Here is a 115,343-nt window from a genome sequence, read left to right as displayed (position 1 = left end):
AGTGATAACCATCATCCTTGAACAAAGACAAACTTGCTCCTAACTGCCAATCTCCTAATGTGTGTGATGTGTTTATTAATAATTTTTGAGCACCAAAGTCTCCCAATCCCACAGAGATTTTATTTTGGGGCTTAGTTAAAATATTAATAACACCACTAAATGCATTCGAACCATATATTGAAGAACCAGGACCTCTAATGATTTCAACCCTTTCAACATCAGCTAGGTCCATAAATTGAATAAAGAAATTAATGCCACCCGTATAATCATCATTCACTCTATGGCCATTGAGTAAAATAAGTAGTGTATTGGCGTATGTTTGTGCGTGACCACGCATGACGATATGTGATTGGTTTCCTTCGACCGGATTAACCATACTATAAAAACCGGGCACTTGACTGATAAGTTCAGTCCAAGAAGTAATACCCATTTTATCAATATCATTACGGGTAAAAATAGTAACCGAAGAAGGACTGTTTTTGATTGTTTCATCATTTTTTGATGCGATTGAAACCTTCAAATTAAGTAAATCAGTTAATGACAAGTCAAATAAATCTATCGACTCTTCGCCAAAACATAAAAATGGAATAAATAAAAGGGTAAATAAGAAATATTTGATTAGATTCATACAAACTTTAGATTATTCCACAAATGTCTGAATTATAGTTTAAATATTAAGAATAGGTAATTATTTAAATGTAGTTACATAGTTAATTCAGCCACCTAATTAACTGAACCTGTGGCATATTTTTTGTAACTGTCCACTTTATATAAGGTCGGCTTGTCGGATCTCCTGTCTTTAGCATGTAAACTCTAATGACGGCTTTGGTGGCTTTGAAGTTGTTGATTATTAAGATGACGGTAGCTCAACGTCTAATGAACACTCTAAACAGCTTAAATATCTATTGATGCTACGTGCGCTAACGTATCTTTGTTAACATTGAGCTAGTGATTATTAGAGACTTTTTCAGCTAGCCAATTACAGACATTATTTTTTTGTTGAATCATGGTCATATTCATGACAATTCTAACAAAATTTACTGCTTATTTGTGGAGCTGGTTTGAACTACATTGCTGTCTTTGAATATTCGTATCGGAAGGGGAACCATATACCATATTACTGATATTACTGATATTACTGATATTATATTGTCTAATTTAGTATGTTGTATATATTCACTTCGCTCATAAAAGTCGGCACGTTCATAGTCAAAATCACTTAGCCTTTACAAACTGACATATTGCTTGGGAAGTGATTTTTTTAGTAGTGAATCGCAAGGTGAAGGAGGGAATAAATATCCCTCCGGTTTTACTTCATGACCAGTTATAATTTTGGTTTTATTACATTAGTATTTTACTCTGTGAATATGCTTATTTGGATTCAATCTCTTTAATCACAGTAACAGCGTGTTTATTGTCAGGTTCTAACTCTAATGACTTTTTATAGCTTTTTAATGCTTGTGCTTTTTGATCGTTGACGAGATAAGCTTCACCTAGACTGTCATAAGCATTGCCTGATTCAGGATGTTCAATGGTATTAAGTTTCATAATTTCAATCGCTTCAACAACTTTATTTATTTCTAGTAGTTGATAACCCATATTGTTTAGGTGATGTTCTGCAAATTCATATTCATTAGATTTAGATTTAGATTCTTTTAAATCATGATAAAGCCGAATAGCTGAGTCGATACCTTTTTCTTTTATAGTTTTGTATAAAACACTAACAATCGATTTTTTGGGCTCGTCAAAAGCTTCACCATACAGAATTCTAATGATGGCATCAGTCATCTCATTAAGGGCAGCTCCGCCAGTATTATTAAGTTGTACAATCATATGTTGATCCTGAGGTAATCGAGTGATCAGTGTTTGAAATCCATTGATACCACCACTATGGGCTATTGATTTAATTTTATGGTTTGGTTCAGTTAATTCAATATCTTTTACTCCCCAACCGTACGAATAGTTTTTTAAATATGGAGTGAACATTATTACTTTGTTTTTATTATTCAGAAGTTTTTCGGTATAAAGAGCTTGATCCCATAAATATAAATCTTCAACAGTCGAGTAAACTGAACCTGCGGCGTAAGGTAATGACATGTCTAAATAATTAGCATTTGTGTATCCGTCTAATGAATTAGTATATCCACTTGCTCTATTCTTAATTAGTGGTTTTGCGTTATCGAAACCAGAATTTTTCATACCTAACGGAGTAAATATTTTTTCTTGTAAAACATCCTGATAAGTTTTTCCAGTGACTTTTTCAATAATATTACCCAGTAAGAAATAACCTGAATTGTTGTATCTAAAAGTAGAGCCTGGTTCAAATTCTAACTCCCCGCTACAATATTTTTTAGTAAAATCATCAACACTGTATGGGTCTCGACTAATATCACTGAAGAAGTCTGGTAAACTGGTGTAACTGGGAATGCCTGAAGTGTGTGTTAATAAATGATGAACTGTAACTTTATCACCCGTATCTTTTCGGTAATCGGGAATATATGCTGTTATTTTTGCGTCTAGCTTTATCTTATTGTCTTGCACAAGTTGCATAATCAACATGGAAGTGAATTGTTTGGTTAATGAAGCTATTCTGAACTTAGTATCAGGTGAATTAGGAATATTCCATTCCATGTTGGCCAAGCCATAGCTCTTTTTAAAGATAATTTTTCCACTCTGTGACACTAACACCGAGCCAGTAAATTTTCCGTAATCATTATATTTTTGTACTAAATTTTCGATTTGAGATTTTTTTTCGTTTGCAAATGCATTATTTGCAGAGACTAAAAGTGTTAGTGTTAAAAATAAAAACACCCGAAAAGTGAGTTTTGATTGTGGCTTTATCATGTTCATCCTTATTGATTAGATATAGACATTATCCTAGTTACTTTATATAAAAAATGAAAGTTGATTTAAGGAGAACAATTAAAAAATACATCTAACATTTTGATGTGTGTTAATTTATTGTGTTGAATTTCTTCTGTTTTTATTGGGTGCGTTAACTTTTGAAATAAGAAGATATTAAAAACCAAGAGCCAATTTAATCACTCACACCTCCAGCTAACTTACTCAATAGAAAAGAATTGTTGAAAAGTTAGCTTTGTAAGTCCAACTTGTAATAACTGCGCTCAAGGCAACTACGGAAGTTAAAATTTATTACTAGTCACTTCTATACTAAACAGAGTGAACGTTACAAATTGAACATAGAACGACTGCTATGCTGGCTTAGTGGTCTTTCAGGGTAAAGGTAAACCTGCGCCTTCTAAGCACAGCAAACAGATGGAAAAATATATTGATGGTAATGTCAACAATCGTATCTTTGTTAACATTAAACTAGTGATCATTAGAGACTTCTTCAACTAGCCAAAAGCTGATGTTGGCTTTTGAGTTACTATCTGTCGTTCATAGCCTATAGCTGCAATTATCGAGACTAAGAGCTAAGTGAATTTGCGTCCAAAGCTGAATACTTCCTAGGACTAAATTACTTACGCATACCCAAAAGGAAAATTACTTTTAGAGATTTGATGCGCTTTTTATTTTATTCAGCTCCTTATTTACTTTACTAATATTTATCGTTCCCTTTCTAAATGCTATATACACAGGGAGTGCATAATTCTTAATAACATCAACATCCACTTTAAAATTAGGATGTTGATTTTGTAATAAATATTCACCTACAATTTGGCTGGTAATAACTACATCTACTCTTTTTGCCACTAACATTTGAAATAAAATGTCATTTGATGGTAATTTATGTATTGCTGCATTTTCCAGCTTATGCACGCTGGGGATATCTAAATGTAAATTTATACCTCGATGCACGCCAACTGTTTTATTAGATAAATCTAAATTAATATTATGATCGCCTTTAGCAGCGAATAAGGCAATTTTTGTCACATGTGTTGGTATGCTTGTGTAGTCTAAATACTTTTCTCTATCTGGAAACTTTCCTAGTGAGAAAAAACAGTCATAATTATTTCGTGAGATTTCGACCTTTAATCTAGCCCAAGGTAAATTGACTATTTCGATGTCGATTTCGAGCCTCTTGAATAGTGTCTGAATGAGATCTATATCGGAGCCAGTAAATACCTTTTTGGATTTATCAAAAGTAGTATAAGGTGGGTAATGGGTTGTAGCACAAATATATTTTTGAGTGCTATTAGCATCAGTAGCGGCTATTAAAAGACATAGTAAAATCAAATTTGATATAGAATTTTTTAGTGACATAAGCTAATAAAGACACATAAATAAATTATAGTCATATTATATAATTAAAATTTGGATTGAAAGTGAAGTTTCAAAGCTTATTAATCTAACGTAATTGTTACTATCACTTAATGAACGGCAACCCTTCTTTTTTTAAAATATAGTTGACCTACTCATGTCAATGTCTTCTTTATCGGATCACTTGTCACTCGATAAGCTAAGGCTAAGGTCTTCTTTCGTATCTTTGTGAACATTTAGGCAGTTACTTCTTCAACTAGCCAATAGCTGACATTAAGCTTTTGCACATTAAGGAGCATTTTTAGGCTAATATTAGCCTAGATTTACTATTAACTTGTGGGGCTGGTTGAACTCACAGCTCATTGCTGCCGTTGATATTTAGGCAGTGAACGTTAATAATTTACCGGAATAATAACTAGAACAACTCTTTGATCTATTACACTTTGTACCTTGATTTCACGCCATGGTCATTTAGATTGCATAAGAAGTTACTTATTAATGCCAATGTCAACATTTATTCTGAACGTTGGGTAATCTAGTCTGGACTGGACTAATACTTGTTAACAATAAAAGTGTGTTTTTTACAGCATGTTAACGAAGTTGGCTATCTTTACTTCCGCGTCGGTTATAAAGGTTATGACGGGTTTGGCTTTCTTCAAATATACTTTGGCACTTAATACATAAGTTTATACCAGCGATTGCACGACGTCGTGCTTCAGGGATTTTAACGTCACATTCTTCACAATATAATAAGCTGTCGCCCATGGGTAATTGATTACGAACCTGTGCTACCGCGTCTTCCACGCTAGAATCGATTTGTTCTTGAACTGCTCCATCCTTAGACCATCCGCCCGCCATAAATTTCTCCTTTATTAATAAAATGTGTTATATAAAAACTTTTGATAAATCCCCCTAAATATGGAGCCAAATCTATGATGATAAAAATAGGTTTATACTGCTTCTGAATGCAAAAAAACACCGACTAATCGGTGTTTTATATTTTGATTAAGAGGTCGCGTTAATTTACGCTTCTTTAAAGCAGTAGACGGCTAGCTTGTTGCCATCAGGGTCGCGAGTATACGCCGCGTATGCATTTGGTGCCCAATCTCGTGTACCAGGAGCGCCTTCATCAGGGCTACCAGCAGCTATTGCAGCGGCATGGAAAGCGTCAATCGCTGCGCGGTTCGGTGCTTCAAAGCTAACAGTAACGCCGTTACCAACACTAGCTGGTTGGCCATTTGCTGGTTTTAAAACAAAGAAAGATGGTGCGTCTACGCCCCAAATAGTGCCATTTTCATCTAAATCAGCGATGCGCTTAAGGCCAATTGTATTTAAAACGTTATCGTAGAAAGTGCGTGATTGAGTTAAGTCGTTAGTACCAATAGTTACATGAGTAAATATGCTCATTTATATCTCCATAGAGTAAAGTTAATTATTTGCTTATCGATGTGTAGCTAAATTGCTACGACTCGTTTCGATGGAGGTATAATATACCTTTCTAAATAAATGATAATACCTAGTTATGTAAATAACCTTTACCTGATGGTAACAATGACACTTGATTAGAAAACAAATAAAGAAGGGGGAGTTTGTATGCAGTGGCGGATATGCACTACATACATTGATGCGCTATATAAAATCTGGGTATACAGTTGAGAAAAGAATGAGATTAAAGTAACTGCTCAGCTAAATAGTCAACGAGTAATCTAATTTTAGGTGATAAATGGCGATTTTGAGGATAAACCGCCCATATACCTTCATCAGGCGCACGATAACTGTCTAACAAGGTAACCAGTTCGCCACGTTGAATATGATGTTGAACATAGTAATCAGGTAACTGCACTATCCCTAAACCTTTGAGTGCTGCATCGGTTAAGCTATAACCATTGTTGTATCGTAACCTCCCCGTTACTCGGATACTTTTTTCTCTGCCTGACTCTCTAAAATGCCAGTGATCATTTGTTCCCAATAAACAACTGTGCTTATTAAGCTCTGATATAGAGTGTGGTATCCCCTGTTTTTCTAGATAGCTTGGCGAGGCACAAACATAGTTTGTTCGCTTACCTAATTTTTTTGCCATCATTGTCGAATCACTTAATTTACCCAGACGAATAGCTAAGTCATACCCTTCATCAACGATGTCAATTTGACGATTGCTTAAATAAGCAGACACTTCTACATCGTTATATTGCTTCATGAAATTATTCACAAGGGGCAATACCTGTTTCTCACCATAGGTGACGGGAGCAGTTAGTTTAATTTTCCCTTGAGGTTTAGATTGCAAGTTTGTAATAGCACGTTCTGCTGCATCTAATCCATCGAGTACGCTACGACAGTGTTGATAAAAAACACGTCCCTCTTCGGTTAAGGATACTTTGCGTGTTGTGCGATAAAATAATTTGATATTAAGGCGCTTTTCTAGCGCACTTATCTGGCGACTCACTTGCGCTGTTGATATCGCCATTTTTTTTGAAGCGAGCGTAAAGCTCTCATTTTCCGCAACATAAACAAATTCGCTGATACCATCCCATTGCATGATTGTTACCCCTGTGTACAAGTGATTTACTAAAACAGCATATTATCATTTTTTATAAGATAGTTATAATAGCTTCCATCAACAAAGCGCAACCTATTAAAAAAATAAAGTTTTGAGCTAGGTTATGTCTATATTTATAAGGGTGAATACATGAGCTGGTTATTTCTTTTATTAGGCGTTATCGCTGAAACATTATCTCACGTTGCGTTAAAAGAAACAGAAGGATTTACCCGCCCGATACCAAGTGCTTTGGTGTTAATAGGGCACCTTGCGGCTTTTATGTTTTTGTCGCAAGCAATGAAAGGCATGCCGGTTGGTATTGTTCATGCTTTATGGGCTGGATTAGCGATTGTAAGTGTAACGTTATTATCAACTATCGTTTATCGCCAACACTTAGATTTAACGACCTGGGCAGGTATGGCACTTGTTGCCACAGGGGTTGTATTAATTAATTTATCTCAAGGGCATGCACACTAAGTGACATGCTAGAGTAAAAACATTCAATAATAGGCTTAATGCTAATTATTACAAAAACTGAAAGTGAGTAACTCAAAGGTTATTTACATGATTATTATTTAAACCAATATTTAAACAAAAGTGAGAATTCAAATGACTGACAAATTTATCAAATCAAAAGCAGCGATCGCTTGGGGCCCAAACCAACCGTTATCTATTGAAGAAGTTGATGTAATGCTACCGCGCAAAGGTGAAGTATTAGTTAAAGTTATTGCTTCTGGCGTATGTCACACCGATGCATTTACTTTATCTGGAGATGATCCTGAAGGTATTTTCCCAGTGATCTTAGGTCACGAAGGTGGTGGTATTGTTGAACAAATAGGTGAAGGCGTAACGAGTGTAAAAGTTGGCGACCATGTTATTCCTTTATACACACCAGAGTGTGGCGAATGTAAATTTTGTTTATCAGGTAAAACTAACCTTTGTCAGAAAATTCGTGAAACACAAGGTAAAGGTTTGATGCCTGATGGCACAACGCGTTTTTATAAAGATGGTCAGCCAATCTTTCATTACATGGGTTGTTCAACCTTCTCTGAATACACAGTGTTACCAGAAATTTCGTTAGCGAAAGTTAATAAAGCTGCGCCATTAGAAGAAGTATGTTTACTAGGTTGTGGTGTTACAACCGGTATGGGCGCGGTAATGAATACAGCCAAAGTTGAAGAAGGTGCTACGGTAGCTGTCTTTGGTCTTGGCGGTATTGGTTTATCGGCTGTTATTGGCGCTACTATGGCGAAAGCGAGCCGTATTATTGCTATCGATATCAACGAAAGTAAGTTTGAGTTAGCGAAAAAATTAGGCGCTACCGATTTCATTAATCCAAAAGATTACGACAAACCTATTCAAGACGTGATTGTTGAACTAACCGATGGCGGCGTTGACTACTCGTTTGAGTGTATTGGTAACGTAGACTTAATGCGTTCAGCGTTAGAATGTTGTCATAAAGGTTGGGGCGAATCAGTGGTTATTGGTGTTGCCGGTGCAGGTAAAGAAATCTCTACCCGTCCGTTCCAACTAGTGACTGGTCGTGTATGGAGAGGCTCTGCGTTTGGTGGTGTTAAAGGCCGTACTGAGTTACCTGATTACGTTGAACGTTATTTAGCCGGTGAATTCAAATTAAGCGACTTTATTACCCATACCATGGGTCTTGAAGATATTAATGAAGCGTTTGAGCTAATGCATAAAGGCGAAAGTATCCGTACTGTAATTCATTTTGATAAGTAATAGTTAGTTTTGCTGCCCCACCACTTTGTAACGGGGCAGCATTTTGAGGTTCAAACATGACAATTGAAAATTTAAGTGCAAGCAAAAATTTTGGTGGCTGGCACAAGCAATATAGCCACCAATCTAAAACGTTAAATTGCCCAATGCGATTTGCTATTTACTTGCCGCCACAAGTCTCCAATGGAGAAAAAGTGCCAGTGCTATATTGGCTTTCGGGTCTTACTTGCACCGATGAAAACTTTATGCAAAAGGCAGGAGCACTGCGCATGGCTGCCGAATTAGGTATTGCCATTGTTGCGCCTGATACTAGTCCGCGTGGTGAATACGTAGCTAATGATGATGGTTATGATTTAGGTCAAGGCGCTGGCTTTTATGTAAACGCAACCCAAGCTCCTTGGAATCGCCATTACCACATGTACGATTACGTGGTGAATGAGTTACCTCAGATAATTGAAGCGACGTTTCCTGTATCTGATAAACGCGCCATTAGCGGTCATTCAATGGGCGGACATGGCGCATTGACTATTGCGATGCTAAACCCGGAACGTTATCGCTCAATGTCAGCCTTTAGCCCCATTTGCAATCCAGTGAATGCCCCTTGGGGGAAAAAGGCTTTTACCGCTTACCTGGGTAAAGACAAAGCAACTTGGCACAATCATGATGCCAGTAACTTAATGCGTCGAGCGACCACGCTTATCCCGGCCAAAGTTGATCAAGGTGGAGCTGATGACTTTCTGAAAGAGCAGTTAAAGCCTGAAACACTAGAAGCGGCAGCAAACGTCAATAATTATCCATTAGAGCTGTCAATTCATGAAGGTTATGATCACAGCTACTATTTTATTTCGAGCTTCATTGAAGAACACTTGCGCTTCCATGCAAAGCACTTAAATAAGTAGTTATCAGACTGTCTTAGATAAAACTGCCGTGTCATGGATGACATCGCAGGAGTTTTTATCCGTTATATTTTTCATCAGTCATATTGAGCTACATCAATCCTCCCTATTTTAAGGAAAACTGTCTTGTCCGATTTATACCAGACTCGTCTTCAACGACTATCAGCCTCAGAAAACTTACCCCTGTTAATTCGTATCCAGCGTGGTATTGAAAAGGAAGGTTTAAGGGTTACGTCGCAGGCAACAGTGGCTCAAACCGGACACCCACAGGCACTCGGCTCACCGTTGACTCATGGCAGCATCACCACAGATTATTCTGAAGCCTTGCTGGAATTCATTACGCCAGTGTCTCAACAAGTTAATGACAGCATCGATTACCTGACTGATTTGCATAAATTTACCTTGAGCCAGCTTGAGGGGGAATACATTTGGCCTGCGAGTATGCCATGCCAACTGGCAGGGGATGAAAGCATTCCTATTGCTGAGTATGGCAGCTCTAATATTGCTCAGATGAAAAATGTATATCGGCAGGGCTTGGGGCATCGTTATGGGCGCACCATGCAATCTATTGCTGGTATACACTATAATTTTTCTATGCCGGATGACTTTTGGCCTTACTATCAGCATCTTTGGGGCGATAAAGGTGATATTCAGACATTTAAATCACAACGTTATTTTGGTCTTATCCGTAACTTTCGCCGCCACTCTTGGTTATTAATTTATTTATTTGGCGCTTCTCCAGCACTAGACAGTAGCTTTATCGGCGATAATAAATCCGACAAATTAAGCAAGCTAGGTAAACATACCCTAGGATTACCTTTTGCCACCTCCTTGAGAATGAGTGACCTTGGATATCAAAGTAAGGCGCAGAGCGAACTAAATATCAGCTATAGCAATCTAGAAAGTTATATTGAAGGTATGGAACAGGCAATGAACCGCCATTATCCAGAATATGAAAATATAGGTGTTAAAGTTGACGACGCGTATCGCCAACTCAATGCAAACATTCTGCAAATCGAAAATGAATATTACAGTGAAGTACGCCCCAAACGTATAACTCTGCCGGGAGAAAAACCCGTGGCAGCACTGAGCAAAAGAGGCGTTGAATATATTGAAGTTCGTATTCTTGATACCAACCCCTTGTTACCTGTTGGTATTGATGAACAGCAGATCCGTTTTCTTGATACTTTTTTACTGTATTGCCTGTTATCAGATAGCCCTGAATTATCTACAGTGGAGCAGGAAGACATTAAATTTAATCAACAACAAGTTATTCTACAAGGGCGTAAACCATCATTGTCGTTGAAGAAAAACGGCGAGCTTACTGGTTTTGATATCAGCGCTAATAGGCTATTGGTTGAGATGACAGCTATTGCAAAATTACTCGATAATGCACATGGGAATGAGTCATACAGTAAAGCGCTCACTGTCCAAGTTAATAAGGTGGAAAATAGCGAATTAACACCGTCAGCTATCCTCATGCAAGCTATCGAAAAAGGTAATGAGTTTACTGATTCAATGTTATCTCAAGCTAAAGAACATCATGCTCACTTCACCAATAGTGGCTTATCGGCTAAAAAGGTTGCTCATTTACAACTTGCCGCGAAAAAATCATTAAGGCTGCAAAAGCAGCTGGAAGCGAGTGATGAAAGTTCATTTGATGTCTTTCTACAGAGTCACAATGCGTCATAAGATTATTTATAGAGGGCTGACTTGTATCGGCAAACTATACTCAACCTAACTAATTCGGAAACATCGACTTCGAGGCAATAATGATTGTTAGAAATAAACCCAATGCATTCCAGCTGTTTTTTATTATACGCGGCTCTGTTGTACCACTTATTTTTCCACAAATAGCTTTTATGACTATTCTAGGAGCAATGGTAGCGGCGACTCAATATTATTATCCAGCAGTATTTCCAAATTTTACCTTGGCTCCGTTAGCGCTCTTGGGCATAGCATTGTCATTGTTCCTTGGTTTTAGAAACAATGCCTGTTATGACCGTTGGTGGGAAGCACGCAAGCAATGGGGACAACTCATCGTTGATTCTCGTAGCTTATCCCGTCAGGTGACTTCATATATCGATGGGGAAGCTAAAGGCGGAGTAGAAGTACAAAAACGCATGATACATTTAACTATCGCTTTTAATCATGCCTTACGACATCAACTTCGACAATCAGATCCTTGGCATGATATAGAAAAATATCTTGAACCAGAGGATATTGAACCGCTACGTCAGTCGAAAAATTTACCTGATGCTTTGCTACGTTTGATGGGGAAAAAACTAGGAACCTGCGGCCATAAAAAATTACTCTCAGACTTTTTAATGCAAAGTCTCGATGATCATATTACCTCAATGGCCTCAGTTCAGGCAGCATGTGAGCGTATTCAGAACACACCACTGCCGTTTGCTTATATGCTGCTAGTTCAGCGTACCGCTTATCTTTATTGTTTAATATTACCTTTTGGTATTGTTGCTTCACAGGGGTTAGTTACGCCGTTATTTTGCGCAATAGTGGCTTATACGTTTTTTGGTTTAGATGCCTTAAGTGAAGAGTTAGAAGATCCATTTGGCCTTTCTGCTAACGATTTAGCGTTAAGCGCAATGTCTCGTACTATTGAAATTAACCTATTAGAAACTTTGGGTGAAACCGATTTACCCACTCCTATTCAACCCGTAAAACACCGACTTGAATGATCTATATGAAAAAGCTATTGAAGGATTTAAAAAATGAAAGAAACATTTAATGTATTTAGATTTATTAGTTGGATAGCGATTATCTGTTCGCTATTGGGATCTGTTTTATTGTTTATCGTTGGGGCAATGAAGACTTATTCGGCCTATACGACGGTGTTGTTTGGGCAAGTGGCCAATGAAAGCTTGACCCACCTTGATACATCGGAAGTAGCAACGACTTATTTAATTAAATCGTTAGACACATTCCTCATTGCGCTTGTCTTGTTTATCTTCGCTCATGGTGTATTTACCTTATTTATTTGTGATAAGAAAGTTACAAATAAAACCTCTGTTCTCAGGTGGATAAGCACACCAAATATTGGTCGTTTAAAGAACATTCTGGGTGAGGTTATTGTTATCATCTTGTTTGTTAAGTTTCTTGAAATCATTTTGATTAACTTAAATAGCCTCACATGGGAGATATTAATACTCCCTGTTTCTATTCTCTTACTTGCTTTGAGTTTAAAGTTTTTAGGATTAGGTCGTGAAGAGAGAAAAATTGAAAATAACAGTGATTAAGTAATACTCAGTGAATCTTATCGATAAAATAGTACCCTATGAGAATGTATAAGGTGACTTGTACGTTCTCATAGCAGTTTGTTAATTGTGATCTTGTGATAGTTATACCTCTTTGAAATATAAATTCACCATCGGATCTATAATCCCCTCATCCCCCCAGCAAATTAAATTTTCCATTTCATTTAAATATAACTTTGTCCTTATCTTTTTAACCTGCACTAAAACTCAATTACCCATGCGCTTGGTTGTTACAGTTTAGTAATTATGTTTTGCAAATAATGCTATTTATCCCCTTTGGGTAATTGTGTATTATGCTACCAACAAATAAACTTCTGAGTAAAAACAACATATATATGCTAGTGACTACCCAGCAGTATCACCTTTTATGGTAATCGACATTAAAAATATTGAGGTATAAAACATGATGGAAGCTACTTTACTTAGCATGGGAGTAATAGGAAAAGATGATCTTATGACAATAGAGACAACACAGAAACTCCTCAAAAGAATGTTAGTTTGGTCAGCTTCACTTATGAATAAGAAATGCAGAACAAGTAGCAGTCAATTTGATTAAAAATGAAGGAACAAGAAAGGCCGTTGTCTCAGTTATTGTAATAGCTAATAGTTTGGCCACTCTTTTGTGTTTTTCTACGACGGAATAGAGGTAAAACGTCATAGAATCAATATTATATTTCATCTGAATCTTCAAAATATCAGTGACCCCTAAGGTTGCTTAGTTATCTGTCAAGATAAGATAGTTCTACGCTTTTAACACTACAAATAGCTCAAAAATCTATCGATGCTAATGTCAGCTCTACGCCCTGAGACCTTTAACAAGCTTTTTCTTTAAAAAGTAATGGCGAATTTCTGTCGCTCAACGCTTTTAAATACTTGGCTTCATTGTATGGCTCTTTAGTTTTCCAGCATCGAAATACGATCCGTATCCACTTAAATGCTAATGAACGCACAGCTGCCTGGTGGGTATTACCTTTTTCCCTTTGTTGCTGATAATAAATTTCCGCCCAATAAGATTGCCTTATGCTTTTAGTAGCCCATTCTATAAATGATTGGCGAGTAAATTTAGAACACTGATATCGCCAATGAATCCAGCTCTTTTGACCACTACGCACTGTTACGGGTGCTATCCCTGCATACATTTGAATTTCCGATGCGCTATTGAATCGACTACGGTTTTCCCCAATAGCCACTAGTAACCTAGGAGCTAAACACGGGCCAGTACCCGGTAATGAGTTGTAAAGCTCTGCATCGGGCAAGGCATTAAACAACTCACTAATTTCTCTATCAAAGACCTTAATAACCTTCACAGCAACAAGTAGTTGGTGTGACTCGATAACTGCGTTATCGAGAGTGAGCGGCTCTGCTTCACTAATAGATTGAATTCGCTTAACGCTATATGCCGCAGTACGTCCAGGGTATGAGCAAAAAAACTTTTTCAACGTATCCGGTCTGGCTCTTTTAAGTTTTTGTAGGTTGGGCCAACGTGTAATGAAATCACAAAATATCCCCGATCCTCGGTGTGAAAACCAATCGAGTAAGTGAGGGTAATATTCTTTAAGAGTAATGATTAGTCGGTTGCTAAACCGCCTTTTATCATCGACTAACTTACGACGCTTTTCGACTAGATACGTCAATTTCCTAACCGATTCACTTTCCATTTTTAATGCTTTAATTTTATTCGGATATCTCAGCATTAAATCTAAAGCAAGCTCTGCGTCCGTTGGGTCGTCTTTTGCACCGCTGGGTGAAAAAGCTTTACGGTATTGAGCTAACATTGAAGTGTTAACTGGGTGAATAGTGACAAAATCAAACTTTTGAAGTGCGTAAACTATAGGCCCTTTGGATAGTTCAATAGCAACAGCTATTTGTCCTTTGTATTGCTTATGAAGACTGCTTATCCATTCGTTGATCGACTTAGGTGAGTGCTTAATTACTTCAAACTTTCGTGTACTTGAATTAGCCACTTGAACGCAGACATCGTGTTTATCATTTGCCCAATCAATACCAATATAAACTGAAAACTTAGTCATAATTACCTCCAATTGTCATTGTCAGCATGTATGCCAAAGCTTTTCGAAAGCGATATAGATAGCGTTTATGCGCAAGCCCTGAGTATTCGTTTTTAAGCTAAGGCGTACCTATGACATCGAAAGTAAAGCGGTAACCATCGAAATGATATCGTATCAATATTCGTATGAAATAGGCACATGGTCTGAACACCCTAATTATAGGTTTATTCAGACTGAAAGGACTATATCGTATCTAAGAAGACCTTAAGTTTTTCAACTCGTTATGTAAAGCGCACAAAGTGATCCTAAATATTCCGGTTGAATCTCAAGTATTATGATTGAAAAGTCGTTTTTCAAAAAAGCCACCTTAACTGCATCCCTTTAAAAAACCACCAACCGTAAATGAGACTAATATCAATCGTTATGCGCAGTAACACTTGATAATAAACTTACCGTTAACCTACAGTGCGCTTTATCTGTGCCTGCAGATAAAGCATAAACTAAAATCTACAGCATGGTTTGATTGGCTTCTTTGAAGTTTAGCTTGGCATAAGTCAATAACAAAATACCACCCGCAACGATAATAGCCGTTAAATATAAGGCATAGTTATAAGTAGTAAATTGTTCAATAAGTGCCACACAATACAAGGGGGCAATAATTTGGCCAAGGCCGTAAGCTGATGTGATTGCGCCCATGATAAAAACTGGGTTTTTATTGGACAGTTGGCCAGCAAAATTCATAAACAAAGCAACTAAACCTATAAATGTTGCGCCAAAAAACAAACCACTAATAAGGTTCATAATAATATTATTCGAAAAAGTAGGAATTAAAATACCAACAATCTGCAACAACATAGCGGCCATCATAATATTAATACTGCCAAAGCGATGTGCTAAACGCATCCATATAATGCAAGAAGGGATGCCAGCAACACCAACGGCTAACCATACATAGCCGCCATATCCTGCTAATCCGTCTAATGAATTGACGATATCAGGCAGAAATGTTGCTTGTACCACCATACCGATACCTTCGGTAAAGTAAGCCAAAATTAAGACAATAACCATAGGTGAAAAAAGCGTTTTATCAAACTTGTGTTTCACCACTTCACTGCTTGGTTGCCTATCAAACCTTAAGATATAAGCCGAATAGCAAGATAAAAAAGCGCCAAGGATAGCGAGTACTAGCCATGCATCTTTCCAATCGCCACCAAAATAAAATACCGCTCTCATAACTAAATCAGTAATGACAATTGAAAAACCTAAACCGCTAAAGTGGATACCCATCGCCTTAGTCTTATTGGTGTCTTTTAGCTTTAACATAACAACAGCAGAGCCAACAACGAGCGCCATTGCCGCACCAAATCCCGCCAATAATCGCGCAATAATCCATAGAGTATTATTTTCGGTAATGCCTAAAACAAAAGAAGAAAGCACACAAAGGCACAAACCAAATCTAAAATACCTAACCTTGGCATGTATATCTTTAATAAAAATAGAAAAAACAGAGCCCATCAAATAGCCAAGATAATTGATTGAGGCAAGTACACCAGCGAAGGCGATGCTGATTGACTCCTCTAGCATAGTCGGTAACAGCGACGTAAAAACAAAACGAGCGACACCTACCCCAACCACAAGGGCTAAGATACCTGCTAATAAAATTGAGTAGTTACTGTCTCGGTGAAATTGTGGCATATTTGTCCAAAAAACATTTCTTCGCTATATCTTACACTGTATAACTAAAGGGGTAGATAGGTAAATCACCAATAATGATAAATGCTATACAAGATAGTCATATAAATAATAATGACCAGAGACTTTATCTTTATAGATTATTTGGCACAAAAAAAATGAGTGCCAAGGCAATGATAATATTTAGTGCAATGAACAATTTTTCACGTAGGTAAATATTATCTCAATGTGCAACGTAATAGCCCCTTTTTATATAGCTTTACAGCGCTCCCGCCCCTTTATAACCCCCTTTAACTTTTAGATTATCAGTAAACTATATGTTGCTATTGGACTCAATTTAAATATGTTATCGTCTAGCTAATTTAATCGCTCAGGTTTATTATTTTTAATGTCATTTGAATTGATTTTTCTGTTCTTTGCCGGTTTTTTTGGTGGTGTGCTTAACTCAGTTGCTGGTGGCGGGAGCTTTATTACCTTCCCCGCACTTATTTTTGTTGGCCTTCCTCCCATTATCGCAAATGCGACCAACACTTTTGCCTCATGTGCCGGCTATATGAGCGGTACTTATGCTTTTCGAAAAGAGATTGCTGCTAATAAAGCTCAACTGCCACTTATTATAACAATCAGCGTGATCGGCGGTATTATCGGTGCATGGTTATTACTAAAAACACCTGAAGTGTTGTTTCGTGAGGCTATCCCTTGGTTACTGTTATTTGCGAGTGTATTGTTTGTTTTTGGCGGCAAGATTAATGCTGGACTTAAAAAATTGGCAGTCAATCACCAACATGCCTCATCAATAGGTAGTTTATTACTGGTCATTGTTCTGTTAGGTATCGCTATTTATGGTGGTTTTTTTAATGCCGGTTTAGGCATAATTACCCTTAGCTATCTGGCATTAGCTGGTCACACTAATATCAATACAATGAATGGCTTAAAGCTATTGATATCCTCAGCAGTATCAATAATTGCTATCACAGTGTTTATTTACAATGATGTGATTGCCTGGTATCAAGGAACTATTGTGCTATGTGGCACATTAGCTGGAGGTTATATTGCTGCAAATGTTTCACGCAAATTGCCACAAGCTAAGGTCAGGTATTTTGTTATTTTCGCGAGTATTATAACCACTCTGTATTTCTTTTATGATAGTTATGCGAGCTAACGTTTAGATAAGCTTTCGCCCCGCAACAGCCGGTGATATCAATGAGATGGTAAGTTAAGTGGCAGCGTTTATTGGTTAAAAATGTAACCAAAGCGCATTCGAATAAGAACCTTGTAAAACTAATAGCAGTTTATGTAAGGCCGATTAAATCCACTTAAATACCATTTGAACGTTTATTTATAAAGGGTTGTTAGGCCGTTTCTTAACTTTCTTTAGCTATTTCACGTAATGCTTGTTCAAAAACATCCGCTGGCTGACCACCACTAATCAAATGCTTATCATTGACTATCACGGCAGGCACTGAGCTTATGCCCATTGATTGATAATGGCGTTGCAAAGTACGCACCTCTTCTTCGTATTCATCAGACGCTAATATTTGTTGAGCCTTTTCTTTATCTAAACCAACACTTTGCGCTACATCGAGTAGCTTTTGATGATCACTGGGATCGCCACTCTCTTTAAAATACAGATCAAACAAGGCGAGTTTAAGTTCAGTCTGCTTATTATATTCTTTTGCCCAATGAAGCAGCCGATGTGCGTCAAATGTATTATATATTCGACCACCACCACGGTTACCAAATTCATAACCAAGCGCTAAACCTCGTTGCTTGATCATCAGTCTATTTTGCTCACTTTGTTCAACACTAATGCCGTATTTTTCGGTAATGTGTTCGGTAATATCCTGACCTTCTTTTGGCATATCAGGATTGAGCTCAAACGGTTGCCAGGTGATATCAACTGAAATATCATCCGCAAGTTTGGTTAATGCTTGATTTAAAGACTGGTAACCAATAATACACCAAGGGCAGGAAACGTCGGAGACAATGTCTAATTTAAGGTGTTTACTCATATTTTTTCACTTGAAATTTGTTGGTAAAATAACTTAAATTATTTGCAGCGTTTAAGCCGAGTAAAAAATAAGCTAAGTAAAGAAAACTAACCATGACAGTAAATGGTTAGCGATAGATTAACATAAAGTAGTTTTATACATTGCAATAACAACCTTTCGCTTCTTTAACAACAAGATTAGCGGCATAACCTTTTAAGTAGTTATTTAACATAGTCTGGGCATAGCCTGACGTTTGCGAGCAAGCTAAACCTTGCCCATAAGGACCAAAATAGACAACCTCTCCTGATTCATCTATTAGTGCTACAGAGGGCGTGGAGGGAATAACATTGTGCTCATTAATGACAACATTCTTTATTAAAAAATCATTAGCACCCGCCAGTTTATTGAGATCTTTAATATGTTTTTCACTGTACTGTTGGCATTTACAACTCGGTGTAGAGAAATGGAGTAGTGTTTTTTGACCCGTCATATTGGCCGGCTTGGCATAAGGTAACAAATAACCAGATAGCTCCTGATTTCCTACACCCGCTAACTTATTACTCTCATCAAACTCGACAAGCCTATCTTTTATCAGGTAACCAAATGCAGATAGCGTAAAAGCTATCCACACGGTAAGTACTCCCCACTGAAGTTTCGACATTAGTTTATTTAAAACGAGCAATATTAAGTGCCATTGCATTCGAGGTAACACTAACACTATCGGCCTCTGAAGCTAATGCTTGGACTCTTTCTCTGTCGACTAAAGCTGTATCTCTTAACGTTTCGGCACTTTTTGCTATATCTGCAGTGGTTACTGATTGTTGCTCAACCGCTGCGGCGACATTAATCGATATAGCACTGGCATGCTCCACGAGTGCTGACGCTTGAGCTATTTGTTTTTGAGCTTTATCAGCACTTTCAATGACCGATTGAACAATCCCAATACTATGGGTCATTGAATCTGTTGTTAACTTAGAGTAACTTTTTAACAGGGAAAGCGTTTGACCTATTTTGTCAGTACTTTCTTTAGTGCGAGTTGCTAACGCACGGACTTCATCGGCAACAACAGCAAACCCTCGACCTTGCTCTCCTGCTCTCGCTGCTTCTATTGCCGCGTTTAACGCTAATAAATTTGTTTGCTCAGCAATACCACTTATTTCAGATAATACCTTCGAAATAGCTTCTGTAGAGTTAGCGAGATCGTTCACTTGTTCGCTGGTCTTTTCAAGTGCAGATGTTAAGTTTTTGTTTTGATTATTAATGCTAATAATTTCTTCATTGGATGCCTTCGTAAAGTCAGTAGCTTCTTTCATCTGATCACTTAACTGAGTCGTTTCTTGCGCGATAGATGCTACTGTTACTGCCATTTCTTCTGCCGATGTCGCAATCACTTCAGTTTCTTGTTGACGCTGTGCTGTCGAGCTTTCAAGTTCTTCTTTGGTTCTATTTAAATTTTGTGAGTTAGCATTTAATTCGACAACTTGCTCTTTTACCCCTTGAATAACCTTTGATAATAAGTCTAATAATTCATTAAAAGACAATAAGGTTGTATTATTATTTGCTCTTGCCTTGATGCTCAAGTCAATCGCATTGACATCAACCGTTAATGAAGTCGCCACTAACGATAATTCTTTACCTGCTTCACTTTCTACTTTCATGGAATGTGCTATGTAGCCAGCAATAATAGACTCAGTAATAGCATAAACAGCATGTATTATAACGGTTGAGAAGAGCAATCTATCTTCGTCAAAGATATAAACACCCGTATCATTTACCTGCAAGTAGTAAAAAGAAAAATGGTGTACGGCAACAACAAGAATAGCCGTAATGAATACCCGCCAATCTTGAAAAATAATTAAAAACGCTAAAAGGATAAAAATTTCGAAATGAACTTCAATTAAGCCCTGTGCTTGATGAATATGCAAGGCTGCAAATATCATGACTGCGAGCGCTGAAACATGACCTGAAATAGCACCATCTCCGGCTGTTTTGTAGAAGTATATCGGCACAAGTAATGCAGGTAGGCCAATAATAAGTGCTGATAGGTATGAATCATAGATGAAAGCCAAGAGCAAACTTTCAGCAAATAAAATACATAAAAGGTATGTAAATAGTGTGTTATTTTTATTCATTTTTATCCCGTTATACAGACATAATTAACATCAATTTCACTATGGTTAAAGTTCGACATATTAGGGTTCAATTGCTACCATCGCAAATAAAACCTAGCCCTGTAAATCTCTGAAATCCCTGTAAATCGCGCTTTAAATCAAGATACCATAACTTTAGTTCAATAAAATTGACAAATCAATATCATAAGTATTTAAGTCAGTTAATTTAATAGCTATTGGCTTAGTTAGATAATACCTAAGCGGTTAAATATTTATAAAAATATGTTTTATTTAGCTTGGCTATACAGGCGATATAAAAAATAACCCAGGTTCAAGATAAAAAACTCAATCATAATGGTGTATCATCTGCCTACTTCTGCTTATAACATTAAACCAATACTAGTGAATTCATGAATTATATTCCTTTAGATGACCTTAAAAATGCTTGGATTTTTAGACATAAAAGCCTGCCGATCAATGATAAAGATAAAACAAAAATAAAACCTATGGTTCAAGCACGAGCACAAGTTGTTTGGGATACCTTTATTAGTCGACAAGTCGACCATCCTGATTTTTTCAAAAAGGGTGATTGGCCATTTGAAGAAACAACTTGGCAGAAAACATTGGCATGGGAAAGTATTTGGGATAGTGAACAAGCAGAATTGCCTGCAGAAGTTGTTGCTCATTTAGCGTGGGACAATAATACCGTGGTTTATTTTTGTAGTGCAAAAAACAATGTTATTGAAACAACTTGGGCTGTTTTCCAGCGTTGTTGGAAGAACTTTCTTTTTATGGATGATGGACCACTTCTTATCGGCAAAAAGCGTAAAGAAGCGGTGCAATTTTTATCTAATGGTCAATGTAAGCTTGGTTTAAAAAAGTAAAGACAGATACAGCCAATTAAATTTAGGCTTAGCGCTTAACATGTTCAAGTTCGTTAATATCGTCTTCACCTGACAATAGCACAGCAAACCAACGACCTTCTTCTGCGTTCTCTAAGCCTATTTTAATGATCATGGTTAATGGCACCGAAAGTAACATCCCTACTGAGCCGAGTAACCATCCCCAAAAGATTAATGACAGAAAAATCACTAAGGTTGACAACCCTAAGCCTTTTCCTAAATAACGAGGTTCAACAATATTTCCCATCACCATATTAATAGTGATATAGCCTAAACCGATAAGACCGGCCTCAGGCAAACTCAATTGTAATACGGCCAGTGACATCGCCGGAACCGCTGCGATAATAGAGCCAATATTAGGAATATAATTAAGCAGAAAAGCAAGCACACCCCAAAGCAAGTAAAAGTCTAAACCAAACGCCCAGAGCATTATTGACACTATAATACCGGTAGCAATACTCACTAAGGTTTTAATCGCTAAATAGTTATTTACCGAGGTAAGAAAACGGTCTATTTGCTTTAAGCGCATTTCGGGATCCGCTAAAGCAAAATGTAACTTTTTAGGTAAAGACGAGGCTTCAAAAAGCATAAATATAACCGTGATGATAATAAGAAATAAATTGGCCATCACACTGCCTAATCCGCTAAGCATATCGGCTGCTAAGCCCATGGCTGCAGCGGGGTCAAAATATTCCATTAATAACGCTGACGATATAATAATATTTTTATCGGCTAACTGCTCAGTTATCCAAATAAACTGTACTCTTAATTGCTCGCGATATTCAGGTAATTTAAGGGATAGTTCGGTGAGTGATTTTCCAACTAACCCCGCAAGAGATAAAGCAACAATAACGAACAAGGCTATGACTAAAAGTACCGCTATTACTTTTGGTATTTTATAACGGCTAGCGCGGGCAATAAGCGGGTTACAAATAATAGCGATGAAAACAGAAAGTAAAAAAGGTACTAAAATATTAGCAGCCGTTTTTATCCCTGCAAAAACAATAAACAGTGCTGCGGTTACTACTAGCATTTTTACTGCACCGCCTGATTTTTCCATTAATCCCATAGTGTTAACTTTATCATTTAAAAAACCTTACTATACCCGAAACTTAAATCTAGTGTTAATAAACTTAAGTTTCGATTGTTAACAAGCAAGCGCGGTTTACATTGTTCGACGGATCAAGGTCAAACTTGACATATTCAATAATCGCCAACAACTTAGCATGCCCATGATACCAACAAATCCAGCGCCAGCAGCGATACCCACTAACCAGTAATTGAAATGAAAGCTCGCCGACATTTCAAAGACTTGCGTTTGCAAGAAAAACACCGCTATTTCCATCGCAATACTCGCCATTAACCCCGCAACAGCGCCAAGTGCAACAAACTCAAACAATACGCTATTTCGCAGTAGTGAACCTTTCGCGCCTAAGGTACGCAATATCGCTAACTCTCGCTCACGCTCTTCCATACTTGCTTGCACTTGTGCAACCAACACTAAACTACCCGCTAAAATAACTAACACTAAAATAAGTTCAATCGCGATTGAAACTTGCTCTATCATGCTGGTCAGTTGTTTCATAATTGCACCAAAATCCATAATTGAGATGGTAGGATATTGGCTTAAAAAGCGATAAACTTCATTTTTTTGTTGATCTGATATCATCCACGCCGAAATAGAAGTGGACTCTATATCGATAACGGCAGCTTCATTGAAAATCATAATAAAATTTAACTGTCGACTCTTCCAGTTAACGTCGCGAATACTAGTAACCGGCACAGTGAATTCGTCAGTACCAATAGTAAAAGTGAGCTCATCGCCAAGTTTAACATCTAAACGTTCAGCCATACCTTTTTCCATAGAGACTTGTGGTAAAGTATCCTCTATTTGCCACCATTGCCCTTCGATAACTTCATTGGTCAAAGGTAATTGCTCTTGCCATGTTAAGCTTAATTCACGGCCAGCACCTTTTCGCTCTTTTGGCTTTTCTTTATCCTCTACCTTGGGTTTGTCTGTGTCGGTCGTTGCTGAATCTTTATTCTCATCCTCGTCAATTTTGACTGTTTTTTCACCATTAATCGCTGATAAACGTCCTCGAAAAATAGGATAAAACCCCTGATTATCGAGATTGAGCTGCTCGGTAAAAGCTTGCAGTGGTGCAACTTCTTCATTGGCAATATTAAGTAAATAATGATTAGGCGTGTTTTCCGGGAACTGTGCTTGCCACTCATCAATAATTGAACTTTTCATTACCGTTATTAGTAGTAATAACTGAATAGCGATAGTAAAACTGACTAATTGCACACTATTTTCATTGGCGCGGCGCTTTAAGTTTGCTAAAGCCAGATGCCAAGCTTTACCGGCTTTAGCACCAGCACTTCGCCCTGCCCCCATGATTAATCGCCCTAAAAGCAATAAAACACCAGAAACTAATATACCACCTAACAACAATGACAAACTCATAACGAGATCGTGACTAAATAACATCAGTAGCGCAAAGAGTGCCAGTAGTGGGATCACTTGATGCCAACCAAACCTTGGTAATTCATTTTTGCTAAAACCGCGAATAACATCGAGTGGTTTCGTTGAAATTAATTCAGTAATAGGATGAATGGCAAAGGCAACCGCACAAAGCACTCCCGTTATCACAGCAGTGATAAATGGTTTAAACGTTAGTTGGCTTTCATCTAATGACAAGTAGCTTTCTATAGCACTCACACCGGCGAGCATCAGCATATAACCAACAACAAGCCCTACTATGATACTTATTAAGCTAAGTAAGCCCCAGTGCAGCATATACAATTTTTTTACATGAGACGTTGAAGCGCCTAACGCTTTAAATACTGCAACCATAGGTTGATGACGTTGCCCATACCGTCGACTGGCAACCGCAACAGCAACAGCAGCAAGCACAATACCTAACATACTGGCTAACGATAAAAACTTCTCTGAGCTGTCTAAGACCTTTGATAGACGGTTTTTTGCTGATTTAGCATCGTACCAATTTTGAGTTTCATTGAGTTGTGGCTTTATCCAGGTTTCAAATGTTTCAATATCGTCACGCTCCCCCGCAAACATATATTGATAATAAACGCGACTGCCGGGCTTTATCAACTGGGTTTTCTCAATATCTTTAATATTAAGAAATATAGTGGGTCCGGCAACAAACATACGGTATGAACGGTCAGGAATTTCTACAATAACACCGGCAACAGTCAGCGGGAGAACCCCGACCTCTATTGTGCCACCGATTTTAACATCAAGACGGCTAAGAATACTTTCTTCTACATAAGCCGTTCCTTGTTGTGGCGCGCCAACCGAGCTGGGTATTTCTTGATCTAGCGACGTTTTAACAAGAAGCTCGCCGCGCAAAGGATATTTTTCTGAAACAACATCAAGTTCAGATAACAGCATGTTATCACCTGAAAAAACCATAGAATCGAGTAATATTTTCGAGGCGACATTGAGCGATAAACTATCACTTTTATCAAGGTATTCGGTCGGTATTACTCGGTTAGAGCCCAGCACCCGATCGGCTGCTATGGTGTTAGCGCTGTTGGTGATGATAGCTTGCTTAATTTGCTCTGAAAAACCCGTTAATGAAAATACTGTGCCGACTGCGAGAACAATCGCTAAAAATATAATGGTTAAGTCACCGCGGCGAAACTCATGATGTAACAGTCGTAATGATTGTTTAACCCAAGTCTTTGATGGTTTTACCCTTAATTCAGTCATCGTTAACCTACTTTCATATGAGCAGGAAGTTCATCTTGATTGGCGTTGTTGAGATTAACCTCTTGTAAAACGCCGCTGTCCATTTCAACTTGACGTTGACAGCGCTGGGCTAATTTTGGATCGTGAGTAACCAATATTAAGGTGGTGCCATGTTTTTCATTTAATTGAAAAAGTAAATCGGCGATATGAACGCCTGTTTTGGTATCTAAATTGCCCGTAGGTTCATCGGCGAATAATACGTCGGGCTTGGTAATAAAAGCGCGAGCAATAGCGACCCGTTGTTGTTCACCACCCGATAATTGTGACGGATAGTGTTCAGCACGTTCACCAAGGCCTACAGCATCAAGTAACGCCAGTCCTTGTTGTTTTGCATCAGGTAAATTTGCTAATTCAGCCGGCAACATAACATTTTCAAGTGCAGTTAAACTGCTAATTAATAAAAATTGCTGGAAGATAAATCCAACGTGATCTGCTCGTACTTGACTACGTTGCTCTTCATTAAACTGGTGCAATGGGTGGTTTTTAAGATAAACTTCACCTGACGTAGGTAAATCTAAGCCCGCTAAAATAGCTAACAAGGTTGTTTTTCCTGAGCCTGATGAACCTACTATTGCTAATGTTTCACCTGTATTGACCGTTAGGTGAACAGGTTGAAGTAGATCAAGAGTTTTCTCTTCTAACTGCACAGACTTAGTTAACGCACTTACTTTTAATATGGCTTCGGAATTTGACTTCATGAATAAACATCCCATTTATATTTTGTTTTTAAGCTTAATAGCTTTAATTTCTATATCTTTTTCGACATTGGCTAACCCTTCAGCCAAGCATTCTATTTTACTACTAGGTGATAGTGTTAGTGCAAGCTATGGAATGAAAGAAAACCAAGGCTGGGTTCACCTGCTAAATACACAATTAACTACGCAAAAAAGTCCTTATAAGATCACTAATGCTAGCATTAGTGGTGAGACTACAACAGGCGGTTTATCAAGGTTACCTGGGATATTAGCCAAAGAAAAAGTTGACCATTTAGTGATAGAACTTGGTGGCAATGATGGTCTTAGAGGCTACTCACCAAAGAAAATTAAAAATAATTTGTTACAAATGATAAAGCTCGCTCAAGATAAAAACATTCCAGTGTCACTCTATCAAATCAAAATCACCCCAAATTATGGGCCTCGTTATAATAAAATGTTTGAACAAGTATTTATTGATGTTGCCGCTGAAACTAACATTAACTTGTTACCTTTTTTTGTTGAGCCATTAGTCACCGACGCCAGTTTAATGCAAAAAGATGGCATTCATCCCAATGTTAAAGCTCAGCCAATTATTGCTGAATTTGTTGCTAGTCAGTTTACAGAAATCATGGAAGAATAATATGGATTTTATTTGGATTCTATTTGCCTTTGGTTGTGGGATGGCAGCAAAGTCATTTTCATTACCACCATCAATTGGTTATCTCTTTGCAGGGTTTTTACTAAATTTTCTCGGTTTTCAAGCCGACGACAGTATCAATACATTAGCAAACCTAGGCATCACCTTAATGTTATTTACTATTGGTTTAAAACTCAATGTTAAAGACTTATTAAAAAAAGAAGTCTGGTTAGGTAGTTTGTCTCATAGTGTCACTTGGGTGTTAATCGGTGCTTTGCTGCTAAAATTACTTGCCCTTGCTGCTATTAGTTACTTTGCTGACTTGTCTTTTTACACCTTAGGGTTAATTATTTTTGCCTTGAGCTTTAGTAGTACGGTTTGTGTCGTTAAGCTGATGGAAGATCACGGCGAAATGCGCACGCGCCACGGTAAATTAGCCGTGGGAATTTTAGTGATACAAGATATTGTCGCGGTAATATTTTTAGTGGTGGCGACCGGTAAGTCTCCAACATTATGGGCTTTACTGTTGTTGAGTGCCTTTTTTATAAAGCCGTTAATCAATAAACTTATTGACCAAGTAGGTCACGGTGAACTTATTCCGCTAACCGGATTTTTCTTAGCCTTTGGTGCCTATGAACTTTTCGAGTTAGTGAGCATTAAAGGTGATTTGGGCGCCCTGCTCGTCGGGATGTATTTGGCTTCGCACAGTAAAGCCAGTGAAATTAATAAATCATTGATGGGCTTTAAAGATCTCTTTTTAATTGGTTTTTTCTTATCTATTGGCTTTACTGCATTACCCACAGTAGAAATGCTTGCGATGGCAGGCCTACTAACTTTACTTATCCCTGTAAAATTTTTCTTATTCTTTTTCTTATTCACACAATTTAAATTACGTGGCAGAACCTCTTATTTAACGGCACTAGCATTAAGCAATTTTAGTGAGTTTGGTTTGATCATCGCTTCGCTATCAACAAAAAATGGCTGGTTAACAAATGATTGGTTGGTCATTTTGTCCTTGGCCGTTTCCTTATCGTTTATTATTACTAATATCACTTATAACTTTGCTCATCGGATTTTCACCCGACATAAATTGTTTATTTGTAAATACGAAAGAAAAAGTAAACTCAGTGAAGATAACTTTATACAACCTTGTGATGCACCGATTGTTGTAATTGGTATGGGTCGCGTTGGTATGGGCGCTTATAAAGCTTTAGACAGCCAGGCTACGGGTCAAGTATGGGGATTAGATGCCGACCAAGGTAAGATCGCTTGGTTGAATGATAATGACGTGCAAGCATTTTGTGGTGACGCGGAAAATATTGATTTTTGGGAAAATATAGAAATAGAGAAACTAGAGTTAATCTTGCTCGCCCTGCCAAAAATTCAAGATATTAAAAATATAACCTTACAATTAAGACATGCAAATTATCAAGGTCAAATAGCGGCTATTGCTCGGTTTGATGATGAGCGCCAAGAAATTGAAACCTTTGGCGTAGATAAAGTGTTTAACTTCTATACTGAGGCTGGCGTTGGTTTTGCTGAGGAAAGCTTAGCGATGATCAAACCGAATAAACAGTAATATAACGACTTGAACCAGTAGTCTGGCCACTAAAGATTGATTGCTAATAAGTAACAGATCATCCTGTTACTTTGCTTTTACTATCGCCTTTAGGCTGCTCAGTAAACTCATAAGACTGTCAGATGGTGAACCCAGCGACTAAAGATCACTGGGTTTGATCGACGATGTTCGATAAAATAGTGGTACCACGACGTAAAAGCTAAAGCATCTTAGCAGACAAACTCGAAAAAGGTGATCCTAAGTCACTTTGTATGATACAAGCTTAGCAATGTAACACAGGATTGCTTAAATGCTTAAAATAGACTTAAGGTAATATTCTTATTGAAACATCAAATTTCAGGCATAAAAAAACCGACAATAAGTCGGTTTTTTTATATCACTTATAGCACTGACTCTTTAGTAACTCGTTACATAAAAAATAAGTGGCATCCCTAAGGGGATTCGAACCCCTGTTACCGCCGTGAAAGGGCGGTGTCCTAGGCCTCTAGACGATAGGGACACTAAAACTATTGAGTAAGTAAACATTGAATAAACAAGGTTTAGCTACTTAGAAAAGCATCAAACAAGATTTTCATCTCGCTTTTATGATTGAAACGTTCTTCAATCAAAGGAAACAACAAGACCTAGTTTGTTATACCCTTTTTACCTATTTATTAACTTCCAATAAAGGAAATAAAAAATAAGTGGCATCCCTAAGGGGATTCGAACCCCTGTTACCGCCGTGAAAGGGCGGTGTCCTAGGCCTCTAGACGATAGGGACACTAAAACTATTGAGTAAGTGAACATTGAATAAACAAGGTTCAACTACTTAGAAAAGCATCAAACAAGATTTTCATCTCGCTTTTATGATTGAAACGTTCTTCAATCAAAGGAAACAACAAGACCTAGTTTGTTATACCCTTTTTACCTATTTATTAACTTCCGATAAAGGAAACAAAAAATAAGTGGCATCCCTAAGGGGATTCGAACCCCTGTTACCGCCGTGAAAGGGCGGTGTCCTAGGCCTCTAGACGATAGGGACACTAAAACTATTGAGTAACTGAATATTGAATAAACAATTTTCAATTACTTAGAAAAGCATCGGACAAGATTTACATCTTGTTTTTATCATTGAAAACATTCTTCAATCAAAGGAAATAACAAGACCTAGTTTGTTATACCCTGTTTACTTATTTAATTACGGCCAATATGGCGATAAAAAAATAAGTGGCATCCCTAAGGGGATTCGAACCCCTGTTACCGCCGTGAAAGGGCGGTGTCCTAGGCCTCTAGACGATAGGGACACAAATACTATCGTGAAAAGTAAACTTTTCTATTTTAAGTGATAAAAAACACTTAAAACCAATATTATTTAAATAAAGATTAACTTAATTAAATAACTTAAAACTTGGTGGAGCTATGCGGGATCGAACCGCAGACCTCTTCGCTGCCAGCGAAGCGCTCTCCCAGCTGAGCTATAGCCCCGCTACAAATTAATAACATGGCCTAATATGCTATAAATTCATTGCCTAACAAATGATTAATCACTCGTTGAAAGCGAGGCGCATTCTAAGCACCCGTCCTAAAACTGTCAACTATTATTTTAGATAAAAAGGTGTTTTTTGCAAAGTTTTTAGTTAAGTGTTTACTTAAACATCAACTTGACTATTTTTTGTTTAATCAGTGATTTATCAATATCAACTTTTCGAAAGCGCTTTTATTTATCTGCAATTAAGCGATGTCACTAATGTTAAACGATTATTTATCTACAAGGTGCTATTTTTTCCCTAATTTCAAAAAATACATCTAGGCAAGCTCAATGAAATAAGGGTTTATAGTTTCTTTATGACAAAATTGGGGTTAAAGTTGTACTAAGATATAATAATAAGAATTTTTCATGCAGCTAGAAAAGCTAAATGTTGTCGCTATTGGTGGCGGACACGGTTTAGGTCGTGTGTTATCTACTCTCTCTTTTTTAAAAAAGCAGTTAACGGGTATAGTAACCACAACCGATAATGGAGGCTCTACTGGCCGTTTACGCAGGCGCAGTAGTTCTATTGCTTGGGGTGATTTACGTAATTGCTTAACATTGCTTGTTGATGAGGACTCTGTTGGCAGCCAGTTATTTGACTTTAGATTTGATGGGCAAGATGAACTCGGTGGTCACAATCTAGGTAATCTTATTTTATATGCCTTGGGGAAATTGCAATCTCGGCCACTTGATTCGATAAAGCTTGTAAGACGTTTATTAGGGGTTAGAACGCCTTTATATCCGATGTCAGAGACACCAACCGATCTAATGGCCTTCTACCCTAAGGGACGTTGTAAAATAGGTGAACTCTCGGTTGATAAAATGCCGATAATGCCAGAAAAATTATTATTGGCCCCGTTGGTTAAAACCTTGCCTTTGTGCATTGAGTCAATAAGGTCTGCTGATTTGATTATTTTAGGCCCTGGGAGCTTTCTTACCAGCGTTATTCCACCCTTGTTAGTGCGAGATATTACTAAAGCGATTCAGGCAAGCTCAGCTCATTGTGTGTTTATTGAGAACTTAGCTCCAGAAGACAGTCCTGCCGCAGCACTATCATTAGATGAGAAACTTAATTGGATCAAAGAAAATATTGGCTGCTTACCTATTGATAGTGTTATTTGTCAAAATGAAACGGTTACATCTACTATTTTGCCCGTTATTCATTGCGATCTTTCTAATGGTTCAGACAGTCATAACCATGATAAAGAGAAACTGTTACAGGCATTAAAACTTTGCATAAGTGGTATTGATAAACAAAATAGTATTTCTGCCTAGTTTCTAGACTGCTGATAAAAAGCCGTAAAATGATCGTTCATTTTACGGCTTTTTAGTTTTTAGTTTTTAGTTTTTAGAAGCTTCGTCTTGACTAATACGGCTAGCAACAGCACCTGTTTGATTTTTATATTTTGCATCTTCACGTTTATTATAAGGACGTGCAGCGCTTGAAGACATAGTTTCAAAGTTTAGTGCCGCTATCTTCATTTTAGGGCGAAGTGCCAAGGGAAGCTTACCACTATTATAAAACTCTAAAACAATCTGCCCAGACCAACCAGGATCGATGCGATGTGCGGTAACATGGACCATTAAGCCCAAGCGCGCTAATGATGAACGACCATCCAACCAACCAACGATATTATCAGGTAGAGTGACCGACTCATAGGTAACCGCTAGCGCTAATTCACCTGGATGTAAAAAGAAAGCCTCGCCATCAGCGATAACAATTTCATCACTCATCACTGAGTCCATCGCTTTTTGCATTTCAGCTTTGGGACCACTTAAGTCGATATAAGGTGCGGTATGATCTTGAAAAACGCGAAATTCGTTACCTAAACGAATATCAACACTTACCCCTGAAATCATACTGCTATCGGGTGCAGGGGTAATAATAATTTCACCTCTTTCAAGCGATGTTTCTATGTCTTTGTCGGACAATCTCATGTTAGTTCTTCTTACGTTATTACTTTAAGGTTAGGGAATTAGCTATAAAGGCTAATCTTCAATCAATAGTTTTGCGGTATTTGGACTGCGTGAATCCAACTGCAGATATAACTGTGCAGCGATAGTTCGCGCTATCTTACGGTATTGCTCACTGATGTTACTAGTGTTATCTGTTAATAATGGCGAAACCCCTTGGTCTGCATCACGACGAATACTGACATCAAGCGGCAGTTGTCCTAAAAGTTGCGTATCATATTTATTGGCAACCCGTTGACCTCCACCTTCACCAAACAAGTGTGATTGATGACCACAATTTTCGCATTGGTGATAACTCATATTTTCAATAATACCGAGCACAGGTACTTTTACTTGTTCAAACATCGCAATACCCTTTATCGCATCAGCCAGTGCTATATCTTGTGGTGTGGTAATAACCACAGAAGCTGCCACGGGTACTTGTTGTGATAACGTTAATTGAATATCACCGGTGCCTGGGGGCATATCAACAATTAAATAATCTATACCTTGCCAATCAGTTTCGTTAAGTAATTGACTAAAAGCTCTGCTTGCCATTGGACCTCGCCAAACAGTTGCATCATCTTCATCGACTAAAAAACCCAGCGACATTGCGCTTAAACCATTAGCATTTATTGGCGTGAGTAACTTACCATCATCAGAGCTAGGCTTTGCTCCTTTTAAACCCAGTAATGTAGGAACTGATGGGCCATAAATGTCAGCGTCTAAAATGCCAACCGAGGCTCCTTCTGCGATTAACGCATAGGCAAGATTAACCGCTGTCGTCGACTTCCCTACTCCACCTTTTCCAGAGGCAATAGCAATAATATTCTTTATACCTAAGAGTTCATGGCGGCGAACCGGCTTAACATTGTACTTAACATCAAAACGAACGGTCTGCTTAACTTCTTTAGTAAGCATTTCAGTTAATAATTGTATTTCACTATTGCAAGGGAAAGGTAAAGACAATTTAATGACAATATCATTACCTTTTTCTAAGGTAATTTCAGGGTCAATATCAGGATATAAAATTCCTTGAGGAAAATTTTCACTTCGATAACGATTTAAGCTATCAACAAGCGTTTGTTTAGCGTCACTGGGGAGTGTTTTTGACGAAAATATCTTTGAGAACATTTTAAAAGGCACTTTATCGCGTTTAGGCAATAATTATTAATGAAAAGTAATTACAAATTCTGTACCATTCCCCTCATAATTACCACCAATAAATGTAAACTTTATATGTCGTTATCAGAGTCATCATCAACTGCTAAAAATAAACGTAAAATTCTTGTAACTTGTGCGCTGCCTTATGCCAATGGCTCTATTCATTTAGGTCATTTACTCGAACATATTCAGACCGATATTTGGGTGCGTTTTCAACGTATGCGCGGCCATGAAACTTATTTTGTTTGTGCTGATGATGCCCATGGCACGCCTATTATGCTTAAAGCGCATGAGTTAGGGGTAACACCTGAAGAAATGATCAATGGTGTCCGTGAAGAGCATATGAGCGACTTTGCAGACTTTCATATTAGTTTCGATAACTATCATTCAACGCATAGTCCAGAGAATGAAGCGTTTGCTCACGAAATTTATAATCGTTTGCATGCTAAAGGTCATATTAAAACTAGAGTCATCTCTCAACTATACGATCCAGAAAAAGGGATGTTCTTACCTGACCGCTTTGTAAAGGGCACTTGTCCTAAGTGTCAGGCAGCCGATCAAAACGGCGATAGCTGTGACGAGTGTGGCGCGACGTATTCGCCCACTGAAGTGCTAAACCCGCGTTCAGTTGTTTCTGGCGCAACACCAGTATTAAAAGATTCAGAGCACTACTTCTTTGACTTGCCTGCTTTTAGTGAGATGTTGCAAGATTGGACACGAAGTGGCGCATTGCAAGATGAAATGGCTAATAAGTTAGCTGAATGGTTTGAGTCTGGTTTACAACAATGGGATATTAGCCGCGACGCTCCTTATTTTGGCTTTGAAATACCCAATGCTCCGGGCAAATACTTTTATGTCTGGCTAGACGCTCCTATTGGTTACATGGGCAGTTTCAAAAACTTATGTGATAAAACCGGTATCGATTTTGATGCATTTTGGGCGCTTGACTCGGAAGCTGAGCTCTACCATTTTATTGGTAAAGACATTATATATTTTCATAGTTTATTCTGGCCAGCTATGCTCGAAGGTGCAGGTTTTAGAAAACCAACGGCAGTGCATGCTCATGGTTTTGTTACTGTTAATGGCGCAAAAATGTCTAAGTCTAAAGGTACCTTTATTAAAGGTCGTACTTATTTAGATCATTTAAACCCTGAATATTTACGTTATTACTATGCCGCTAAATTAACCCATAAAATTGATGATTTAGACTTAAATCTTGAAGATTTTGCGCAACGAGTCAATTCAGACTTAGTGGGTAAAGTGGTTAATATTGCCTCACGTTGTGCCAGTTTTATCACTAAACGCTTTGACGGTATGTTGTCAGAAAACATCGACAACCCAGCTCTCGCTGAAGAGGTCATGGCGGCAGGTGACTCTATTGCCGCTCACTATGAAGCGCGTGATTTTGCCCGTGGTATGCGTGAAATAATGGCATTGGCCGACAAAGTTAACGAATATATAGCCGTAAAAGAACCATGGCAGTTAGTGAAAGATGAAACTAAGCAGCAAGAAGTGCAAGACATCTGTTCGCTAGGTATCAATATGTTTCGTACCTTAATGATTTATTTAAAGCCGGTATTACCCGTATTAGCCGATAGCACAGCAACGTTTTTAAATGATGAATTAACCTGGGAAGGACATAAGAAATTATTGACGAGCCACAAGATCAATAAATTTAAAGCCTTACTACAGCGTGTCGACATGGATAAAGTTAACGCAATGACAGATGCATCGAAAGACAATTTACTTGTTAAAGATGACGCTGAAAAACCGGTAAAAAAAGCGAAAAAAGAAAAAATCGTCGATAATAGTGCGGCTCTTAATGACCCATTAGGGTGTGATCCTATTAGCGAAGAAATTCAATTTGACGATTTTGCTAAAATTGATTTGCGTATAGTAAAAATCATTAATGCCGAGCATGTAGAAAAAGCTGATAAACTGTTACGTTTGACCCTTGCTCTTGATTCAAAAGAAGAAGGTGGTGAAACACGCCAAGTGTTTGCCGGTATTAAGTCAGCGTATCAACCAGAAGATTTAATTGGTAAACATACCGTGATGGTTGCTAATTTGGCGCCAAGAAAAATGCGTTTTGGTATGTCTGAAGGCATGGTGCTTGCGGCAGGCCCTGGTGGTAAAGATTTATGGATATTAAATCCTGACGACGGCGCACAACCGGGTATGCGGGTGAAATAACAACCCTCAGTCAGCTGTTAATACCAAAGAAATAAAAGCAGTGAACGTTCACTGCTTTTTTGTATTATAATTTTCAAATAGTTCGTTACAATCATTATGGCAAAATACTTATGAGTACAATATTTTAATGTTGTTTGTTAAACCACCGTTATTAGTACAAATTATCTTAGCGATGTTTCTTGGGTTGTTGATGGGGTATTACTTTTCAACCGAATATTCAGTGATTGATAACACCGCCAATGCTTTTGTTACTGCCCTGCAAATGACCGTACTGCCTTATATTGTGCTGTCACTGGTTGTTGGTATAGGTGGGCTTACCCCGAGTAAAGCCAAAAAGGTCTCTAAACAAAGTTTATTGATTATCTTAATGATGATAGCGGTCGTACTATTTTTTATTTTTAGCACCCCTTTGTCCTTTCCTCAATGGCAACATGCCGAGTTTTATTCTAATAACACCATACAATCTGTGCCAGAATTTAGCTTGGTTGACTTATTTATCTCGGCAAACCCTTTTAATGCCTTAGCAAATACTTTAATCCCTGCGGTAGTCTTTTTTAGTATCTGCATGGGGCTTGGTTTAATGAAGATTAAATCTAAAAGACAAACCTTGTTAATGCTTTCAAACTTACAACAAGCAACCGCAAACATTAATGGTTTTATTATGAAATTTGCCCCCTTGGGTATATTTTGTATCGGTTGGCGTGCCGCTGTTACTCTTGATGCAAGCCAACTCGATGGTTTAGTTGTTTACATGCTTAGTGCAATAGTTTTGGTAACTCTGCTTTGTTTTGTGGTATTCCCCGCCATTGTTGCAACGGTCACCCCTTTTGGTTATCGAGAAATAGTTAGTGTGTCTCGCGAGCCAATGATCACTGCTTTCGCTACGGGCAGCTTCTTTTCAGTATTGCCCGTGATTGTTGAAAACACTAAAAAATTACTTAAGCAAAAATATCCTCAAGATAGCGATCTTGAAAAAATATCAGAGATTATTGTGCCAATATCTTTTAGTTTACCCGTAGGTGGTAAGCTACTTGCTTTACTTTTTGTGCTCTTTGCCGCTTGGTTCTCTGGTGCCCATATTTCTTTTACTGATCATATCAATCTAGTCGTTGCTGGCTTGCCACAGTTATTTGGTAGCACAACATTAGCGATGCAAAATTTACTAGAATTGTTTAATGTTTCCGGTGCTATGTTCGACTTTTATTTAGTGGCAGAGAACCTTATTGGCGCTCGGTTAAGTGCTATTTTTTCAGTGGTATTTTCTAGCTGTTTACCGCTATTAATTGCCACGGCAATGTTAAAGCGCTTTACTATAAAATGGCGTGTACTGCTGCGTAACTTAGCGATAATTCCGCTTGTTTCTGTATTGGCATTTATCTCCTTACGTTTCAGTTTTGACACTATAAGTCACCAGTATCAAGGCTATACCAAATTTATAGAGCGAGACTTTTTGTTCACTGGTGTTGAAAGCAACTACCTCGAAAACAGCCCTGCGAATGTTGTTACCAAACCTACATTTTCTCCTGTGCTAAAACGAATTCAACAACGTGGTTTTATTAGGGTTGGCTATTTCAGAGATGACTTACCTTACGCCTTTCATAACAATAACGGTAAGTTGGTCGGTTTTGATATTGAAATAATGAATCAACTCGCCATTGACCTCAACGTAAATGTTGAATTTGTAAAAATATTTCATCATCAAGCAGAAGCACTCTTACAATCAGGCTATTTGGATATCACGACAGGTATTCCAGTTATCCCAGATAATATGACTAAATTCACCCTTACGGTGCCTTATTCTCAGCAATCACTAGCCTTTATTGTAAAAGATGAAAGACGTGTAGAGTTTAAGCAATGGTCTAAAATTATTGAAAATAAAGCGCTGATTATCGGTATACCTGAAACTTTCTTTTACCAAACAGCTGTTGAACGCAACTTTATTCATAATAAGGCCTGGAAAATATCAACACCCAGATTATTCTTTAAAGAAAAGCACCAACATTTTGATGGTATGCTATTTGGTGCTGCAGCAGCTTCTGCCTGGACATTATTATATCCTGAGTACACAGTTATTGTGCCTAAACCTGTCTTAGCACCTATATCTATGGCATTCCCGATTAATCATAACGATCAAGCTTTTGAACTGTTTATGCGTAATTGGATAAATATGAAACAACAAAGTAACGTTATTGATAAATTATTTAATTATTGGATCAGTAATAAAGCCCCTGTTAAAGCAAATATAAGTAAGTAACCTAGTGATAAAAATGAAGACAATAAGTAAAACCAACAATAAATTAATACTAATGCTGACTTTAATCGGATTATCAGCATGCTCATCTCAATATACTGTTTCAACAAATTTGGACAAAGAAAATTTTCAAACATACTTTAGCCATGCACAGGTAAAAGTTTTTCAAGATGAAAGTGAATTTCCTGGCCGCTACAAACTTATTGGCTTAGTTGAGGGTGAAGATTGCCAGGCAAAAAGTCATCATGCCTTACCAGATAAAATAGCGGCAAGAACTGAAGCACGTAGACAAGCAGCTCAACAACAAGCGAATGCGATAATTTTTAGTGGTTGTGCGTTGATTGATGACGACCAAGCAAATAAGCAATGTATTGCAACGCTTGTCTGCTATGGTATGTCTTATCAAGTTGAACCGCTTAAAAAGATTAACTAATGACTGTATCACCTGAAAACCAGGTAACCTTCAACTATATTGGTCGCGTTAATTCTCCCTACAAAGAAAAATTCGCTATTCCTCGTCAACCGGGTCTAGTGAGTGCAGCACAAGGCTCAATTTTATTACTTGATGATGCCAATAACCAAGAGTTGCTTCGTGGCATTGAGCAATTTAGTCACCTGTGGGTATTGTTTATATTTCATGGGACGCAGCGCCAAGGTTGGAAACCGCTCGTGAGACCACCTCGCTTGGGAGGAAATAAAAAACTGGGGGTATTAGCCACTCGTTCTACATTCAGACCTAATCCGATTGGTATGTCGGTAGTAAAGTTAGAGGGTATTACGCAAAACAACAAACAAACTGTTATTAATATTTCTGGACTAGACCTGCTTGATCAAACGCCCGTTGTTGATATTAAACCTTATATTCCCTACTCTGATAGTATTGATGGTGCACAAGCCGGCTTTGCACAACAACCCTTGCACGCAGTAACCACCAAGTTTTCTCAGCAAGCACAAGATGATATGCAAAAGTATCAACGAGAGTATCCAGAGCTAGCACTTTTTATTGAACAAGTCTTAGCGCAGGACCCTAGGCCCGCTTATAAAAAGCGACAAGGCGATGATAAAATCTATGGCATGAAACTCTACAATTTAAATATATGCTGGCAAGCAAATTTAAATAATGAGATGTATGTGCTTTCAATAAATAAAGTTGATGATTAACTTTAAAACACACTCAGTATCTCAATATAAAAAAGGTCAGCAGAGCTGACCTTTAACATTCAAAATAAATGACCACTTTAACTAAAAAAATTTAGTGGTGATGACCGCCAGCGCCATGTGCGTGACCATGTTCAATTTCTTCATCTGTAGCAGCACGTACATCAATGACGTCTAAGTCAAAGGTTAATACCATACCAGCAAGGGGTGGGTTAATATCAACAGTGACCATAAACTTACCCGCTTTAACAATAGTCACTTGACGTTGACCTTGCTCGGTTTCAACAGAAGCTGTCATGCCAGCTTGCCATTTAGTGGTCCCTTGACCGTCTTGTAGATGTTTTGCTGGAACACGTTGGATCATATCTTCTTTACGCTCACCGTAAGTATCTTCTGGTTGTAGCGTGACTGAAAATTTGTTGCCTACTTCTTTACCCACTAAGGCATTTTCAACACCGACTAACATATTTTTATAGCCATGAAGATAGGCTAAAGGATCACCCGCGTATGATGATTCAATTTCATTGCCAGCTTCATCTTTTAAGGTGTAGTGAAATTGAACAACGGTTTTATCTGCAATTTTCATTTTAAATCCAATTTAATTAATACAATAATAATTTTCTGCGAGTGTAGCAAAAACAGACGCTAGCCACTATGCCCAAAGTAATAAAATAACCACACTAACAATAATTAATAACATACCTAGGTATTCAATTCGACTAATACGTTCCTTAAAAATTCGGTAAGTTAATAATAAAGTAATAAAAAACTCTACTTGTCCTAGTGCCTTCACATGAGCTGCATTTTGAAAGCTAGCGGCAGTAAACCAACCAATTGAACCAATAACGCTGGTTATGCCAACAAATAAACACATACGCCAATGTTTAGCCATTAAGGTAAGTTGCTTTCTATCTTTTAAACTAAGATAAATAATTGATATGACGGACTGTACACCAACCATAAACAACAAAGTAACAGCGGCACTAACCATTAAATCTGTGTTTAGGGCCAAGCTTGATTCTCTAATTAATAAGGTCGTAATGGCTAAGGCTAAGCCTGAAGATAAGCCAAAACCAGCGCCAGGGTTTTTAAATATATCAGTAACCGTAAATTTTACTTTTGAGACAATTAACACGCCTATCACACCAATAAAAACAGATAACCACGCTAGCAATGATAAAGAAACTGAAAAGAACAAGGCTCCCACGACAGCAACTTGAATAGCTTCAGTTTTAGCTAAACTTGTCGCTACCGCAAAATTACGATATTTAAAGGCCGCAACCAAACAAAAAGTCCCAATAATCTGCATCAGACAAGCGATAAGCGCGTACATAAGAAAATGACTGTTAAGCACAGGTAAAGTCACTGCTCGCTGTTCGGTAATAAAGAGCAAATATATAAAAGCAAAAGGCAGCGCATAGATATAGCGCACACCTGTCGTCGCCATGGCACTTAAATGTCCCGATAGCTTCTTTTGTCCAGCGGTGCGAATAGCCTGCATAACAGCGGCAAGTAAAGTGAAATAAACCCAGAGGTCTAAAGAAAAGAAAGAAAAGTCCAAAATCAATCCTAATGATGAAAACGACCAGCAAAATAATGTTAGGCAAAGGCAATAAAAAGCCTTTTATGCTTTATGTTACTAATTAATATTGATAATGTTTAAATTTGAAATTCAAAGTAACCTTAAAACTATGACAGAACAGCTACCGATCGCTATTATGCCGGGTAACGATTTAATAGAACAGTTTACTCAGATAAAGTCAGTGTGTAATAAGCTTGAAGCACAATTTAATTTTCAAACATTGACCGCAAATTGGTATGGTGATGAAAAAAATATTTTATTAATCAATCTCTATCTAGAAACTCAGCAATTTGTTGATGAAGAGATAACTAAAGATCATCAGGGAGAGATTAGCTATTTTGCTGATGATGTTTTCAGTGTTTACCAAAAAGAACATCAGCAGGTAAAATGTTTTATTGCGATAACGCCAGCTGAGTTAACTCTGTTAGCGCAAGAGAAAAAATTATTACCTCGCTATATTCAAGTAAAACTGCACAAGGTACTGAATTTAATTGCCAATAAGTTAACGCTACCCCATATATAAACAAGTGTAAGAAATAGCGTTAAACCATTGAACTCGTCAGTTAAAGGCTATTCACTATGTCTTTAACCAATTCAGGACCTTGGTATATAAAGCCAGTATAAACTTGTACTAATTTAGCACCCGCCGCTATTTTCTCTTGTGCATCACGGCCACTCGAAATACCGCCAACACCGATTATAGGTAATTTATTATCTAGGGCTATTGCCAATAAACGAATAACCTCGGTACTTTTGTCTTTTACTGGCTCACCACTGAGACCACCCTGCTCTTCTCCATGCTCTAAGCCAACCACACCTTCACGTGAAAGTGTGGTGTTAGTGGCAATAACGCCATCAATATTATTGCTGATCAAACATTGGGCAATCGATTCAATCTCTTCTTTGCTTAAATCTGGTGCTATTTTTACGGCTAACGGTACATATTTACTATGCAGTTCGGTCAGTACTTTTTGTTCCGCTTTAAGCGCGGCTAATAGCTCATTTAATGCATCACCATATTGTAATGAACGTAAACCTGGCGTATTAGGTGATGAGATATTTATGGTGATGTAGGTTGCGTAGTTATAAACTTTACGCATACAAATAAGATAATCGTCTTTAGCTTGATCATCTGGGGTATCTTTATTTTTACCAATATTAATACCCAGCACGCCTTTAAAATTTGCTTTACGTACTTGATCAATTAAATAATCAACGCCTTTGTTATTAAAGCCCATGCGGTTTATAACTGCATTTGCTGTCGGTAAACGGAAAATACGCGGTTTTGGGTTACCCGGTTGTGGCTTAGGTGTCACAGTTCCTATCTCAACAAAGCCAAATCCCATGGCATCAAACGCGTTAATGCATTCGCCATTTTTGTCTAATCCAGCCGCTAACCCAACCGGATTAGGAAAGGTAATACCCATGGCTTCGACTGGTTTATCAGTAATGTTTTGTTTATAAAGTAAATTTAATGGTGTTGAACCCGAGGCTTTAAAGCCTTTTATTGTCAGCTCATGAATAGCTTCAGGATCAAACTTGAATAATACTTTACGAATTGCGGAATAAAACATATTGCCTCTGGACGGATAAGTTAACGCGAAAAAACTTTAATCAAAATCGACAACGACCTAAAAAAAATCCCCACTTAGTAGTGAGGATTTTATCAGTTAAATCAATCTCGTTAAAGCTTGATTAATGGCTTTGACTTATTTTGCTGGATCGCAATTTAAACTCAGTAACATTAACTCTCTTAGTGCAACAGAGAACTTTGCAAACTCATGCGTGCGACCAATTCTAAAGTCAGCTAAGATTTGGTTCCAACGTTCAAGTGGTTGAGCATTCGTCTCAATCCAGTTATTAAGTAAGGCTTCGACTTCAGGTTGTTCAACACCACAATCGCAGCGTAAAACGACTTGTGCTAATGAACGTTGCTGCCAATCAAGTTCCTCTCTAAATGAAGCTCTAGCAAGCGCTTGCCAGTGATTAGATACCGGTTGGCTAGTGATCTGATCTAAGAACCAATGTAAGTCTAAACGAACACCTAGCTTGAAGTATAAGTCAGCAACTAATTCAATTGGACGATTATCCGCTATTGAAATATCAGCAATATCCATTACCGGGAATAATGAACTTAACTGTGAAATACGTTTTGCGATTTTCACTGGAACGCCTGTTCCAACAAGATCTGTTTCAACACGTTGTAGTTGTTCAACTTCTGCGGTTACCAATAACTTATCTAAATTGTTGGCTAAATTTTCAAACGTTGGACGATACATAGCGATTGTTTCAGCAATACCTAACGCTTTATTACGATGGCGTAAGAACCAACGTGTTGCTCGTCGTACCGTACGACGCATTTGAAATAACATTTCAGTTTGAATAGAAGTCGAAATTTTATTATCTAATTCGGTAATTTCGTTCCAAATGGTTGATAACTCAAAAACTTCACTGGCCATAACATAACAATTGGCGATTTCAGCAACCGTTGCACCTGTTTCTTCATGCATGCGATTAACAAAATTGAAACCCATATCGTTACCAATATCATTGGCTAATTTTGTCGCTATAATTTCAGCACGCAGTGGATGCAGTTGCATTTGTTCTTGATACTTAACCTGTAATTGTGGAGGGAAAGCTTCAAGTAATAAACGATCGTGATAAGGGTTGTCCGTGATACCTGGACAAACCAAATCTTCTTTTAAGACCATTTTACCATAGGCAAGTAGCACTGAAAGTTCTGGGCGAGTTAAGCCTTGACCTTTAGATAAACGCTCAGAAATTTCATCATCCGTTGGAATAAATTCTAAAGCACGATCTAATTTACCCGCTTTTTCTAAGCCATGGATAAAACGCTCTTGCTCTTTTAATTGTTTAACGCCACGCATTGCCGTAATAGACAATGAATGGGTTTGGCGATAACAATCTTCTATAACAATTTTACCGACATCATCAGTCATATCATAAAGTAACTGATTACGTTGTTTAACGGTTAAGTCACCATTTTGTACTAAACTGTTTAATAATATTTTAATGTTGACTTCATTATCAGAACAATCAACACCGCCGGCATTATCAACAGCATCAGTATTAATTCGTCCACCACGTAAACCAAACTCAACACGACCCAGTTGGGTGAAACCTAAGTTACCACCCTCGCCAACAACTTTGGCTTGTAATTCTTTGCCATTGATACGCAATGAGTCGTTCGCTCTGTCGCCAACGTCAAGATGGCTTTCTTTTGAACTTTTAACATACGTGCCAATACCGCCATTCCACAATAAATCCACCTTCATTTTCAAAATGGCTTGCATTAAATCAATCGGTGACATGGTTTGTTTTTGCGTACCGAGCATTCTCTTAATTTGTGGTGTTAACTTGATAGATTTCACATGACGGCTGAAAATCGCACCACCTTCAGAAATTAATTCTTTGTTGTAATCTTCCCAAGTACAGCCCGGCATATTAAATAAACGTTCACGCTCTACATAAGAGCTTGCTGCGTCGGGATTAGGGTCAATAAAAATATGCATATGGTTAAATGCAGCTTGTAAACGGATGTGCTTTGACAACAACATACCATTACCAAATACATCACCCGCCATATCACCAATAGCAATACAGGTGAAATCAGTTGTTTGACAATCAATATCCATTTCGCGGAAATGACGTTTAACAGATTCCCAAGCGCCTTTAGCCGTAATTCCCATCGCTTTATGGTCATAGCCAACACTACCACCAGAAGCGAACGCATCGCCCATCCAGAAGTTATATTCGTCGGAAATCGCATTAGCAGTATCTGAGAAGGTTGCCGTGCCTTTATCGGCAGCAACAACCAAATAAGCGTCATCGTCATCAAGACGAACAACATTCAGTGGTGGCACAATTACGCCATCAATAATGTTGTCGGTAAGATCTAACAAACCACGAATGAAGGTACGGTAACATTCTTTACCTGCTTCAAATATTTCTTGTCTAGTACCGCCTACTGGGAGTTGTTTACAAACAAACCCCCCTTTAGCGCCAACAGGAACAATAACCGTATTTTTAACTTGTTGAGCTTTAACTAAGCCTAAAACCTCAGTGCGGAAATCTTCTTGTCTATCTGACCAACGTAAACCACCACGGGCGACTTTGCCACCGCGTAAATGAACACCTTCAAGTTGTGGTGAATAAACAAATATTTCAAATTCAGGAAGCGGTAGTGGTACGTCACTTATCTGGCGAGGTAAAATCTTAAATGAAATGTAAGATTTTTGACCTGTTATCGGATGAGGTTGAAAATAGTTAGTACGAATGGTGGCACTGATCATTTCAACAAAACGGCGGATAATACGGTCATCATCTAAGTTAGCGACATTATCGAGAGATTTTTCAATATCAGCACTGACTTTATTCAACGCTTTTTCTGAAATTTTCGTCGTTGGATCAAAGCGGAAAATAAAGAATTTAATCAATAACTCAGCAATATTAGGGTAACGAGCAAAAGTATCTTCGATATAACTTTGGCTAAAGGTACCACCGATTTGACGCTCATATCGTGCATAAGCACGGATAATAGAAACTTCGCGACCACCAAGCTCGGCACCTAAAATTAAACGGTTAAAACCATCATCTTCTAAATCACCCGCCCAAACTTTTGCAAAGGCGTCTTGGAACAAGTTTTGTACTATTTCAAGGGTGAACTTACCTTGTCCGGTCAGTAACATCGAAAAGTCTAAGATCCAACAATGTTCACCCGTTAATGTTTTAACTAAATAAGGGCTTTCACCAATAACACGTAAACCGAAGTTTTCAAGGATAGGTAAAATATCTGACAAGTGGATGGGGTCGCCCGTATGGAACAATTTTAATTTTACGTGACGGCTGTTAGCACTTTCTTCTTGTGGTTGATAAAACAACATTTCCAGTGGGTTTTCTGCTGATAACGACTCAAGTTTTTCAATATCAACGATTGCCGTACCCGGTAACACTTCATCTTTGTAAGATTGTGGAAAACTACAGTATTTACGACTTAATGTTTTACCTTTAGCTTCACCTTTGTGAGAGTTCAGAGATGCTGCGAGTTTATCATCCCAGCTTCTTGCTGCTTCATTTAAGTTCTTTTCAATTTGTTTCACGTTGATATCTGCTTTAGTTGATTTAACACGAACAATATAGTGGGTACGCGCTTGTGCTGATTCAGAAAAGTAAGTGGTAAACTCGACTTCTTGACCGCTACCAAATGCTTCTTTGAGTAACTTTTGAGTATTAACACGTAATTCAGTGTTATAACGTTCTCTGGGTACATAGACCATACAAGAGTAGAAACGATCAAAGGCATCACGGCGAACAAAAAGTCCAGAGTAATCACGCTCTTGCATTTGGAAAATGCCTAAAACATTTTTTAATAATTCATCTGTGCTACTTTGTAATATTTCGTCACGTGGGTAGGTTTCTAAAATATTAATCATCGCTTTATAAGCGTGAGTACCACGAGCAAAACCAGAGCTTTCACAAACGGTGGTAACTCTAGACTTTATTAACGGTAAATCTAAGGCACTATTGGTATAATAAGCAGAGCCAAATAAACCAACAAAGCGTTCCTCACCAATAACATTACCTTTAGCATCGAAACGTTTTACGCCAATATAATCTAGGTGGGCAGGACGATGTACGCGTGACCGAGAATTGGTTTTGGTCAAAATTAACGGGTTAACCCCTAAAGCAAGCTCTCGAGCAGAACTAGATAATGTTGAAATTAAGCGTTCTACTGTGCCATCAGAGCGCTTCATTAATCCTAAACTTGATTCAACATTGGCCGAGAGTGCCATATCACCTGTTAATGTTTTAACATTGTATGAACGATAGCCTAATAAAGTGAAATTATCGTTTAACATCCACTTTAAGAACTCTAATGCGTCATCATGATCATTGATTGAACAAGGTAATTTTGCTTCGGCTGTTTCGGTGATCACTTCACCAAGACGTGCACGCATTGCTTGCCAATCGTCAACCGTTATCGCAATGTCATTAACCACTGAATGAAGCTCTTTGGTTATTTTATCAAGGACTTTTTGATCGGTTTGACGGTCAACTTCAATAAAGAAAACAGCGACAGCCGTTGCCGATTTTAACGATTTATTAGCGGCTGCTGATAAACGTGTAATTTGATTTTTGTCATCACGAATAATATTAATAGGACTATTTAACATTAAATGCGGTGATAAGCCTAAACGGTTAAGGGCAATTCGCAATGAATCAACAAGAAATGGCATATCGGCGATAATGACTTCGATAATAGTATGACTTGATTTCCAGCCATGCTTAGAAACTTGAGGATTAAAAACTTTAATCACCGGTGCATTATTTTGGTGACCATTTAACGAATTCCACAGACTTAACGTCGCACCGTACATATCACTATCGTTACGATGCTCTAAATCAAGCGTAGAAATATTGCTATAAAGGAGCTCTGCAAACTGCTCAACGAGCGGAGCTGTCTTAGCGGGAACTTTTTGCTGAATTAACTGTGCTACATTCGAGAGTATCACTGAGGGTAAACCGTCTACTAACGCCATGCCGTTTTCCTTTTTGGATAAAACGCTGTTGTACTGAATCATTTCAAAATTGATTATTTAAAACAATTAACAGGGTAATTTGTATAATTTTTTATATAAATATTTATTATTGTCTAAAAGAATAGACTATATATGCGATTTTATTAAGAATTTTAGGCTATTGCGAGGAATATTTTACTATTTATGGTGATTAATTATTTACAGCGGCTTGTCAAAATTACTGAGAGTAATTGTTTATTCACTTGTTATAAATAGAAAATGACCTTTCGGTCATTTTCTTGTTTATTTATGCAGGTTTAACGTATTAACCTTATTTTTTATTAGGCCATAAAAAAGCAGCAATAGCAGGTAGGACCAGTACTGCAGCGATCATATTCACCAAGAACATGAAGGTTAAGAGTATTCCCATATCGACTTGAAATTTCAAATCTGACCAAAACCAGGTTGAAACGCCAATAGCTAAAGTAACACCCGTTATTAAGACTGCACTGCCTCGCTCTTTCAAAGCGAGTAAATAAGCTTCTTGAACTTGGTAACCCTCACGTAATTTTATACTCATCGTTGATAAGATATAAATACCGTAATCGACACCAATACCAACACCTAAAGCAATAACCGGAAGTGTAGAAACCGTTAGGCCAATATCAAGTGCGGTCATTAACCATTGCGCTAACGTTGACACGACATAAAGCGGCACGATAACGACAATCGTGGCACGCACACTTCTAAAGCTAATGAAACACAATAAAGTTACCGCGCCGTAAACGTAAAGCATCATCGGCGTTTGCGCTTCAGCAACCGCTTCATTAGTCGCTGCCATAACACCAACAGGGCCAGAGGCAAGTTTAAACTTAACCTCGTCTGTTTCTAATGCCTGAGTAACAACTTTTACTTTATCAACAACTCGATTAATGGTTTCAGCTTTGTGATCTTCTAAGAAAAGAATCACGGGCATAACGCTACAATCACTGTTCAATAGGCCACTTGTTGAAGGTATTCGGGCAATTGATTGCACTAATGTTTGTTGGTTGCGTGATAGAACACGCCATCTAGCATTACCTTCGTTATAACCAGCATTAACAATTTTAGCAACTGACGCTAAACTGATTGCTGATTGCACACCAACCGTATTTTCCATCTGCCATTGAAAGGTATCTATTAAGTCCATTGTCTCGTAAAAAGTACATGAATCAGCAGGGCTTTCAACGATCACTGACATATAATCAACACTGATGGCATAACGGTCAGTAATTAAAAAAGTGTCTTGATTATAACGTGATGTCTCATGCAAAGATGGAGCGCCCGCATGAAGCTCTCCTATTTTCATGTCTTGTGAGTAATAGTATCCAGCAGCATATAAAACAGCGGTTATAACAAGTATAACTGTTGCAATTCGCTTGGTAGCAAACGAAGACATTACATCCCAAACAGTGACTTTGTTCTTATCTGCTATTTCAGGCTCAACTTTAGGGACATGAATAAAAGAAACCAATAAAGGGAGTAAAATTAAATTGGTTAAAATAATCATAGCAACACCCAGAGATGCAGTAATAGCCAATTCACGAATAATACCGATATCAATAGAAAGTAACGTTAAGAAACCGACCGTATCAGACAGCAAGGCGATACCGCCTGGTATCAACAACAAGCGAAAGCTCATTTGTGCGGCTTCTTTGGATGTTGCTCCCTTACTAACCAGTTTGGAGACCGAGTTAATCATTTGTACACCATGGCTGACACCAATGGCAAACACTAAAAACGGCACTAGAATCGACATCGGATCGAGTCCAAACCCTAAGGTAGATAACATACCTAACTGCCAAACAACGGCAACCAGCGAACATGCTATCGGTAAAAGGGTTAGAGAAATAGAACGACAAAACCAAAAAACCATCAGCGTGGTAATAACAATCGCAATGGCAAAGAAAGCAACAACGCCTTTCGCGCCCTCAGCAACATCGCCAACCATCTTACTAAAACCAATAATATGGATGCTGATATTATCTTTTTCGAATTTTCCTCTAATTTGTTGCTCAAGTTGCTCAGCAATAACAAGTGTATCTAAGCGTGCCCCTGTTTGTGGGTCTGTATCCATTAAGGACGCTTTAACCATGGCACAACTGTAATCGTCGGCAACAATACTACCAACGATACCTGCTTTCTCAATATTGGCTTTAACAACAGCTAAACCTTGTGAATCAGGCTGAAAATTTGCCGGGATAACCGGACCACCAGCAAAACCGTCTTCAACAATTTCAACAAAACGGGTGCTCGGTGAATATAATGATTTAACTTGAATACGGTCAACACCAGGAATGAAAAATAACTGATCATGAACACCTTTTAGCGCGCCAAAGAAAGATTCATTAAAAATATCTCCTTCTGTGTCACAAACTGAGATAAGCACGTTATTAGCGCCACCAAAGTTTTCTCGATATTCAAGATAGGTTTTCATGTAGGTATGATTAAGGGGAATGTGCTTTTCAAAAGCCGCATCAAGCTTTATTTGGCTCGCTTGAAAAACAAGAAAAATACTGGCTAGTACGAAAGCAACAAGCACCATGACTCTTTTACGGAACATAGTGGCTTCGATAACATTAATAAGGGATTCTATTTTCATTTAATTTACTTCATCTGCTTCAGTGGAATTGGCGGTAAGCGTATTTATCGATTTACTTTTATTTTAACTTAGTCAGTGCAATGACTTTAAGACCAACTTCAGAAACGATGACTAACTGGTTATTAAACCAAACACCGCTAATTAACGCTTTGCCGTCAGCTTGAATATTCAAAGAGAAGCTAGCGCCATCATCGTCACTTTTTAAAATAACACCATTATTTCCTAAGACAAAAATACTACCGTTATCACCGAGCACTATCGAATTTAATAAGGCTTGGGTATTGGAATTAATATGTTGCCAAGGCGTGCCACTTTTTAAACTGCGAAAAATATTACCGCGCAAACCAACAACTAATAAATTTCCTTGTTGAGTGCGAGCAATATCATTAAATGAACCTTGATATATTTTGTCAAACGGCAACCATTTTTCGGCAAAATCATTGCTTTTAGCAATTAAACCTACTTCACCCACCATATAAAGCGTACGACCGTCTTTAAAGATGCTATTGAAGTGAGCAAGTATACTGCCTTGTTCATCTAAATAAGCCTCTTCATCTTGTTCTTTTAATTCTTCTAAGTAAGCGAGGTCTTCAGGGAATAGAAACTCACCATGAAATTCAAATGTCCAATTTTCACCGCCATCACTGGTGCGGTATTGCTGACCGTATGCGCCTATCGCTATGCCTTCATTTTTATCTTTGAAAATAATATCGAGTAAAGGTTTTTGCTTAACGGGTAAGTATTGTTGTACTTGCCAATTTTCGCCGCCATCACTAGAAAACAATATAGTGGCGTCATGTCCAACAGCCCAACCATGAGTAGCATCAATAAAATATACTGCCGTTAGGGTTGAACGAACGGGAACGTTAGCTTGACGCCATGTAATTGCGTCGTTTGAAAGTAAAATATGACCACGTTCACCTACAGCGACAAGCTGCTTATCGTTGATTTTAAAAATATCAAGCATAAGTGATTTACTGGCTAAAGGTGCTTGCATAGCAGGAAGTTGCTGTGAAAAAGCATTAAGGAAGAATAAAGTGCTAAAAAGGAAAGCCAACAGACGTTGCATAAAGAAGAATTCTCATTCGTTAATAATTAAAGTGTTACTTTTATCATATCATCCATGACATTGTTAAAGTTTCTTATCTTTTAAAGTATAACGGCTGACAGTTGTCAGCCGTTATAAATGTTTAAACCTAGCGGTTATCTGCGCCCTTCACGTCTTAATGCAGAAGAAGTAAATGATATATCATCTAACTCAGCTGAAAAGTCATACATTTTAGCTTCATTATCTAAGCCCATTGCTATGTAGCGACGAGACTGTAAATCATGGAACACTTCAAGTGTAGACCATTGTGTAGGAACTTCGTAATAATTCAAACCATGGGCAACACCAACACGATATAACTCGTCACGGTTATCGTAAATATCGGTTACCGCAATTTGCCAGCTATCTTCATCAATAAAGAAAACACGTTTTTTGTAAGTATGGCGTGTATCTGATTTTAAGTTAGCTTCGACAACCCATACACGATGTTTTTCATAACGAACATGTTCTGGGTTAATGTGGCCTGGCATTAAAATATCCGCATATTTTAATGAGTCGCTGTGTAAACGATAATCATTGTAAGGGATCAATAATTCCTGTTTCCCTTTTAATGTCCAGTTGTAACGGTTTGGTGCGCCGTTAAACATGTCGAAATCATCTGTGGTACGTAATCCATCAGACGCTGTACCTGGCGTGTCATAAGCAACATTTGGTGCACGGCGAACACGACGTTGTCCGGTGTTGTATGTCCAAGCTTGGCGTGGTGTTTGTATTTGGTTCATTGTTTCATGAACTAATAATGCGGTACCCGCTAAACGTGCTGGTTCAGTTACTTTTTGCTTAAACTTAAACAAAATATTTGTTTCTTTAAGTTTATCTGCTGAAGCACCTTTAACCCCATATGGGATCATAAGCTGATCGTCAAAACCTAAATAAGTATAATCACCAGAAGCGGTCGGAGCTGCTTGACCCCCTTCTCGTGTTAAAGATTCACCACGATAACGTAAAATGTGATTCCAAATAGCTTCTAAGCCATCTTTTGGTACCGGAAATGGGATACCAACAGCCGCGTTAACAATACCATTACCGCCTTCAACTAATTCTGTACGTCCGGCATTATCAATACTTGCTTGATAAACATGCTCAGGGTAAGAAGCTGAACGTCTTGATTGGTAAACATTCATTTTATAAGTATCAGGATATGTTTCAAATAACTTGACCTGACCCGGCGTTAACATGGCTTTATATTCACCCACGTTAGCCGCAGTGATCGTGTATTTTACTTTGTCGGTAGAAAATGGGTCTATATGGTGATCACCAACGGTATAGCCAGCAGGAACAGAAGTAATACCACCGTTCCATGCAGGAATAGAACCGTCTTTATTGGCCGCACGCACTGCGCCAATCGGTGTTAGTTCTTTACTTAACTTTGCGACCTCAGTCGATGAAACTTTAGCTAAAGTTGCTGTTGACACAATAGCCAAACTTACTGCAACTGAGGCTAATGTTAATTTTTTTAGTGAATTTTTCATAATATTGCTCATTAACTTAGCCCTTATATAGAATATTTAATGCTGAATGAAATGTAATCGCGGTCTGCTATTTGATTGGTTGTACCTACGCCATCCCAAAAACCGTTATAGTTAATGTCTGCTGACCAGCGACTTTGGTAATTAAAGTTAATACCTAAGGCGACAGACTTACGTTTTTCAACAAATAAGAATAATGGATCTGGTGTGGTACCTTTAACATCATGAGAGAAAACCACACGTGGTGAAATGTTAATACCAGCGATAACGTTATTAAAGTCTAACTTAGCAATTGCACGGTAACCCCAAGCAAATGCGTCTGGGAACGGGTTAGTTTCAACACCGTCCTGAACTGCCATTTCTAAACCTTCTTTACCGGCAATGCCACCGTTACGTGCAGTACCTGGACCATTTAATCGTAATACGTCTTGGTCAGGCATGTCTTGCAGGTTAATACCACCCACTTCAACTAATGTTGTTAACTGGCTGGCGCCAAATGAAGGACCCCAAAGATGCGTTAGCGTTGTTTGTGCTTGTAAAGTATCTGATAGAACAAAACCATCAGCATGTTCGCCGCCCTGGAATATTGGCATTTGAGAAATACCATCAAGCTCAGTGCGACCTTGATCATTCGCTAGTTGCTGTGGCATCGCCGCAAACAATAACTCAACATCATCAATTTGCAACGGTTCATCTTGGCGGTAAGTAATTTCACCGGCAACAGAAGTTGTGCCTAAAACGGTGTTAAAGCTCATTGCATAAACTTTAATGTCTTCTACGTAATCAAGTTCTACACGAGAGAAGGCTTTCAAATTTGTATAATTTTCTTCAGTAATAGCGCCTGAAAGTAACATACCAATATCATGACCAATAGCTTCATTACTAAAATCAGCAGTAACACCAGCAAATATTGGGCGACGGCTATGGTAATTCATGTGGTAAAGACTGATTTCGGTGTCGTTGAATTCAGGTAAAAACCATGATAAACGAAGACCATACTGGCCACCATCTTCAGGTTCATTTTCTGCATCAGCTTGACGAAGTGTAACCTTCGTTGGAAAAGCGCCTAAATAAGCTGCGCCGATACTTTCAGCAGGAACAGCGCCAGCAGCAATAGCACCACTAAGGGTATTTAGACCTTCAATAAGATAATCTAAGTCCATATCAGGGTTACTACCAAAGCCTAACTGAACATTATTAAACTGACCACCGTCACCAGCAAAGTCATTAGTTGAGAAGTAGCTACCCGGTGCTGGTAACACTGTTTTTTCCCAGTTGTACTGGTAGAAGGCTTCAATATTGAAATTCTCAGAAACACCAAGTGAACCCCAAATTGCACCGAAAGGAATAAAGGCTTCTTTCAATTCTGAACCAGGAGCACGAAGACGAGCGATATCAACAGGGTTTAACTCACTAATACCGTGAGAGATTAAAGTACTTTCACCCCAGCTGATCACTTGTTGGCCGACACGAACAGAAAGCGGCATGTCACCTACAACGAAATCACCATAAACGAAAGCATCAAGTAATCTTACGTCATTACATATTTGATCACTTGCTTCACCGTCACGACAAGGATCGTTTCTAACCTCTGATAAAGGATTAGTCCACGCTCGGTCGCCGTCACTCATTTCAAAATCATAGAAATACATGCCACGAACGAACAAACCAAAGTTTTCATAACGAACTTCTAGTTCGTGTGAACCTTTGATTATCTGAGAAAAGCTATCACCGGCGTTATAGTTAAGGTTAGCGTTATCACCATTGGTTGAATAACCGCCTTTTCCATTCCATACCGTTGCAGGATCAGGATTTGGATTTAATGATGGATGATAATTACTAAAATCAAAACCATTATTTAAATTGTTTGACTTACCAACATTATCATTCCAGTTGCGATCTTCTACACGCCAACTTTGACCGTAACTAAACGTTGAATCAAAAGTAACGTCGAAGTTGCCTAATGTAAAATTCTCTGCTTGTGCTTGGCTTACTGTCGCTAAACAAACAAGCGCAGCGGTTATACTGGCAGCTAAAGGTTTTTTATAAAACCGATTGCGAGGGCTATATTTCATTTATTCTCTCCCCAGAGCGTGTAGATTATATTTTATTTTTATCATCGCTACTTACTATTTGAAATAAGTGGTCTAAAACAATAATTGCATCATTTTATCAATGGTGCAAGAGGTAAAAACAATTGATAATACCCTGTGTTTTAATGACTTCTAATCAATAAAAAGCGAATCAGACACTAGCGTTTTAAACAAGCGTTTAAAACAAAAAATTCTTCATATAGATTTTAACAAGTAGTTACTTGTATTAAGTGTTACAGCGAAACAGGCCAATAGCCTTCAAACACATCAAATGGTCCGACCACTGTTTAAAGCTAATACTCTAATCATGCCATTTTTGTCACAGATAAAAATTTATTATTTTCAGTTTCTAGACAAAAAAGCCCCTTAATACCTGTAGATAATAAATATTTTCGCATATGCATTGCCGGAAATTGTACCCGCACTCCTTGAGTTGTAGTAACAACCATCTGCTGAGCTTTACCTTCATAATAAGGGAAAAACTCAGCAGTGGTCATATTTATTGAAAAGAAATATTTCATAAAAGAGTTAGCTCGCTAAGGCCGCATCAAGTTTTTCTTTTAAGTCTTTTGATAAGTTTTTAAGTGTAGTCAACTTCTCTAATTCTGCGCGCATCAATTCCTGTCTAGATAAATCAAAAGATCTAAATTGAATTAAAGGCGTAATGAGCCTTGAAGCCACCTGTGGGTTTATTTCATTCAACAAAGCGATTTGCTCTGCGAGAAACTGATAACCCTGGCCTGACTGACAGTGAAAATAACGCGGATTATTAACGCTGAAGCTACCCACTAATGAACGTGCCCGATTTGGATTCTTTAAGCTAAATAACGGGTGAGTTAATAAGTTACCCAATGAAGTAAAAATATCTTCGCTACATTGTTGAGCCGCAAGACTAAACCACTTATCCATGACTAATGCTGTACTCTGCCATTTTTTTTCAAAATGCTGTAACTGCCCTGCTAAGTCAGCTGAGTTGTTTTCAGCTGAGCAGACTAATGCTGCCAAAGTATCAGTCATGTTATCTGACGATTGATATTGTTCTACTACCTTGCTCTTTTGATGCTCAAGTAAAGAGAGGTAAGACAAACAAACATTTTTTAGTGCGCGTTGGCCAACTTCTTCACCGTCATATTTATAGGCAAAAGATTTATTGGCAGTAAAGGCTTTCTCAAAACTAGCGGTTAAGCCGGTCACTAAAAATAACTTCACTGCGGCAATAGCATTAACTACTTTGATGGGATCAACCTGTGCTATTTCTGCGACAACTTCGTCAAAACTAGGCAGTGATAATTGTTCGGCTTTAAAGGAATTATCGGTATTTGCGTCAAAAATAGCTTGATAAGTCGTTAATAAACTCTGTGGCAGAACAAAGCTACTGTCATCGACTAACGCTTTAATATAATTCAACATCAATTGCTGACCAGCGTCCCAACGACAAAACTCATCATCGGCAAAAGCCATAATGGTTGCCAGCTCTTTATCTGTTTGCTTAATCGTAAGCTTCACCGGCGCTGAAAAATCTGCCAATATCGCTAGCACAGGTTTAACAGCAAGATTGTCAAAGGTCCATGTTTGCTGCTCAGTGGTTAACTCAAGTAACTCACGTCCGATCACCTTATTGTTTTCGATAAGCTCAATAGCAACAGGGATATGTAATGCTTTACCCTCGCTACCGTCTTTTTGATTTGGATTTTTCTGGGTCAAGGTTAATTGATACTGTCCCTTTGAAAAAATCTCATTTACAGATAATGTCGGCGTACCCGACTGATAGTACCAGCCTTTAAATAAATCAAGGTCAACACCCGAGGCATCTGACATCGCATTAATAAAGTCATCACAGGTCACGGCCATACCATCGAAGCGAGCAAAATATAAGTCCATGCCTTTTCTAAACTTAACTTCTCCTAACAAGGTGTTAATCATGCGGATGACTTCAGCACCTTTTTCATAAACGGTTAAGGTGTAAAAATTATTCATCTCTAGTACTTTTTCAGGACGAATAGGATGAGCCATAGGTCCGGCATCTTCAGCGAACTGTTTTGAACGCAGCAATCTCACATTTTTAATACGGTTTACTGCAGCACTGTGCATATCAGCGCTAAACTGCTGATCGCGAAATACTGTTAAACCTTCTTTTAGACTTAACTGGAACCAATCGCGGCAAGTTACCCGATTACCCGTCCAGTTGTGAAAGTATTCATGACCGATCACAGCTTCAATATTAAAGAAATCAGTATCGGTGGCACTCTCATTATCTGCTAAAACAAATTTCGAATTAAAAACATTTAAGCCTTTATTTTCCATCGCTCCCATATTGAAGAAGTCGACGGCTACAATCATGTAGATATCGAGGTCATAAACTAAACCAAAGGTTTCTTCATCCCAAAGCATCGATTTTTTTAGTGATGCCATCGCATGGTGAGCTTTAGGTAAGTTACCTTTATCAACAAATATTTCTATTGCCACATCGCGTTTATCTTGGGTGGTAAAGGTATCAACAAGTAAGTCAAAATCACCAGCAACCAGAGCAAATAAATAACAAGGTTTTGGATGAGGGTCATGCCAACAAGTAAAATGTTTCCCTTGCGGTAAATCACCCGCTGCAGTTTTATTGCCATTTGATAACAAATAAGGGTAACGCTTTTTATCAGCAATGACTTTGGTTGAAAAGGTCGACATCACATCAGGACGATCTAGGTAATAGGTTATACGTCTAAAACCCTCGGCCTCACATTGTGTACAAAAAGCGCCGCCCGACTTAAATAAGCCTTCGAGTGAGGTGTTATTAAGTGGGTCAATTTCAGTCACTATAGTTAGTGTAAATTCATCAGCACTAATATCTAGGGTTAACTGTGTGTCACTGACCTGATAATAACTTTCAGGCAAGTCTTGATGATCAATTTGCAATGAAATAAGTTTCAATTGCTCGCCATCAAGCACTAATTGCTTAGCCTCTTTATTTTCACGTTTAATCGCCATAGTGCTGGTTACTATGGTTGCCGTGTCAGCAAGTTCAAAGGTCAGATCGACGGTGGTAATAGAAAAATTTGAAACTTGGTAATCAGATAAATAGCGCGCTGTAAAGTCAGTCATGAGCGTTTCCTTTTTGAAAATATAAAGCCTGTAAAAACAGGCTTTATATTAAGTCGATATGAAGCGTAAATAAAGGATGAATATCCTCTTTTTATCGCAATGTTCTTTGATGTTAGCTCTTTATCGCTTCGTCACTGTTTGTTGCTAACATTTTAATTTTAAAACCGGTGTAACCATAAACGATGGCAAGCACCGGGTTAATTAAATTAAAAAAGCAATAAAAAATATAATCGTATGATGTTAATGCCAACGCGCCAAACATAAAGGCACCACAAGTGTTCCATGGAATTAACGGTGAAGTAATAGTGCCTGAATCTTCTAACGTACGACTTAATAGTGTTGGATGAAAACCTCGGCGTTTAAATTCAGCTTTAAACATACGACCAGGCATAACTATCGCCATATATTGATCGGCTGTTATTAAGTTAGTGCCAATACAAGTTGCAACAGTGCTGGCGATTAAGCTTCCCGTTGATTTAGCTGTTGAGAGAATGGCTTTAACAAATTTATTTAGCATACCTAAATGCTCTAACACGGCACCAAAACTTAAGGCACACATTACCAACCAAATCGTGTTTAGCATACTCGACATACCGCCACGACTAAGCAATTCATCAATTTGTTTGTTGCCAGTGTTAACCACTACGCCATCAAAAAATGCTGTCCAAACCACGGTTATATAAGCTTTAACGCCACTAACGCCTTCTGCAGCCATGTTTAAAATAAGCTCTTGCTGAAAAACTAACGCCCAAACAGCGCCAATTAAAGCACCAATCGCCACAGCAGGAAATGCTGGTACTTTTTTAAAGGCTAAATAAAGTAAGATAAAAAGTGGGATAAGATTAAGTATAGAAATATTATAAGTTGCATCTAGTGTGGTCAGCAAGGCATCAATACTTGTGGTGTCTCCAGTTACATTTGAAGAGTGATCAAAGCCAATAATAAGAAACAGCACCAAGGCGATGCTAATAGAAGGTATGGTGGTCCATAACATATATCGAATATGTTCAAATAATTCACTGCCTGCTACTGCAGGAGCAAGGTTAGTCGTTTCAGATAACGGCGATAATTTATCACCAAAATAAGCACCTGAAATAACAGCTCCCGCCGTAACCGCAGTCGACATTTCAAAACCGTTCGCAATGCCAATAAAGGCAACACCGACCGTTGCCGCTGTAGTCCAAGAACTGCCAATACTCATTGCGACAATACCACAAACTAAACAGGCAGCGGCGTAGAACCAACTAGGGTCAATAATTTGTAAGCCATAATAAACCATCGTAGGCACAGTACCAGACAGTAGCCAAGTTCCTATTAATGAGCCAACTGCTAACAGTATTAAAATTGCCCCCAAAGAAATAGAAATACCACCGACAATTGACTTCTCAATCGACTGCCACGTATAACCATTCTTGATACCAATAACAATCGCTATACCCATAGCGAGTAATAAAGCAATTTGATTTGGACCATAAGAGGAGTTGTCAGCAAAATACCAAACGGCTGTTGTTAACATAACAACTAATGCAAAAATAGGAATTAACGCATCTAGCATGCTCGGTTCTTTGTGGGTGTTGATTACTACGGGTTGATTGTCTTTTTCTGGCTCTGTCATGTGCGATGCCGACCTTAAGTTTTTTATAGTTATAATTTTTAATGTTTATATCGTTTTTATTAACGAGTTATCTTATTTTTCATTAGGAAAAATAGTACAACGCTAATCAAATTGATATTAATCACAAACCCCTAAAAGTCAGGGTAACGCATATAGGCTAATCTATAGAAGAAATTGAGTTTAGCTTTTTTCTTACATAAAAGCCGCAATTAAGCGGCTTTTTTGGGTGGGTAATCATTATTTTTTAGCGACTTTACCCAGCGAGATTAAATCAAAAGTTATCTTAGCCGTTTCATCTAAAAATGGATCCAATTCTTCTAACTCATCAGGTAAGTCTTCAAGTGATTTCACTTTTTCTTTACCCATAACAACTAATCGTTCATTAACACGAATAAGTTGCTTCGCTTTTCGTTCTTCGCGTTTTGCTTTACGTTCATCTAACTTAAGGGAAATAGTTTTATCGTCTTTCTCTTTTTGATAAACCGCAATATCATCAAGTAAGTAGTTAAACTCACGATTGCCTTTAACACGCTCACTATGCAGTGAAGTGAGGTACGTTAAGTCAGCCGATAAGTTACCTAAAGCTTGATATTTTGCCTTAGGGATTTGATCCCAAGGTAGTGCATTTTTCTCTCGACTTTCTCCCCAGTCTTCTGGGTCAACAGCCGTTGGAAAAGAAATATCGGGTAAAACACCTCTATGCTGAGTACTACCACCATTGATACGGTAAAACTTAGCGATGGTAAATTGAATACTACCTAATGGATTATCATAAAGGTCATAAACTCGCCCTAGTCCACGATGTTGCTGAACAGTACCTTTACCAAAGGTATGTTCGCCTACGATTACCCCACGACCATAATCTTGAATCGCTGCGGCAAAAATTTCAGAAGCAGAAGCACTGTATCTGTCAACCATCACGGTTAATGAGCCATCATAAGAACTGACTCCATCATCATCACTATTAACTTGTACTCGGTTTGCACCATCACGTATCTGGACAACGGGGCCTTTATCAATAAATAAACCCGTTAATAATGTTGCTTCACGTAATGAACCACCGCCATTACCACGTAAATCAATAATAATACCAGCGACTTGTTCGGCTTTAAGTTTATCGAGTTCTTTGTTCACATCGCGCGATAAATTATTATAAAAACTAGGTATAGTGATAATGCCTAATTTTTTAGACTTTTCATCACCTTTAGTTTCAAAATACACTTCAGACTTTGCCGCTCTGTCTTCAAGGACTATTTTATCACGAACAATCGTAACAACTTTAATAACGGCATCATCTTCCGCTTCCGCTGGCAAAATTTGCAAACGAACTTTGGTGCCCTTAGGTCCTTTAATGAGATCTACAACATCATCTAAACGCCAACCGATAACATCTTCAAATTTATCATCGTCTTGCGCAACACCGACGATTCGGTCTTTAGGTTTTACTTCGTTTGATTTGTCTGCCGGTCCACCGGGAACAACGCTATTGATAACCGTATAGTCTTCTTCAGCTCTAAGTACCGCACCAATCCCTTCAAGAGACAGATTCATGTCCATTTGAAATTTTTCAGCATTTCTTGGTGATAAATAAGAGGTGTGAGGTTCAACAACGCGAGCAAAGCTATTCATGACGACTTGAAAAACATCTTCACTTTCACTTTGTTTTAATCTTTTAATCGCATAACGATAGCGTTTGCCTAAAACTTCTTGCACTTTAGGCCATTCTTTACCCGCTAAGGTTAAATTTAGGGCGTCGTACTTAACTTTTAAGCGCCATAACTCATTTAATTCTGCACTATCTTTTGGCCAATCAGCTTCTTCACGGTCGAAGTTATAAACTTCGTTTACAGTAAAGTCGAAAGGTTCTTTTTCTAAAAGGCTTAATGCATATTCATAACGCTCGGCACGTCTTTGAAGGTTTAAGTTAAATATGTCATAGGCTATATCTAACTTACCACGAGCGATTATTTGATCAAATTCAAGACGATGCTTTTGAAAGTCTTCTATATCGGTCGCTAAAAAAACATTTCGAGCATAATCAAGTTGTTTTATATAACGGTCAAATATTTTTTCAGAGAGCGCATCATCCATGTCAACTTTCGAGTAATGGGCTCGAGTAAACTGCGCAGTAACGCGTTTACTCGATGCAGCATGCTGGCTTTCAGGAGCCAATATGGGTAGCGATTCTACCTTATCAAGATTTTCGACAGCAAAGATGTTCATTGCTGATAGCGACAAAGAAACGGCAATTGCGATACGACAAATTTTTAGCATGCCCAAAACACTCCAATTTATTCAGTAAATATATTTTTAATTTGTGTCTTAACAACCATTCCTGAATTTAATTGTACACTCACATCTTTACCAGCAACTTCAGTGATAACAGCGTTCATAGGCGAGTTGCCTAATTTAACTTTAACGCTTTTACCAACAACGACTGCGCAGTCTTCAACAGGAACAAGTTTAACTTCTGCTTTAGTATTTGTCGATTTAGTTGATTTTACCGACTTAAACTTAGCTTGTTTTTCTTGCTTTGCTTCTAGGTTGTGAGCAGACGGTTTTGCTTCAGTAGGATTGTCTGACTTATTAAGCTTAGATCCTTTATAAGGCTTTTTGCTTGCTTTGTCGTGTTTGTTTTTGTTACCAAATTTGTCTTGGCTTTCTTTTAGTGTCTTACTGGCATAGTCAGCTTGCTCTTGATCTATCTCAGCAGAGTCATTGCCATCGATATCAACACGAAAGTTACCCAACTTAACTGCTTTCAAATAACGCCAGCTGCTGGTGTAATGTCTTAATGCTTGGCGTAAGCGAGTTTTACTTACAGTGCCATCTTCCGCTAAATTTGCAGACAAATCTTGAAAGATGCCGATTTTAAGCGCTTTAGCTGGACCATCAACCGAGAAACACTTTGGAAATTTATCCGCTAAATAAGCAATAATTTCTTTTGTGCTTAACCGTTTAACTTCAGTTTCTTGCTCTGCTGCTACTGGTGTTTGTTGTGCAACGTCAGTATCAACTGCAACGTCAGTAGTTACTTCAGTTTCAGTATTACTCATTTCTGTTTTGCTCACTTCGTTTACTATTTTAGTGTCCATAAATACAACTTTTTAAAAATTCTTAAATCTAAGAGGTTAAATCTTGAAGGTACTGTTCACGGTTATCCAACAAATGTTGGCACCAGTCATAAATATCTTCACTATCTATGTCAGGTAGTGATTCTTGGCAAATCCAAGTGTCCCAAACCAAAGATAATAATTGCGCTAATATCTCTGGTTCAATATCTTCTTCGGCTAAATCATAAATCAGATGATAAATTTCATTTATTCGTTCGGCAACGAATTCTTCTTGGCCATCCCAGTCACCGACAATACTTTCGCTAACGAGATAATCATGAATAACGATAATTTCTTTCATTAGTTTAACACGCCATGCTTGATGATCATATTTTCAAATAAATTAATTATTGCTTCCAAACCTTGTTGATCAATTTCATCAAAATGATCATAGGCTGTGCTATCTATATCAAGGACAGCAATAATATTGTTACCGACTTTTACCGGAATAACAATTTCTGAATTACTACTTGCATCGCAAGCAATGTGACCATCAAAAGAATGAACATCGGCAATACGCTGTGTGGTGCTTTGGCTAACTGCTGTGCCACAGACCCCTGTGCCAACAGGAATACGAATACAAGCCACTTTACCCTGAAAAGGCCCTAAAACTAGTTCATTATCAATTAAACGATAAAATCCAACCCAGTTTACTTGTGACAAGTGCTCAAAAAGTAAGGCGCTGATATTTGCCATGTTAGCAATAATATCAGGTTCATCGCTGATTAAGGCATCAACTTGTTGGTAAAGTTCTTGATATAAATCATTTTTATTCATAAATACCGGTATTCTTATGTTTATCAAAGATAAGTGATGGTCAAAAAACGCATAACATAACCCGATAACCCGCGAAGTTAAAGCAATTATTACAGATTTTATGCACTTTTAACTTATATTGCTGCAAATTAGCTTAACTGCCGCTTTATTTCTCGGTTTTTATAGCAAAAGTAACATTCACTTGAGCAACAACATTACTTTCTGCTACATGTGAATTAAAACCGCCGTTACTTCTACCTGCCACACCATAAGTGTTTGGTGTGTGATAAGCAGACTCAGTCAAATTTGAAATTTTACCTAAGGTAACGCCCATTTGCTTGGCAATAGTGATGGCTTTTTGGTGCGCATTTTTTAAGGCATTGATCAGCGCTTGTTGATACAAAGCTTCATCGTTTATTATTGAAGTTTGCAAAGCAGAAATGCGATTAACACCGATTTTTACAACATTATCGAGTAATTGGTCATAGCGCGAAAAATCGGTAAAAGTCACTTTTATGGTACGAGAGACTTCAAAGTAAACTTTTTCTTGCTGAGCCGCTGAGTTATCTGCTAATTGATGACTATTAATAAACGCTTTCGTGTTGCTTTTTTCGAACTCTCCTTGATTAGGCAACTTCTGATGAACGATTATCGCTGGCACATCAGCCGGTATTTCATAGCGGGGAATTAATTCTAATCGAGCGGATTCAATAGCAGACTCAGCAATGCCCATTGATAAATACATCTGGGTCACTAACTGGCTTTTGTGGTCAACCAAGGCTTTGGCTTTGCTGGCAACATTGCCGCGTTGGCTAACCGTCACCGTAAAAGTAAACTTGTCAGGCTTTGCACTAACCGACCCTTTACCAATGACTTCAATACCCTGAGTCGTGTATTGCTCTGCTGTGATTGATAATGAAAATAAACTGATCATAATAACGAGTAGGTATTTCATCTTATCCCCAATAGTGAGTTGTTTGTAAAAAGGTACATTAACTATTTTACTTCTGTTGAATAGATTCAACAAATCGTTTTTGTTGTTCTTTATTTGCTTTATGCCACCAAAACTTTAATTTATTTAAAGCATCGTCTGATTTTTTAATATCGCTACTTTGTTTATTATTTTCAGGCGTTTTAGCCAGCTGTTTTTGATGTTCAGCTATTTTTTTAAAGGCTAAACCCGCTTCAAATTCAGTTAAACTTTGATTAAGCACAAATATAGCGTCTTGTTGAACTGAGTTTTCATTAAAAGACTTTATTTCAATGGTCGGGGATTGGGCAAATTCACGTGCGTTAAAGCTGTCAGATATAACGGGGGTCACCATAATGTACTTCTGGTGGACGGTTTCTTTTAAAGTAAATAAAATAACTTGGGGAGCAGACTTTATAGTTACGTGGTCGTCGTCGTCATAATTTTCAAAAAGCTCGCTATATTGCACGATTAAAATATTTTCACCGCGCTTTATATCAACGACAGTATTTCGGCTAAAAAAATCACTACTTGCCTTTTCACCATTAACTTTTATCAATTTATAAACATCAGGCACCACCAATTGTGCAGCAACAGCATCGTTGACATTTATAAAACAAAAAAATAAACAAGCTAATAAATTAAAAGACCAAGGTGTCATCAGTAAAACCTACACAAAAAGAATTAACGAAAGCTTAGCTTATCGTTAATTCGTACTATTTGCGATTTAACTTATGATAAATTCTGTTATTAATAAGCGTATTTGAAGTAACTAACGAATAGCCCAGTGCTTGATGTCTTGTTCGGTTAAAAACTGTTCTGCATTTTCGCCCTGCATTTGAGCTAACGTCGCCAATATACCTGCTTGAATGCATTGTGGTGCTGAAACAGTCATTGACCGCGGTGCATGCTCAATTGGCCAACCTGTTTTAGCATTTAGAATATGGCTGTAACGTTGACCGTTTTTCTCTAAAAAGCGCTTTGCATCGCCACTCGTTGCCAGTGCACCTTTAAATAATGAGACGACTATGGTTTTTTTGTCGACAAAACCAGGGTGCTCTACTCCAACTTGCCACGGTTGACCATTTTTTCTTGATGAATTTGTCGCTAAATCGCCACCTAAATTCACCAATACGGGTTGTTGTGTTAATAAATTTATTAAGACTATGGCGCGATCAACCGCATACTCTTTACCAATACCACCGAAATCAATTTCCATATTTATCGGTAAAGTCACTTGGCGATTATCGTATTTTATTTTATGCCAACCCACATTCTCCATAGCCTTTTTAACCGCCAGCGAAGTAGGAATATTGTCAGAGCAATCAAAACACCAGACTTTTCTTAGCACGCCTGAGGTTATATCAAATATCCCATCGCTAAGTTGGTAACAAGTATCGGCAAAGTTTAATAAAGCAAAAGTCTCATCATCAATAGCGATGGGCTTACCCTGACTTTGATTTATCTGGCTACAAAGGCTATCGGAGTTGTAACGGCTATACTTGTCTTCAATGCGCCAAACTTCTGTACTGACTTGTTCACCAAGCTGTTTGGCAAGCGCGGGGTCAGAGGTTTCAATAATCACCTCACATGGACTGGCCATAGCATCAAATTGAATACAGAATCCGTCTGAGCGTTTGGCCAGTTTTATTTCTCTAAGTTTATTCAATTGTCACCTTGGTAAAAAGATAAAGCCCTTATTTATGTGATTAAATAAGGGCTTGTATTATTTAGATTATTACTACACTTTAGAACGAATAGCTAACCTGCGCAATTATTGCATCAATGCTTTCATATATATCTATATTAGCTAAAGCACTAGGCACCTTATGTCCGGCACTTTTTGGGTCTTGGCGATAATATTCAAGTCTAAAAGACAAATCATTACCATCTGCTAACTTCATACCATATTTTAAACCAACCGTATAAGCGGTCATTTCACCAATACGGTAATCGGCACTGGCAAACTCAGGTGTTGCATCATCTTCCATTAAGAAAGGTTGATAAAATTGGGCTGCGCCTTGTTGATAAAAACGTAAATGTGGCTCTAAATAACTACCGTTACCTAACGGAATATAAAAGCGAGTATCTACCGTATGAGACTTTATATCCCAGTCATCCCACATATACCGATATGACACATCTAAAATAGTTTCATCAAAATGATATTTTGTTTGTGCAAAAACACTTTGTTTGGTCCGCTCATTAGGGCGATTCTCATATAAATAGTCTTGTGCAAGACCTTCGTTATTTAACAAACTTAAGACTTTAAAGGGATCCGTTAAATAGCCATCAACAACCGAATAGGAATAATTAAACTGTGTGACCATACGTCTATTAATGACTTGGGTAAAACCTACCATAATATCCGAGGTGGTTTTATCATCATCGCTGCCCATTCGAGTAGCATCATGAGCACTTTCGTCTTCGCTGTCATTATAAGCTGACGCCATAGAAGCAAAAGGTTTAGGTAAGCCCCCTTCTGGTGTAAAGGTGTCTTGAAAATGACTTAAACCAAAAGAAATAGTCGAGTTCTTCTTATTAAAGTCATAAGCAATATTGCCATTTACCCCTAAAGACAAGTAATCATATTCTTTTGATAGATGCCCACCGACACTGCCTGTAAAATTAGGTGCTAGTGCTTGCGTCCACTGAGCATTCAGCTGTACACGCGTATCATGAAAAGTGTCATCAAGGGGTGTTTCACCTGCTTTAACTTGATAATCTCCTTTACCAGAGGGTCTGGTAAACGTTTGAACATCGGGCTGAGCAACGGCGCCATTGGCTGAAGCCCCGGTTAATGCATCAACCGTTAACTTCAAATTTAAAATACTATCGTCGCTGTAAGTTTTTTTAGCATTAAAAACAGCTTCTGCTGCTGAAACACGATCAGCCTCACTGTAATATAAAAACGCGGAGTCAAAAGACCAAGTATCTTTATCTGCTGCTACTGATGTTGGGGCAGCACTAACTTGAACACTGCCTAACAAAGCGGTAGTTGCTAAAGTTAACGCAGCCTTGAGGTTCTTTTTATTGATGGTTTTTTTCGATTTACTCTCGTTAATTAATTGCATCCACAACCTCCTCCACCGAAGCTTTTACCGCCGCTTGACGCTTCTTTGCTGAAATAAATATGATCATCAAGTGCCGAATCAATTGGCGAAGATGTTAAGGCCATTTGCTCTTTTGCTAACAGATCACGTTCCCAAGGTTCGACACCTAAACTTGAGCAACCTGATGCCAAAGTTACCGCAGCAAAAACCAGTGAATATTTAAATTTATTGTTCATTGAATACCTCATTATTCTCTTTATATTATTCGTTAGAGAGCAAGTAACTGTTGAATTTCTTGTTCGTATTGTGAAACTTTGTTGGTAAAAAAACCACTATGTGCGTATTTAATCTCACCTAACTTGTTGATGATCAAACTACTGGGCATCCCCTGAATTTTAAAAAAGCGCGCGAGCTCACCGTTAGGATCATAAATTACCGAAAAGTTTGCTGGGTTCTCTCGTAAAAATTCAGTGGCTAATCTTTGTTCCGTATCGAGGTTAATACTAATAACAGTAAAGCCTTGTGCTTGATGCTCATTCTGCATTTTATTCATCCACGGGAATGATTTACGACAAGGACCGCACCAAGATGACCAAAAATCTACATAAATAACATCACCATGGTGTTGAGCTATTAGGGTATCTAATTGCATTTTAGCTGAACTTTCAGATAGATTATTCGCTTGGGCATGACTCAGTAATGCTAAAGACGTTAGCATCAAAAGGAAAAAAAATTGCAATCTTTTAATAGCCACTCTTGCTGTTAGATAAGGATGTTGTGCGTTAAGTATGTTCACTGAAATACCATCAAGAAATATAATTGACGCTATCTTAGTTAATTTTTCTTAAGGAAAGCTTAAGAAAAATTAAACAAACTTAATAATGACTTTTTAACGGTCGTCGCCAAAAGTTATCACCGCTTTATTTTCCAACCACAAGGGGTATTGGGTCATCACTTTACTGAACATCCGGCTTTGTAAATAGTTATTTAGCCATGCCCTAAGTTTCGGATACGGTGAATGTAAATACCATTGCCGCTCGACTTTTGAAAACTTACGAATAAAAGGCAATAAAGCGATATCGGCCAAACTGTTTTTGTCTGACATAAGAAATTCAGTGAGTTGTAGACGTTGCTCTAAATCGGCTATATATTTTTCACACGCAGCTCTGTCAATGGCCAGTGAAGTTTCATGATAACGTTTTGCACACTGATATTTATCAAAACATTGTTTAAATTCATTATCAAATGTTGAAATTAACGATAACATTTCCGGTAATAAATCGGGTGTATCACTATGCAGAAGGTTATCGGGATCGCTTTTATCTAATGCCCACAGCATAACCTCCAGACTTTCTTCAATCACCCGCGGCTCTCCCGTATCAAGTTCGGTGACTAAAACTGGGACCGTGCCTTTTGGTGATACCGCAATCATTTCATCGGGTTTATCGGTTAATACCAGGTCACGTAATGCAACTGTCTGTTTTGCATAATATATTGCGATTCTTGCGCGCATTGCATAAGGACAGTTTCTTAAGGAATAGAGTACAGGTAACGACGAGTTTGGCTTCATGGGCGTTTATTTATAGAAAATATAAAATAATAAGTTACTTTAACGGTATTCATTAAGGAAATATATCGGTAAAATCGCCACCTTTAAATTTAAGTGAAAATAAGTGACCCCATGGATCAAAAAATAGAGTTATTAGCACCCGGCGGTGATGTCGAAGCAATTAAAGCAGCGATTATTGCTGGAGCCGATGCCGTTTACTGTGGCCTAGATACTTTTAACGCCCGTAATCGTGCGACTAATATCTCCTTTGATCAACTTGTTGGCGTTATTCGTTTAGCTCATCAGTATCAATGTGAAATATTTTTAACCTTGAATGTGGTGATCTTAGAGCGTGAATTTGCTTCACTGGCTAAATTATTAACTAAACTTGCCAACACCACACTTGATGGTGTTATCGTGCAAGATATTGGCATGTTCTATCTGCTTACCCAGCACTTTCCAACCTTAGATATTCACGCATCAACGCAATTAACCACCCATAACGTGGGTCAAATACCTTTTTTGAAAAAACTCGGTGCATCACGAGTGAATTTATCAAGAGAGCTAGATTTACGTGAAATTACCGCAATGGCAGCAGCGGGTAAAGCGCACGATACCTTAACAGAAGTTTTTGTGCATGGTTCACTCTGTGTGGCTTTCTCTGGTCTTTGTTATTCAACATCAGCAAGTGTTGGCAATTCAGGAAATCGCGGTCGTTGTAGCCAAGCTTGTCGTGAAGAATATGAACCAACAGCAACCGGTAATAAATTCCCGTTAAATATAAAAGATAACTCGGCTTTTTTTGATTTACCTGCGCTTATCGAAGCGGGTGTGCATTCCTTTAAAATTGAAGGACGTATAAAAGGTGCCAGCTACGTTCATACTGTTGTTGATAGCTTTCGCAAACAAATTGATGGTTTCCTTAAAACAGGTGAATTACTCGAAGATGGTGAACGCCTTTATAAAGTTTTTAACCGCGACTTCTCCAACGCCTTTTTACGTGGTGATTTAAATCAGTCAATGTTTATTGAAAACCCACGGGATAATTCCAAATACCATGCTGTTGATAAAAGCAATGCGATATCAGTTGTACAAATTCAAGAAGTTGAACAAAAACTTAATGATGAAAAACAGCTAATCAATGCCTCTGTTGACGATAAAATAAAACATTTAACCATTGGCAAGATACCGCTAACACTGGCTATTTCAGGTACATTAGATCAACCACTTACCTTGACCGTAACGACAAAAGAACTTTCTCAACAGCAAGCTTTTGTTGATGCTAAAGACAGCGAGAAAGGGCTTGAGGTTAAAAGTTACGCGCTTAAGTCACAAAGCAACTTAGTAAAAAGTGGCAAACTGAGTATTGACAGAGAAACCCTTGAAAAGCGTTTTAAAAGCTTTAACAATGCCCATTTCGATTTGATTGAAATAATAACCGATGACTTAGAAGATGGCTTAAGCATTCCTTTTAAAGAATTAACGGTATTAAAAAATGAAGCCGCCTTTTTGTTGAATAACTCTAAAGCTGTGTTACCTGAGGTTCAATTACCTAAGTTAGCCAATCACCCTAAACATACCACGACTGGTGATGCAAAAGCCGAGCTATCAATTCTTATTTGTGATGAAAGTGATGTTGAATTAGCAAAATTAACTTCGGCAGATATTTACTTTAAATTACCCGATGCATATAAACGCGGTTGTACTAAGTATGTCGGTTTTCTTAAAGAAAATCCTCGCTTGATCCCTTGGTTTCCTTCAGTATTAATTGGCAAAGATTACGACGTCGCGGTCAATATTTTACAACAAGTAAAACCACAACTCATTGTAACCAATAATACGGGTATCGCTTATGAAGCGAACCGTTTAGGGATTCAGTGGATAGCAGGGCCTTTCTTAAATACGACTAACTCTTACGCTTTACTTGCAATGCAAGAAGGTTTTGATTGTAAAGGTGCGTTTATTTCTAACGAAATAAACCGTCAACAAATTAGAAATATTGCTCGTCCGGAAAACTTCAAACTCTTCTACAGTATTTACCACCCTATTTTATTGATGGCCAGCCGACAATGTTTCTTCCAACAAAGTGTTGGCTGTGAAAAGCCACGCATTGATAACGGCTGTATGCTGTCGTGTGATAAATCAACCAGTATCACTAACTTGAAAGGTGTTTCGTTTGCTATCGATAAACAAAAAGCCGGCTATCCAAGTATTTATAATCAAGACCAGTTTTTAAATACTGAAATTATTGAAGACCTAAGTGATTTATTTGATGGCTTTATGATTGATCTGACTAACATTGGCTCAGGTGATAAAGAAACACCAGACAAAGCGTTATTGATTAGTCAATTTGAAGCATTACTTAACGGTAATATTAACGTACCTGAGACACTTAATATCATGGTACCTGAATCAACGAACAGCCAATATCATAACGGCTTATAAGATAATCGCGAGCAGATAATACCAAAACGATGCTTATAAAATAACTGCATGTTTATCACCAGACTAAGTCAGTAAACATGCAGGTTTTATCATTAAATAAGTTTAGTTGTTGGTATAACAGACTTTTGTTTTTGCGACATAATCATGCAGACAACGCTTTTCTTTACCAAAGATAAAGAGTGGATTAACCAGGCCTGAAATAATTTGACCACCAAAAGGAACAAGAGAAAGTAGTTGCATCGGTATCATCCGCTTAACGTAAATTGTCGTTAAACTTGCCTTACTGTCATCTAAATTTTCAATTCGAATAGACATGAAATTCTTGCCTATGGTTTGTCCATAATGGTAAAGCAGGTAACCATGTAAGACAAGGCCAGCAATAAGTCCATAAGCGAGTAACATCACTGTTAAAGAAAAAGTGGGTTCCGCTAATTTATCAAAACCGACAGTGATAAAAATAGGTACAGCAGCAAATATACCAATAAGACCATCAATTAATGCCGCATAAAAACGGTCTAAACGTGTTGCTTTTTCACCCACTCTTTTCACATTTTGTTCTATCGCCGGTTCAGCGACAGTTTGCTCGACTGTTACAGCTACAGGTGCGGGTTCAACAACTGTTTTCTCAACTATTAACTTATTAATTTCTGCAGCTCGTTCTGGGTATTGCTCACTGTCGATTTGTTCTGCTGCTGAGTATAATTCTTGTAAGGTATATGACGTAAAATCGATTATTGGATCCATGTAGACTATGCTTCCTTTTTAAAAAGATGAATTGGCTTGTGTTAAGAACTCACGTTCTTCTTGACTAGACTTCCTGTTAAGGATTTTATTGCGATGCGGATAACGGCCAAATTTTTCAATGATTATTTTATGTTTATTTTCAAAATCGATACTTGAAGCAACGCCATTATCGACAAAGAGCTTAACAGCGATATCATGTATCATTAATGACTCACTATGCATAAACGGCATATACAAAAAATTTCTTTCTAAATGATTTAACTCTTGATCAGCGCCAACGGCTATCCCTTCTTGAGCAAGCGCTAAAGCTAAAGGGTCACAGGCAAAAGCACCTGGCGTATCACGATACATATTTCTAGAGAACTGATCTAGAATAATAATTTCAGCAAGTCGCCCTTTAGCTGTAAGTCGCCATTTGAATAACTCACCACTATTTGCCGCCAGATGCACAGCCGAAAACTTGCTAATAATACACTGATCAAACGCGAGGTCTTTTAGCCACCACTGTGATTGATCGATTTCTTTAAACCAAAAATTTAAAACGTCATCTGCATTCATTAACCCAACCTCCATCGCTGTAATCAATCTATCGGCTAAGCACTTTTATTTATACGTCACTTTGCCACCAATCATTTTAAAGGCTGGCATACCCCGAATTAACGTCTCCCGAGCAAAGACACTGGCACAGCTTGGGCACACACAGGGTGTCATGGTAAAATCTTTAACTATCCGAGCTTTAAAACATTTAACTAATGCCCCTTTACCGCCTTTTTTGTATTTATACAGAGGTGCTCGACACTTACTGCAATAAATATCAACAGACTTTTCAGGGGCTTTTTTATTGGGCTTAGCCATCAATAACAGTTACTAAACTATTATTTATTTTCTTTAAGTTTAGCTTTAGCCGCTTCAACTTTAGCAAAATCTAAACCTAGCTCTTCTACCGCTTCTTTAATGAGTTCTGGGCTAGACATGACCATCATCATAATTGATTGCAACTTCTCCGGTGGTAAACCCAATGACTGAATATTCATCATCGCCATCATTGGGTTTTCGGTGAGTACTTGAAAAAGTTCTTTAATTTTTTCTTCACTTACATTTAATTCTTTTAGTGCCTGAATAATAGGATTCATTACCTTTCCTTAAAACATAAAACATAAAACTTAGCTAAACAGCATTGTCGCTATTTCAACTGACATTTACCAATCTAATTTTCTCATTCATTGGCACTATTTTCAGTAAATGTTATTTACCTAGTGACTAGATGATTAAAAAATAGCAAGAATTGATAACAATATTTAAATGGCTCACTCTTGGAGTGAGTGAACGGGAATTTTTCTTTGTTTATCAAGTTTAATTAAGTAAGCATTTCTGCCAATACCCATAAATTCTTCGTCCGTATAAACAACGGTATTATCATCAAAAAAAGTCACTGACTCTTTTTGGGTAATAGTCCCTAGATTAATTTCATAAGCATCGCCTGAAAAAAAGTCATCCCCTTGCCAATTTTCAAATAGCCACAACCTTTGTGAGTCTAATAACACCAGTTTCTTTTTATTGGGGCTTAACGCCGCAGAAGTTATCCAACAGAGTTTTTCATGATGCGTGCAAGTCGTGAAAGAGCTGAGCTTTGTCGCCTGATGATTAGCCGCATAAGCCCCTATTCGGTACAAATTAGTTTCGCCGTCAAATGGCACGGATCTGTTCTTTGTAAACAAGTACAATTTCTTTTTGTAAAAAACAAAAGCTTCTAAATCATATTTTTTCTGATGTTCTTTTGGCGGATAACTATTTTGCTCTGGATACATAAATTTAATTATCTCAGCGCTAGTACTATCGCCCTTAATATCAATGGGATTTTCTATTTTATAGATGGTTAGCCATTTTCGCTTATTGTCGTTATTGCCAAAATCACCTAAAAAGAAATGGCCAAAATCGTCTTGGGTCATATCTTCCCAATCAATATTTTTAGCATTAGTGATCAACACCGTTTTACTTATTTTACCATCGGCTTCAACCCGGTATAAATTTGGCTTATCACCACCATCATTTATTGCCCAAAGTTTACCTTTTTTATCAAATTCAATACCCGAAACTTCCGTGAGCCTCTCATCCATTGAAACCAGTTTATTGTTATAATGATGTTTAATTGATGAACCCAGCGCAATAAAAATAAACAATGATAAAAATGTAGTTAACCAACGTAGGTTTTTCTTGAGCATAGGGTTTTTAATTTTCCGAAAATACTAATCAAGGAATTAAAATAAAGACTTATTTTAATTCAATAGAAAATGGATAAAGTTTAAGGAGATCACTTTGAATGTTCAAGATCAGCTGCCAGTCGAATTTTTCGACGCTATTATAAACTGTTTTAGCGCTTTTAGGAAAAGACAGTTTGTCGCGACTGCAGGTCATTATTTTTCAATTTCAATACTTAGTCACATCTGAATCTGTTGTTCGCAGGTTAATCAACATATTCAGACAATAAAATATCTTTAGGAATACTCTCAGCTTTTATTCGCGTTGAATGCAGCATTTGCATTTTCCATTGCCCCGCCACTTTCACCATGACGGCACTTTCTAACCAAGCTACAGTACTTTCTTCCTTGCCATTATTGAAAGTTGCTTTATTCCAATAACTCACCCATGCAACATCACTATAAACCCTTGTTTTAATGACACTAAAATAGTTTCTTCTTTTATACTCTGAGGGTTTAACAACGTTAATCAGGTCGGTTAAGCTCCAATCTTCGCCGGCTTCTAACAACTGAAAATCGTCAGTGACCACGGCTTTCATTTTAATATGGTCTGCTGCTGACATCGCAGAAAATAGTGTTTCAACCGGTCTAAAAACGGCTTCATTGGCCAATAAATTAACGCTTACTGATAAAGTAAGAATAAGAATAAGTAAATTTTTATTGTTCATGGTTTTCCCTAGTAATCAGTTATTTTATAATTATGCCTAGCTAAATTGATAGACACTTTGTTAATAAACTTTATAGCAAAAACCTAAACTCTGATTATCTTTGAGTGATAGTTTTTAATAAAAATTAACCGTTACGTACCAAGATAAGTTTTTATTACCATTACTTTGCACGTTCGATTGCTAAATATTGTCGTTGAGATACGCAATAAAGGCGTGCTCTTCGAGTGGGCGACTAAAAAAATATCCTTGAATATAATCGCATTGATGCTTAGTTAGTAATTGGCACTGAGCAAGATCTTCAACCCCTTCGGCAACCACTTTTAAACCTAAACTTTTTGCCATCGACAAGATAGCGCAAGCCAAAGCTTCATCTTCATCTTCATCTTCAGCATTAAAGGTAATATCTTTAATAAAAGCGCGGTCTATTTTTAATATGCTAATAGGAAACCGCTTTAAGTAGCTAAGTGACGAATAACCGGTACCAAAGTCATCAATCGACAGTTCTATACCCATAGCTCTTATAGCTGATAACTGAATTAGGGTTTGATCATCTTCTTGAATTAATAAACTTTCAGTCATTTCAAGGATCAGTGAATCTGGAGCAAGTTGTGTTTTTGCTAAGATAGTTTCAAGTTTACTGATAAAATCCTGACGTTGAAACTGCACACTCGAGATATTAACTGATATCTTTGGTGCAAGGTCAAATTGGCTTTGCCAGCATTTAGCTTGTTTACAAGCTTCTTCTAAGACCCAATCTCCAATTTCAGTAATAAAACCAATATCTTCTGCTAATGCAATAAAGTCAGCCGGTGGAACCAAGCCTTTTATTGGGTGTAGCCATCTAACTAAGGCCTCAGCAGAAACAACTTTATTACTACTAACTTGATGGATAGGTTGATAATGTAAAATTAACTCCTTGTTAACAATAACCTTGCGTAATTCAACTTCTAGATGCCTTCGTTGTTGGGCTTTGATATCCATTTCTTTAGTAAAAAATTGTACATTATTTTTACCCTTTTCTTTGGCTTTATACATAGCGCTATCGGCTTTACTCAATAGCTCTTCATAGGTACTGCCATCATCTGGAAATATTGATATACCTATGCTTGCGGTAACATAAGCTTCTATTTCTATTAAATGAAATGGCTTAGCTATTTCATCAAGTATCTGGCTGGCAATTTTTTCAAAACTAAAGACATCATTGTCGCCCGACAAAATTATTGCAAATTCATCACCACTCAAACGACTGACCGTATCGGCCTTTCTTACCGACTCTTTGATACGCTCTGTGGTTAATTTTAACAGCATATCTCCCTTAGCGTGGCCAAAGGTATCATTAACATTCTTAAAGCCATCTAAATCAATAAAAAATATAGCAACTCTATTATTGTCCCGTTGGGCAAGTTCCAAAGTATGCTCAAATCTGTCGACAAACAGATTTCTATTGGCGAGTCCGGTCAATGAATCGTAATTAGCTTGGCGATAAATTTTATCTTCGGCCTTTTTACGTTTAGTAATATCACTAAATAATGAAACATAAGACTCTAATTGCCCAAACTCATCTCTCAAAGCAGTAACAGATAACCATTCATAAAACACCTCACCATTTTTACGTCGATTGCAGATTTCACCTTGCCACTGCCCCAAGCTTTCCAAATCTGCCGCCATGCGCTGATAAAATTCTGTGTCATGATGCCCAGAGCTTAATAATGTGGGATTTTTACCTAAGACTTCTTTTTCCTCATAGCCAGTAATTAATATAAACGCTTGATTAACCGCAACAATATTATTATCAATATCGGTAACCATTACAGCCTCTGTTGCGGTTTTAAATACCGTTGAAGCGAGTCTCAACTGTTTTTCATCTTGCTTAATTTGGGTAATATCTTCTTTAATCCCTACATAACTGGTGATTCTATTTTTAGCATCTTTGAGGGGATATACATTGGCTTTCTCCCAAAAATTATCACCATTTTTTCGCTGATTATAAAACTCCCCGACCCAGTGTTTACCTGATGTTATTGTTGCCCATAAATTCTCATAGAGCGGAGATTGATGAAAACCAGATTTAAGAATATTTGTTTTTTGACCGATCACTTCTGTTGCTTGAAACCCAGAACTTTTAACAAATTCTTTATTAACATAAGTGATAATACCATTAAGGTCTGTGGTTTGAATTGAGACTGGGCTTTGCTCTACAATTTGAGCAATTAATGAACGCTGAGCTTCAGCTTCATTTTTTCGTTTTAACATAAAAAGTAAAAACAGACTCAAGGTCGATAATAACAAGAGACCTATCACTAATAGTTGTATTAAGTTTTTTTTAGTTTTATCGATTTCATTAACTTGCTTGTCGACCAAGTTCTCTAAATTACTTTGATAATGCCAAAGCGCTTGCTGATATTCCCTTTCTGATGTCACATCTTGGATAATAGAAAAGAGCACAGCTTTATTATTATAAGTTATCGGAATGGAATGTGACGACACGGTTTTAATATCGCCATTACTGGTTTGATGTCTAAAAATAAAATAATTTCTATCTTCTGATTTAGCTAAGGCTCTTTCTGAAGCGACTTGCTCTACACTCAACAGGTTAATGTCTTGAATAGCCAGTGACTCAAGTTTTTTTTCTGCGAATCCATAGAAATGTTGAGCGGCTGAATTTGCCTGAAGAATATTACCGGTTTTAGGCTCAATGATTAACATAACTGCGCTATGTTTTTCAAAAATAGCGCTAAAGTCACTCATTGAAAAAGTATCATTTGAAAATAATAACAGCATAACAAAAGCGCAAAGATACCGATATTTTTTGAACGAAACCTTGATCGCCTTTAGCAGGCAGAAGCGCTTAACATTGAACATATTATCCTATTATACTTAAAAAGAAGGTTAAATTTTATTCAAGTAAAAACTGCATTAAGATAGTTCGTTAAATTAACTTAATTCCATTTAATACTAAGATAGTAACATAGGGTGAGATTAATAACAGGAAGTCAAAAAGAGTATAGAAGATTAGAAGTTACACTTTATAATTTAGCGATTATTGACCGTCAATAAAAGTGCATTAGCACTTATTCTATTGGGCTAAATCTTGCTAAAACACCATAAAAAAAACACCAAGCCAATAAATGACTGATGTTTTTATTTGCTAAGTAAGACATTAGCTCATTAGGCTGAATATACATTCAGCCTCTTAGTTTAATCACTGTTATTCTGTGTCGCTATAACCGGCCCAAATATCAGCGTTTATGGTATTCACTGCCCCTTTCTTTTTACGCTTTTTCTTTCCTGTGCCTTCAGGCTTTGCCATGGGTTTTTCTGCGGCAGTAATTGAATCATTACTGACTTCATCGGCTTCAAAACCTTTGACTTGCTCACGTTCAAGACGAATTTTATTTTTCTTTTCGATGATACTAAAGTGATGAAAGTCTTCATGGTCAATCAATGATAAAGCTAAACCTACTTCACCAGCACGGCCACTTCGACCAATACGATGCATGTAGTCTGACGGACTTCTCGGTAAGTTGAAATTAATAACCACCGGCAGTTTTTCAATGTCTAGTCCGCGAGCGGCTATATCTGTGGCAATGAGCACGTCAATCTCGCCAGCTTTAAAACCATCAAGCACCCTACTTCGTTCGCCTTGACCTTTATCACCATGAAACACTGCCGCGGTAATACCACGTTTAGCAAGTTTTTCAGCTAAATGCTCACAGTGGTGTTTAGCATTAACAAAGATGAGCGCTTGTCGCCATTCATTTTCTGCAATTAAATGTGCTAACACTGCGGTTTTTTCGCCTTTATTAACGCTAAAGACACGCTGGACTAGCGTACTTGCATCAGCACTTTGAACTTGTATCTCGATCGGGTTGTTAAGTAATTCTTGGGTTAACGTTTTTACTTGTTCAGGAAAGGTTGCTGAAAATAATAATATTTGTTTTTTCTTCGGTAATAAAGCTAACAGCGCAGATAACTCTTCGGTAAAACCTAAGCTTAACATCCTATCGGCTTCATCAAGGACTAAGGTCTTAACCAAATCAAGCTTAATGGCATTACTTGAAATTAAATCGAGTAATCGACCCGGGGTTGCCACCAGAATATCGGCGCCACCTCGTAATGCCAACATTTGTGTATTCACAGATACACCACCAAAAACAGCAACCGTTTTTATCGCACCATTGAAATGCACGGCATAAGATTTAATGCTCTCTGCTACTTGTTTAGCAAGTTCACGCGTAGGTACTAAAATAAGCCCAGTAACATAATTCCCCTTGTTACTCTTGTTACTCTTGCTATTTGAGGCTGTATCAGCAGACAGTTGTAAAAAAATGTGCTGCAAAAGTGGTAATGCAAAGGTGGCTGTTTTACCTGAACCGGTATTTGCCCCTGCAATTAAGTCACGTCCTGCTAAAACACTTGGAATAGCTTGTGCCTGAATAGGCGTCGGCTGCAAATATTTGAGCTCAGTTAATCGAGCTAATAGGGGGGGAATAAGACCAAGTTCTGTAAACTGGGCTGGGGTTGAAATAGAGGTCATTAAGATAAAGGGCTCAAGGCTAAAATAAGTAAGTATATTTTAGCCTATTTTTGCCCCAGTAAGTTAATAAAATTGACTAACCCTAGCAGAAAGCCCTTAACGTGAATTAAATTCAAGTTAAGGGAACACCCTGACAAGATAGTTAAATTTTACTAATAACTCTTTACTTCTTTATTTAGATATTTCGGCGTTAAGAAAATCTTCTTGGTGAGGCTGACCCGTTGTATTAGTTAAATTAGCATTAGACTCACTGTTGTAAAGTAACCAATCTCTTGCTGCGCCAAAAGCGCTGCCATCAGGGTTTAGTGATATAGACTCCAAGTAAAGCGCTAAAACACCCGCAACATGTGGAGCGGCCATTGATGTGCCGCTCATCGTTGTTGTGCCACCGCCACTTTTAGTCGATAAAATATTAGCTCCAGGGGCTGCAATAGCTACTGGCGCAGATTGATGACTAGTCCAGCTAGCTGAGCCATTACCCCAGTTAGAAAAGCCAGCCCAATCATCATTTATATCGGTTGCACTAACGGTTATCACCGCATCGTCATAAGCTGCTGGCGTTGAACCATAAGCATCTGCGCTGTCATTTCCTGCCGCCACAGCAAAAATAACCCCTTGATTTTTCGCATTACAGATAGCGCGATGAAAGTTATCATTACCAATAAAACCGTCATTGGTACAGGTACCTGTTTTAGAGCCATCACCGCCCAAGCTCATGTTAGCAACAACCGCTACGCCTAAAGATTCAGCCTGCTGTGTTACCCAATCAATACCAGCAATAACCCCAGAATTAGAGCCACTGCCAGCAGCATTTAATACTTTAACGGCATGTAAAGTAACGGCTGGTGCTACGCCAATAACATCAAGGTTATTATCTAATGCACCAATGGTGCCCGCAACATGGGTGCCATGGCCTTGATCATCATCCCAGTTATTTGAACAATCTAAACCAAGACACATTTCAACACTATAACCATTAGCGACATTACTAGCTAAATCTGGGTGATCAGAATCTATACCCGTATCAATAACATAAACATGAACCCCCTGACCGGTGTTTTCATCAGTATTTGCCCCTATGCGACTAATTCCCCAAGGAGTTTCTTGCTGGCTAGTCTGGCAACCAAATAAGAAACTGCATGCTGCCACTTGATTGGAAGTACTTTTTGTTGCGTGAACTCTGCCATCTTTTGAAACACTCAAAACACGTTGATCTTGACTTAGCTGGGCAAGTACTTTTGACGGAACCGTCGCAGAAAAACCAGTAAAAACATGGCTGTAAGTATATTTACTTGCTATAGCGTAATCGTCGATAAAGTCTGCAACACTGGCAATTTGATTAGCATCTAGGCTAACGATAATATTGCTAAGTGCGTTGTCTTCTGCAGCAATAGCTGGCAGTGCAATACAAGATGAAATCATTAAGCTTATTAATTTCTTTTTCATTTTTGGCTCCACATAGTATTAAGTTTCTCAAGTTACTCTAGGATAGAGCACTTAATTATTGTTTTTGGTACACATCTAAAAGTAAACGTGTTGTTACCAATGTAGAGTCTTGATACTGGTATGACCATCAGGGGAAACCCCTACTTTAATAATATTAACCCCTCACTGGAGGCATTGTCTTGTTAACAAACAAGTTAATATCGAAAAAAACCGAGCAAATAAACACGGCTGTTAAAACGCCGCTAATAGTAAATGTTTAAGATTTAGCTGAGGAGCGTAAAAAGGTAGGATTTAATTATGATTTCAGTATTATTGATGTGTGTATTGAGTTTCAAGTAAACAGAAACAGCTAGATATTTTAAATAATAAATATGGCTAAACGGTATTTTATGCAGAGTATCGATTAAATTGCGCAAAAGCGTGTGAATCATTATTTTTTAAGTAATAATACGCCATCAAACTTCCATAATTTTCCTGCATCAATATAACATCGATTATCATCATATTGACGTTACTATTGGGTTAAAAATAACTAGAGATACCATGAAAATACTGACCACTTTAATCACATCATTAACGTTAATACTAAGCACCTTAGTAAGTGTCAACGCTATCGCCACAACCTTTACTTTTACCGCGATCCCTGATGAAGACGAATCTCAATTAAGAACTCGTTTCGAAAAAGTAGCCTTGTATTTAGAAAAGGAACTTGGCGTCAAGGTTAAATACGTACCGGTAAAGTCATACTCTGCCGCCGTAACAGCCTTTAGAAACAACCAAGTTCAACTCGCTTGGTTCGGTGGTTTATCTGGCGTACAAGCCCGACTTTTAGTGCCTGGATCACAAGCGATTGCTCAAGGCTATGAAGATCAGTTTTTTAAGAGCTATTTTATCGCTCACCACAGTACGGGGTTAACGATGAACGACAATTTCCCTGATATAAATGATAAAACCTTCACCTTCGGCTCAAAAGGCTCAACATCAGGTCGATTAATGCCACAATATTTTATTGAGCAACATTTAGCTAAAAAGCCACAGCAAGCATTTAAACGTGTTGGTTTTTCTGGTGACCATAGCCGCACTATTGCTCAAGTTCAAGCGGGCGCTTACCAAGTTGGTGCTGTTAATTATAAAGTATGGGAAAGTGCACTTAGCGCAGGAAAAATAGACACCAATAAAGTCAGTGTTATTTGGGAAACCCCTACCTACCCTGATTACCAATGGACGATACGCGCCAATGTTGATGCGGAATTTGGCAAAGGCTTTGCGAATAAAGTGCAGGCGGCACTTCTCAATATGAATAACCCAGAGCTACTTAGTAGCTTTCCACGTTCTTCTTTTGTTAATGCTGAAAATAAAGATTTTGAGCCAGTATTAACAGTGGCTAAAAAGATAGGACTTATCGATTAATGATAACCCTCGACTACCTAAACCTTTATCATCATAAAACAACCAGCAATAATACAGGTAAGCGTAAAGGGGCTGCTCAAGTCATCTTTGATCTAAGTCTGACGATAAATAAAGGTGAAAAAGTTGCGATTATTGGTCCCTCTGGTGCAGGAAAAACCTCGCTACTGCACCATTTTTATCAGTGTTTACAAACCAGCGCAGCGCTTTGTTCTCAGCGCCAAGGCTTAGTCGATAACTTAAGCATCTTCCACAATATATTTATGGGTGCTTTAGCTCGCCACCACTGGTTATTTAATCTTATTAACTTAATGAGACCTTTTAAACAAGACTTACACGATATTGGCCTACTTTGTCAGCAGTTAGAACTAGATGAGCCCTTAGACAAGTCAGTAGATAAACTTTCAGGTGGGCAAAGACAACGAGTCGCATTAGCAAGAGCTTTATATCAGCAGCAAGATATATTTCTTGGCGATGAACCTTTTTCAGCACTTGACCCATTAATGGCGTCAAGAATACTTGAAATAATATTAGCTCGCCACAAAACTGTCATTATGGTTGTACACGACCGTACCTTGGCAATGAACGCTTTCGATCGTGTTATCGCCTTAGATAAAGGTCGGTTGGTACTCGACAGCAAAAAACAGTCCATTAACCAACAGCAGATCAGCAAACTTTATCAAACTGACGCAGTCGCGTAGGTTTATTTTATGGCGTTGCGACAAAATACAGTTTACCCATTAGGATATTGGCAAAAAGTCACCTTATCAATAGGGTTTATCGCCTTAGTTATTATTCCTTTTGCTGATATAGAAATTGTTACTTTCGACCCTTTACTTGAGTTATCGCTTATGGCTCAAGGTTTTATTCACGCTGACTTTTTCGCCACTGAATACCTGTTTCAAGCGATAATTCAAACCCTTAACTTTGCCATTATTGGTGTATCTTTAGGACTGCTGCTCGGCGCTCCTCTCGCACTCATCTACCCACACCCTTTAGTATCTGGCTGCTGCGCTTTTTTACGCGCAATTCATGAGATTTTTTGGGCGCTGTTATTTTTACAAGTTTTTGGTCTTTCTCCAATAACAGGCATTTTAGCGATCACTATTCCCTTTGCCGCCACTTTTGCTCGGGTATTTCACGATATAATCAATCAATCGTCAGACAATCCATTAGAGAGTATTGACAGCAGAGCAGATATTATTAGCCGCTATACCTATGGCAAAATAGCTCAAGTTTTACCGCAACTTATCACCTACACACGCTACCGTTTTGAATGTGCGCTGCGCAGTAGCGCTGTGCTGGGATTTATTGGTATGCCAACACTGGGTTATTATTTAGAAACCGCTTTTAAACAAGGAAACTATAGCGAAGGCGCTGCATTACTGATGATATTTATTGCGCTTATTGGCACGATTCGTTATTGGTGCCCTCCTAAGTTATTAGGGGTTTACCTTATTATTGCTTGTATAACATTGGTAGAAATTCCTACGCTAGATAGCAGTTTACTGATACGCTTTATTAGCCAAGATATTATTCCTCCTGCGTTAGTAAACACCTTAAGTTTTGCCGACGTGCAATGGTCATTACTTTATACTTGGTTTAGCGATATTGTTACGCTACAGGCTTTCCCTGGGGCGATATCGACCCTAACTTTAGCCTTATTAGCATTAGCGGCTAGCCACTTTGTTAGCTTAAATGCCCATGTCATTGCAAGTAAGCATTTATGGCCCGCCCCGCTTGCGTATTTTGGTCAGTTCATTTTACTTATTGGTCGTTCAGTACCTGAATACATATTAGCGTTTATTTTTTTAATATTACTTGGCCCGTCGATGTTACCTGCTATTCTTGCCCTAGCCATACATAATGGTAGTGTTATAGCCTACTTAACGGTTCGACAAAGTAACGCCATAGCGCCCCCCCTGATGCAGATAAGCACGTTAAATAAGTTTAACTACTACATAATGCCAAGCATTTATCCCAATATGATGGCTTTATTGTTTTATCGATTCGAGATTATCGTCCGTGAAACTGCCGTGTTTGGTATTTTAGGTATTATGACATTAGGTTTTTATATCGACAGTAATTTCAGTGAAATACGCTACAGTAGTGCATTAATTCTTATCATCTGTACCGCTTTACTTAATGTCGTCATCGATCATATTTCAATGCGGCTACTTAACTCCCACAAACAATCGTTAACGACATAAGCTAAAACCAACACTTATCGATTTTGCCATTTTATTACAAATAATTAGCTATTCAATAGTCCTTAAAAAAAAATGATACCTGTGTTTAAATTAAACCTTGCCGCTTAATATGAGCTTCCATTAAAAATATTACCCTTTAATTACAAGTATTAAGACAAATTGAAGGTTTTAATTCTCAGTGATACTATTGAGATGATATAATAAATGATTAACGATTAGCAGTAAGTCCTGAAAGTGCTGTTGAATTAATGTATATTTATCATCCTCTTGATATTTTTATTCTATTGAGAAGTGATATCAAACTAATTTATCCATTCACAACCTATTTGAATTCTTAATAATTAAAAACTTATGGCTACAAACACTTTTACACCTGAATTACTTGAAAAACACTTTGCCAAAAATGAATGGAAAAAAGGAACGCGTATTTTTCAGGCGAATGGCATTAAAACCTGCGCCCTTGATGGTGAAATAATTCGTGGTGTCGTTTACAGTGAACGCTCTCGCCAAAGCACTTATTTGACTCGTTTAGTGCTAAATATTAAGAATGATGGTATTGCCAGTTATTGCGATTGTTATATTGGTCGAGATTGTAAGCATGGCGCAGCGTTAGCGCAGTGTTTTATTCACGAACATTTTGACCAAAACAGTATTGCGACTTCTGAAAAGGTCATTGATAAATGGCTTAGTCGCTTTCAAGCACAGCCCAGTAGATATCAGCCCAATAGCCAACAAAAATCGCTATTGTACTTTTTAAAGCCTAACAGTTATAACGAAGATGACTATTTCACTTTAGGTATAAAATCAGCTCGCCCCAAAAATAGTGGTGGATGGAGTAGTTCACTTGGCAGCGAGTTTTCTGCCAGCTCGTTAATAAATAGTGCTTATGCTAATAACGATGATGTTGCTGTACTTACCGAACTTATCCGTACTAATCAGTATGGCGATAACATCAAGTATTTTGATTTGTTCGAACGTATTATCAAAACTAATCGCTGTTTTTGGCAAACAAGTTACGACTTAAATGAAGCGATCACTTTGGGTGATCCCATAGAAGCCCAGTGGCAGTGGTTAGCCCTTGATAACAAGTTACACACCTTAAAACTTGTTTTCATGGAACCCTCGACCAATATTCTTATCATCAAAGCACAGCCACTTTGTTATTATGATGAAAAGAATAATTGCTTTGGGAAAATCAATACCAATACACAATGTAATTTTGAGGCAGACTTACTCAATTCACCTATTTTCGAAGAAGACAAATTACCTTGGGTCATGAATAAGTTATCTATGTCGTTAGGTGATGCTGTGCAGCGTTTACCTAAACCCAAAACAGAATACTCACAAGAGTTGACCAAACCAGAAGTACATTTGCACTTTTCAACCCCCCGTGAAGCAGATCCACAATCAGGTTTTGTAAAGGTTAACTTTTCCTACCAAGGAAATTTAGTCAACCCACATAATGAGAGTGTTACGGTTACCCCCAAAAACTCAAGTGAAAATGATAACGAAACTGAAACTGATAAAAAAATAAAACTGTATCGAGATTTAACGTTTGAACAAGCGGTTATCGATAAGTTGACGACGTTAAAATTTACCGTTCAGCCCAAAGCTAAGCGTTATACTTTCACCAATGAAGACTATTTAAATAAAGATAAAACGCCTAAATTTTCGATGCTAATGCAAGGGCGCTACCTTTGGCATCACTTTTTGCATCAAGAAGTACAACCACTTAAGAATTTAGGCTGGCATATAACTTTTACCGATGATTTTTATTATAAGGCGCTCGCTACCGACAGTGTTTTTGATGCTGAAGTTATTCAAACCGATGACCATGACTTTTTCTCATTAGGGTTAAACTTAACCATTGATGGTAAAAAAATGCCGGCATTTCCTATTTTGCTTGGCGCGATTGAACAACTCCCTAAATCGGCGTTAGTTGACCGCGAAAAAGAAAAACTTATTTCGCCTGATTCACCTATTTACGTTGACTTAGATAATGGTGACTTCGTTGCCTTGCGTTATCAAAGCGTACAACCGATATTGAAACAGTTTATTGAGCTGTTTATGCCCAATGCTTTAAATAAAAATGGCACTATGGAGCTATCACGTTTTCAAGGACATCAAACATTATCAATGTTAGATGACCAAGGAATGATAGCCACGGGTACCAGTAAGTTAAGAAGCTTAGCTGACAAACTCAGAGACTTCCAACAAGTGACCACGGTTCCTGTGCCAGAAGGATTGAATGCGACCTTAAGAACATATCAGCATCAAGGGCTAAATTGGTTGCAGTTCTTACGCGAGTATCAATTAAATGGTATTTTGGCTGACGATATGGGTTTAGGTAAAACGATTCAAACCTTAGCGCACCTATTAATTGAAAAACAACAAGGCCGCCTTACTAAGCCCGTGCTCATTGTGGCACCAACCAGTGTTATTTTTAACTGGGCAAATGAAATAGAGAAATTTACCCCACAACTTTCTTATCGCGTTTTACACGGCAGTAAACGCCAGCAGCATTTTGATTGTTTTGAAGGACTTGAGAATCAAGTTGATATTATCATCACCAGCTATGCATTGATTACTAAAGATTTAGCGCTTTATAGCCAGCAAAAATTTTATTATCTAGTGCTCGATGAAGCTCACTATATAAAGAACACTAAAACAAAATTATACCAAGCCTTTTTGACCCTCAAAGCGCAACATAAATTATGCTTGACCGGTACACCTATGGAGAATCATTTAGGTGAGTTTTGGGCACAATTTAATTTCTTATTACCGGGCTTTCTTGGTGGCCAAAGACAATTTACTAAACTCTTTAGAACACCGATAGAGAAGCATGGTGAGCAAGAGCGTAAGCAGTTATTAAACCAACGCATCAAGCCATTTATTTTACGCAGAACGAAAGATAAAATAGCCACTGAGTTGCCGCCAAAGACTGAAATCATTCAAAAATTGCGTATTGAAGGTCAGCAAGCTGAGCTTTATGAATCAGTGCGTTTAGCGATGGACAGTCGTTTAAAAGATATCATTGCTGACAAAGGCTTAAAGCGCAGTCAGATAGAAGTATTGGATGCATTATTAAAACTAAGACAGGTTTGTAATCACCCTAAATTATTATCGCTTGAAGGCGCTAAAAAAGTAAACCAATCAGCCAAGCTTGACTACTTAATGGAAACGCTACCTGAGCAAATTGCTGAAGGTCGCAAAATATTAATTTTTTCTCAGTTCACCAGTATGCTTGCTTTAATAGAAGATGAGTTGGTGGCAGAAGGTATTGATTTTGTTAAACTAACTGGTTCAACGACCAACAGACAGGCCGTGGTAGACAAATTCCAAGAAGGTGAAGTGCCGGTATTTTTGATTAGCTTACGTGCTGGTGGTGTTGGCTTAAACTTAACCGCTGCCGATACCGTGATTCATTTTGACCCTTGGTGGAATCCTGCCGTAGAGAATCAAGCAACTGACAGAGCGTATCGAATTGGACAAGACAAACCTGTTTTTGTTTATAAATATATTATAGAAAATTCAATAGAAGAGAAAATCCAAAAAATACAGCAAAATAAAGCAGAACTTGCTAAAGCTTTATTGTCTGAAGAAGTCAGTGATAATAAGCTGAGTTTAACAGATGATATTTTAGGCTCGTTGCTAGCACCGCTAAGCTAATTTGAAATAATAGCCATTACATTGCATAGAGTTGATGAGAATAAGTAGAGTCATCAACTCGCTTTTAATGACACGTCATTGCTTTGAATACCGCTAACTTGCTATCTTACTTATCGGGGTAAACTACTCTGTCTCTTGATATTACGGGTTTGGTTACATATTGAGCAGGGGTTACTCAGGTATTAAAAAAGCGCCTCAAAATTAAATATCATTAGACTGTCTGAGGGTAGCGTCTAATTCAATCACACTTGAAACTTGGTTTCTTCCTGCTTTTTTTACGCTATACATGGCTTTGTCAGCAGCTTCTAGTAGAATTATTCTATTAGATTGACTATCGGGAATAGTTGAAGCTAAACCAATACTTATCGTGACATTAAATGTATTACCCTCATAATCTAAAGGAGTACTTTCAATTGAAAGTCTCATTTTTTCTGCCAGTTCCTTGGCATCTTTAGCGCTATATCCTGAAAGTAATACCACAAACTCCTCACCTCCAAAGCGCGCAACGAGATCTGTCGACCGCTTAATATTTTCTTTAATCACTTTAGCCACATGTATTAAGCAAGCGTCTCCACATAAATGCCCATGGTTATCATTAAATACTTTGAAGTGATCAACATCTATCAGCATTAATGCTGTTGATATTTTATGTCGGCTACCCATTTGCCATTGGCGTTCAAATTCACTGTTAAAATATCCCCTATTAAAAATATTTGTCAGTGAGTCAATTTTGTTGAGTTGTTCTAAAATTTTGTTCTGTCCATCCAGTTGAGTTTCAATTTCAAAAGAGCGGTTATATTCACCTGAAGAGCGAATGCCCATTAAACCAATGAAGGTTACATAGACGAGGATCATAATCGCATAAGGGAGTTTATCCTCAATGATAAAACCCGCTATTATTGATGGAACTAGAAGTATCCCTAAATTCAATAAAGCTAAAGGTATTCTTGGTGTCAGTGCAACAATGGCACTGCTGGCAATACCACCGATAGCCAACATAGTGACATGTAAAATAGGGGTGAAACGCGGGTCATATATCGCTAAACCAAAGAATAGGCTTAATACACTTGCCTGTAACAATGATAAAAAAGTAAAGCAATTGCGCCACACGTTAGGAGAATAATTATAAATAGCATCGCTAAAAAACCAGTGAGCAAGGCGCACTATACTAATTGCCAGCATGCTTAACGCAAAAGCTAAGGTCAAAGCAGGCTCTTCGGTGTGAAAATCAAATGGCCAAAATACAGCCGGTAACATCACCGCATAAACAAGGATGCCTGTCATCGAACGACGTCTAAGATCCATATCAATACGTTGTTGAATGTCTGGCAGTTTTTTGATGTTTAGCTCCTGTCGATAATTAGCTTTATATGTAATCGTCTATTAATAAAAAGCTAATAGTTATTTTTTGTTAATAAATTTAAGTGTATACGCTAGGATAATAATGGCGAAACTTTTTATCATTTAACGAAACCAGCCCTTACTGGCAAAAATATAAATACCACAAGACATCGCCACACCAACAAAGAAAGTCACTTCATAAAGGGTAAAATTCCACGGGCTGTCAATTAAGTTCATTCCCATTAGACCACCAACCATGGTGGGGATTAAGGTTATGGTGGTGATAACAGCCAGTAACCGCATTACCTTATTCATTTGAAATGAAGACATATTAATGCGCAGTTCAACTAATGCTGCCAGTGTTGTTACTAAGTCATCGGCACTATCAAATAATCCATCAACGTCATCGGCTAATACCGTCAGGATAGGTCGAGGCATCAATTCAAAACTTTTAATTGCAAGAGGCTTTTCTGCAAGTTGGTGAACCACTGACGCTAAATGCTTAAGGTTACCCCTAACATTGGTAATTTCATTACGCAGTCGAAACGTTTGGTCTAAAAAGCTTTTATCACCTAATTGTTTTTGATGCTTATCTAGGTATAAAAGCGTCTGTTCTAATGTGCCAATAACATCGGTGTATTGTGCGACAAGAACACGAATAAGCGCACTTGTCGCTTGCATCAGAGGCGGTGCAGGTATTCTTACCTCCATTAAATCAACTGTTATTTCATCTACTAACGATGATTCTGTCCCAGACAAGGTAATAATATTATTATTCGCGCCCAATAAAAGAATAGGACTTCGTTCTATGGTCGGCACACTATCATCGGACTGTTTTACCACCTTGGGACTCCAGAGAAAAATGGCGGTGTATTCATCCATTCGCTCTATTCTTGGGTACAACGAATGTTTAAAGAGCATATCTAAGGCAGACTTAGGGGCTTGAAGAATCTCCGCAACCTCTGTGAGTTGCTCAGAGTTGAGCCCTACAGCAAATAACCAGTCATTACTTGACGACTTTAATCGCTTTACAACATTACCCCAAGTTAATTCAGTGTAGCCACAAATATTTTTATCTACTAACGAATAGGCGCTAAAAGACTGTATTGGTGGTGACGATACTGTCGAAACTTTATTGTTATCTAAGGACATAGCAAATTTCATTCGAACACCAAATAAAGCCATTCGGATGAATTTAAGCAGTCTTAAAGCAGGAATATTACGTAAATGTTCATTAGCCATAGGGATCAAAGATAACAAGCCCGTACAGATGATGAATAAATCTAAGATACGCCACGGATCCAGTAAAAACACACGGCGACTTGATGCTAAAACAAAGTTAACGCCGTATTCAACGATGAAAAGGGCCAGGATCCCCCATTCCAAAAAAACTTTCGCTTGAGAAAAGCGCTCATTAGTCGCAACGACTGTTGGCGCAAGAGCAATGAAAAGTGAAATAAGCGCTAAAAAGCCCATGACACGTTCATTGAGCAACAAGCGAATTTTTGATGTTATAAAGATACTCTCATCCACCTTAGAATTAATTAAGTGTTAATTGTATTATTAAGGCTAAAATGTGTAAACACATTTCAAAACAGAACAGTAAGTGCATTTCAAGTTCCCTCTTTTCGTTGTGATTTTCACAGCAAAGTTATCAGTAATAATTTAAATTATGGGCATCTATTTATCTTGAAATAACCTATAGTCATAGTCTTAAGGATAAAATAATGTTTATTAATTAATTGGTTAACATACATTAACCGTTTCATTAATAAATATATAACAACATCATAAGCAATTAACTAAACGATAAAGAGTGTTTAAAAGTTTTTCATCACAAAGTGATATAAACGCTAACAAAGCTCACTATTTAAAAGAAAGTATCACGGGTGAAAGACTGCCAAAATAAAGATTATAATAATGGATTAAGTAATTATGTCACGATACGCAAATTTATATAAATCTCCTCTATATCTAATCACTGCAGCCGTAGTGCTATTTTTAATTGGCTCAACAATAATAGCTTGGTATAGCCTTAACAAAGTTGAAAATACCCTAAAAACACAAGCAATAGAAATTTTAAAGGCCAGAGTGAATGTCAGTAATGACTTACTAGAGAATGGCTGGGTTAGGTCTCATTTTAACAAGGTAAAAGCTTGGTCAACCTCACCGATTGTTGTCAAACAAGTCAAACAGTTAGTTGCGGCCCAAGCAATTGGCGACTCTGCTGCGGTGACAAAAGCCACTGGTAATTTAACTGCTTTTTTAGAACCTTATCTTCTGGCTGAGGAAAATGAAGGGTTTTATGTTATTTCCCCTGACTATAATAACCTCACTGCCAAGGTTGCTGGCTTAATTGGGCAACCCAACATAATCGCTAAACAATACCCCAAAAAGCTTGTTGAAGTTTTCAATGGTCAGCTCGTTTTTATTCCTCCGCTTTTATCAGAAACCCCTTTAGTCAACATTCAGGGAAAACTACAGCAAAAATATCCAACAACTTTTATTATTGCGCCAATACTTGATAATGAACAACAAGTTATTGCTGCGCTCGCCATACGTTTAAATCCGTTTGGCGCTTTTTCTTCGACAGTACAGCAGCACAGTTTTTGGAAATCAGAGCAAACATACTTCTTTGACACCAAAGCTCGTTTATTAACCGCCAGTCAATTTGAGCCAGAACTTAGGTCCGAGGGAAGACTAACGAAAGAGCAATCTAGCGTCTTAGCGATATCATTAACGCTTCCGTTGAAACCAACGACTAGTGAACAAACGCAAGCCCCCATTTATACAAAATTGGCTCAGTCGGCATTAGAAGGCAACACAGGTTACAGCGAAGAAAGCTATTTAGATTATCGTGGCCAGCCCGTATTAGGCGCTTGGTTGTGGAACAGTACTTTAGGCTTAGGTATCGGCGCAGAAGTCAGTGAAGTGGATGTATTGCAATCTCAACAGAAAATAGTACATGGCTTTTTCTGGCAGCTATTGCAAACGGTGTTATTGAGTTTGTTTATTTTAGTTATTGCTTTTTATTGGCAAAAACGCAGCGCAGCTGCCATCTTCGATTCAGAGCAGTACCTTTATTCTATGCTTAATAACGCTCCTGATGCCATTATATCCTTTAACGCAAAAGGGGAAATAATACGCTTTAATAAAGTCGCTGGCTTACTGTTTTTGGTTGATAGGAAAGGCGCGGAGTCGATGTTTTTCAATGACTTTTTTATGAAAAACGAACAAGAAAACTTGCAGGAATGGATCAAAAACATCATTAATGATAGCAGTGTATGTGACAGCTTCAGAATTATGCGGGCTAAGGCTAGTGACAGTCGGGAATTTTCAGCTCGTGTTGCGATAAGCAGTCATAAAACTACTCAAGATAATATTTTTACTGCCATTATTTCTGATTTAAGCACAATACAACAATTAGAAGGAAGACTGCTGGTACTAGAAAGTGCTGTTGAACAAAGTCATTCAGCGATATTGATCACCAATTTGATTGGTAAAATTGTCTACGTCAATAAAGCCTTTAGCGAAACTACCGGCTATTCAAAAACAGAAGTTTTAGGGAGAAATGCCAACCTGCTAGATTCTGGACACAAAAACACCGATAAATATCAGCAGCTCTGGCAAAAAATTATTGAAGGCCAGCATTGGAGTGGTCAATTATACAATAAGAAAAAAGACGGTAGCTGTTATTGGGGCACTACCGACATTACCCCCATTAGAGACCGTAATGGTAAAATAGATCATTTTCTTGCGATAAATCAAGATATAACAAGGCAAAAGGCCAATGAAGATAAGCTACTAAAACAGCAGCTTTTTTTAAAAGAGGCTGAACGTATTGCTCATTTGGGGTGTTGGGAGAAAGATCTTAAAAACGATATCATTTACTGGTCAGACGGCATGCACAGATTAATAGGTATTGAGAAAAATTCTACGCCTTTGACTTCAGAGCTTATTGTAAACCTTGTCCATCCAGAAGACCGTTATCAATTTAGAATACACCAACTAAAAGCCTTAAATAAGTTAGAAGTTTATAACTATGAATGCCGAATAATATTAGCTGATAAGCAATTAAGGTATATCAATACATCAACTGAGGTTACCCGTGATGAAAGTGGCGAACCATTAAGTATGCTAGGTATTGTCAGAGATATAACCAACATTAAACAGAATGAAATAGAGCGTGAAATACTTGATGCTGAAAAAGAACAATCTCGTCAAGCGACACTCAATGTGCTGCTTGATGTTAAATACCAACGTAACAGAACAGAAAAGACATTAGCTGACTTAAAAGAATCTCAGCAAGAATTAGAACAAGCACGTTTAACAGCAGAAGCGGCAAGCGACTCTAAGTCGCAGTTTTTAGCAACAATGAGCCATGAAATTAGAACACCGATGAATGGTGTTGTTGGTATGTTAGAGCTACTGCAGCAATCAGAACTAGATGATGATCAATACCATTTAGCCAATGTTGCCAAAGATTCAGCATGGGCGTTATTACAAATCATTAATGACGTGCTCGACTTTTCAAAAATAGAAGCGGGGAAAATGACTTTAGAGTCAATACCGTTCACCTGGACAGAGATTATTGAAGGCGCTGCAGAGTTACTATCATCGCAATTACAAAGCAAAAGATTATTGTTGGTTTGTTCATCTAATCATCATATGACTGAGTCAATGCTAGGCGATCCCATTAGGTTAAGGCAAATTGTACTTAATTTATTAGGTAATGCGATTAAATTTACTCACAACAATGAACAGCCGCAAAGCCTTATTGAGGTTAAGCTTGATTATTTAGATAATAGCCAAAACAAAAAATTATTTCGATTAACGGTTAAAGATAATGGTATTGGTATTAGTGAGGATCAACAAGTTCATTTATTCGATGCTTTCACACAGGCAGACAGTAGCACTCATCGTCAGTTTGGTGGCACAGGACTCGGCTTATCTATTTGCTCAAAGTTAACCACTATGATGGGAGGACAAATAAGTTGTCAAAGCGTGATAGGTGATGGTACAGAATTTCATGTCGATTTACCTTTAATAGCAACTGAAAATAAAAAGACATCGACCCTGAGCGTAAAACTCTATCATTTAAATATTTTACTCATTGCTTACGATGGAATTACCGATAATATCTTGCACAAAGGTCTAACAGAGCTTGGCGCACATTGTCATTTAGCACCAAGTTCGCCAACAGAATTAAGCAAGCTTATTTCTGCTGAAAATTATGATCTTATTATTATTTCAGCAGAACAAGTTATTAGCCTTTGGCCAGAAGTTAAAATGCAGTTACCCAACAACAGTGATGAGGATATTAATATACTGATCCTTGAAAGGTGGCATGACTTCGACTTACCCTTTTACCCTGAACACGCGACAACTATTGCCAGTAATCCGTTTTTACCACAAAAAATATACTGGGCCATTGCCCGTATTATGGATCAAAAAAATCCACTTATAAGTTGTCTAAAGCAAGATATTAAGACGTTATCTATACCCAGTGTTACTGAAGCACAAGCCAGTAATAAACTAATTTTGATTGTTGAAGATAATGTCTTTAATCAACAGGTATTAGAGCGTCAGCTAAATCTATTTGGTTATGCTGTGATCATTGCCAACCATGGTGAAGAAGCCTTAACTAAAATGACGCAATATTCATTTTCCCTGATCATGACAGATTGTCAAATGCCGATCATGGATGGTTTCGAATTTGCCCAAAAGGTGCGAGAGAATGAACAAGGCGGCACAACACAGATACCTATTATAGCAATCACCGCTAACGCGATGCGAAATGAAGCCGAACACTGCATTAAACTTGGCATGAATGACTACGTGACTAAGCCAATGAAGCTAGATAGCTTAAAAGCTTTACTCAGTAAATGGTTAGTTGAAGAAGAACTCGAAGATGAATTTAAAATAGAATCACCACCTGAATTGACCGATGAACAAGTCACTAAAATGATAGCAAAACCGGCAATAAACATCTCAGCATTGGTTGAATGCTTTGGTGATGATAAAGAAGCGCAACAAAGCTTTTTACAATTTTATCAACAACATAGCAAACCATTATTCGCTGAATTAGCCGTGCACATTACCGATAAAGATTGGCAGAGTGTAATGGAACTGGCACACAAGCTTAAATCTTCAACCCGGGGCGCTGGAGCGATATTACTAGGTCATTATTGTGAGCAATTGGAACAATTCGCTAAAGAAGAAAATACACAAGAAATTATAACGTTAAGCCATAAACTTTATGCTGAGTTTATTCGAGTGTCTGACGAGATAGCGGCAAACTTTTAGGCCATGTTATGGCGTTTGTCAGTGATTATCTATAGCGGTGACTGAAAATATTGTTATAAACGTTTTCATCAATCACACGTCGCTACTGAATACTCTTATTATTTAGCGTATTAATTGCTGAAAACGTCGGCCACTTACCCACGGCACGAATAGTTAACTGAGGGTTGTGATTGTTTATCTTTTTTCAATTAAAGGAATGTTATTTTCCTTAAATAGCTTAGCAACAACGCCTTGCGTTAAAGGTTTAATGAGATAACCTTTTGCGCCTAGTTCAATAGCTTTTTTTACTATTTGTTTATTTTTATTACCGGTTAACATAATAAGTGGCGTATCAAAATTTTTGCCGTTGCCCTGTTTCATTTGTCCTAAAATATATAAACCATTGGTATCGGGTAGACTTACGTCGAGTAAAACGATATCAAAACGTATATTATTAAGACAAATTAAGGCCGTTCTACCGGTACTAGCGGTTTGAACGTTGAGTTTATACTTGTGCAACAGTGTATTGGTTAAATGTATGCTAATGGGATCATCTTCAACCAATAGAATATTAATAGCGGCTGATTTATTATCCCCTTGTATCTTATCTAATTCTTTTACCGCATCGGCGTTACTTGCATTATAAAGCTTATTAAAAGAAGTTGGTGGATGTACTTGCTCGCTTTTATCAGATTGAGCCGCTTCATTACTTTCTTGTGCTATATTTTCCACGTCACTGATTAATCCACTGAGCAAGTCTAATGCTTTACTTTGCAGTTCCACCAGCCTAGGTCGAATTTCGTTTGAACGTATCGACGCTAAAATATTCTTGACTACATCAAGATTAATATTAACATTGTGTTTGAGTTTAATTTGCTCTGTTGCTTTACTGATAGAGTGTTCAACGTCGGTAATACTCTCTTCAAAAGACAACCTAAGTCTTTCTTTCAGCTCTAAGCCGTGCAGTACCGTTTCTCTAATTTCTTTTGCATATGACTCTTTGTTATAAATATAATCTAAGGCAGCATTTTTTTTGAGACCAATGCCCAGCTTAGTCAGTAAATTAGAACAAACAACAACTGCACGTTTTTTCTCATAAAGCGGATTGGTAATTATATAGTCATCAATAATATCGTTATCATAAGCTTCATAAGCTTCGTTTTCTTCCCTTGCAGAAACAACAGAAACAATAAAATGTTCGCACGTTTGTCCTACTAAAACTGATTTAAGCGAGCTGTAATAGATCATTAAAGATCGTTGAAAAGAGGTTGCGTCGATTAAAATTATTTTAGGCGTTTCATCTTTAAGCTGTTTCTCAAGCTCCGGCAAAGCAGTAACAACAAGTACTTTATCAAAATGTTCAATCAACACCTTAATTAACAGCTCGCTATCTTCACGTTCGGTCGTGTATAAAATAATATTATGATGCTGCACTATAACTCCTTGACTCAACTATCTAATGCTAACCTTGTAAGAGTGTAAAACTTGCTTAGCAATATTGGCCACTCGACTTTATCAAAGTATAAGTGAGTATGTAAATTTCCCTGCTCAGGTCAATACAATCTAACACTGTTGAGCATGCTTTGGATACATTTCATCTTATCAATTAGATTAATATATAAATAAGCTAAATCAAGGATATAAAAGAAGCAAAAGTGTGATTAACAGCTAAGGTGTACGGGTTAATTTGAAAACATCACTTTCATCAGCAAATTTTTAATAACATCATAAGATTCATCTTCAAATTTAACGCCAAAATAATCAATCGTCGGCGATGACTTAATATTGCAAACAATACCTTTTATTGATGTGATGTCACTTAAGGCCTTGTCAGTAATAGCGAAGGTAATGGTATCTTCTTTGGTGATAACAACATTTTCTTCCTTCTTGGCACTTAATAAACAGCCTTCTAATGAAAGATTAACCATAATACCTTTTAATAACGAATTATTGACCGAAGCTTCAATATTTAATTGTGTATCAATTCGCGTTTCTTTTCGTAGCGGTCGTACGGCCACCTGTTGCGGAATGTTCAAGACAATCATTTTTGCTGGAACAGTTATCGTGCGCTCTATACTGGTAACAAAAGCAACAACCGCGCCTTCATGCTTTTCTACGATACTTCTAACGGTGCAGGCTACCCCTTGATTAATATTGCCAGTAAGCTCAACATGACGATTTAAATCGGGTAATTGGATCAACATAAATTGCTTGGGTAAAAAACCAACAAAAACACTTTTAAATTTTATTTTTTTACTGGGGGGAATTGAGACTTCGACAATAATGGCAGAGCCAGGGGTTAGCATTGATAATGACTTTGTTACATCTTCTCGAATCATTGATAGTTCTCCTAGTAAGCCATGCCCTGTAGAGGTTTAAATTGATAAGTTAACTTATCAACTCATTCATTGCAGGTTATTAATTGTGTTAAAATTAAATATATCATCGATTTTCATACTATCAATATTTATTAGCCACAAAGCGATAAAGTTTTAATAATAATATAATTGACTGCAAGTTTTTAACGCTATTAAGCGCAGCAACACTTTATAAATAGGCTTTATAGCCTATTGTAACCGCTGGTAGCTTTTAAACTATCGGCAAAAGGTTATTTACTGATGTTTTTAACCTTCATATTAAGCTATTGTTAAAAGGTAATGAGCACGCCACTATCGGCTTTTAATAAGCTAATTAGTTAATATTTATTAGTATTTTTATTAGCTAAACCGTGAAACATGTAAATTTTATAAAGAGTCTTATTGATGATTGAACTTTTTCGCAACATGAAAATTTCACAAAAAATCCCATTATCTATTAGTGTTTTTATTATATTACCTTTAATCATCTCCCTTATTGCAATAAATTCAACGAACACCATTAACAAAAACGGTCAAGATATTTATGATAATTATTTTGTCAGTTTTGTTAATCTTACCGACGCTCGAAAATATTTATATGAAGAGTTTGTACTAATAAAAAGTCATATTCTTTCTCCTGACGATAAGTCTATGAGAGACACTGAGCAAAAAATCAGTAATGCATCAGTCAACTTCCGTGCTTCACTGACTAAATTTGAACAAACATTAGACAGTGGCGAAGAAACCAAACTACTCTATAAATTCAAAACTCAATTAACAACGTTTGAGTTGTTAACCGAGCGAATTATCACTTTAAGTAAAAGCAACCAAGATATTGCTGCAGATAGACTAGCTAATGAAGAATATGGCGTGCTTTTTAATGACATGCAACTCAATATGGCAGGTATGCTAGAAACTAATATTGATGGAGCTCAAGCCCTATACAACAGTAATCATCAACATCATCAAACTACGCGTTCTCTTATTATTTTGGTTACCGCTATTATTATTGCCATTGGCTTATTTATTGGTTGGCTATTGATCAGCACAATATTAGAGCCACTGCTTAAAATACAGTGCCATATAGCAAGTCTTACTCATTCAGGTGATCTTCTCCTTCAACTCGACATTGAAGGTAAAGATGAAATTAGCGAATTAGCTGAGTCATTTAATACTATGCTTGAGTCATTATTTCATGCACACAACAAGCTCATCCAAACAGAGAAACTAACCTCTTTAGGTTCACTAGTTGCAGGAGTTTCTCATGAGATTAATACGCCATTAGGCATAGCTGTCACGATAGGCAGTACAATCAAAGATAACTTTCAAAAGTTTTCAATTCGTTTTAAAGAAAAAAAAGTAAAACGTTCTGACTTGGAAAGTTTCGAAATAGAAGTCAATGAATGCTTAGATATTTTACTGAATTCTTTAGACCGAGCTGTTGTTCTCATTCAGAGTTTTAAGCAAGTGGCTGTTGACCAAACGAGTGAGGCAAGACGTATATTTTTCTTATCTGATGTCGTGGACGAAGTGATCCGTATACATCACCATAAAATAAAACGCCTAGGGATAACCTTCGACTGCGTAATTGATAAAAATATAGAGATGGACAGTTTTCCAGGTCCTTTGGGGCAAGTGATGACTAATTTATTTAATAACGCCATTATTCATGGTTTTGAAAGTACAGACTCTGGCATTATCGCTATATCAGCTTATCTGAATAATTCAGTTGTCATTATCAAAGTAGAAGATAATGGTAAGGGCATCCCAAAAGCGTTTATTGACAAAGTTTTTGAACCTTTTTTTACCACTAGGCTTGGTGAAGGAGGTTCAGGTTTAGGCCTGAGCATCATCTTTAATATTGTCGTCAATTTACTCGGTGGTAAAATTAGAGTAGCCAGTACATTAGGAAAAAACACCTGCTTTACCTTAGAATTACCTTTGGTTTCGCCCCAAAAGATAACAAAAATTAATGATAAAGATTAACTGTACTCGCTATTATCTTAAACACGTTTAAAATAATCAGCTAATTTTTTCTCTATCTAAAACAAGTTAACCGCACAAGATTATCAATGGCACGCTTATTATGGTTTTTGATAAAATGCTACTTGGCCTCGTCCTGAAGCTTTAACTTGGTACATCATGTCGTCTGCCTTAACCATCAATTCGTGGAGTACCTTAGCGTCTTTAGGGGCAACAACAATACCAATACTTGCGCCTACCTGGCATTGCATATTATTTGAAATATGAATGGGCTGCTCTATCTCAACAAGAATATTATTGGCTTGTTCAAGCATTAACTCTTGGTCAAAGTTCGTCAACTGACGGGCAACAATAAATTCATCCCCTCCCCATCGAATACAGAGGTCTGTTGCCAAGTTAAAATGCGCTTTAAGACGTTTTGCTATTGCTATTAATACCTTATCCCCCGCTTCATGGCCATAAGTGTCGTTAACAGGTTTAAATTTGTCTAAATCAATCATCATCAACACTAAACTTTGTTGATTTTCTAAACAATAAAGTAAGGCATTATCTAATTTTTTGTCGCCGGAGCGTCGATTAAGTAGATGGGTTAAAGGGTCATGATCCGCTTCAAAACGTGTTTGAAATTCTCGTTCTGCTCGTTCAGTAACGTCATGTATTATCACTTCAACTAAATTACCTTGTTCACTTCTGCGCTCATTGCTGCGCTGTTCGGTTAATTTTGCGAATAAACAGTGCAGCCATAGCGTTTTATTGCCGATGCGGCATTCTATGTCTAGAGTGACTTGTGGACGATTCTTGTCGGCGCGAATACTCAATAACAACTCTTCGAGTTTGTCGACATTATTTAATAAAGTTGGAAAGTGTAAAGAGGCCAAGTCTGTCTGTCCTGCAACACTGAAGTATTGTAAAAATGCTGGGTTGAAAGTGGTAATGGTGTTTTTTTCATCGAGCAAACAAATTCCAGCACTCGCTTGTTCAAAAATAAGCCTGAATTTACGCTCTAACTCTTGAGTTTTTTCGCGCAATGCTCGCTCATTACTAATAGTAAGATGTAACTCATGCATTAAAGAGTTTATACCTTTTGTTAATTTACCAATTTCATTTTTGGCACCTTGCTTCACCAACAACATCCGCATTGTTTTAGGTATACTAGGGTTGATGGTAGTAAAGCTATCGGTTAACTTTTGAATAGGCTTAGTTAGCCATCTGTGCACGATCAGAGAGACAAAAAAAGCAATAATGATGGATTGTATTAGTATCAATGCCACTTCTTTTTTAAGTGAATTTTCTACCTGTTGTTGAATATAATTATTGTCTGGATAAACAGTAAGTGTGCCAACAAGGGTATCATCAATAAAAGGATGGATTAATTGGATAACTATGCCATCTTGTGGTTTGTTAAGAGCACCACTGGAAATGCTCATTTCGCCCTCGCCGGAGAGTCTAGCCCCTTGAACTAAATCATTACTCAACAAACCACTAATAATTTCCTGTCCGAGCTCGCGATCATTTAAATAGGCAGATATCGTCGCAGTTTTTGCCATCGTTTGGGCTAATTGTTTAACAAGCAAATAGTTAGTATCTTTCTTTTCTTGAAGGCCAGCATAATAGGACAACGTTGAAGAAACCAACGCAACTAGCACGGCAACAATAGCGATCGCCAATGGAACTCTGACATAAAGATTTTGACTAATTTTCATTAAATCGATAAACCACTTTTACAGCATCAGTGAGCTGGTCTTTAGGTATATAACCAATTGAATATGGTGAACTGTATAACTTGTTCAAAGCGTCTTCAATTGAAATAGCCGCGATCGGCGGTTTAGCTCGCCCAGAGAACAGTAACCTTGCCCAGTAAGCGTTTATTTTTTGCTCGTTTTTATTAACTAATTGCAGATAAAAGTCATTCTTCAATAGTGATTCAGAGGGCAAATCTAGTGGCTGTGCCATTTCACCGTCAGGAAAAGTTAAATAACGCCCCATATAAATGTCAATCACTTCGCGCTTAGATAATGAGTTAATCGCATTGTCTTTATTGACCACAACAACAAACTCGGTACTCACAGCATCAAAGTTGAAAATAGCCAATCCAATCATTAATAACAGGGGGTTTTTCATCATTAAAACACCATGTTCGCACTAACAGTAAACACATTAATTCTATGCTCTTTTTCAACATTTTCCGGATCACTTATCCCCCATAACCCACCACCAAAAGGTTGAATATCAAAGTGATCAATTTGCGCTTTAACGATCAAATTTTCTGACGCCTGCCATTTTACGCCAACATTAATTGAATGTTGGTGCACCACTAATCGGTCAACAGCCTCTTTTGAAGCAAGTGCTAACTGTTGTAATGGAAAGGTTACTTGTATTGGCGTACCAGGAAGAAATTGGGGCGCAGTAACTGTGGTTATCTTATGGCGGTTCTCTGAAATAGAAACACTGGAAAAAAGCGTCACTTTATCTAAACGATAACCAACACTCACATAGCCATTAATATTTGATGAAGCAACCAACCAAGGAGACTCTGAAATACCTATTTCAGATTGAATTAACCAATTATCACTATCGTAGGTTAATCCTAAAGCAGCATATTCAATACTATGGTTTTTTGTGTCAAAACTTGCTGATAGCGACGCTGCTTGCGGCCACACAGGAGCTGGCACAGAGTTTAATAAATCAATAAACTCATTTAATGCCTCGAACTTATAGTCCCCGGCATCGGCTTGTGATACAGAAAATCGCATGGTCCAAGCATCAAGTACGTAGGTTGCGCTAAAAGTCATTAAATGGTCAAAATCAATAAAAAAGTCTTGGCCATTCGCTTTTAATTTTGCAGTCGTGTTACCCGCAGCCAATTTTAACCGTAAAAAACCATCATTAATTGATTGGCTGTATTCAATATCTACACCATCAAATTTTCCCGCTGTACTTGCAAAAGAGTAATACTCATGTGGCGGACGTACCCACAAATAAGCGTATCCCACGTGCGGGTACTCTGAAAGTAAATAAAGGTCACTGTTTAATCTGCCCGCACGAATAGCCCAATTACGAGAAGGACGGTAGCGCAGAAAAGCTAATTCGAGGTAATTTTCAAAGTCTGTATTCCCGTGATCTTCTAGGACAAATTGCACAACAGAATCCCAGTTTTTATCTAAGGTTATATTAGCTTGCCCACCTAAAATTGAGTCACGGGTAGCTGACCAGCCTGTATCGTCAATATTCAAATAATTGGGACTAAAAGCAATATCAGGATCGTCACTATAACTAAGGGCTAAAGAGGCAAAACCACTAAATTCAACTTTTATGTCATCGGCACAGGCATTATAAGTAATGCCTGTGAAAACTAAAGCTGTGGCGATAATAAATCGATACAAGGTAGCAGCCTTTTTTCGTTTGATAATATTGAAGATATTAATGATAACAGATAGCTCATTTATTTGCCTATTGTTCGACCATAAAATACCACGACTTCTTTAACGAGTGCTAGGTTAACGTCTGTGTTTTGAATTAATAGACTTTTGAGGTTCGTCTCAGGAGGATAACGCATAAACCTATGCTTAATCAGCAAAATAAATGGCGAATCTTGGACTGCGAAATAATGGCTTGGATATCGGCTTGGCTATTGGCTTGGCTAATGTTGGATAATATATTTAACAAACACTTGTCCTAGCAAGAACAACATTATTTTGGTCTGGTTAAGTGTAATCAACCGATTGCCCCTTAGGGCATTTTCCCTTAATACTTATCTTTCTAAGTGCTCGGCATGAAAACGCAAATGCGCTTCAATAAATGAAGAGATGAAATAGTAACTGTGATCATAGCCTTCATGAATAGTTAACTCTAATGGGTAACCACTCATTTTTGCTGCAGCCTCTAGCGTTTCTGGTTTTAATTGCTCTTTCAAAAAGTCATCTGCACCACCTTGATCAACTTTGGCAGGAATAAACTGTTTTGCTATACGCATTAATTCACTGGCATCATGCTGGTACCAACTTGCTTGGTCTTTCCCCAAGTAAGCGCTGAAAGCTTTTTTGCCCCAAGGCACCTTAATCGGATTACAGATAGGACTAAAGGCTGACATTGAACGATAACGTTCAGCGTTTAACAAACCAATAGTTAGTGCCCCGTGTCCGCCCATGGAATGTCCACTAATAGCGCGCTTATCTGACACTGGAAATGTGGCTTCAATAATTGCTGGCAGTTCTTTAACCACATAATCATACATCTGATAGTGACGGCTCCAAGGTGCTTGGCTAGCATTAAGATAAAATCCTGCGCCCTGACCCAAATCATAACTATCGTCATCAGCTACCTCTTCACCTCTTGGACTAGTATCAGGAGAAACAATAGCAATGCCTAACTCAGCAGCTACTCGCAGTGCGCCGGCTTTTTGCATAAAGTTTTCATCGGTACAGGTTAGACCTGAAAGCCAGTAAAGCACAGGCACTTTTTTGCCATTATTAGCCTGTGGAGGCAAAAAAATGGCAAAGCGCATGTTAGCGTTTACGGCTTTAGAATGGTGGCTATATTGCTTGTGCCAGCCACCAAAAATTTTATTTACACTGATACTTTCAATTAAAGGATCAATTGTCATAGGGTAACCTCAAGACGCTCCCCTGCTAATTACTGCAATAAAAGGGCAACGCCATACTATTAATGTGAGTGACTATCTTTCTAAAGACAAATGCTGGTTATTTATATCGCCTATTTATCAAAATGAATAACACTGCGAATACTTTTTCCTTTGTGCATTAACTCAAACGCTTCATTAATGTCTTCAAGACTCATGGTATGAGTAATAAAATCGCTCAAGTTGAATTCTCCGGCTAAATAACGTTCAACATAATCTGGCAACTCAGTACGACCTTTAACACCGCCAAATGCAGAACCACGCCATACTCGACCCGTTACCAGTTGAAATGGACGGGTTGATATTTCTTGTCCGGCACCTGCAACACCAATGATCACTGATTCTCCCCATCCTTTATGACAACATTCTAAGGCAGAGCGCATTAGGTTAACGTTACCAATACATTCAAAAGAGTAGTCAACACCGCCATCGGTCATTTCGACAATCACATCTTGAATAGGCTTGTCGTAGTCTTTGGGGTTAATAAAATCGGTAGCACCCAATTTTTTCGCAAGTTCGAATTTACTTTCGTTAATATCGATAGCAATAATTCGACTAGCTTTCGCCATGGTCGCGCCAATCACTGCAGACAATCCAATACCGCCAAGGCCAAAGATAGCAACAGTTGCGCCCTCTTCAACTTTTGCTGTATTCATGACTGCGCCCATGCCGGTGGTAACACCACACCCTAGTAGACAAACCTCTTCTAATGGTGCTTCTTTATTAACTTTCGCTAATGAAATTTCTGGCAAGACTGTGTATTCAGAAAAAGTTGAACAGCCCATATAGTGAAAAATAGGCTGACCATCTTTGTAAAAGCGGGTCGTGCCATCTGGCATCAAACCTTTGCCTTGTGTCTCTCGAATTTTTTGGCAAAGGTTGGTTTTACCCGATAAACAGAATTTACATTCACCACACTCTGGTGTGTATAGTGGAATAACATGATCGCCTACCTTAACACTGGTTACACCTTCACCTATTTGTTCAACAATACCACCGCCTTCGTGACCTAAAATAACGGGGAAAATTCCTTCTGGATCCTCTCCAGATAAGGTAAAGGCATCGGTATGACAAACACCAGAGGCAATAACCTTAACTAACACCTCTCCTTTGCGAGGTAGCATGACATCGACTTCTTCGATAGATAGTGGCTGATTAGGGCCCCAAGCAATAGCCGCTTTCGATTTTATAAATTTATCTGACATCGTTATTCTCACTTTTCAATTAATAGGTATTTTGATGGGATTAGCATCTAGTCGAATTTGTTACAGTAACATTAGTTTACTCAACTTATTTAAAGATGATAATACGCCTAATGCGTAATTAACTTTTACCCCTTGGTAACAATCTAAAGGACATAGCTACCAAGGGGTAAAAGCATTTTGGTTAAAAATTTTGATCTACATTATTCATCTTAATGACTGTGTCCTTGGGCAATATTTATCATAGCAATACCAACAGCAACTAACCCCATGCCTAGCCATGTTGTTAAATCAAGATGCTGACGGTAAATCAAAGCAGACAATAAAGTCACGGTTATAATGGCAAGCCCGGCCCATAGCGCATGGACGATACCAACTGGCATGCCTTTCATTGCTTGACCTAAAAAAATGAATGCGGCTAAATGTCCAAGTAAAACTAAAGCACTTGGCAGTGGTTTACTAAAACCATCAGTCTCTTTTAATGCTACATGAGACATCGCCTCAGCAGCGACACCTAAAAAAAGGAATAACCAACTCATCTTTATTTCCTATAATGTTATACGAACGGTCACTGTCAAAGGTCTAAAGTAATTTTAAATAAGCTACTTTTGTGGCCACTAACAATGTCTTGTTGGTGGCTAGTATAGTTATTTCTATATAAATGATAATATGCTAATTTGTAAATTCACTTGTACATATAGGTAATAATCATGCAGTGGGATGGCATCAGCGAATTTGTTTACGTTGCGGAAAATGAAAGTTTTACCCTCGCCTCAAAGAAAATGGCGATATCTACCGCACAGGTGAGTCGACAGATAAGTGCATTAGAAAAACGCCTTAATATTAAGTTATTTTATCGAACAACTCGCAAAGTATCATTAACAGAAGAAGGCCGTGTTTTTTATCAGCATTGTCGCAGTGTTCTCGATGGTCTCGATGCTGCTGAGCGGGCCATCACAAATTTGCAGTCAAAACCCCAAGGCAAAATTAAATTAACAGCGCCTGTTGCCTATGGTGAAAAACAAATATTACCGCTAGTGAATAATTTCATAAAACAATATAGCGATGTTGAAGTGTCGGCTTATTTAAGCAACCGCCAAATAGACATTGTTGAAGAAGGCTATGACCTAGCAATTCGCCTTGGTAAGTTAAGTGACTCGACCATGATGGCAAAAAAACTTGGCAAAAGAACAAACTACCTTTGTGCATCACCGCAATACTTAGAAAAACAGGGAGTACCCCATTCTATATCAGAGCTTAATAAACATAGTTGTTTGTTGGGTACATTAGACTACTGGCATTTTAGAGAGTCTGACCGAGAAAAAAGTATCCGCGTAACCGGTAGATTAAGATACAACAATGGCTACAGTCTGATGGACGCCGCATTAAAGGGCTTAGGGATAGTTCAGTTACCCGATTATTATGTTCAACAACGCATAGAAAGTGGTGAACTGGTGACCCTATTAGATAATTACCGTGCGCCTGATGAAGGAATATGGGCAATTTACCCTCAGAATCGCCATTTATCGCCTAAAATAAGACTGCTGGTTGATTACTTAGCTGAACAGTTACTTTAATCTTCAGCTTTATTAAATTACCGAACAAGGCTGTAAAGCTTAAGTCATAACATAAAATAGTAGCGGTTAGGTTTGCCGCTATTATCTTACATACACTCCACCTAAGCCTCCAAAGTCATGCCGCGCAGATAAAGAGACAGCAATAAAAGTAAAGTAGTAATGATCAATTGCCTGTTTTTCCGTTAATCATCCAACAGGCTTTCGAGTGAATGTGTAACGCCCATTCGTTGATGTACTACTGGACTTGTTGTGGTGTATAACGTTGGAATACGGTCTTTTTCTAAAACAGTTTCCGCAATCGAAAAGGCCGCTAAGGCCGTTTCGTGGAAGCCACTTAAAATCAACTTTCGTTTACCCGGGTAATAATTAATATCACCAACGGCATAGATACCCGGCACTGAGGTTTGAAAAGATTGTGTATCTACTTTTATCTGGTGTTGGTGCATGGCAAGTTGCCAATTTGCTATTGGGCCAATCTTGGGTGACATACCAAAGAATATAACAAGTTCATCAAGTTCCACTCTACGTTTAATGCCATCTTTTGAATTTACTGTTAGGCCAGTTAGTTTATTATCTTTATGCTGAAAGTCGCTCACTTGACCACATAAAAATTGCATTTTTAGTTCTTCACACAAGGCGAACATTTCATTCACGCTACTTGTAGCGGCTTTAAATTTTGTACTACGATGAATAAGCAAGACACTATTAGCCGTTTTTTGTAGGCTCAAACTCCAATCAAGTGCGGCGTCTCCGCCACCTAGCACAACGACGTTTTTATCTTTAAAGTGTTCTATATTATTGATTCGGTAGAACAGTTGTTTATCTTCAAATTTATCAATTAAGGGTATTTTTAATTTAACGGGTGAGAAGGCACCATTACCAGCAGCAATAATCACCGCGCGACAGTGAATAAGCGTATTCTTGTGCGTGGTAACTGAAAAAGAAACATCCGACAATTTATTAATGTCTTCGACCCGCTCGCCCAATAAAAAAGTTGGCTTAAAGGGAGCCGCTTGCTCATAGAGATTTTCTATAACTTGGCTTGCCTTAGCATTAGGCAAAGCAGGAATATCATAGATAGGCTTATCTGGATAGAGTTCAGTGCATTGGCCACCAACTTCTGGCAAGCTGTCAATAACAACCGATTTTAATCCTTGTAAACCAAGCTCAAATACTTGAAACAAACCAGCAGGGCCTGCACCAATAATTACAACGTCTGTCGTTAAGGTTTTCATAAGTACCTCCTCAGTACCATTAGCTTATATTTATGGCGGATCTAGCGCCTTGAAATATCAGTCTATTGTCATTTTTATAATCAATATAAATCACTACGGGCTTTATTGATTTACCCTTAGCAGGGTTAGCATTTAACGAGTTAAAATCACCTATCATCCATACTCAAAATGGTTCGCTACTGCTATTCTATAAATTTTTTTTCAAGTCGATGCTCAATTTATTCATCTACCCTGCTCGTCTTTTTTAACCAAGGCTTAAAGAATAACGCACTGGAAAAAAACAAGATAAAAGCTTGCGTCGTGATGCCTTGCCACGTTGAATTAATACCTAGCCACGCGAAATGAAAGTCAATAGGAAAGCGCGTAATACTAATAATAGCGGCTTCTTGCAGCGCTGTTATCGCTTTACCCGCGAGAATAAATGACAAGGCTAATAGTAAATACGTTGTTATTGAAAAGAATCGCGCTATTGGTAATTTAATAGAATATTTAATCATTAACCAGGCCACGACAACTAGCATAGCCGCTGCTGCCCCAAAGCCACTAAAAAGAACAAATTGCTGTGAGGGGTTTGTCTGGGTTAACAATGATTGATAAAACAGTACTGTCTCAAAAACCTCACGATAAACCGCAATAAACGCTAAGCCAGATATTCCCCATAAAGCACCTGATTTTAAACTTTTATTAATATTTTGTTGAACATAACGTTGCCATTGATCGGCTTGCGTTTTGCTGTGCATCCAAAAACCAACATAAAAGAGCACAATTGCAGCTAACAGCGCGGCAACACCCTCCATGGTTTCACGGCTAGCACCGCTAATCGTCACTAATTTTTGTGCCACTAACCAAGTTAACCCACCCGCAATTAAGGCTGCTATCCAGCCAAAATGAAGATATTTAATGGCTTCTTTTTTATTGGACCGTACCAGTATGGTAAAAAGTACCAGCACAACCAATAGCGCCTCTAAGCCCTCTCGTAACAAAATAATAAAACTGGCGCTAAATAAAGCTGTGTCTGATATAGCTGAGTCATTGAGTAAAAATTCAGCTTGTTCTATTTGCAGCAAAATTGCAGAAACAGATACAGCAACGTCACCCGAGCCTTCCTCGTTGTTAATTTCATTGCGCAAGCCTAACAAGTTAAATTCAATCATTTTACGTAACGAACTATCATAAGCGTCGAGGTTATTTTCAACAAGCTCGAACCCATCTAAGTAGGCACTCACCGCAAATTGTTGGGCAAGTATAACGTCATTATTTTTGTAAGCGGCAAGTGCTTTTTTAAGTTGATCACGCGCGATTGTTAATGGCGCCTTAGTTGTAGAAAACAGTTCCTCAGGGTTAGATCTAAGCTGCTCAACAAAACCTTTTTCCAAGTCAGTTTTCGCCCTATACAATTCGTTAGGGCTATACTGAACAAGTTCGGCGAGTGAGAGTTCAAGTGTATTATTTTCTTGTCGTTTTTCATCAAAAACAAAAGCTAAACTACCCGTATAAAATGCTAACGACCAACGTTGTTTTGCCGTTAAGTTATTAAATGAAGGCATTGCAGTGCCGTCAAGACCGCCGGTTACCACATCATATAATCCTAGAATAGAACGGTCTAAAGCACGTGTTCTTTCGTTAAAATTAGTAGGCTGTGGACTTAGTTGCCTTGCAAGCTTCCCGTCTCCTTTACCCGTTACACCATGACAACTGGCACAATTATTTTGAAATAATTGCTTTACCCTAGATGCTGAAAGTAAAGATGTTGGTAACGATAACTGCGGAGAGTTATTTATCAACAGGTTTTTTAATTCACTGGTCAGCATTTGTATTTCGACAAGTGTTTTTTTCGCTTGTACCGCAGAGAGAAGTGATTTCGATAACGTAATCATGGCTTGTTCACCCGGCTCTCTCACCGATCTTTCAGCAATAATGTTAGAAAAATCAAGCATTTCTTGATACTCACCTTGATCAATAACTTTGCCATTACTGATGGCAGAAGCATAATCAACACTAATATATTCAGTGAGTTGTAAAAGTTGACGTAATCCTTCTGTATCGCTGCTCGCCGATGTTTGCGTTGAGATAAGATAACCAATAACAAAAAAAACATGAATAAATTTGCGCTTTAATGAGCGCATTGAAAAAGTCATTAATTTTTGAAAATAGCGAGAAAAATAATAAGTCATAAATAACTCTGTAACGCAATTGAGAATGATTCTCATTATACTACATAGGATAAGGATAATGTTAAATATTTATAAAAATAAAGTACTATAGTATCGGTTTAAGTTCTAACGGTTAACGTATGTCCCCTTAAATTAAATGTTCGCTTTTAATAAAGCACAATAATAGTTTATCGACTAATGAACCTCCCCCTTTATAGCCAATAATCTCCTCAAAGAGATAACAGTAAAGTTTGACCCTAAAGCAGGTCAGGCGTTACTATGATGAAGTTCTAGTAGGCTTTAGCTAAAATAGCTTGGCCAATTTACTCACCTAGTCGTAACATAAACATCCATATTTGAAATATTTACACCAACGCTGAACGGTTATACGTTCCTTAACAAAAGTGGCCGTATGTACAAAACTAAAAAAAGCACCAAACCCCAAGAAATCTCTTACAAACGTGTTCAATCATACATGATGTGGATGATCGAGAGATACGGTGATTACTCAGCAAAATCTTTATTGCAAAAAGCCAATTTATTATTCAAAGATGATACTCAATATAATCAAACTGCCTTAGATTATTTAATTGAACACGAAATTATAGATGATGCTCGTTATGCTAAAAGACTAACGCTTAGTCTGGCCGAAAGTAAAATAGGCCCAAATAAAATAAAAGAGAAACTTTATGCTAAGGGTTTTCAATCAACAACCATTAATGAGTGTGTCAATGAACTTGAAACGTCAGAAGATGACTATTTTGATAAAGCGTTGGCGTTAAAAATAAGAAAATTTGGTGAAGAGCCTATTACCGATATAAAGTTGAAGCAAAAAGCTTTACGCCATTTAACGGCAACCAAAGGATTTTCATATGCCATTGCCAATAAAGCGATTACTTATAACCCTGAACAAGAAGAATAGGTAGTCTGTCATTAAGGCTTTATTTTATAACAAACAATAAAATAAACTTAAGACCCTGTGCTTTATATACAGCTTACACCACAAGAATAGTGCGTTAATATAAGATCAATATCTTCGCCAGCTTTATTGTTAGTAATCATCAAATACTTTTTTAAATTGACCATTATTTTTCAATACAGAGATGGCTTGGTTGATTCGAGGAAGTAAATTTTCGTGTTCTTTTCTTAATCTAATAACGATATCACCTTTAGTATGTAAAGAAGCGAGTGCTATAGACGTTTGATGTTTTTCAGCCCAATATTGAGCCGCTCTTTCTTCTATAATGGCAACCTTAAAGCGCCCTTTTACCAACCCTTTGACTAATTCACTTTCTGATAAAAAATCAGCGCGAATAAACTTGTCATCATCAAAATAAGCATAGCCTGCTACTGTGCCGACTAACTGCCCATAAGCCATTTCTGGTTGATTGAACTCTATTGCAACATTAGGCAATGTAACAAAGTATTCTGTTACTTCAAATAAAGGAACACTGCTAACATAATCAACACCAATAATTTTATCTTTAAACCAATTGGGGCTAACAACATCGAAGTCAATTTGTCCTAATTCCAATGCGGTAACCGCTCTTTTTACTGGGAGATAACTGGTATCAGTAGGAATGGCTGCTTGCATCATAATAAGCTCAATTAACGCGATAATAATACCGGGTTTTTGTTGATTACCACTATAACCAAACGGCACCCAAGCCTTGGTGCTGCCTAGATCATATTTTAAAGGACTAGCAACAGTTTCTGTCGCACTAGAGACAAAAGATCCAAGCGTCATTGAAGCAGAGATTAAAAATATCGCCACATTAACCGTACGTTTCATCTTTGGTATTATCAATTGAAAATTCACTAAGTAGCCCCCCAAGAAGAGTTGTTTTAACTAAATAGAGTGTAAAAAACAAATCAGATACATTTTTAAAATTAACAGATAAAAAATCCAGTAGGCTAGTCGCGTAACCTTCATCGTTTTCGCAGCGCTAATAGCGTTAGCTATAACATAGCGCGATTTACGGTCTATTTCGACTGTCTATTTACATAGTCAAACTATAACGATTATTCACAGAAACGCTTATCCAAGAGGCGTAATTAAATGTTAATAAAAATCTGAAATACGGTTAATAAGATGAGCTTATTAACATTAGTTTTAATGATTTTATCTCTTTATTAAATATTGTTAATTATCCAAATAAGTTAATAATATTTCAGACCATAACTTTAATTATTTTTAAATCTTAACGTAATGTTAGGCACATAAAAATATGCCGTAAAGGTAAAGACTTCTTGTAGAATTTAGATTATTACTCATATAAATCAAGGTCCATAAAGAGAATAATTTAGTTTATTAAAGATATTTTATTAAAATACTCTTTAGTAAATTCAATAAAAGCGTTCAATTTATTCGACTGGTGAATTAATTGAGGATAAATCATAAAAATGGTCTTCCCTGCTGGCATTTCACTTTCAAGTATAGCGACTAACGTTCCCTCCTTAATCTCTTGGTCGACTAAATAGTCAGGTACCCTAATAATACCTTCGCCCTTTAATGCTAATGTTTTCAGCATATGGTTATCGTTTATTTTTAACCAACCATCTACGGGCACCTCAGCGTTTAAGAATGACCAGGTTAATTGCTCTTGTCCCCTTAAACATTGGTGCGTTTTTAAATCGCTAGGCTCCTTTGGTTTACTGTATTTATCTAAATATTCAGCAGAAGCACAACAGCAATGTTTATAGGGCAAAATAGCTTTTGCAACCATATTTAAAGGCGGGGAGTTAGTGGCACGAAAAGCCAAGTCAAAATCACTGCGATTTAGATCAAAACGGGTGTAACTGGTATCGATAGAAAACTCAATAGCAGGATGTAAGGCGCTAAACTTAGAAAAAATGTCGAGTAAAAACCTTTTGGTAAAGAGGCTTGGTGCTGTAATTTTTATAACACCTTCAATAGCATTGCCTTTATGACCAGCATTTCGTTCTAATTCTAAAACAGAATGACGAATTTTATTTACACCTGTTAAAACACTCTCACCTTCTGCGGTTAAGCGAACACTCCGTGTCGAGCGGATCAACAAAGCAAAACCCATCTCCTTTTCTAATCGACGAATTTGAGCAGATAAATGCCCTCTTGATATTTGTAAATGTTGTGCCGCGACCGTAAAGCTTAAATGGCGGGCAACTTCACTAAATAACATTAATCGCTCAAGTTTTTTATGCTCTTTATTCATCATCTTTTGCGCTTATTGTGTGTTATATAAAACAATGAATTTTATTTTGTTATATATTCATTTGCAAATTTTTAGTGAAAAATACCTAGTCTTGTTATTACCTGCTTTATGCACGGCTGTAATTAATTTCACCAGCAGACGCTAATGCAGTCACTAAAGTATTACGGCATAAAATAGTAAAACAAAAAACGACAAATCAATAACTTGATTAACAAATTTGAATAAAAATAGGCATAAGAATGTTAAATATAGAAAATAAATGGGCGCTAGTAACGGGAGCTAGTCGAGGGGTCGGTCTTCGTGTTGCGAAAGAGCTTGCTAAACAAGGCTGTAAACTCATCATTCATTCTCGACAATTAGCTGGTACTAGAGATTTACTTAATGAATTAACCACAGCGGGTCATGAAGTTTATGCTGTAGCGGCTGAACTTAATTCAATCTCTCAAGTAGAGCATTTAATTACCGAGGTGAAAGCCTTGAGTAATAATCACCTAGACATACTGTATAATAATGCAGCAATCATGACCAAGTATCAGCCGCTCTTTGCCCCGACGGCAGAGGAATACCTACACAGTTTTATGGTTAATAGTATTACTCCGGCTAAATTATGTGATGCTTTTCTTCCAGGCATGCTAACGCGTAATTGGGGACGTATTGTTAATGTTTCTTCAGGCATTAGTAATCAACCTGAATTGATGGCATATAGTTGTTCAAAAGCCGCTCTTGAAAGGTATGTGCGCGACATGATGCCAACGCTATTAGGCACTAACGTCTTAATGAACTTGCTCGACCCTGGTTGGTTAAAAACAGACCTTGGCGGCACATTTGCCCCTAACGATGTCGATTCAGTAATGCCCGGCGCACTTATTCCCATACTATTGGAAAAAGAGCAAGGGAGTGGTATTTTATTTTGCGCCCAAGATTATGTTGGTTAACATTATACTTAGTATCAGGCTTAAGTATCGAGCTTAAGCATCGATGGGCTAATGACGCTTTATTAAAGATAGCTAGTCTGTGGAACAAAGAGCATTAGATCGATGAAAAAATAATTTTATTTGTACTTTTATCTTGAGTAATAGTTAATGAAATCACTAAAAAATAGAAACATACGTTGGGGAATTATCGGTTTAGGTAACATAGCCAATAAATTTGCAACCGACTTATTAACGCTGAAAGATGCTGAGCTATATGCCGTTGCTTCAAGAACACAGCAAAAAGCCAATGATTTTGCCGATAAATATCACGCGACTAAAGCTTACAGCAGTTATAAGGCGCTCGTAAATGATGAAAATGTTGACGCTATTTACATAGCAACACCACATTCAATGCATAAAGAAAATGCGCTGCTGTGCTTAGAGCAGGGTATCGCGGTGCTATGTGAAAAACCTTTTGCCATGAATACAGATGAAGTGCAATGCATGATTGATGCTGCAACGGCAAATAATACTCTGCTAATGGAGGGGCTCTGGACCTATTTTCTTCCCCATTATAATTTTGTTTTAAATAAACTGACTGATAAAACTTACGGCAATCTACGTAAAGTTGAAGCAGATTTCGGTTTCGCAAGAGAATTTAACCAAGAAGCTAGGCTGTTTAATAAATCATTAGGCGGAGGCAGTCTTTTAGATATTGGCATTTATCCTATTTTTGCAGCACTAACTACCCTTGGCGTGCCCGAGACCATGACCGCTGATGCAACATTTTTTGCTAATGGCGCAGATTCTTCCTGTTCCATGGTCTTTAACTATAAAAATAACGTGGTAGCCTTGTTAAAATCGACACTCTTGGAGTCGACGCCGAGTGAAGCTGTGTTTTATTGTGAACAAGGCAATATTAAAATTAACAGTGGCTTTAACAGCCCTTCAACCGTCACTTTAATAACTGATACAAAAGAAGAAGTTATCTCTTTTAATAGCAAAACATTTGGCTATGATCATCAAATCAACCATTTCAATGAACTGTTACGTCAAGGGAGAAAGGAAAGCCATATCATGACCTTTAATTTTAGTCGCCAGCTTATCGAGACTTTAGATAGCGTTAGAAAACTTATTGATTTGAAATATTAATTGTAGATATTAATTGTAGATATTGATTGTAGATATTGATTGTAGATATTGATTTGAA

The 115,343-nt window shown here is 37.8% G+C and carries 88 protein-coding genes and 5 tRNA genes (1 of these 93 running past the window's edge); 27 read left to right on the top strand and 66 right to left on the bottom strand.

The window, feature by feature from the left end:
• The 6 genes from H4J62_RS05380 to H4J62_RS05355 all read right to left on the bottom strand — a co-directional run.
• Positions 1–628, bottom strand: the 5' portion of a protein-coding gene (locus H4J62_RS05380; RefSeq protein WP_182214272.1) for a TonB-dependent siderophore receptor. The gene continues 1,385 nt to the left of window position 1, outside the view; only the first 628 of its 2,013 coding nucleotides appear in the window; it begins with the start codon at positions 626–628; its stop codon lies off the left edge, out of view.
• A gap of 743 nt (positions 629–1,371) precedes the next feature.
• Positions 1,372–2,844: a serine hydrolase gene (locus H4J62_RS05375; RefSeq protein WP_182214270.1), complete on the bottom strand. Its 1,473-nt coding sequence runs from the start codon at positions 2,842–2,844 to the stop codon at positions 1,372–1,374.
• 666 nt (positions 2,845–3,510) lie between these two features.
• Positions 3,511–4,224: an ABC transporter substrate-binding protein gene (locus tag H4J62_RS05370; RefSeq protein ID WP_182214268.1), complete on the bottom strand. Its 714-nt coding sequence runs from the start codon at positions 4,222–4,224 to the stop codon at positions 3,511–3,513.
• 588 nt (positions 4,225–4,812) lie between these two features.
• Entirely contained in the window at positions 4,813–5,079 is a 267-nt protein-coding gene (locus tag H4J62_RS05365) for a DksA/TraR family C4-type zinc finger protein (protein WP_182214266.1), read from the bottom strand.
• A 165-nt stretch (positions 5,080–5,244) separates the two neighbouring features.
• Positions 5,245–5,628: a VOC family protein gene (locus tag H4J62_RS05360; RefSeq protein ID WP_182214265.1), complete on the bottom strand. Its 384-nt coding sequence runs from the start codon at positions 5,626–5,628 to the stop codon at positions 5,245–5,247.
• Between the two features lie 262 nt (positions 5,629–5,890).
• The gene (locus tag H4J62_RS05355) at positions 5,891–6,757 is read right to left on the bottom strand and encodes a LysR family transcriptional regulator (RefSeq protein ID WP_070374516.1); all 867 of its coding nucleotides are present in this window, start codon (positions 6,755–6,757) and stop codon (positions 5,891–5,893) included.
• A gap of 150 nt (positions 6,758–6,907) precedes the next feature.
• Between H4J62_RS05355 and H4J62_RS05350 the strand changes: the two genes are divergently transcribed.
• The 6 genes from H4J62_RS05350 (at position 6,908) to H4J62_RS05325 (ending at position 12,647) form a co-directional block, all read left to right on the top strand.
• A complete protein-coding gene (locus tag H4J62_RS05350; RefSeq protein ID WP_070374515.1) occupies positions 6,908–7,234 on the top strand; it encodes a multidrug efflux SMR transporter in 327 nt (108 codons plus the stop codon).
• Positions 7,235–7,366: 132 nt separating this feature from the next.
• Entirely contained in the window at positions 7,367–8,497 is a 1,131-nt protein-coding gene (locus H4J62_RS05345; RefSeq protein WP_220465933.1) for an S-(hydroxymethyl)glutathione dehydrogenase/class III alcohol dehydrogenase, read from the top strand.
• A 56-nt stretch (positions 8,498–8,553) separates the two neighbouring features.
• Positions 8,554–9,393 (top strand): S-formylglutathione hydrolase, encoded by an 840-nt coding sequence (gene fghA / locus H4J62_RS05340; protein ID WP_182214263.1) that lies wholly within the window; start codon positions 8,554–8,556, stop codon positions 9,391–9,393.
• Positions 9,394–9,516: 123 nt separating this feature from the next.
• The gene (gshA, locus tag H4J62_RS05335; protein WP_182214261.1) at positions 9,517–11,082 is read left to right on the top strand and encodes a glutamate--cysteine ligase; all 1,566 of its coding nucleotides are present in this window, start codon (positions 9,517–9,519) and stop codon (positions 11,080–11,082) included.
• An 80-nt stretch (positions 11,083–11,162) separates the two neighbouring features.
• Positions 11,163–12,089, top strand: coding sequence for a bestrophin family protein (locus H4J62_RS05330; RefSeq protein WP_182214260.1), 927 nt, complete (start codon positions 11,163–11,165; stop codon positions 12,087–12,089).
• Between the two features lie 33 nt (positions 12,090–12,122).
• A complete protein-coding gene (locus H4J62_RS05325; RefSeq protein ID WP_182214258.1) occupies positions 12,123–12,647 on the top strand; it encodes a YqhA family protein in 525 nt (174 codons plus the stop codon).
• An 830-nt stretch (positions 12,648–13,477) separates the two neighbouring features.
• Here H4J62_RS05325 and H4J62_RS05320 read toward each other — a convergent pair.
• Both H4J62_RS05320 and H4J62_RS05315 read right to left on the bottom strand, forming a co-directional pair.
• Positions 13,478–14,695: an IS110 family transposase gene (locus tag H4J62_RS05320; RefSeq protein ID WP_182214256.1), complete on the bottom strand. Its 1,218-nt coding sequence runs from the start codon at positions 14,693–14,695 to the stop codon at positions 13,478–13,480.
• Between the two features lie 486 nt (positions 14,696–15,181).
• Entirely contained in the window at positions 15,182–16,369 is a 1,188-nt protein-coding gene (locus tag H4J62_RS05315; RefSeq protein WP_182214254.1) for a YbfB/YjiJ family MFS transporter, read from the bottom strand.
• Positions 16,370–16,754: 385 nt separating this feature from the next.
• Between H4J62_RS05315 and H4J62_RS05310 the strand changes: the two genes are divergently transcribed.
• A complete protein-coding gene (locus tag H4J62_RS05310; RefSeq protein WP_182214253.1) occupies positions 16,755–17,528 on the top strand; it encodes a sulfite exporter TauE/SafE family protein in 774 nt (257 codons plus the stop codon).
• A 202-nt stretch (positions 17,529–17,730) separates the two neighbouring features.
• Here H4J62_RS05310 and H4J62_RS05305 read toward each other — a convergent pair whose 3' ends face one another.
• The 3 genes from H4J62_RS05305 to H4J62_RS05295 all read right to left on the bottom strand — a co-directional run bounded on the left by H4J62_RS05305 (position 17,731) and on the right by H4J62_RS05295 (position 20,489).
• The gene (locus tag H4J62_RS05305; protein WP_182214251.1) at positions 17,731–18,378 is read right to left on the bottom strand and encodes a DsbA family oxidoreductase; all 648 of its coding nucleotides are present in this window, start codon (positions 18,376–18,378) and stop codon (positions 17,731–17,733) included.
• Positions 18,379–18,511: 133 nt separating this feature from the next.
• On the bottom strand, positions 18,512–19,018 hold the full coding sequence (locus tag H4J62_RS05300) for a DUF6436 domain-containing protein (protein ID WP_182214249.1): 507 nt from the start codon (positions 19,016–19,018) through the stop codon (positions 18,512–18,514).
• 4 nt (positions 19,019–19,022) lie between these two features.
• Positions 19,023–20,489, bottom strand: a complete 1,467-nt coding sequence (locus H4J62_RS05295) for a methyl-accepting chemotaxis protein (RefSeq protein ID WP_182214247.1) — start codon at positions 20,487–20,489, stop codon at positions 19,023–19,025.
• 389 nt (positions 20,490–20,878) lie between these two features.
• Between H4J62_RS05295 and H4J62_RS05290 the strand changes: the two genes are divergently transcribed.
• A complete protein-coding gene (locus H4J62_RS05290; RefSeq protein ID WP_182214246.1) occupies positions 20,879–21,352 on the top strand; it encodes a DUF2947 domain-containing protein in 474 nt (157 codons plus the stop codon).
• A gap of 28 nt (positions 21,353–21,380) precedes the next feature.
• On the opposite strand, the gene H4J62_RS05285 is transcribed toward H4J62_RS05290, so the two are convergent.
• The 3 genes from H4J62_RS05285 to H4J62_RS05275 form a co-directional block, all read right to left on the bottom strand.
• Positions 21,381–22,430, bottom strand: coding sequence for an AI-2E family transporter (locus H4J62_RS05285; protein WP_070377248.1), 1,050 nt, complete (start codon positions 22,428–22,430; stop codon positions 21,381–21,383).
• Between the two features lie 105 nt (positions 22,431–22,535).
• Positions 22,536–25,109, bottom strand: a complete 2,574-nt coding sequence (locus H4J62_RS05280; RefSeq protein WP_182214244.1) for an ABC transporter permease — start codon at positions 25,107–25,109, stop codon at positions 22,536–22,538.
• Positions 25,110–25,111: 2 nt separating this feature from the next.
• Positions 25,112–25,846 (bottom strand): ABC transporter ATP-binding protein, encoded by a 735-nt coding sequence (locus H4J62_RS05275; RefSeq protein ID WP_182214243.1) that lies wholly within the window; start codon positions 25,844–25,846, stop codon positions 25,112–25,114.
• On the opposite strand from H4J62_RS05275, the gene H4J62_RS05270 reads away from it, so the two are divergent.
• Both H4J62_RS05270 and H4J62_RS05265 read left to right on the top strand, forming a co-directional pair.
• Entirely contained in the window at positions 25,845–26,483 is a 639-nt protein-coding gene (locus H4J62_RS05270; RefSeq protein ID WP_182214241.1) for an arylesterase, read from the top strand. The two genes, H4J62_RS05275 and H4J62_RS05270, sit on opposite strands and share 2 nt — an antisense overlap.
• 1 nt (position 26,484) lies before the next feature.
• Complete coding sequence (locus H4J62_RS05265; protein ID WP_182214239.1) at positions 26,485–28,059, top strand: cation:proton antiporter family protein; 1,575 nt, start codon at positions 26,485–26,487, stop codon at positions 28,057–28,059.
• A gap of 423 nt (positions 28,060–28,482) precedes the next feature.
• On the opposite strand, the gene H4J62_RS05260 is transcribed toward H4J62_RS05265, so the two are convergent.
• From H4J62_RS05260 to H4J62_RS05240, 5 genes are all read right to left on the bottom strand, one after another.
• Positions 28,483–28,558: transfer RNA gene (locus tag H4J62_RS05260), tRNA-Glu, on the bottom strand.
• A 185-nt stretch (positions 28,559–28,743) separates the two neighbouring features.
• Positions 28,744–28,819, bottom strand: a tRNA-Glu gene (locus H4J62_RS05255).
• 185 nt (positions 28,820–29,004) lie between these two features.
• Positions 29,005–29,080, bottom strand: a tRNA-Glu gene (locus tag H4J62_RS05250).
• A gap of 186 nt (positions 29,081–29,266) precedes the next feature.
• Positions 29,267–29,342 (bottom strand) — tRNA-Glu (locus tag H4J62_RS05245).
• 105 nt (positions 29,343–29,447) lie between these two features.
• Positions 29,448–29,523 (bottom strand) — tRNA-Ala (locus H4J62_RS05240).
• A 412-nt stretch (positions 29,524–29,935) separates the two neighbouring features.
• Between H4J62_RS05240 and yvcK the strand changes: the two genes are divergently transcribed.
• A complete protein-coding gene (gene yvcK / locus H4J62_RS05235) occupies positions 29,936–30,844 on the top strand; it encodes a uridine diphosphate-N-acetylglucosamine-binding protein YvcK (RefSeq protein WP_182214237.1) in 909 nt (302 codons plus the stop codon).
• A gap of 66 nt (positions 30,845–30,910) precedes the next feature.
• On the opposite strand, the gene dcd is transcribed toward yvcK, so the two are convergent.
• Together dcd and apbC are read right to left on the bottom strand one after the other, a co-directional pair.
• The gene (gene dcd / locus H4J62_RS05230) at positions 30,911–31,507 is read right to left on the bottom strand and encodes a dCTP deaminase (protein ID WP_070376602.1); all 597 of its coding nucleotides are present in this window, start codon (positions 31,505–31,507) and stop codon (positions 30,911–30,913) included.
• 51 nt (positions 31,508–31,558) lie between these two features.
• Positions 31,559–32,656 carry an iron-sulfur cluster carrier protein ApbC gene (apbC, locus tag H4J62_RS05225; RefSeq protein WP_182214235.1) on the bottom strand — a complete coding sequence of 366 codons (1,098 nt, stop codon included), beginning with the start codon at positions 32,654–32,656 and terminating at the stop codon, positions 31,559–31,561.
• A gap of 105 nt (positions 32,657–32,761) precedes the next feature.
• Here apbC and metG point away from each other — a divergent pair, with 105 nt between their 5' ends.
• The 4 genes from metG to tsaA all read left to right on the top strand — a co-directional run bounded on the left by metG (position 32,762) and on the right by tsaA (position 38,291).
• Positions 32,762–34,879, top strand: a complete 2,118-nt coding sequence (gene metG, locus H4J62_RS05220; RefSeq protein WP_182214233.1) for a methionine--tRNA ligase — start codon at positions 32,762–32,764, stop codon at positions 34,877–34,879.
• Between the two features lie 127 nt (positions 34,880–35,006).
• Positions 35,007–37,133 carry a cation:dicarboxylate symporter family transporter gene (locus H4J62_RS05215; protein WP_182214231.1) on the top strand — a complete coding sequence of 709 codons (2,127 nt, stop codon included), beginning with the start codon at positions 35,007–35,009 and terminating at the stop codon, positions 37,131–37,133.
• Positions 37,134–37,146: 13 nt separating this feature from the next.
• Positions 37,147–37,563 (top strand): Rcs stress response system protein RcsF, encoded by a 417-nt coding sequence (gene rcsF, locus H4J62_RS05210; protein ID WP_182214230.1) that lies wholly within the window; start codon positions 37,147–37,149, stop codon positions 37,561–37,563.
• Complete coding sequence (gene tsaA, locus H4J62_RS05205) at positions 37,563–38,291, top strand: tRNA (N6-threonylcarbamoyladenosine(37)-N6)-methyltransferase TrmO (RefSeq protein WP_182214228.1); 729 nt, start codon at positions 37,563–37,565, stop codon at positions 38,289–38,291. The genes rcsF and tsaA overlap by 1 nt, the downstream gene beginning before the upstream one ends.
• 91 nt (positions 38,292–38,382) lie before the next feature.
• Here the strand turns inward: tsaA and H4J62_RS05200 are convergent, their stop codons facing one another.
• Complete coding sequence (locus H4J62_RS05200; protein WP_182170177.1) at positions 38,383–38,874, bottom strand: peptidylprolyl isomerase; 492 nt, start codon at positions 38,872–38,874, stop codon at positions 38,383–38,385.
• 66 nt (positions 38,875–38,940) lie between these two features.
• Positions 38,941–39,849 (bottom strand): DMT family transporter, encoded by a 909-nt coding sequence (locus H4J62_RS05195; protein ID WP_259364617.1) that lies wholly within the window; start codon positions 39,847–39,849, stop codon positions 38,941–38,943.
• A gap of 130 nt (positions 39,850–39,979) precedes the next feature.
• Here H4J62_RS05195 and H4J62_RS05190 point away from each other — a divergent pair, with 130 nt between their 5' ends.
• Positions 39,980–40,393, top strand: a complete 414-nt coding sequence (locus tag H4J62_RS05190) for a hypothetical protein (RefSeq protein ID WP_182214227.1) — start codon at positions 39,980–39,982, stop codon at positions 40,391–40,393.
• A gap of 40 nt (positions 40,394–40,433) precedes the next feature.
• Here H4J62_RS05190 and pyrD read toward each other — a convergent pair whose 3' ends face one another.
• From pyrD to H4J62_RS05090, 20 genes are all read right to left on the bottom strand, one after another.
• Entirely contained in the window at positions 40,434–41,444 is a 1,011-nt protein-coding gene (gene pyrD, locus H4J62_RS05185) for a quinone-dependent dihydroorotate dehydrogenase (protein ID WP_182214225.1), read from the bottom strand.
• 135 nt (positions 41,445–41,579) lie between these two features.
• Entirely contained in the window at positions 41,580–46,430 is a 4,851-nt protein-coding gene (locus H4J62_RS05180) for an NAD-glutamate dehydrogenase (RefSeq protein ID WP_182214223.1), read from the bottom strand.
• Between the two features lie 310 nt (positions 46,431–46,740).
• Complete coding sequence (locus H4J62_RS05175; protein WP_182214221.1) at positions 46,741–49,050, bottom strand: RND family transporter; 2,310 nt, start codon at positions 49,048–49,050, stop codon at positions 46,741–46,743.
• 58 nt (positions 49,051–49,108) lie between these two features.
• Entirely contained in the window at positions 49,109–50,119 is a 1,011-nt protein-coding gene (locus tag H4J62_RS05170) for a YCF48-related protein (RefSeq protein WP_182214219.1), read from the bottom strand.
• Between the two features lie 134 nt (positions 50,120–50,253).
• Positions 50,254–51,630, bottom strand: coding sequence for a DUF1329 domain-containing protein (locus H4J62_RS05165; RefSeq protein WP_182214217.1), 1,377 nt, complete (start codon positions 51,628–51,630; stop codon positions 50,254–50,256).
• A gap of 23 nt (positions 51,631–51,653) precedes the next feature.
• A complete protein-coding gene (locus tag H4J62_RS05160; protein WP_182214216.1) occupies positions 51,654–53,702 on the bottom strand; it encodes a DUF1302 domain-containing protein in 2,049 nt (682 codons plus the stop codon).
• A 323-nt stretch (positions 53,703–54,025) separates the two neighbouring features.
• Positions 54,026–54,241, bottom strand: coding sequence for a DUF2835 family protein (locus H4J62_RS05155; protein WP_182170154.1), 216 nt, complete (start codon positions 54,239–54,241; stop codon positions 54,026–54,028).
• Between the two features lie 7 nt (positions 54,242–54,248).
• Positions 54,249–56,813, bottom strand: a complete 2,565-nt coding sequence (gene pepN, locus H4J62_RS05150) for an aminopeptidase N (protein ID WP_182214214.1) — start codon at positions 56,811–56,813, stop codon at positions 54,249–54,251.
• Positions 56,814–56,925: 112 nt separating this feature from the next.
• On the bottom strand, positions 56,926–58,428 hold the full coding sequence (nhaC, locus tag H4J62_RS05145; RefSeq protein WP_182214212.1) for a Na+/H+ antiporter NhaC: 1,503 nt from the start codon (positions 58,426–58,428) through the stop codon (positions 56,926–56,928).
• Positions 58,429–58,665: 237 nt separating this feature from the next.
• Positions 58,666–60,702 (bottom strand): carboxy terminal-processing peptidase, encoded by a 2,037-nt coding sequence (gene prc / locus H4J62_RS05140; protein WP_182214210.1) that lies wholly within the window; start codon positions 60,700–60,702, stop codon positions 58,666–58,668.
• A 17-nt stretch (positions 60,703–60,719) separates the two neighbouring features.
• Complete coding sequence (gene proQ / locus H4J62_RS05135; protein ID WP_259364616.1) at positions 60,720–61,523, bottom strand: RNA chaperone ProQ; 804 nt, start codon at positions 61,521–61,523, stop codon at positions 60,720–60,722.
• A 28-nt stretch (positions 61,524–61,551) separates the two neighbouring features.
• Complete coding sequence (locus H4J62_RS05130) at positions 61,552–61,842, bottom strand: hypothetical protein (protein ID WP_070376584.1); 291 nt, start codon at positions 61,840–61,842, stop codon at positions 61,552–61,554.
• Positions 61,842–62,318 (bottom strand): GAF domain-containing protein, encoded by a 477-nt coding sequence (locus H4J62_RS05125; protein ID WP_182214209.1) that lies wholly within the window; start codon positions 62,316–62,318, stop codon positions 61,842–61,844. The genes H4J62_RS05130 and H4J62_RS05125 overlap by 1 nt, the downstream gene beginning before the upstream one ends.
• Before the next feature lie 145 nt (positions 62,319–62,463).
• Positions 62,464–63,252, bottom strand: a complete 789-nt coding sequence (locus tag H4J62_RS05120) for an SIMPL domain-containing protein (RefSeq protein WP_182214207.1) — start codon at positions 63,250–63,252, stop codon at positions 62,464–62,466.
• 46 nt (positions 63,253–63,298) lie between these two features.
• Positions 63,299–63,928, bottom strand: coding sequence for a DUF2057 family protein (locus tag H4J62_RS05115; RefSeq protein ID WP_182214205.1), 630 nt, complete (start codon positions 63,926–63,928; stop codon positions 63,299–63,301).
• A 111-nt stretch (positions 63,929–64,039) separates the two neighbouring features.
• A complete protein-coding gene (locus tag H4J62_RS05110; protein WP_259364615.1) occupies positions 64,040–64,936 on the bottom strand; it encodes an FAD:protein FMN transferase in 897 nt (298 codons plus the stop codon).
• A gap of 79 nt (positions 64,937–65,015) precedes the next feature.
• Positions 65,016–66,341 (bottom strand): DUF3570 domain-containing protein, encoded by a 1,326-nt coding sequence (locus H4J62_RS05105; protein WP_182214203.1) that lies wholly within the window; start codon positions 66,339–66,341, stop codon positions 65,016–65,018.
• Complete coding sequence (locus H4J62_RS05100; RefSeq protein WP_070376578.1) at positions 66,332–66,556, bottom strand: DUF4266 domain-containing protein; 225 nt, start codon at positions 66,554–66,556, stop codon at positions 66,332–66,334. The genes H4J62_RS05105 and H4J62_RS05100 overlap by 10 nt, the downstream gene beginning before the upstream one ends.
• A 32-nt stretch (positions 66,557–66,588) precedes the next feature.
• A complete protein-coding gene (locus H4J62_RS05095; RefSeq protein WP_310733529.1) occupies positions 66,589–67,116 on the bottom strand; it encodes a TlpA disulfide reductase family protein in 528 nt (175 codons plus the stop codon).
• A 93-nt stretch (positions 67,117–67,209) separates the two neighbouring features.
• Entirely contained in the window at positions 67,210–67,890 is a 681-nt protein-coding gene (locus H4J62_RS05090) for a glutathione S-transferase (protein WP_182214201.1), read from the bottom strand.
• Positions 67,891–68,001: 111 nt separating this feature from the next.
• Here H4J62_RS05090 and H4J62_RS05085 point away from each other — a divergent pair, with 111 nt between their 5' ends.
• Positions 68,002–70,314 carry a peptidase U32 family protein gene (locus tag H4J62_RS05085; RefSeq protein WP_182214200.1) on the top strand — a complete coding sequence of 771 codons (2,313 nt, stop codon included), beginning with the start codon at positions 68,002–68,004 and terminating at the stop codon, positions 70,312–70,314.
• Positions 70,315–70,416: 102 nt separating this feature from the next.
• Here the strand turns inward: H4J62_RS05085 and H4J62_RS05080 are convergent, their stop codons facing one another.
• The 9 genes from H4J62_RS05080 to H4J62_RS05040 form a co-directional block, all read right to left on the bottom strand.
• Positions 70,417–71,058: an RDD family protein gene (locus H4J62_RS05080; RefSeq protein WP_182214198.1), complete on the bottom strand. Its 642-nt coding sequence runs from the start codon at positions 71,056–71,058 to the stop codon at positions 70,417–70,419.
• Between the two features lie 18 nt (positions 71,059–71,076).
• A complete protein-coding gene (locus tag H4J62_RS05075; protein ID WP_182214197.1) occupies positions 71,077–71,616 on the bottom strand; it encodes a DUF924 family protein in 540 nt (179 codons plus the stop codon).
• A gap of 45 nt (positions 71,617–71,661) precedes the next feature.
• Positions 71,662–71,913: a hypothetical protein gene (locus tag H4J62_RS05070; protein ID WP_182214195.1), complete on the bottom strand. Its 252-nt coding sequence runs from the start codon at positions 71,911–71,913 to the stop codon at positions 71,662–71,664.
• Between the two features lie 20 nt (positions 71,914–71,933).
• Complete coding sequence (locus tag H4J62_RS05065; RefSeq protein ID WP_182170121.1) at positions 71,934–72,191, bottom strand: DUF2999 family protein; 258 nt, start codon at positions 72,189–72,191, stop codon at positions 71,934–71,936.
• A 174-nt stretch (positions 72,192–72,365) separates the two neighbouring features.
• Positions 72,366–73,280, bottom strand: coding sequence for a hypothetical protein (locus H4J62_RS05060; protein WP_182214193.1), 915 nt, complete (start codon positions 73,278–73,280; stop codon positions 72,366–72,368).
• Positions 73,281–73,522: 242 nt separating this feature from the next.
• A complete protein-coding gene (locus H4J62_RS05055; protein WP_182214191.1) occupies positions 73,523–73,984 on the bottom strand; it encodes a nuclear transport factor 2 family protein in 462 nt (153 codons plus the stop codon).
• A 180-nt stretch (positions 73,985–74,164) separates the two neighbouring features.
• Positions 74,165–76,765, bottom strand: a complete 2,601-nt coding sequence (locus H4J62_RS05050) for an EAL domain-containing protein (protein WP_182214190.1) — start codon at positions 76,763–76,765, stop codon at positions 74,165–74,167.
• A gap of 427 nt (positions 76,766–77,192) precedes the next feature.
• Positions 77,193–78,521: a DEAD/DEAH box helicase gene (locus tag H4J62_RS05045; RefSeq protein WP_182214188.1), complete on the bottom strand. Its 1,329-nt coding sequence runs from the start codon at positions 78,519–78,521 to the stop codon at positions 77,193–77,195.
• A gap of 171 nt (positions 78,522–78,692) precedes the next feature.
• On the bottom strand, positions 78,693–79,967 hold the full coding sequence (locus tag H4J62_RS05040; RefSeq protein ID WP_182214186.1) for a S8 family serine peptidase: 1,275 nt from the start codon (positions 79,965–79,967) through the stop codon (positions 78,693–78,695).
• 543 nt (positions 79,968–80,510) lie between these two features.
• On the opposite strand from H4J62_RS05040, the gene H4J62_RS05035 reads away from it, so the two are divergent.
• The 4 genes from H4J62_RS05035 (at position 80,511) to H4J62_RS05020 (ending at position 87,253) form a co-directional block, all read left to right on the top strand.
• Positions 80,511–81,377 carry a putative selenate ABC transporter substrate-binding protein gene (locus H4J62_RS05035; RefSeq protein WP_182214184.1) on the top strand — a complete coding sequence of 289 codons (867 nt, stop codon included), beginning with the start codon at positions 80,511–80,513 and terminating at the stop codon, positions 81,375–81,377.
• The gene (locus H4J62_RS05030) at positions 81,377–82,075 is read left to right on the top strand and encodes an ATP-binding cassette domain-containing protein (RefSeq protein ID WP_182214182.1); all 699 of its coding nucleotides are present in this window, start codon (positions 81,377–81,379) and stop codon (positions 82,073–82,075) included. The genes H4J62_RS05035 and H4J62_RS05030 overlap by 1 nt, the downstream gene beginning before the upstream one ends.
• A gap of 9 nt (positions 82,076–82,084) precedes the next feature.
• On the top strand, positions 82,085–83,584 hold the full coding sequence (locus tag H4J62_RS05025; protein ID WP_182214181.1) for an ABC transporter permease: 1,500 nt from the start codon (positions 82,085–82,087) through the stop codon (positions 83,582–83,584).
• A 351-nt stretch (positions 83,585–83,935) separates the two neighbouring features.
• On the top strand, positions 83,936–87,253 hold the full coding sequence (locus H4J62_RS05020; protein ID WP_182214179.1) for a DEAD/DEAH box helicase: 3,318 nt from the start codon (positions 83,936–83,938) through the stop codon (positions 87,251–87,253).
• Between the two features lie 201 nt (positions 87,254–87,454).
• Here the strand turns inward: H4J62_RS05020 and H4J62_RS05015 are convergent, their stop codons facing one another.
• Positions 87,455–88,558, bottom strand: coding sequence for a GGDEF domain-containing protein (locus tag H4J62_RS05015; protein ID WP_182214177.1), 1,104 nt, complete (start codon positions 88,556–88,558; stop codon positions 87,455–87,457).
• Positions 88,559–88,717: 159 nt separating this feature from the next.
• Positions 88,718–90,127, bottom strand: a complete 1,410-nt coding sequence (locus tag H4J62_RS05010) for a CorA family divalent cation transporter (protein WP_182214176.1) — start codon at positions 90,125–90,127, stop codon at positions 88,718–88,720.
• A 402-nt stretch (positions 90,128–90,529) separates the two neighbouring features.
• Here H4J62_RS05010 and H4J62_RS05005 point away from each other — a divergent pair, with 402 nt between their 5' ends.
• Positions 90,530–94,900, top strand: a complete 4,371-nt coding sequence (locus H4J62_RS05005; protein ID WP_182214174.1) for a PAS domain S-box protein — start codon at positions 90,530–90,532, stop codon at positions 94,898–94,900.
• Positions 94,901–95,074: 174 nt separating this feature from the next.
• Here H4J62_RS05005 and H4J62_RS05000 read toward each other — a convergent pair whose 3' ends face one another.
• Both H4J62_RS05000 and H4J62_RS04995 read right to left on the bottom strand, forming a co-directional pair.
• A complete protein-coding gene (locus tag H4J62_RS05000; protein WP_182214172.1) occupies positions 95,075–96,313 on the bottom strand; it encodes a response regulator in 1,239 nt (412 codons plus the stop codon).
• Positions 96,314–96,561: 248 nt separating this feature from the next.
• Complete coding sequence (locus tag H4J62_RS04995; protein ID WP_182214170.1) at positions 96,562–97,218, bottom strand: PilZ domain-containing protein; 657 nt, start codon at positions 97,216–97,218, stop codon at positions 96,562–96,564.
• Between the two features lie 423 nt (positions 97,219–97,641).
• Between H4J62_RS04995 and H4J62_RS04990 the strand changes: the two genes are divergently transcribed.
• Entirely contained in the window at positions 97,642–99,222 is a 1,581-nt protein-coding gene (locus H4J62_RS04990; RefSeq protein ID WP_182231314.1) for an MCP four helix bundle domain-containing protein, read from the top strand.
• Between the two features lie 98 nt (positions 99,223–99,320).
• Here H4J62_RS04990 and H4J62_RS04985 read toward each other — a convergent pair whose 3' ends face one another.
• From H4J62_RS04985 to H4J62_RS04960, 6 genes are all read right to left on the bottom strand, one after another.
• On the bottom strand, positions 99,321–100,922 hold the full coding sequence (locus tag H4J62_RS04985) for a diguanylate cyclase domain-containing protein (protein WP_182214167.1): 1,602 nt from the start codon (positions 100,920–100,922) through the stop codon (positions 99,321–99,323).
• Positions 100,912–101,343, bottom strand: a complete 432-nt coding sequence (locus H4J62_RS04980) for a hypothetical protein (RefSeq protein WP_259364614.1) — start codon at positions 101,341–101,343, stop codon at positions 100,912–100,914. The genes H4J62_RS04985 and H4J62_RS04980 overlap by 11 nt, the downstream gene beginning before the upstream one ends.
• A complete protein-coding gene (locus H4J62_RS04975; RefSeq protein WP_220465929.1) occupies positions 101,343–102,602 on the bottom strand; it encodes a hypothetical protein in 1,260 nt (419 codons plus the stop codon). Before H4J62_RS04975 ends, H4J62_RS04980 begins: the two co-directional genes overlap by 1 nt.
• Before the next feature lie 368 nt (positions 102,603–102,970).
• Positions 102,971–103,822, bottom strand: a complete 852-nt coding sequence (gene fghA, locus H4J62_RS04970) for an S-formylglutathione hydrolase (RefSeq protein WP_220465928.1) — start codon at positions 103,820–103,822, stop codon at positions 102,971–102,973.
• Between the two features lie 110 nt (positions 103,823–103,932).
• Positions 103,933–105,063 (bottom strand): S-(hydroxymethyl)glutathione dehydrogenase/class III alcohol dehydrogenase, encoded by a 1,131-nt coding sequence (locus tag H4J62_RS04965; protein WP_220466008.1) that lies wholly within the window; start codon positions 105,061–105,063, stop codon positions 103,933–103,935.
• Between the two features lie 209 nt (positions 105,064–105,272).
• Positions 105,273–105,599, bottom strand: coding sequence for a multidrug efflux SMR transporter (locus H4J62_RS04960; RefSeq protein WP_182214165.1), 327 nt, complete (start codon positions 105,597–105,599; stop codon positions 105,273–105,275).
• Between the two features lie 171 nt (positions 105,600–105,770).
• On the opposite strand from H4J62_RS04960, the gene H4J62_RS04955 reads away from it, so the two are divergent.
• Complete coding sequence (locus H4J62_RS04955; protein ID WP_182214163.1) at positions 105,771–106,637, top strand: LysR family transcriptional regulator; 867 nt, start codon at positions 105,771–105,773, stop codon at positions 106,635–106,637.
• Positions 106,638–106,819: 182 nt separating this feature from the next.
• Here the strand turns inward: H4J62_RS04955 and H4J62_RS04950 are convergent, their stop codons facing one another.
• Together H4J62_RS04950 and H4J62_RS04945 are read right to left on the bottom strand one after the other, a co-directional pair.
• Positions 106,820–107,872 (bottom strand): NAD(P)/FAD-dependent oxidoreductase, encoded by a 1,053-nt coding sequence (locus tag H4J62_RS04950; RefSeq protein WP_182214161.1) that lies wholly within the window; start codon positions 107,870–107,872, stop codon positions 106,820–106,822.
• A 218-nt stretch (positions 107,873–108,090) separates the two neighbouring features.
• On the bottom strand, positions 108,091–110,046 hold the full coding sequence (locus H4J62_RS04945) for an FTR1 family protein (RefSeq protein WP_182214160.1): 1,956 nt from the start codon (positions 110,044–110,046) through the stop codon (positions 108,091–108,093).
• Positions 110,047–110,437: 391 nt separating this feature from the next.
• Here H4J62_RS04945 and H4J62_RS04940 point away from each other — a divergent pair, with 391 nt between their 5' ends.
• On the top strand, positions 110,438–110,947 hold the full coding sequence (locus tag H4J62_RS04940; RefSeq protein WP_182214158.1) for a regulatory protein RecX: 510 nt from the start codon (positions 110,438–110,440) through the stop codon (positions 110,945–110,947).
• A gap of 129 nt (positions 110,948–111,076) precedes the next feature.
• Here the strand turns inward: H4J62_RS04940 and H4J62_RS04935 are convergent, their stop codons facing one another.
• Positions 111,077–111,844: an ABC transporter substrate-binding protein gene (locus H4J62_RS04935; RefSeq protein ID WP_182214156.1), complete on the bottom strand. Its 768-nt coding sequence runs from the start codon at positions 111,842–111,844 to the stop codon at positions 111,077–111,079.
• Positions 111,845–112,328: 484 nt separating this feature from the next.
• A complete protein-coding gene (locus tag H4J62_RS04930) occupies positions 112,329–113,222 on the bottom strand; it encodes a LysR substrate-binding domain-containing protein (protein ID WP_310733528.1) in 894 nt (297 codons plus the stop codon).
• 236 nt (positions 113,223–113,458) lie between these two features.
• Here H4J62_RS04930 and H4J62_RS04925 point away from each other — a divergent pair, with 236 nt between their 5' ends.
• Both H4J62_RS04925 and H4J62_RS04920 read left to right on the top strand, forming a co-directional pair.
• Positions 113,459–114,154 (top strand): SDR family oxidoreductase, encoded by a 696-nt coding sequence (locus H4J62_RS04925; protein WP_182214154.1) that lies wholly within the window; start codon positions 113,459–113,461, stop codon positions 114,152–114,154.
• A 147-nt stretch (positions 114,155–114,301) separates the two neighbouring features.
• On the top strand, positions 114,302–115,285 hold the full coding sequence (locus H4J62_RS04920; RefSeq protein WP_182230366.1) for a Gfo/Idh/MocA family protein: 984 nt from the start codon (positions 114,302–114,304) through the stop codon (positions 115,283–115,285).
• Positions 115,286–115,343 lie beyond the last annotated feature (58 nt).

Source organism: Colwellia sp. BRX8-5, from assembly GCF_014077325.1.
Taxonomy (GTDB): domain Bacteria; phylum Pseudomonadota; class Gammaproteobacteria; order Enterobacterales; family Alteromonadaceae; genus Colwellia_A.
Note: the sequence above shows the minus strand (reverse complement) of the source record. Positions and strands in the feature narration are given on the sequence as shown.

What these genes read in the sequence shown, in the direction of transcription:
- H4J62_RS05280 (WP_182214244.1), bottom strand. Translation starts at nt 25,109, where the DNA reads ATGACTGAATTAAGGGTAAAACCATCAAAGACTTGGGTTAAACAATCA.
- proQ (WP_259364616.1), bottom strand. Translation starts at nt 61,523, where the DNA reads ATGGACACTAAAATAGTAAACGAAGTGAGCAAAACAGAAATGAGTAAT.
- pyrD (WP_182214225.1), bottom strand. Translation starts at nt 41,444, where the DNA reads ATGTTTTATTCCGCAATTCGTAAAGTATTATTCAAGTTTGATCCTGAA.
- H4J62_RS05285 (WP_070377248.1), bottom strand. Translation starts at nt 22,430, where the DNA reads ATGGAAAAATCAGGCGGTGCAGTAAAAATGCTAGTAGTAACCGCAGCA.
- H4J62_RS05310 (WP_182214253.1), top strand. Translation starts at nt 16,755, where the DNA reads ATGTCATTTGAATTGATTTTTCTGTTCTTTGCCGGTTTTTTTGGTGGT.
- H4J62_RS05300 (WP_182214249.1), bottom strand. Translation starts at nt 19,018, where the DNA reads ATGTCGAAACTTCAGTGGGGAGTACTTACCGTGTGGATAGCTTTTACG.
- H4J62_RS05035 (WP_182214184.1), top strand. Translation starts at nt 80,511, where the DNA reads ATGAAAATACTGACCACTTTAATCACATCATTAACGTTAATACTAAGC.
- H4J62_RS05090 (WP_182214201.1), bottom strand. Translation starts at nt 67,890, where the DNA reads ATGAAGCCAAACTCGTCGTTACCTGTACTCTATTCCTTAAGAAACTGT.
- rcsF (WP_182214230.1), top strand. Translation starts at nt 37,147, where the DNA reads ATGAAGACAATAAGTAAAACCAACAATAAATTAATACTAATGCTGACT.
- H4J62_RS05355 (WP_070374516.1), bottom strand. Translation starts at nt 6,757, where the DNA reads ATGCAATGGGATGGTATCAGCGAATTTGTTTATGTTGCGGAAAATGAG.
- H4J62_RS04950 (WP_182214161.1), bottom strand. Translation starts at nt 107,872, where the DNA reads ATGAAAACCTTAACGACAGACGTTGTAATTATTGGTGCAGGCCCTGCT.
- H4J62_RS05170 (WP_182214219.1), bottom strand. Translation starts at nt 50,119, where the DNA reads ATGCAACGTCTGTTGGCTTTCCTTTTTAGCACTTTATTCTTCCTTAAT.
- H4J62_RS05055 (WP_182214191.1), bottom strand. Translation starts at nt 73,984, where the DNA reads ATGAACAATAAAAATTTACTTATTCTTATTCTTACTTTATCAGTAAGC.
- fghA (WP_182214263.1), top strand. Translation starts at nt 8,554, where the DNA reads ATGACAATTGAAAATTTAAGTGCAAGCAAAAATTTTGGTGGCTGGCAC.
- H4J62_RS05085 (WP_182214200.1), top strand. Translation starts at nt 68,002, where the DNA reads ATGGATCAAAAAATAGAGTTATTAGCACCCGGCGGTGATGTCGAAGCA.
- H4J62_RS05265 (WP_182214239.1), top strand. Translation starts at nt 26,485, where the DNA reads ATGGATTTTATTTGGATTCTATTTGCCTTTGGTTGTGGGATGGCAGCA.
- H4J62_RS05325 (WP_182214258.1), top strand. Translation starts at nt 12,123, where the DNA reads ATGAAAGAAACATTTAATGTATTTAGATTTATTAGTTGGATAGCGATT.
- H4J62_RS05370 (WP_182214268.1), bottom strand. Translation starts at nt 4,224, where the DNA reads ATGTCACTAAAAAATTCTATATCAAATTTGATTTTACTATGTCTTTTA.
- H4J62_RS05155 (WP_182170154.1), bottom strand. Translation starts at nt 54,241, where the DNA reads ATGAAATATTTCTTTTCAATAAATATGACCACTGCTGAGTTTTTCCCT.
- H4J62_RS05330 (WP_182214260.1), top strand. Translation starts at nt 11,163, where the DNA reads ATGATTGTTAGAAATAAACCCAATGCATTCCAGCTGTTTTTTATTATA.
- H4J62_RS05165 (WP_182214217.1), bottom strand. Translation starts at nt 51,630, where the DNA reads ATGAAAAATTCACTAAAAAAATTAACATTAGCCTCAGTTGCAGTAAGT.
- H4J62_RS05065 (WP_182170121.1), bottom strand. Translation starts at nt 72,191, where the DNA reads ATGAATCCTATTATTCAGGCACTAAAAGAATTAAATGTAAGTGAAGAA.
- H4J62_RS05015 (WP_182214177.1), bottom strand. Translation starts at nt 88,558, where the DNA reads ATGGATCTTAGACGTCGTTCGATGACAGGCATCCTTGTTTATGCGGTG.
- H4J62_RS05125 (WP_182214209.1), bottom strand. Translation starts at nt 62,318, where the DNA reads ATGAATAAAAATGATTTATATCAAGAACTTTACCAACAAGTTGATGCC.
- H4J62_RS04955 (WP_182214163.1), top strand. Translation starts at nt 105,771, where the DNA reads ATGCAGTGGGATGGCATCAGCGAATTTGTTTACGTTGCGGAAAATGAA.
- H4J62_RS05360 (WP_182214265.1), bottom strand. Translation starts at nt 5,628, where the DNA reads ATGAGCATATTTACTCATGTAACTATTGGTACTAACGACTTAACTCAA.
- H4J62_RS05075 (WP_182214197.1), bottom strand. Translation starts at nt 71,616, where the DNA reads ATGAATGCAGATGACGTTTTAAATTTTTGGTTTAAAGAAATCGATCAA.
- H4J62_RS05320 (WP_182214256.1), bottom strand. Translation starts at nt 14,695, where the DNA reads ATGACTAAGTTTTCAGTTTATATTGGTATTGATTGGGCAAATGATAAA.
- H4J62_RS04995 (WP_182214170.1), bottom strand. Translation starts at nt 97,218, where the DNA reads ATGATTCGAGAAGATGTAACAAAGTCATTATCAATGCTAACCCCTGGC.
- pepN (WP_182214214.1), bottom strand. Translation starts at nt 56,813, where the DNA reads ATGACTGACTTTACAGCGCGCTATTTATCTGATTACCAAGTTTCAAAT.
- fghA (WP_220465928.1), bottom strand. Translation starts at nt 103,822, where the DNA reads ATGACAATTGATCCTTTAATTGAAAGTATCAGTGTAAATAAAATTTTT.
- prc (WP_182214210.1), bottom strand. Translation starts at nt 60,702, where the DNA reads ATGCTAAAAATTTGTCGTATCGCAATTGCCGTTTCTTTGTCGCTATCA.
- H4J62_RS05120 (WP_182214207.1), bottom strand. Translation starts at nt 63,252, where the DNA reads ATGAAATACCTACTCGTTATTATGATCAGTTTATTTTCATTATCAATC.
- H4J62_RS04980 (WP_259364614.1), bottom strand. Translation starts at nt 101,343, where the DNA reads ATGATGAAAAACCCCCTGTTATTAATGATTGGATTGGCTATTTTCAAC.
- H4J62_RS05045 (WP_182214188.1), bottom strand. Translation starts at nt 78,521, where the DNA reads ATGACCTCTATTTCAACCCCAGCCCAGTTTACAGAACTTGGTCTTATT.
- metG (WP_182214233.1), top strand. Translation starts at nt 32,762, where the DNA reads ATGTCGTTATCAGAGTCATCATCAACTGCTAAAAATAAACGTAAAATT.
- H4J62_RS05275 (WP_182214243.1), bottom strand. Translation starts at nt 25,846, where the DNA reads ATGAAGTCAAATTCCGAAGCCATATTAAAAGTAAGTGCGTTAACTAAG.
- H4J62_RS04990 (WP_182231314.1), top strand. Translation starts at nt 97,642, where the DNA reads ATGATTGAACTTTTTCGCAACATGAAAATTTCACAAAAAATCCCATTA.
- H4J62_RS05180 (WP_182214223.1), bottom strand. Translation starts at nt 46,430, where the DNA reads ATGGCGTTAGTAGACGGTTTACCCTCAGTGATACTCTCGAATGTAGCA.
- H4J62_RS05100 (WP_070376578.1), bottom strand. Translation starts at nt 66,556, where the DNA reads ATGAACAATAAATTTAAATATTCACTGGTTTTTGCTGCGGTAACTTTG.
- H4J62_RS05060 (WP_182214193.1), bottom strand. Translation starts at nt 73,280, where the DNA reads ATGCTCAAGAAAAACCTACGTTGGTTAACTACATTTTTATCATTGTTT.
- H4J62_RS05160 (WP_182214216.1), bottom strand. Translation starts at nt 53,702, where the DNA reads ATGAAATATAGCCCTCGCAATCGGTTTTATAAAAAACCTTTAGCTGCC.
- H4J62_RS05080 (WP_182214198.1), bottom strand. Translation starts at nt 71,058, where the DNA reads ATGGATCCAATAATCGATTTTACGTCATATACCTTACAAGAATTATAC.
- H4J62_RS05290 (WP_182214246.1), top strand. Translation starts at nt 20,879, where the DNA reads ATGAATTATATTCCTTTAGATGACCTTAAAAATGCTTGGATTTTTAGA.
- H4J62_RS05315 (WP_182214254.1), bottom strand. Translation starts at nt 16,369, where the DNA reads ATGCCACAATTTCACCGAGACAGTAACTACTCAATTTTATTAGCAGGT.
- H4J62_RS05350 (WP_070374515.1), top strand. Translation starts at nt 6,908, where the DNA reads ATGAGCTGGTTATTTCTTTTATTAGGCGTTATCGCTGAAACATTATCT.
- H4J62_RS05175 (WP_182214221.1), bottom strand. Translation starts at nt 49,050, where the DNA reads ATGAAAATAGAATCCCTTATTAATGTTATCGAAGCCACTATGTTCCGT.
- H4J62_RS05130 (WP_070376584.1), bottom strand. Translation starts at nt 61,842, where the DNA reads ATGAAAGAAATTATCGTTATTCATGATTATCTCGTTAGCGAAAGTATT.
- H4J62_RS04985 (WP_182214167.1), bottom strand. Translation starts at nt 100,922, where the DNA reads ATGAAAATTAGTCAAAATCTTTATGTCAGAGTTCCATTGGCGATCGCT.
- H4J62_RS05025 (WP_182214181.1), top strand. Translation starts at nt 82,085, where the DNA reads ATGGCGTTGCGACAAAATACAGTTTACCCATTAGGATATTGGCAAAAA.
- H4J62_RS05295 (WP_182214247.1), bottom strand. Translation starts at nt 20,489, where the DNA reads ATGAATAAAAATAACACACTATTTACATACCTTTTATGTATTTTATTT.
- H4J62_RS04945 (WP_182214160.1), bottom strand. Translation starts at nt 110,046, where the DNA reads ATGACTTATTATTTTTCTCGCTATTTTCAAAAATTAATGACTTTTTCA.
- H4J62_RS05105 (WP_182214203.1), bottom strand. Translation starts at nt 66,341, where the DNA reads ATGCAATTAATTAACGAGAGTAAATCGAAAAAAACCATCAATAAAAAG.
- H4J62_RS04930 (WP_310733528.1), bottom strand. Translation starts at nt 113,222, where the DNA reads ATGATGAATAAAGAGCATAAAAAACTTGAGCGATTAATGTTATTTAGT.
- H4J62_RS05365 (WP_182214266.1), bottom strand. Translation starts at nt 5,079, where the DNA reads ATGGCGGGCGGATGGTCTAAGGATGGAGCAGTTCAAGAACAAATCGAT.
- H4J62_RS05050 (WP_182214190.1), bottom strand. Translation starts at nt 76,765, where the DNA reads ATGCTGTTATTATTTTCAAATGATACTTTTTCAATGAGTGACTTTAGC.
- H4J62_RS05005 (WP_182214174.1), top strand. Translation starts at nt 90,530, where the DNA reads ATGTCACGATACGCAAATTTATATAAATCTCCTCTATATCTAATCACT.
- H4J62_RS05305 (WP_182214251.1), bottom strand. Translation starts at nt 18,378, where the DNA reads ATGAGTAAACACCTTAAATTAGACATTGTCTCCGACGTTTCCTGCCCT.
- H4J62_RS05030 (WP_182214182.1), top strand. Translation starts at nt 81,377, where the DNA reads ATGATAACCCTCGACTACCTAAACCTTTATCATCATAAAACAACCAGC.
- H4J62_RS04920 (WP_182230366.1), top strand. Translation starts at nt 114,302, where the DNA reads ATGAAATCACTAAAAAATAGAAACATACGTTGGGGAATTATCGGTTTA.
- H4J62_RS04940 (WP_182214158.1), top strand. Translation starts at nt 110,438, where the DNA reads ATGTACAAAACTAAAAAAAGCACCAAACCCCAAGAAATCTCTTACAAA.
- H4J62_RS05345 (WP_220465933.1), top strand. Translation starts at nt 7,367, where the DNA reads ATGACTGACAAATTTATCAAATCAAAAGCAGCGATCGCTTGGGGCCCA.
- H4J62_RS04925 (WP_182214154.1), top strand. Translation starts at nt 113,459, where the DNA reads ATGTTAAATATAGAAAATAAATGGGCGCTAGTAACGGGAGCTAGTCGA.
- H4J62_RS05200 (WP_182170177.1), bottom strand. Translation starts at nt 38,874, where the DNA reads ATGAAAATTGCAGATAAAACCGTTGTTCAATTTCACTACACCTTAAAA.
- H4J62_RS05375 (WP_182214270.1), bottom strand. Translation starts at nt 2,844, where the DNA reads ATGATAAAGCCACAATCAAAACTCACTTTTCGGGTGTTTTTATTTTTA.
- H4J62_RS04960 (WP_182214165.1), bottom strand. Translation starts at nt 105,599, where the DNA reads ATGAGTTGGTTATTCCTTTTTTTAGGTGTCGCTGCTGAGGCGATGTCT.
- H4J62_RS05215 (WP_182214231.1), top strand. Translation starts at nt 35,007, where the DNA reads ATGTTGTTTGTTAAACCACCGTTATTAGTACAAATTATCTTAGCGATG.
- nhaC (WP_182214212.1), bottom strand. Translation starts at nt 58,428, where the DNA reads ATGACAGAGCCAGAAAAAGACAATCAACCCGTAGTAATCAACACCCAC.
- H4J62_RS05020 (WP_182214179.1), top strand. Translation starts at nt 83,936, where the DNA reads ATGGCTACAAACACTTTTACACCTGAATTACTTGAAAAACACTTTGCC.
- dcd (WP_070376602.1), bottom strand. Translation starts at nt 31,507, where the DNA reads ATGAGATTGTCCGACAAAGACATAGAAACATCGCTTGAAAGAGGTGAA.
- H4J62_RS05190 (WP_182214227.1), top strand. Translation starts at nt 39,980, where the DNA reads ATGACAGAACAGCTACCGATCGCTATTATGCCGGGTAACGATTTAATA.
- H4J62_RS05270 (WP_182214241.1), top strand. Translation starts at nt 25,845, where the DNA reads ATGAATAAACATCCCATTTATATTTTGTTTTTAAGCTTAATAGCTTTA.
- apbC (WP_182214235.1), bottom strand. Translation starts at nt 32,656, where the DNA reads ATGTTCTCAAAGATATTTTCGTCAAAAACACTCCCCAGTGACGCTAAA.
- yvcK (WP_182214237.1), top strand. Translation starts at nt 29,936, where the DNA reads ATGCAGCTAGAAAAGCTAAATGTTGTCGCTATTGGTGGCGGACACGGT.
- tsaA (WP_182214228.1), top strand. Translation starts at nt 37,563, where the DNA reads ATGACTGTATCACCTGAAAACCAGGTAACCTTCAACTATATTGGTCGC.
- H4J62_RS04965 (WP_220466008.1), bottom strand. Translation starts at nt 105,063, where the DNA reads ATGTCAGATAAATTTATAAAATCGAAAGCGGCTATTGCTTGGGGCCCT.
- H4J62_RS05040 (WP_182214186.1), bottom strand. Translation starts at nt 79,967, where the DNA reads ATGAAAAAGAAATTAATAAGCTTAATGATTTCATCTTGTATTGCACTG.
- H4J62_RS05115 (WP_182214205.1), bottom strand. Translation starts at nt 63,928, where the DNA reads ATGACACCTTGGTCTTTTAATTTATTAGCTTGTTTATTTTTTTGTTTT.
- H4J62_RS05070 (WP_182214195.1), bottom strand. Translation starts at nt 71,913, where the DNA reads ATGGCTAAGCCCAATAAAAAAGCCCCTGAAAAGTCTGTTGATATTTAT.